117 protein-coding genes (1 of these 117 running past the window's edge) are annotated in these 115343 nt (G+C 31.4%); 72 read left to right on the top strand and 45 right to left on the bottom strand.

Annotation, left to right across the window (positions count from 1 at the left end; all coding sequences use genetic code 11):
* Positions 1-218 precede the first annotated feature (218 nt).
* From ilvA to ilvD, 9 genes are read right to left on the bottom strand one after another with little or no spacing between them, the layout of a single operon-like run.
* Positions 219-1484: a threonine ammonia-lyase IlvA gene (gene ilvA, locus ACO6VN_RS13915; protein ID WP_017001165.1), complete on the bottom strand. Its 1266-nt coding sequence runs from the start codon at positions 1482-1484 to the stop codon at positions 219-221.
* Positions 1485-1499: 15 nt separating this feature from the next.
* Positions 1500-2069: a 3-isopropylmalate dehydratase small subunit gene (gene leuD / locus ACO6VN_RS13920; RefSeq protein WP_017001164.1), complete on the bottom strand. Its 570-nt coding sequence runs from the start codon at positions 2067-2069 to the stop codon at positions 1500-1502.
* Positions 2070-3443 (bottom strand): 3-isopropylmalate dehydratase large subunit, encoded by a 1374-nt coding sequence (leuC, locus tag ACO6VN_RS13925; protein ID WP_194200065.1) that lies wholly within the window; start codon positions 3441-3443, stop codon positions 2070-2072.
* A gap of 14 nt (positions 3444-3457) precedes the next feature.
* A complete protein-coding gene (leuB, locus tag ACO6VN_RS13930) occupies positions 3458-4498 on the bottom strand; it encodes a 3-isopropylmalate dehydrogenase (RefSeq protein WP_422404798.1) in 1041 nt (346 codons plus the stop codon).
* The gene (locus ACO6VN_RS13935) at positions 4495-6027 is read right to left on the bottom strand and encodes a 2-isopropylmalate synthase (protein ID WP_017001161.1); all 1533 of its coding nucleotides are present in this window, start codon (positions 6025-6027) and stop codon (positions 4495-4497) included. The genes leuB and ACO6VN_RS13935 overlap by 4 nt, the downstream gene beginning before the upstream one ends.
* Before the next feature lie 28 nt (positions 6028-6055).
* Positions 6056-7087: a ketol-acid reductoisomerase gene (ilvC, locus tag ACO6VN_RS13940; RefSeq protein WP_257504811.1), complete on the bottom strand. Its 1032-nt coding sequence runs from the start codon at positions 7085-7087 to the stop codon at positions 6056-6058.
* Positions 7088-7098: 11 nt separating this feature from the next.
* Positions 7099-7572 (bottom strand): acetolactate synthase small subunit, encoded by a 474-nt coding sequence (gene ilvN, locus ACO6VN_RS13945; protein ID WP_017001159.1) that lies wholly within the window; start codon positions 7570-7572, stop codon positions 7099-7101.
* Positions 7572-9305: a biosynthetic-type acetolactate synthase large subunit gene (ilvB, locus tag ACO6VN_RS13950; RefSeq protein WP_064204916.1), complete on the bottom strand. Its 1734-nt coding sequence runs from the start codon at positions 9303-9305 to the stop codon at positions 7572-7574. The genes ilvN and ilvB overlap by 1 nt, the downstream gene beginning before the upstream one ends.
* A gap of 12 nt (positions 9306-9317) precedes the next feature.
* Positions 9318-11006 (bottom strand): dihydroxy-acid dehydratase, encoded by a 1689-nt coding sequence (ilvD, locus tag ACO6VN_RS13955; RefSeq protein ID WP_017001158.1) that lies wholly within the window; start codon positions 11004-11006, stop codon positions 9318-9320.
* A gap of 445 nt (positions 11007-11451) precedes the next feature.
* Between ilvD and tsaE the strand changes: the two genes are divergently transcribed.
* The 4 genes from tsaE to tsaD are packed head-to-tail and all read left to right on the top strand — an operon-like array spanning position 11452 to position 14008.
* On the top strand, positions 11452-11913 hold the full coding sequence (gene tsaE / locus ACO6VN_RS13960) for a tRNA (adenosine(37)-N6)-threonylcarbamoyltransferase complex ATPase subunit type 1 TsaE (protein WP_017001157.1): 462 nt from the start codon (positions 11452-11454) through the stop codon (positions 11911-11913).
* Complete coding sequence (tsaB, locus tag ACO6VN_RS13965; protein ID WP_218708867.1) at positions 11894-12559, top strand: tRNA (adenosine(37)-N6)-threonylcarbamoyltransferase complex dimerization subunit type 1 TsaB; 666 nt, start codon at positions 11894-11896, stop codon at positions 12557-12559. The genes tsaE and tsaB overlap by 20 nt, the downstream gene beginning before the upstream one ends.
* An 11-nt stretch (positions 12560-12570) precedes the next feature.
* On the top strand, positions 12571-12999 hold the full coding sequence (gene rimI, locus ACO6VN_RS13970; RefSeq protein ID WP_369917454.1) for a ribosomal protein S18-alanine N-acetyltransferase: 429 nt from the start codon (positions 12571-12573) through the stop codon (positions 12997-12999).
* Positions 12992-14008: a tRNA (adenosine(37)-N6)-threonylcarbamoyltransferase complex transferase subunit TsaD gene (gene tsaD / locus ACO6VN_RS13975; RefSeq protein ID WP_422404799.1), complete on the top strand. Its 1017-nt coding sequence runs from the start codon at positions 12992-12994 to the stop codon at positions 14006-14008. The genes rimI and tsaD overlap by 8 nt, the downstream gene beginning before the upstream one ends.
* Positions 14009-14186: 178 nt before the next feature.
* On the opposite strand, the gene ACO6VN_RS13980 is transcribed toward tsaD, so the two are convergent.
* Both ACO6VN_RS13980 and ACO6VN_RS13985 read right to left on the bottom strand, forming a co-directional pair.
* On the bottom strand, positions 14187-14339 hold the full coding sequence (locus tag ACO6VN_RS13980; RefSeq protein WP_017001154.1) for a hypothetical protein: 153 nt from the start codon (positions 14337-14339) through the stop codon (positions 14187-14189).
* Between the two features lie 474 nt (positions 14340-14813).
* Positions 14814-16736 (bottom strand): ABC-F family ATP-binding cassette domain-containing protein, encoded by a 1923-nt coding sequence (locus ACO6VN_RS13985; protein WP_422404800.1) that lies wholly within the window; start codon positions 16734-16736, stop codon positions 14814-14816.
* 162 nt (positions 16737-16898) lie between these two features.
* Between ACO6VN_RS13985 and ACO6VN_RS13990 the strand changes: the two genes are divergently transcribed.
* The 8 genes from ACO6VN_RS13990 to ACO6VN_RS14025 all read left to right on the top strand — a co-directional run bounded on the left by ACO6VN_RS13990 (position 16899) and on the right by ACO6VN_RS14025 (position 24781).
* Positions 16899-17531: a redox-sensing transcriptional repressor Rex gene (locus tag ACO6VN_RS13990; protein ID WP_026023746.1), complete on the top strand. Its 633-nt coding sequence runs from the start codon at positions 16899-16901 to the stop codon at positions 17529-17531.
* A gap of 12 nt (positions 17532-17543) precedes the next feature.
* The gene (locus tag ACO6VN_RS13995) at positions 17544-17768 is read left to right on the top strand and encodes a twin-arginine translocase TatA/TatE family subunit (RefSeq protein ID WP_239724895.1); all 225 of its coding nucleotides are present in this window, start codon (positions 17544-17546) and stop codon (positions 17766-17768) included.
* Positions 17769-17840: 72 nt separating this feature from the next.
* Positions 17841-18620 (top strand): twin-arginine translocase subunit TatC, encoded by a 780-nt coding sequence (gene tatC, locus ACO6VN_RS14000; protein ID WP_422404801.1) that lies wholly within the window; start codon positions 17841-17843, stop codon positions 18618-18620.
* A 747-nt stretch (positions 18621-19367) separates the two neighbouring features.
* On the top strand, positions 19368-20435 hold the full coding sequence (locus ACO6VN_RS14005; RefSeq protein WP_017001228.1) for a YeeE/YedE family protein: 1068 nt from the start codon (positions 19368-19370) through the stop codon (positions 20433-20435).
* A gap of 17 nt (positions 20436-20452) precedes the next feature.
* Entirely contained in the window at positions 20453-20677 is a 225-nt protein-coding gene (locus ACO6VN_RS14010; RefSeq protein ID WP_017001229.1) for a sulfurtransferase TusA family protein, read from the top strand.
* Positions 20678-20848: 171 nt separating this feature from the next.
* Positions 20849-21796: a LacI family DNA-binding transcriptional regulator gene (locus ACO6VN_RS14015; RefSeq protein ID WP_216683558.1), complete on the top strand. Its 948-nt coding sequence runs from the start codon at positions 20849-20851 to the stop codon at positions 21794-21796.
* Between the two features lie 73 nt (positions 21797-21869).
* Positions 21870-23351 (top strand): sucrose-6-phosphate hydrolase, encoded by a 1482-nt coding sequence (locus ACO6VN_RS14020; RefSeq protein WP_422404802.1) that lies wholly within the window; start codon positions 21870-21872, stop codon positions 23349-23351.
* Between the two features lie 185 nt (positions 23352-23536).
* The gene (locus ACO6VN_RS14025; RefSeq protein WP_422404803.1) at positions 23537-24781 is read left to right on the top strand and encodes an SdrH family protein; all 1245 of its coding nucleotides are present in this window, start codon (positions 23537-23539) and stop codon (positions 24779-24781) included.
* Positions 24782-24843: 62 nt separating this feature from the next.
* Here the strand turns inward: ACO6VN_RS14025 and ACO6VN_RS14030 are convergent, their stop codons facing one another.
* Both ACO6VN_RS14030 and mroQ read right to left on the bottom strand, forming a co-directional pair.
* Positions 24844-26544 carry a M3 family oligoendopeptidase gene (locus ACO6VN_RS14030; protein ID WP_194200053.1) on the bottom strand — a complete coding sequence of 567 codons (1701 nt, stop codon included), beginning with the start codon at positions 26542-26544 and terminating at the stop codon, positions 24844-24846.
* 153 nt (positions 26545-26697) lie between these two features.
* Entirely contained in the window at positions 26698-27465 is a 768-nt protein-coding gene (gene mroQ, locus ACO6VN_RS14035) for an intramembrane glutamic endopeptidase MroQ (protein WP_016999249.1), read from the bottom strand.
* A 176-nt stretch (positions 27466-27641) separates the two neighbouring features.
* Here mroQ and groES point away from each other — a divergent pair, with 176 nt between their 5' ends.
* The 3 genes from groES to ACO6VN_RS14050 all read left to right on the top strand — a co-directional run bounded on the left by groES (position 27642) and on the right by ACO6VN_RS14050 (position 30265).
* A complete protein-coding gene (gene groES / locus ACO6VN_RS14040) occupies positions 27642-27929 on the top strand; it encodes a co-chaperone GroES (protein WP_016999250.1) in 288 nt (95 codons plus the stop codon).
* A gap of 53 nt (positions 27930-27982) precedes the next feature.
* Positions 27983-29608, top strand: a complete 1626-nt coding sequence (gene groL, locus ACO6VN_RS14045) for a chaperonin GroEL (protein WP_064204924.1) — start codon at positions 27983-27985, stop codon at positions 29606-29608.
* 93 nt (positions 29609-29701) lie between these two features.
* Positions 29702-30265 carry a GNAT family N-acetyltransferase gene (locus tag ACO6VN_RS14050; RefSeq protein WP_194200052.1) on the top strand — a complete coding sequence of 188 codons (564 nt, stop codon included), beginning with the start codon at positions 29702-29704 and terminating at the stop codon, positions 30263-30265.
* Positions 30266-30369: 104 nt separating this feature from the next.
* Here ACO6VN_RS14050 and ACO6VN_RS14055 read toward each other — a convergent pair whose 3' ends face one another.
* The gene (locus ACO6VN_RS14055) at positions 30370-30882 is read right to left on the bottom strand and encodes a methylated-DNA--[protein]-cysteine S-methyltransferase (RefSeq protein ID WP_064204926.1); all 513 of its coding nucleotides are present in this window, start codon (positions 30880-30882) and stop codon (positions 30370-30372) included.
* A gap of 118 nt (positions 30883-31000) precedes the next feature.
* Between ACO6VN_RS14055 and ACO6VN_RS14060 the strand changes: the two genes are divergently transcribed.
* On the top strand, positions 31001-31813 hold the full coding sequence (locus tag ACO6VN_RS14060; protein WP_422404804.1) for a MetQ/NlpA family ABC transporter substrate-binding protein: 813 nt from the start codon (positions 31001-31003) through the stop codon (positions 31811-31813).
* A 195-nt stretch (positions 31814-32008) separates the two neighbouring features.
* Positions 32009-33058: a ribosome small subunit-dependent GTPase A gene (gene rsgA / locus ACO6VN_RS14065; protein WP_064211734.1), complete on the top strand. Its 1050-nt coding sequence runs from the start codon at positions 32009-32011 to the stop codon at positions 33056-33058.
* A gap of 268 nt (positions 33059-33326) precedes the next feature.
* On the opposite strand, the gene ACO6VN_RS14070 is transcribed toward rsgA, so the two are convergent.
* Positions 33327-33503: a hypothetical protein gene (locus ACO6VN_RS14070; protein WP_167543685.1), complete on the bottom strand. Its 177-nt coding sequence runs from the start codon at positions 33501-33503 to the stop codon at positions 33327-33329.
* 167 nt (positions 33504-33670) lie between these two features.
* On the opposite strand from ACO6VN_RS14070, the gene ACO6VN_RS14075 reads away from it, so the two are divergent.
* The 12 genes from ACO6VN_RS14075 (at position 33671) to ACO6VN_RS14130 (ending at position 44642) form a co-directional block, all read left to right on the top strand.
* Complete coding sequence (locus ACO6VN_RS14075; RefSeq protein WP_239704081.1) at positions 33671-34954, top strand: aminotransferase class I/II-fold pyridoxal phosphate-dependent enzyme; 1284 nt, start codon at positions 33671-33673, stop codon at positions 34952-34954.
* Between the two features lie 168 nt (positions 34955-35122).
* Positions 35123-35500 (top strand): PSM export ABC transporter transcriptional regulator PmtR, encoded by a 378-nt coding sequence (pmtR, locus tag ACO6VN_RS14080; protein ID WP_422404805.1) that lies wholly within the window; start codon positions 35123-35125, stop codon positions 35498-35500.
* Between the two features lies 1 nt (position 35501).
* Positions 35502-36377: a phenol-soluble modulin export ABC transporter ATP-binding protein PmtA gene (pmtA, locus tag ACO6VN_RS14085; RefSeq protein ID WP_135021554.1), complete on the top strand. Its 876-nt coding sequence runs from the start codon at positions 35502-35504 to the stop codon at positions 36375-36377.
* Positions 36378-37034: an ABC-2 transporter permease gene (locus tag ACO6VN_RS14090; protein WP_422404806.1), complete on the top strand. Its 657-nt coding sequence runs from the start codon at positions 36378-36380 to the stop codon at positions 37032-37034. It begins immediately after the preceding gene.
* Positions 37031-37696: a phenol-soluble modulin export ABC transporter permease subunit PmtB gene (gene pmtB, locus ACO6VN_RS14095; protein ID WP_422404807.1), complete on the top strand. Its 666-nt coding sequence runs from the start codon at positions 37031-37033 to the stop codon at positions 37694-37696. Before ACO6VN_RS14090 ends, pmtB begins: the two co-directional genes overlap by 4 nt.
* A 15-nt stretch (positions 37697-37711) precedes the next feature.
* Positions 37712-38581, top strand: a complete 870-nt coding sequence (gene pmtC / locus ACO6VN_RS14100) for a phenol-soluble modulin export ABC transporter ATP-binding protein PmtC (protein ID WP_422404808.1) — start codon at positions 37712-37714, stop codon at positions 38579-38581.
* A complete protein-coding gene (locus ACO6VN_RS14105) occupies positions 38581-39309 on the top strand; it encodes an ABC transporter permease (RefSeq protein ID WP_103269059.1) in 729 nt (242 codons plus the stop codon). The genes pmtC and ACO6VN_RS14105 overlap by 1 nt, the downstream gene beginning before the upstream one ends.
* A 61-nt stretch (positions 39310-39370) precedes the next feature.
* Positions 39371-39574, top strand: coding sequence for a hypothetical protein (locus ACO6VN_RS14110; RefSeq protein WP_016999108.1), 204 nt, complete (start codon positions 39371-39373; stop codon positions 39572-39574).
* 102 nt (positions 39575-39676) lie between these two features.
* Entirely contained in the window at positions 39677-40870 is a 1194-nt protein-coding gene (locus ACO6VN_RS14115; RefSeq protein ID WP_016999106.1) for an amidohydrolase, read from the top strand.
* 148 nt (positions 40871-41018) lie between these two features.
* Positions 41019-41726 carry a GntR family transcriptional regulator gene (locus ACO6VN_RS14120; protein ID WP_422404809.1) on the top strand — a complete coding sequence of 236 codons (708 nt, stop codon included), beginning with the start codon at positions 41019-41021 and terminating at the stop codon, positions 41724-41726.
* Positions 41727-41735: 9 nt separating this feature from the next.
* Entirely contained in the window at positions 41736-43271 is a 1536-nt protein-coding gene (gntK, locus tag ACO6VN_RS14125) for a gluconokinase (protein WP_194200045.1), read from the top strand.
* A 12-nt stretch (positions 43272-43283) separates the two neighbouring features.
* The gene (locus tag ACO6VN_RS14130) at positions 43284-44642 is read left to right on the top strand and encodes a gluconate:H+ symporter (RefSeq protein ID WP_016999104.1); all 1359 of its coding nucleotides are present in this window, start codon (positions 43284-43286) and stop codon (positions 44640-44642) included.
* Positions 44643-45359: 717 nt separating this feature from the next.
* On the opposite strand, the gene ACO6VN_RS14135 is transcribed toward ACO6VN_RS14130, so the two are convergent.
* Together ACO6VN_RS14135 and ACO6VN_RS14140 are read right to left on the bottom strand one after the other, a co-directional pair.
* On the bottom strand, positions 45360-45911 hold the full coding sequence (locus ACO6VN_RS14135) for a thioredoxin family protein (protein WP_016999103.1): 552 nt from the start codon (positions 45909-45911) through the stop codon (positions 45360-45362).
* A 79-nt stretch (positions 45912-45990) separates the two neighbouring features.
* A complete protein-coding gene (locus ACO6VN_RS14140) occupies positions 45991-47028 on the bottom strand; it encodes a S66 family peptidase (RefSeq protein WP_194200044.1) in 1038 nt (345 codons plus the stop codon).
* A 151-nt stretch (positions 47029-47179) separates the two neighbouring features.
* On the opposite strand from ACO6VN_RS14140, the gene ACO6VN_RS14145 reads away from it, so the two are divergent.
* Together ACO6VN_RS14145 and ACO6VN_RS14150 are read left to right on the top strand one after the other, a co-directional pair.
* Positions 47180-47725, top strand: a complete 546-nt coding sequence (locus ACO6VN_RS14145) for an HAAS signaling domain-containing protein (RefSeq protein WP_103269062.1) — start codon at positions 47180-47182, stop codon at positions 47723-47725.
* Positions 47725-48564 carry a DUF4097 family beta strand repeat-containing protein gene (locus ACO6VN_RS14150; protein ID WP_194200043.1) on the top strand — a complete coding sequence of 280 codons (840 nt, stop codon included), beginning with the start codon at positions 47725-47727 and terminating at the stop codon, positions 48562-48564. Before ACO6VN_RS14145 ends, ACO6VN_RS14150 begins: the two co-directional genes overlap by 1 nt.
* Positions 48565-48636: 72 nt before the next feature.
* Here the strand turns inward: ACO6VN_RS14150 and ACO6VN_RS14155 are convergent, their stop codons facing one another.
* Positions 48637-49674, bottom strand: coding sequence for a C45 family autoproteolytic acyltransferase/hydolase (locus ACO6VN_RS14155; protein WP_422404810.1), 1038 nt, complete (start codon positions 49672-49674; stop codon positions 48637-48639).
* Positions 49675-50060: 386 nt separating this feature from the next.
* On the bottom strand, positions 50061-51032 hold the full coding sequence (locus tag ACO6VN_RS14160) for a bile acid:sodium symporter family protein (protein WP_194200041.1): 972 nt from the start codon (positions 51030-51032) through the stop codon (positions 50061-50063).
* A gap of 247 nt (positions 51033-51279) precedes the next feature.
* On the opposite strand from ACO6VN_RS14160, the gene ACO6VN_RS14165 reads away from it, so the two are divergent.
* Positions 51280-51447 carry a hypothetical protein gene (locus tag ACO6VN_RS14165; RefSeq protein ID WP_016999097.1) on the top strand — a complete coding sequence of 56 codons (168 nt, stop codon included), beginning with the start codon at positions 51280-51282 and terminating at the stop codon, positions 51445-51447.
* A gap of 200 nt (positions 51448-51647) precedes the next feature.
* Here ACO6VN_RS14165 and ACO6VN_RS14170 read toward each other — a convergent pair whose 3' ends face one another.
* Positions 51648-52613 carry an LPXTG cell wall anchor domain-containing protein gene (locus ACO6VN_RS14170; RefSeq protein ID WP_194200040.1) on the bottom strand — a complete coding sequence of 322 codons (966 nt, stop codon included), beginning with the start codon at positions 52611-52613 and terminating at the stop codon, positions 51648-51650.
* A 244-nt stretch (positions 52614-52857) separates the two neighbouring features.
* Between ACO6VN_RS14170 and ACO6VN_RS14175 the strand changes: the two genes are divergently transcribed.
* The gene (locus ACO6VN_RS14175) at positions 52858-53076 is read left to right on the top strand and encodes a hypothetical protein (RefSeq protein ID WP_016999095.1); all 219 of its coding nucleotides are present in this window, start codon (positions 52858-52860) and stop codon (positions 53074-53076) included.
* A gap of 61 nt (positions 53077-53137) precedes the next feature.
* Here ACO6VN_RS14175 and agrA read toward each other — a convergent pair whose 3' ends face one another.
* Genes agrA through ACO6VN_RS14195 form a run of 4 tightly spaced genes read right to left on the bottom strand, consistent with a single transcriptional unit; the run spans position 53138 to position 55904 of the window.
* Positions 53138-53854, bottom strand: a complete 717-nt coding sequence (agrA, locus tag ACO6VN_RS14180; RefSeq protein WP_016999094.1) for a quorum-sensing response regulator AgrA — start codon at positions 53852-53854, stop codon at positions 53138-53140.
* On the bottom strand, positions 53851-55167 hold the full coding sequence (agrC, locus tag ACO6VN_RS14185; RefSeq protein ID WP_422404811.1) for a quorum-sensing sensor histidine kinase AgrC: 1317 nt from the start codon (positions 55165-55167) through the stop codon (positions 53851-53853). Before agrC ends, agrA begins: the two co-directional genes overlap by 4 nt.
* A 24-nt stretch (positions 55168-55191) precedes the next feature.
* Entirely contained in the window at positions 55192-55332 is a 141-nt protein-coding gene (agrD, locus tag ACO6VN_RS14190; protein WP_016999092.1) for a cyclic lactone autoinducer peptide AgrD, read from the bottom strand.
* Positions 55329-55904: an accessory gene regulator AgrB gene (locus tag ACO6VN_RS14195; RefSeq protein ID WP_016999091.1), complete on the bottom strand. Its 576-nt coding sequence runs from the start codon at positions 55902-55904 to the stop codon at positions 55329-55331. Before ACO6VN_RS14195 ends, agrD begins: the two co-directional genes overlap by 4 nt.
* Before the next feature lie 450 nt (positions 55905-56354).
* Between ACO6VN_RS14195 and ACO6VN_RS14200 the strand changes: the two genes are divergently transcribed.
* The 4 genes from ACO6VN_RS14200 (at position 56355) to ACO6VN_RS14215 (ending at position 59846) form a co-directional block, all read left to right on the top strand.
* Positions 56355-57389: a lactonase family protein gene (locus tag ACO6VN_RS14200; RefSeq protein ID WP_422404812.1), complete on the top strand. Its 1035-nt coding sequence runs from the start codon at positions 56355-56357 to the stop codon at positions 57387-57389.
* A gap of 15 nt (positions 57390-57404) precedes the next feature.
* On the top strand, positions 57405-58181 hold the full coding sequence (locus ACO6VN_RS14205; protein WP_194200038.1) for a carbon-nitrogen family hydrolase: 777 nt from the start codon (positions 57405-57407) through the stop codon (positions 58179-58181).
* Positions 58182-58365: 184 nt separating this feature from the next.
* Complete coding sequence (locus tag ACO6VN_RS14210) at positions 58366-59088, top strand: ABC transporter ATP-binding protein (protein WP_422404813.1); 723 nt, start codon at positions 58366-58368, stop codon at positions 59086-59088.
* On the top strand, positions 59088-59846 hold the full coding sequence (locus tag ACO6VN_RS14215) for an ABC transporter permease (protein WP_016999087.1): 759 nt from the start codon (positions 59088-59090) through the stop codon (positions 59844-59846). The genes ACO6VN_RS14210 and ACO6VN_RS14215 overlap by 1 nt, the downstream gene beginning before the upstream one ends.
* Positions 59847-60134: 288 nt before the next feature.
* Here ACO6VN_RS14215 and ACO6VN_RS14220 read toward each other — a convergent pair whose 3' ends face one another.
* Positions 60135-61511, bottom strand: a complete 1377-nt coding sequence (locus ACO6VN_RS14220; RefSeq protein WP_422404814.1) for an aldehyde dehydrogenase — start codon at positions 61509-61511, stop codon at positions 60135-60137.
* A gap of 121 nt (positions 61512-61632) precedes the next feature.
* Here ACO6VN_RS14220 and ACO6VN_RS14225 point away from each other — a divergent pair, with 121 nt between their 5' ends.
* Positions 61633-62607, top strand: a complete 975-nt coding sequence (locus ACO6VN_RS14225; RefSeq protein ID WP_194200034.1) for a Gfo/Idh/MocA family protein — start codon at positions 61633-61635, stop codon at positions 62605-62607.
* On the top strand, positions 62600-62902 hold the full coding sequence (locus ACO6VN_RS14230) for a hypothetical protein (protein ID WP_016999084.1): 303 nt from the start codon (positions 62600-62602) through the stop codon (positions 62900-62902). Before ACO6VN_RS14225 ends, ACO6VN_RS14230 begins: the two co-directional genes overlap by 8 nt.
* 89 nt (positions 62903-62991) lie before the next feature.
* Here the strand turns inward: ACO6VN_RS14230 and ACO6VN_RS14235 are convergent, their stop codons facing one another.
* From ACO6VN_RS14235 to ACO6VN_RS14245, 3 genes are read right to left on the bottom strand one after another with little or no spacing between them, the layout of a single operon-like run.
* On the bottom strand, positions 62992-63267 hold the full coding sequence (locus ACO6VN_RS14235; RefSeq protein WP_194200033.1) for a GNAT family N-acetyltransferase: 276 nt from the start codon (positions 63265-63267) through the stop codon (positions 62992-62994).
* Between the two features lie 23 nt (positions 63268-63290).
* Positions 63291-64217 carry a manganese-dependent inorganic pyrophosphatase gene (locus ACO6VN_RS14240; RefSeq protein WP_194200032.1) on the bottom strand — a complete coding sequence of 309 codons (927 nt, stop codon included), beginning with the start codon at positions 64215-64217 and terminating at the stop codon, positions 63291-63293.
* A 58-nt stretch (positions 64218-64275) separates the two neighbouring features.
* Entirely contained in the window at positions 64276-64827 is a 552-nt protein-coding gene (locus tag ACO6VN_RS14245) for a cysteine hydrolase family protein (RefSeq protein ID WP_194200067.1), read from the bottom strand.
* Positions 64828-64913: 86 nt separating this feature from the next.
* Here ACO6VN_RS14245 and ACO6VN_RS14250 point away from each other — a divergent pair, with 86 nt between their 5' ends.
* The gene (locus ACO6VN_RS14250; protein WP_194200031.1) at positions 64914-66041 is read left to right on the top strand and encodes a glycosyl hydrolase family 28-related protein; all 1128 of its coding nucleotides are present in this window, start codon (positions 64914-64916) and stop codon (positions 66039-66041) included.
* 77 nt (positions 66042-66118) lie between these two features.
* On the opposite strand, the gene ACO6VN_RS14255 is transcribed toward ACO6VN_RS14250, so the two are convergent.
* The 12 genes from ACO6VN_RS14255 to ACO6VN_RS14310 form a co-directional block, all read right to left on the bottom strand.
* The gene (locus ACO6VN_RS14255) at positions 66119-66928 is read right to left on the bottom strand and encodes a prephenate dehydratase (RefSeq protein ID WP_016999079.1); all 810 of its coding nucleotides are present in this window, start codon (positions 66926-66928) and stop codon (positions 66119-66121) included.
* Positions 66929-66942: 14 nt separating this feature from the next.
* Positions 66943-68001, bottom strand: coding sequence for a nitric oxide synthase oxygenase (locus ACO6VN_RS14260; RefSeq protein WP_422404815.1), 1059 nt, complete (start codon positions 67999-68001; stop codon positions 66943-66945).
* Positions 68002-68066: 65 nt separating this feature from the next.
* The gene (gene hisIE, locus ACO6VN_RS14265; RefSeq protein ID WP_064205131.1) at positions 68067-68699 is read right to left on the bottom strand and encodes a bifunctional phosphoribosyl-AMP cyclohydrolase/phosphoribosyl-ATP diphosphatase HisIE; all 633 of its coding nucleotides are present in this window, start codon (positions 68697-68699) and stop codon (positions 68067-68069) included.
* Entirely contained in the window at positions 68696-69454 is a 759-nt protein-coding gene (hisF, locus tag ACO6VN_RS14270; RefSeq protein ID WP_422404816.1) for an imidazole glycerol phosphate synthase subunit HisF, read from the bottom strand. Before hisF ends, hisIE begins: the two co-directional genes overlap by 4 nt.
* Positions 69451-70155 carry a 1-(5-phosphoribosyl)-5-((5-phosphoribosylamino)methylideneamino)imidazole-4-carboxamide isomerase gene (gene hisA / locus ACO6VN_RS14275; RefSeq protein WP_016999075.1) on the bottom strand — a complete coding sequence of 235 codons (705 nt, stop codon included), beginning with the start codon at positions 70153-70155 and terminating at the stop codon, positions 69451-69453. The genes hisF and hisA overlap by 4 nt, the downstream gene beginning before the upstream one ends.
* The gene (hisH, locus tag ACO6VN_RS14280) at positions 70148-70729 is read right to left on the bottom strand and encodes an imidazole glycerol phosphate synthase subunit HisH (protein WP_194200028.1); all 582 of its coding nucleotides are present in this window, start codon (positions 70727-70729) and stop codon (positions 70148-70150) included. The genes hisA and hisH overlap by 8 nt, the downstream gene beginning before the upstream one ends.
* Positions 70726-71304 carry an imidazoleglycerol-phosphate dehydratase HisB gene (hisB, locus tag ACO6VN_RS14285; protein ID WP_016999073.1) on the bottom strand — a complete coding sequence of 193 codons (579 nt, stop codon included), beginning with the start codon at positions 71302-71304 and terminating at the stop codon, positions 70726-70728. The genes hisH and hisB overlap by 4 nt, the downstream gene beginning before the upstream one ends.
* The gene (locus ACO6VN_RS14290; RefSeq protein ID WP_135032125.1) at positions 71276-72286 is read right to left on the bottom strand and encodes a pyridoxal phosphate-dependent aminotransferase; all 1011 of its coding nucleotides are present in this window, start codon (positions 72284-72286) and stop codon (positions 71276-71278) included. Before ACO6VN_RS14290 ends, hisB begins: the two co-directional genes overlap by 29 nt.
* A 3-nt stretch (positions 72287-72289) precedes the next feature.
* The gene (hisD, locus tag ACO6VN_RS14295) at positions 72290-73546 is read right to left on the bottom strand and encodes a histidinol dehydrogenase (protein WP_016999071.1); all 1257 of its coding nucleotides are present in this window, start codon (positions 73544-73546) and stop codon (positions 72290-72292) included.
* Positions 73536-74153 (bottom strand): ATP phosphoribosyltransferase, encoded by a 618-nt coding sequence (gene hisG, locus ACO6VN_RS14300; RefSeq protein WP_064211552.1) that lies wholly within the window; start codon positions 74151-74153, stop codon positions 73536-73538. Before hisG ends, hisD begins: the two co-directional genes overlap by 11 nt.
* A 9-nt stretch (positions 74154-74162) precedes the next feature.
* Positions 74163-74993: an ATP phosphoribosyltransferase regulatory subunit gene (locus ACO6VN_RS14305; RefSeq protein WP_194200025.1), complete on the bottom strand. Its 831-nt coding sequence runs from the start codon at positions 74991-74993 to the stop codon at positions 74163-74165.
* A 175-nt stretch (positions 74994-75168) separates the two neighbouring features.
* On the bottom strand, positions 75169-76341 hold the full coding sequence (locus tag ACO6VN_RS14310; protein WP_064204887.1) for an MFS transporter: 1173 nt from the start codon (positions 76339-76341) through the stop codon (positions 75169-75171).
* A 159-nt stretch (positions 76342-76500) separates the two neighbouring features.
* Here ACO6VN_RS14310 and ACO6VN_RS14315 point away from each other — a divergent pair, with 159 nt between their 5' ends.
* The 11 genes from ACO6VN_RS14315 (at position 76501) to ACO6VN_RS14365 (ending at position 88622) form a co-directional block, all read left to right on the top strand.
* On the top strand, positions 76501-77973 hold the full coding sequence (locus ACO6VN_RS14315) for a nicotinate phosphoribosyltransferase (RefSeq protein ID WP_194200024.1): 1473 nt from the start codon (positions 76501-76503) through the stop codon (positions 77971-77973).
* The gene (nadE, locus tag ACO6VN_RS14320) at positions 77973-78794 is read left to right on the top strand and encodes an ammonia-dependent NAD(+) synthetase (RefSeq protein ID WP_422404829.1); all 822 of its coding nucleotides are present in this window, start codon (positions 77973-77975) and stop codon (positions 78792-78794) included. Before ACO6VN_RS14315 ends, nadE begins: the two co-directional genes overlap by 1 nt.
* 64 nt (positions 78795-78858) lie before the next feature.
* Positions 78859-79428, top strand: coding sequence for a DUF2179 domain-containing protein (locus ACO6VN_RS14325; RefSeq protein ID WP_016999065.1), 570 nt, complete (start codon positions 78859-78861; stop codon positions 79426-79428).
* The gene (locus tag ACO6VN_RS14330) at positions 79418-79594 is read left to right on the top strand and encodes an NETI motif-containing protein (RefSeq protein WP_016999064.1); all 177 of its coding nucleotides are present in this window, start codon (positions 79418-79420) and stop codon (positions 79592-79594) included. The genes ACO6VN_RS14325 and ACO6VN_RS14330 overlap by 11 nt, the downstream gene beginning before the upstream one ends.
* A gap of 258 nt (positions 79595-79852) precedes the next feature.
* Positions 79853-81148 (top strand): adenylosuccinate lyase, encoded by a 1296-nt coding sequence (purB, locus tag ACO6VN_RS14335; protein ID WP_016999063.1) that lies wholly within the window; start codon positions 79853-79855, stop codon positions 81146-81148.
* A gap of 76 nt (positions 81149-81224) precedes the next feature.
* Complete coding sequence (locus tag ACO6VN_RS14340; RefSeq protein ID WP_016999062.1) at positions 81225-81527, top strand: YerC/YecD family TrpR-related protein; 303 nt, start codon at positions 81225-81227, stop codon at positions 81525-81527.
* 148 nt (positions 81528-81675) lie between these two features.
* Positions 81676-82389 (top strand): M15 family metallopeptidase, encoded by a 714-nt coding sequence (locus ACO6VN_RS14345; RefSeq protein ID WP_103269081.1) that lies wholly within the window; start codon positions 81676-81678, stop codon positions 82387-82389.
* 151 nt (positions 82390-82540) lie between these two features.
* Entirely contained in the window at positions 82541-83224 is a 684-nt protein-coding gene (locus ACO6VN_RS14350; protein WP_016999060.1) for a heptaprenylglyceryl phosphate synthase, read from the top strand.
* A gap of 12 nt (positions 83225-83236) precedes the next feature.
* Entirely contained in the window at positions 83237-85417 is a 2181-nt protein-coding gene (pcrA, locus tag ACO6VN_RS14355; RefSeq protein WP_064204891.1) for a DNA helicase PcrA, read from the top strand.
* A 2-nt stretch (positions 85418-85419) separates the two neighbouring features.
* Positions 85420-87423, top strand: coding sequence for an NAD-dependent DNA ligase LigA (gene ligA / locus ACO6VN_RS14360; RefSeq protein WP_422404817.1), 2004 nt, complete (start codon positions 85420-85422; stop codon positions 87421-87423).
* An 11-nt stretch (positions 87424-87434) separates the two neighbouring features.
* Entirely contained in the window at positions 87435-88622 is a 1188-nt protein-coding gene (locus tag ACO6VN_RS14365) for a CamS family sex pheromone protein (RefSeq protein ID WP_194200022.1), read from the top strand.
* Positions 88623-89124: 502 nt separating this feature from the next.
* Here the strand turns inward: ACO6VN_RS14365 and putP (ACO6VN_RS14370) are convergent.
* Together putP (ACO6VN_RS14370) and putP (ACO6VN_RS14375) are read right to left on the bottom strand one after the other, a co-directional pair.
* Positions 89125-90657 carry a sodium/proline symporter PutP gene (putP, locus tag ACO6VN_RS14370; RefSeq protein ID WP_422404818.1) on the bottom strand — a complete coding sequence of 511 codons (1533 nt, stop codon included), beginning with the start codon at positions 90655-90657 and terminating at the stop codon, positions 89125-89127.
* 259 nt (positions 90658-90916) lie between these two features.
* Positions 90917-92446 carry a sodium/proline symporter PutP gene (putP, locus tag ACO6VN_RS14375; protein WP_216683992.1) on the bottom strand — a complete coding sequence of 510 codons (1530 nt, stop codon included), beginning with the start codon at positions 92444-92446 and terminating at the stop codon, positions 90917-90919.
* Positions 92447-92611: 165 nt separating this feature from the next.
* Here putP (ACO6VN_RS14375) and gatC point away from each other — a divergent pair, with 165 nt between their 5' ends.
* From gatC to ACO6VN_RS14445, 14 genes are all read left to right on the top strand, one after another.
* Positions 92612-92911, top strand: a complete 300-nt coding sequence (gene gatC / locus ACO6VN_RS14380; RefSeq protein ID WP_016999054.1) for an Asp-tRNA(Asn)/Glu-tRNA(Gln) amidotransferase subunit GatC — start codon at positions 92612-92614, stop codon at positions 92909-92911.
* A gap of 3 nt (positions 92912-92914) precedes the next feature.
* Complete coding sequence (gene gatA, locus ACO6VN_RS14385; protein ID WP_064204893.1) at positions 92915-94381, top strand: Asp-tRNA(Asn)/Glu-tRNA(Gln) amidotransferase subunit GatA; 1467 nt, start codon at positions 92915-92917, stop codon at positions 94379-94381.
* 6 nt (positions 94382-94387) lie between these two features.
* Entirely contained in the window at positions 94388-95815 is a 1428-nt protein-coding gene (gene gatB, locus ACO6VN_RS14390; protein WP_064204894.1) for an Asp-tRNA(Asn)/Glu-tRNA(Gln) amidotransferase subunit GatB, read from the top strand.
* Positions 95816-96025: 210 nt separating this feature from the next.
* Positions 96026-96991 (top strand): diacylglycerol kinase, encoded by a 966-nt coding sequence (locus tag ACO6VN_RS14395; protein WP_016999051.1) that lies wholly within the window; start codon positions 96026-96028, stop codon positions 96989-96991.
* 60 nt (positions 96992-97051) lie between these two features.
* Positions 97052-98425, top strand: a complete 1374-nt coding sequence (rlmD, locus tag ACO6VN_RS14400) for a 23S rRNA (uracil(1939)-C(5))-methyltransferase RlmD (RefSeq protein ID WP_422404819.1) — start codon at positions 97052-97054, stop codon at positions 98423-98425.
* Positions 98426-98445: 20 nt separating this feature from the next.
* Positions 98446-99144 carry a GNAT family N-acetyltransferase gene (locus tag ACO6VN_RS14405; RefSeq protein WP_064211559.1) on the top strand — a complete coding sequence of 233 codons (699 nt, stop codon included), beginning with the start codon at positions 98446-98448 and terminating at the stop codon, positions 99142-99144.
* 164 nt (positions 99145-99308) lie between these two features.
* Positions 99309-99854, top strand: coding sequence for a hypothetical protein (locus tag ACO6VN_RS14410; RefSeq protein WP_064211560.1), 546 nt, complete (start codon positions 99309-99311; stop codon positions 99852-99854).
* Between the two features lie 53 nt (positions 99855-99907).
* The gene (locus tag ACO6VN_RS14415; protein WP_422404820.1) at positions 99908-103015 is read left to right on the top strand and encodes a hypothetical protein; all 3108 of its coding nucleotides are present in this window, start codon (positions 99908-99910) and stop codon (positions 103013-103015) included.
* Positions 103006-103620: a hypothetical protein gene (locus tag ACO6VN_RS14420; RefSeq protein WP_422404821.1), complete on the top strand. Its 615-nt coding sequence runs from the start codon at positions 103006-103008 to the stop codon at positions 103618-103620. Before ACO6VN_RS14415 ends, ACO6VN_RS14420 begins: the two co-directional genes overlap by 10 nt.
* A 26-nt stretch (positions 103621-103646) precedes the next feature.
* The gene (locus ACO6VN_RS14425) at positions 103647-104204 is read left to right on the top strand and encodes a hypothetical protein (protein WP_064211566.1); all 558 of its coding nucleotides are present in this window, start codon (positions 103647-103649) and stop codon (positions 104202-104204) included.
* 110 nt (positions 104205-104314) lie between these two features.
* Positions 104315-105451: a PQQ-dependent sugar dehydrogenase gene (locus ACO6VN_RS14430; protein WP_422404822.1), complete on the top strand. Its 1137-nt coding sequence runs from the start codon at positions 104315-104317 to the stop codon at positions 105449-105451.
* A gap of 95 nt (positions 105452-105546) precedes the next feature.
* A complete protein-coding gene (locus ACO6VN_RS14435; protein WP_016999043.1) occupies positions 105547-106092 on the top strand; it encodes a DUF3267 domain-containing protein in 546 nt (181 codons plus the stop codon).
* A 68-nt stretch (positions 106093-106160) separates the two neighbouring features.
* Entirely contained in the window at positions 106161-107228 is a 1068-nt protein-coding gene (dinB, locus tag ACO6VN_RS14440; protein WP_016999042.1) for a DNA polymerase IV, read from the top strand.
* A gap of 119 nt (positions 107229-107347) precedes the next feature.
* Complete coding sequence (locus ACO6VN_RS14445; RefSeq protein WP_016999041.1) at positions 107348-107563, top strand: hypothetical protein; 216 nt, start codon at positions 107348-107350, stop codon at positions 107561-107563.
* A 40-nt stretch (positions 107564-107603) separates the two neighbouring features.
* Here ACO6VN_RS14445 and ACO6VN_RS14450 read toward each other — a convergent pair whose 3' ends face one another.
* Both ACO6VN_RS14450 and ACO6VN_RS14455 read right to left on the bottom strand, forming a co-directional pair.
* Complete coding sequence (locus ACO6VN_RS14450) at positions 107604-108167, bottom strand: 3'-5' exonuclease (RefSeq protein WP_016999040.1); 564 nt, start codon at positions 108165-108167, stop codon at positions 107604-107606.
* Between the two features lie 195 nt (positions 108168-108362).
* A complete protein-coding gene (locus ACO6VN_RS14455) occupies positions 108363-108869 on the bottom strand; it encodes a ferritin (RefSeq protein WP_016999039.1) in 507 nt (168 codons plus the stop codon).
* Positions 108870-109015: 146 nt separating this feature from the next.
* Here ACO6VN_RS14455 and ACO6VN_RS14460 point away from each other — a divergent pair, with 146 nt between their 5' ends.
* Entirely contained in the window at positions 109016-110326 is a 1311-nt protein-coding gene (locus ACO6VN_RS14460) for a Mur ligase family protein (protein ID WP_064211568.1), read from the top strand.
* On the top strand, positions 110326-111048 hold the full coding sequence (locus tag ACO6VN_RS14465) for a type 1 glutamine amidotransferase (RefSeq protein ID WP_422404823.1): 723 nt from the start codon (positions 110326-110328) through the stop codon (positions 111046-111048). Before ACO6VN_RS14460 ends, ACO6VN_RS14465 begins: the two co-directional genes overlap by 1 nt.
* Before the next feature lie 55 nt (positions 111049-111103).
* Here the strand turns inward: ACO6VN_RS14465 and ACO6VN_RS14470 are convergent, their stop codons facing one another.
* The gene (locus ACO6VN_RS14470) at positions 111104-112105 is read right to left on the bottom strand and encodes an FUSC family protein (RefSeq protein ID WP_016999037.1); all 1002 of its coding nucleotides are present in this window, start codon (positions 112103-112105) and stop codon (positions 111104-111106) included.
* A 95-nt stretch (positions 112106-112200) separates the two neighbouring features.
* Between ACO6VN_RS14470 and map the strand changes: the two genes are divergently transcribed.
* The 5 genes from map to ACO6VN_RS14495 form a co-directional block, all read left to right on the top strand.
* The gene (gene map, locus ACO6VN_RS14475) at positions 112201-112956 is read left to right on the top strand and encodes a type I methionyl aminopeptidase (protein WP_016999036.1); all 756 of its coding nucleotides are present in this window, start codon (positions 112201-112203) and stop codon (positions 112954-112956) included.
* A gap of 160 nt (positions 112957-113116) precedes the next feature.
* Positions 113117-113506 (top strand): hypothetical protein, encoded by a 390-nt coding sequence (locus ACO6VN_RS14480; protein ID WP_016999035.1) that lies wholly within the window; start codon positions 113117-113119, stop codon positions 113504-113506.
* A gap of 15 nt (positions 113507-113521) precedes the next feature.
* Positions 113522-114232, top strand: coding sequence for a cell wall-active antibiotics response protein LiaF (liaF, locus tag ACO6VN_RS14485; RefSeq protein ID WP_422404824.1), 711 nt, complete (start codon positions 113522-113524; stop codon positions 114230-114232).
* Positions 114229-115272 carry a sensor histidine kinase gene (locus ACO6VN_RS14490; protein ID WP_016999033.1) on the top strand — a complete coding sequence of 348 codons (1044 nt, stop codon included), beginning with the start codon at positions 114229-114231 and terminating at the stop codon, positions 115270-115272. The genes liaF and ACO6VN_RS14490 overlap by 4 nt, the downstream gene beginning before the upstream one ends.
* On the top strand, positions 115262-115343 hold the start of the coding sequence (locus tag ACO6VN_RS14495; protein WP_016999032.1) for a response regulator transcription factor. It continues 548 nt past the right edge of the window; 82 of the gene's 630 nt are visible here — the first part of the coding sequence; it begins with the start codon at positions 115262-115264; its stop codon lies beyond the right edge, outside the window. Before ACO6VN_RS14490 ends, ACO6VN_RS14495 begins: the two co-directional genes overlap by 11 nt.

Genomic DNA, 115343 nt, shown 5'->3' on the forward strand with positions numbered 1-115343 from the left:
AAGTTAAGCTCTTTAGCGCCGATGGTAGTTGGGCTTACGTTCCGCGAGAGTAGGACGTTGCCGGGCAAATATTTATAAAATGGATGCGATGAGCCGCACTCGAGACCTGTTAGGTCTCTTTTTTTTGGTTTAATTTAAATAGTATATTCTTTTACACATAAAAAGCACCCTCTAAACTTTTAAGCTTATTATCGCTTATTTTAGAGGGTGTATTTGTATTATATGAGTAATGAGTAAAGCATCTTATTTTGATTAATATAAATGTATTTAGGGTCAAATTCACTAACATTTTTATAAAGCTGATCAAGATCATTATGGTCTTTTAATTGTATACCGATAATAACGGTACCTGTATTTTGACTCGATTTCTTTAAGTACTCGAATTTAGTAATATCATCATTCGGTCCTAAAACATCATTAACAAATTCTCTTAAAGCACCAGGTCTTTGAGGGAAATTAACAATAAAGTAATGTTTCATATCTTCAAATAGTAATGAACGTTCTTCTATTTCCTTCATTCTATTAATATCATTGTTGCCACCACTGACGATACATACTACATTTTTACCTTTAATTTCATTTTTGTAATGGTTTAATGCCGATACACTTAAAGCACCTGCAGGCTCAGCTATAATAGCTAATTTCGAATACATATCTAAGATTGTGCTACACACTTCACCTTCATCGATTGCGACAAAATTATCTACAACGTTTTTAGCGATATCAAATGTTAATTCGCCAACTTTACCTACTGAAGCGCCATCTACGAATTTATCTATATCTGTAAGTGCTACAACTTTATTAGCTTTCACAGATTGTGCCATACTGCTAGCACCTAATGGCTCAACACCAATTAATTGTGTAGAAGGGCTCTTATCTTTTAAATAAGTACCAACTCCAGAGATAAGGCCACCGCCTCCAACTGCTGCAAAACAATAATCAAAATTTATATTTTCTTCAGAAGAAAAGTCTAGAATTTCTTTTGCTATAGTACCTTGTCCTGCAATCGTATTTAAATTATTAAATGGATCAATAAACGATAAATTAAATTTATTTGTGTACTCTAGTGCGTGTTTTAGACAATCATCGAATGTATCACCAATTAATTCAATTTGTACAAATTCTCCTCCGTGGAATTTAACTTGATTTATCTTTTGTGACGGTGTAGTCACAGGCATGAAAATTACAGCTTTAATACCTAAATATTTAGCTGTAAATGCGACACCTTGTGCATGATTGCCTGCGCTTGCGCAACTTACACCATTAGCACGTTGTTCATCAGTTAGTTGATTAATCGCGTAATACGCGCCTCGTAATTTAAAAGATCTTACCCATTGCATATCTTCACGTTTTAGATATACATTACAATCAAATTTTTGAGATAAGTATAAGTCTTTTTCAAGTGGTGTTTGTTTGACGGTATCTTTAAGTTTTAAAAATGCATCTTCGATATCATCGGTACTTAATCGAGTTTTTAAGGTCATTCTATCACTCCTATATTAGTTGTGCGTTTTTTCATATTCATTAATTTGGTCTTCATATGTTAATGTAATTGCAATATCATCTAGTCCATTAACGAGTTTATTTTTCCATGTTGCATCAATATCGAAGTGATATTTAGCTTCTGGTGTTATAATTTCTTGATTTGGTAAATCTATTGTAATTTCACTATGTTGAGCAATTGATTCTCTATCTGTTTTATTTTCAATAGCAATAGGAAGCATACCGTTTTTAGTACAGTTCATGTAAAAGATATCACTAAAGCTACCAGCTATTATAATAAGAAAACCAAAGTCTTTTAAAGCCCATGCAGCGTGTTCTCTTGATGAACCACAACCGAAGTTATCTCCAGAAATTAAAATAGATGCGCCTTTATATTCAGGTTTATTTAAATTGAATTCTGGATTTTCTGAGCCATCTGAAAGGTAGCGCCATTCATCGAATAAAAATGGTCCGAATCCTGTTTTAGAAATACGTTTTAAAAATGCTTTAGGAATAATTTGATCTGTATCAATATTATTATTTAATAGAGGTACAGTTTTACCATTAAATATATTAATAGGTTCCATTTAAATGACCACCTTTCTTGTATCTACAAATCTACCATTAATTGCAGCAGCTGCAGCCATAGCAGGGGATACTAGATGAGTTCTAGCTCCTTTACCTTGTCTTCCTTCAAAGTTACGGTTACTTGTAGATGCACAGTGTACTCCATCAGGTACTTGGTCTGGGTTCATACCTAGACACATTGAACATCCAGGTTCTCTCCAATCAAAACCAGCGTCTTTAAATATTTTGTCTAAACCTAAAGCCTCGGCTTGAAGTTTAACACTTCTTGAACCAGGGACAACAATAGCTGTTATATTAGAGTGGACGGTATGACCATCTACGATTTTACTTGCTTCGATTAAGTCTGAAAGTCTAGCATTTGTACATGAACCTAAAAATACATATCCTAAAGGAATATCTCTTGCTGTTTGACCTGGTTCAAGTCCCATATAGTTATAAGCTCTTTCATCATTTAAATCATTTATTTCAGGGAAAGGAGTACTAAAGCTTACACCCATCTCAGGACTAGTTCCCCAAGTCACTTGTGGTTCTAAATCGGTCACATCTACATTGATAATTTTATCGTAAGTAGCATCTTCGTCCGAATAGAGTTCTTTCCATTCTTCTACTTTTTCTTCAAAGTTTTCAGGTTGGTATTCACGACCTTTAACATATTCAAAAGTTGTTTCATCTGGTTTCATCATACCGTATTTTGCGCCAGCTTCAATTGCCATATTACAAATGGTCATGCGTTCATCCATCGTCATATTTTCAATTGCTTCTCCAGCGAATTCTAATGCGTAACCAGTTCCAAAATCTACACCATGTTGATTGATTAAATAAAGAATAAGGTCTTTGGCATAAACACCATTAGGTAAACTTCCATCTACTTGTATTTTTAAGTTTTTAGGTTTAGTTTGCCATAGAGTTTGTGTTGCAAAAACATGTTCTACTTCACTTGTGCCAATACCAAAAGCTATAGCACCAAATGCGCCATGTGTAGCTGTATGAGAATCGCCACATACAATTGTTTTTCCTGGTTGTGTTAAACCTGTTTCAGGTCCAACCATGTGCACAATACCTTGTTCATCTGAACCCATATCAAATAACTTTACATCGAAAGCCTCACAGTTTTTTTGCAAAGCTTGAATTTGTTTATTAGCTATCTCATCTCTAATATTGAATATATCAACTGTCGGTACATTGTGATCTAACGTAGCAAATGTACGATCAGGTCGTCGGACTTTCCTATTTTGCAATCTTAAGCCTTCAAAAGCTTGAGGAGAAGTGACTTCATGTATTAGGTGTAAGTCGATATATAATAATTGTGGTTCACCTTCTTTACCGGCTATTATATGTCGATTCCATACTTTATCAAATAATGTTTGACTCATGTCGTTTCCTCCTTTTAAATTGATTTTTTAATAGTTTCGAAGACTTCAGATGTGCTAGATTGTCCACCTAAATCTTTTGTTGAAATACCTTCTTTTATTGTTTTAAATACGATATCTTCTAAATGTTGAGCACATTCTGGTTGATTTAAACTTTCACGTATTAACATTGCTAAAGATAATAACATGCCACTTGGATTTGCTATATCTTTTCCAGCGATATCAGGAGCTGAACCATGAATAGGTTCATATAAACTAGGGCCGTCTTCTCCAAAGCTAGCTGAAGGTGATAATCCTAATGAGCCTGGGATAACCGATGCTTCATCGCTTAAAATATCTCCAAATAAGTTTTCAGTTACAATTACATCGAATTGTCTTGGATTTGTTATAAGATGCATGCTGCAAGCATCTACGAGTAAATGATTTAAAGTTACATCAGGATATTGTTTTGAAACTGTTTCTAATGTTTGTCTCCATAATTTTGAAGAACTTAATACATTTTCTTTATCTACTGATGTTACAATTTTATTTCTATGTTGAGCTAGTTTAAAAGCAACATGTGCTATTCGTGTTATTTCATCAACTGAATAAGCTAGAGTATCTACAGCTTTATTTTCATCGAAATATTTTGGTTCGCCAAAATATAAACCGCCTGTTAATTCTCTAACGATGATAAAATCTGTATTTTTTACTAATGATTCTTTAAGTGGAGAAAGGTGTGCAGTTGATTCAGTAACAATTGTAGGCCTAATATTAGCAAAAAGTTTAAGTGCTTTTCTGATACCTAATAGTCCATGTTCAGGTCTGTTTTTAGGATCTGTCCATTTAGGTCCTCCAACAGCACCTAACAAAATAGCATCACTGTTTTTACATGCTTCTAATGTATCAGGAGGTAAAGGTTCGCCATGTTTATCTATGGCGATACCTCCAAAATCTTTTGATACTACTTCATATTCAAAATTAAATTTCTTTGACAGGATTTCTAAAATTTCTAAACTACCTGTTAAAATCTCTGGGCCTATACCATCACCGGGTAGGGCAGTGATTTTGTATGTCATGACTTCACGCCTTCTTTCAATGTAGTTTCACTATGTTTCGCATGCGCTTCAACATAAGCTTTGCATGAAGCATATAAAATATCGTAATCAATACCGATACCTGTATATGTTTCATCTTCAAATTCAACTTGTACATGAACTTCAGCTTGAGCGTCCGTTCCTTCAGTAATTGATTCAATTCTATATTGTTGAAGAGTAGGTGAATAATCAAAAATTCTATCTATGGCATTATAAATTGAAATGATAGAACCAGATCCAATCGATGAATCTTGATAAGTTTTACCTTCTTTATCTTCAATAACGACGACTGCGCTTTGCAGGCCGTTAGATACGAATTGCAGTTGAAGAGCATTAACTTTATAATACGCATTTTCTTCATGTTCACTACCGCGTAAAATAGCGTGTATATCACGATCAGTTACTTGTTTTTTCTTATCTGCAATAGATTTAAACTGTTTAAATACTTCGACTTGTTCGTCTGGTGTTAAGTCGTAGCCTAGTTCTATTAGTTTTTCACTGAAAGCATGTTTACCGGATAATTTACCTAGAGGTAATGAATTTTTTACAACACCGACGAGTTGTGGTGTCATAATTTCATATGTTTCTGGATTTTTCAAAATGCCATCTTGATGAATACCTGATTCATGGCTAAATGCATTTTGTCCAACAATGGCTTTATTTCTAGGAACTTGAAAGCCTGAATAACGACTGACCATGTCACTTGTATTTTTTGTTTCTTCTAAATTAATATTAGTAGAAAGGTTGTAATGGTCTTTTCTTACATACAATGCAAGTGCAATTTCTTCGAGTGCAGTATTACCAGCACGCTCTCCGATACCATTTATTGCACCTTCAACTCTACGAGCGCCATTTTCAAAAGCAGCAAGGCCGTTTGCTACGGCCATGCCTAGGTCATCGTGACAATGAGAGCTATAAATCACTTCATGGTCACTTTCAACTGATTCAATAATTGTCTTAAAGAGTTGACCATATTCTAAAGGATACGAATAACCTACAGTATCTGGAATATTGATTATATTAGCACCAGCATCAACAGCAGTTTGAATTGCTTTTATTAAAAATGGTAAAGGTGTTCTTGTAGCATCTTCAGGTGAAAACTGTACGTTTTCGAATAATGTTTTAGCATATGTGATATTCTCTTTAATCGATGCTAATACTTCATCTTCAGTCATTTTTAATTTGAATTCTAAATGGATAGGGCTAGTTGCTAAAAATACATGAACTTGTCTATGTTGAGCTAACTTTGTAGATTCATGTACAGCATCAATATCTGATTTTTTACATCTAGCTAAACCACATACAGCTGTTGTTGTTAATGCTTGTGAAATACTTTCCACTGATTTAAAACTACCTTCACTAGAAGCGGGGAATCCTGCTTCGATAACATCTACTCCCCATTTTTCTAGTTGTTTAGCAATTTTGAGACGTTCTTCGAATGAAAAGTTTACTCCAGGTGTTTGTTCTCCGTCTCTTAAAGTTGTATCGAATATTTGAATATGATCTGGCATAATTATCCTCTCCTTAAGTTACTATGATTTATTTGGACTGAATGCTTTTAGCTTTAACAAATGGCATCATGTCACGTAAATCTCTACCAACTGATTCAATTTGATGACCTTGTTGTTCTTTACGCATTCTTAAGAACTCTTTAAAGCCATTTTCATTATCTTTAATGAAGCTATCACTGAATGCTCCTGATTGAATATCTTTTAATACTGCTTTCATGTTGTCTTTAACATCTGGTGTAATAACGCGTTCTCCTGAAACATAGTCACCGTACTCAGCAGTATTTGAAATAGAGTAACGCATGTTTTCCATTCCGCCTTCATACATTAAATCAACGATTAATTTCATTTCGTGTAATACTTCGAAATAAGCAATTTCTGGTTGATATCCAGCTTCTACTAGTGTTTCAAATCCTGATTGGATTAACTTAGTAACACCGCCACATAATACAGCTTGTTCACCAAACAGGTCTGTTTCAGTTTCTTCTTCAAATGAAGTACCAATTACACCAGCACGAGTTGCTCCAATTCCTTTTGCATAGCTAAGCGCTAATTGAGTTGCTTTACCTGAAGCATCTTGGTACACAGCATATAAAGCTGGTACTGCGCTGCCTTCTGTAAATGTACGTCTTACAAGATGGCCTGGTCCTTTAGGTGCTACTAGGAACACATCAACATTTTCAGGTGGTTGAATGACTTTGAAATGAATGTTAAATCCATGGGCAAATACTAATGCATTATTTGCTTCTAAATTAGGTTCAATTTCTTCTTTATATACTTGTCCTTGGATTTCATCTGGTAATAGAATCATTACAACGTCAGATTGTTTAACTGCTTCGTTAACTGGATATACTTCAAAGCCATCTTCTTTAGCTTGATCGAATGATTTACCTGGACGAATACCGATAACTACATCATATCCGTTATCTTTTAAGTTTTGTGCATGTGCATGTCCTTGAGAACCATACCCAACTACTGCAATTTTTTTACCTTGTAATGCGTCTTCTGTTACCGAGTTGTCATAAAATACTTTAGTCATAATAAAATGCCTCCAATAGTTAATTTGTTTTGTTTTTATAGTAATCCTGCAGAACCTGTTCGTGACACTTGTGTCACTGGATATATATCTAAATCATCCAATAGATTTTCTATTGTTTGATGGGTTCCAAAAGCTTGTAAATAGATGTGTTCTTCAACATCTTTTAAAATTGTGAGCTGTTCTTTATAAGGTTCGATCACTGATTCGAATTCTTGATAATTGCTAGGATGACCGAGCTTTATAAGAATCAACTCACGATTAAATAAATTTGTTTCTGTAATATCTAAAGCTGAAATTACGTTCACTTGTTTTTCTAATTGTTTAATGATCGTTTCGATACTACTTTCATCTGAAACATCGACGATAAATGTAATGTTAGTAATGCCTTCAGTTTCAGTTGGCGTTGCTGAAAGAGTAACAATGTTGTACTGTCTCCTTACAAAAATACTTGTAAGCCGGTTGAGTGTGCCCGCTCTATCGAGCACTAATGTCTTAATTGTTCTTTTCATTATTCCACGCCCTCCATCTTATAATTTGGTTGTCCACTTGGAACCATTGGTAGTACTGGTTCAGAAGGGGATATTCTAATTTCGATAAGAGCAGGGCCTTTATGTGCAAATGCTTCATCAAGTGTTGATTCTAATTTCTCATTTGAATCAATCATGAAACTTTTAACGCCATAACTTTCTGAAAGCTTCATGAAATCAGGTTGTCCAGAAAATACTGAATGTGAGAAACGTTGACTGTAAAATTTATCTTGCCACTGTTTTACCATCCCTAGTGTTCCATTATTGATAAGAACAATTTTAATATCGTTATCAAATTCGTTAAGAATAGCCATCTCTTGATTAGTCATTTGGAATCCACCGTCACCAACAAAGGCAACAACTGTCTTATCAGGATATGCAAATTTCGCACCCATTGCAGCTGGAATTCCGAATCCCATTGTTCCAAGACCACCACTTGTAATGATTTGTCCATGTGTTTTAAACGGATAATATTGAGCGACCCACATTTGGTGTTGACCTACATCTGTAGAAACTAATGCATCACCGTCAGTGATTTTACCAATATACTCGATTGCTTGTTGTGGTTTAACAAAGTCATCTGTAGGTGTATCGTATCTGAATGGGTAAGTCGCTTTATTTGATAGACAATGTTCGTACCATTCGTTATGAATTAATTCATGAGCATCATATTCTAACAATGCTTCTAGAGTGAGCTTTGCATCGGCAATAACACCTAAATCAGTAGGTATAATTTTATTGATTTCACTTGGATCGATATCGACATGAATAACTTTAGCGTCTTGAGCAAACTCATCAGGTTTACTTGCTAATCTATCGTCAAATCTACTGCCAAAGTTAATCAACAAATCACATTCTGTAAGTGCCATATTACTTGCGTAAGAACCATGCATGCCGCCCATACCTAAGAATAATGGGTCAGAGTAGGGAATTGACCCTAATCCTAATAAAGTATTCACTACTGGAATTTTAAATTTGTTAGCAAATTCAGTGAGTTCTTTAGAAGCTTCTGCATGATTCACACCAGCTCCAGCTAAAATAATTGGTCTTTTAGCTACACTCATCATTTGAATGATTTGCTCAATTTCTTTATCTTCAGGATTTAAATTAAGCTGATAACCTGGTAAATCTAAATCTCTTGGTTCAACTTCAACTGTTTCTAATACGCCGATATCTTTAGGAAAATCGATTACAACTGGTCCCTTGCGACCAGTAGAAGCAATATGAAAAGCTTCGTCTATAATCTTTGGAATATCTTTTACATCTGTTACTTGATAGTTATGTTTTGTAATTGGTGTTGTCATAGAAAGTAAATCCGCTTCTTGGAAAGCATCTTTACCAATACCTGGTCTATGCACTTGTCCAGTAATAACGATCAAAGGGATAGAGTCACTCATTGCATCTGCAATACCTGTGATTGTATTTGTAGCACCAGGTCCACTTGTTACAACAACCACGCCTGGTTTACCAGTAACTCTTGCATATCCTTCCGCGGCATGAACAGCACCTTGTTCATGCCTAGTTAAAATGTGAGGAACTTTACCATCATAAAAAGCATCATATAATGGAAGAACAGCGCCTCCAGGATAACCAAAGATATAATCAACTTTTTGATCAATAAATGATTGTACGAGTAATTCTGCTCCTGTGTAAGTTATTGTTTTTTCCTTAGTTGCTTCATCGGGTTCATTATAAGATTTAGTAGTTAGTGCCATGATAATCACTCCTTAAATTAATTCATCTGGTACTTTCATAATGCCACCTGTATTTGCACTTGTAACAAGGGCAGTATATCTAGCTAAATAGCCAGTTTTTACTTTTGCTTTAAATGGTTTGATATTTTGTTTTCTTTCGTGTAATTCAGCGTCAGAAACATTAACATCTAATTTACGATTAACTAAATCAATTACGATTTCGTCTCCATCGTTAATTAATCCAATAGGGCCACCAGCAGCAGCTTCAGGTGAAATGTGTCCGACAGCAACACCTCTTGTTGCACCAGAGAATCTTCCGTCGGTAATAAGTGCAACATCTTTACCTAAACCTCTACCTACGATGGATGAAGTAGGGGCTAACATTTCTGGCATTCCTGGTCCACCTTTAGGACCTTCATATCTAATAACAACTACGTGACCTTCACGTACTGTATGATTATCAATTGCTTCAACCGCTTCATCATGTGAGTCGAAGCAAATCGCTTTACCGACGAATTTACTAATAGATGGATCAACTCCGCCGACTTTAATAGCTGCACCATCTGGAGCGATATTTCCAAATAATATTGATAAACCTCCAGTTTTTGAAAATGCGTTTTCTTTTTTATGGATAACATCGAGGTTTTTAATTTCTCTATTCTCGTTGTTTTCTCTTAATGTTTTACTAGTTACGGTAATTCTATCTGGATGTAATACATTATCCATAGTCAGCAATTCACCAATGATTGCTGGAACACCACCAGCTTCATGTACATCATGCATTGAGTAAGATGAGCTTGGGGCAATCTTAGATAAGTACGGTGTACGTTTAGCAATTTCGTTTACTCTGTTTAAATCGTAATCAATTCCTGCTTCATTTGCTAAAGCTAATGTGTGTAGAACTGTGTTAGTAGAACCACCCATTGCCATATCTAAAGCAAATGCGTCATCGATAGCATCTTTTGTTACGATATCTTTTGGTTTAATATCATTTTTAACTAAATCCATTAACTTGAATGCAGCATCTCGAATTAATTCTTTTCTTTGTTCACCAACTGCAATTGCTGTTCCGTTATAAGGTAGAGCTAAACCTAGCACTTCCATTAAACAGTTCATTGAGTTAGCAGTAAACATACCTGCACAAGAACCACAAGTAGGACAAGCGTTTTGTTCCATATCCAAGAATTCTTCTTTACTCATTGATCCATCTTTAAATGCACCAACTGCTTCGAACATTGAAGATAGGTTTAATGCTTTTCCTGTTGAAGATAAACCTGCTTTCATCGGTCCACCTGAACAGAAAATAGCTGGTACGTTTGTTCTAACTGATGCTAGTAACATTCCTGGTGTGATTTTGTCACAGTTTGGCATGTAGAATACGCCGTCAAACCAGTGAGCGTTAATAACTGTTTCTGCTGCATCTGCAATAACTTCTCTACTTGGTAATGAGTAGCGCATGCCAATATGTCCCATTGCAATGCCATCGTCTACACCAATCGTATTAAATTCGAATGGAATACCACCTGCTTCTCTGATTGCTTCTTTAGCAACATCAGCTAACTCTCTTAGATGAACATGTCCTGGGACAATGTCGATGTAAGAGTTACAGATAGCAATAAACGGTTTGTTCATATCTGTTGGGTCTTTAATTTGTCCTGTTGCATGTAATAAGCTTCTTGCAGGTGCTTGTTGGTCACCTTTTTTGATCATGTCACTTCTCATATTTACACTCCTCTAGAAAATAAAAAAACAGCCTCCCAATATAATGGGACGCTGTTTACGAGTCCCATTCAAGTAGAAATAGGACTTAAACCATACAGTAAATTGCAAGTTACTGTTGTTCGAGTCCTACTGAGCGTAATAAAATTACTATTAAGCTATATTCAGTTGTCGGTTTATGTGCCGTCATATAGAATTTCATTACAACTCGTCCTTTCTTCTTAAATGAGAATCTTTATTTTTCGATATATTTTGAATAATTAAAAAATTTATGTACTAAATTTAACCCATATTTCGGGACATGTCAACAGAAGATTTGGATTTTTCTAAATATTTAGACAATGTAAGCGCTTTAGCGATAAAAAACCATTCATTACCCAATTTTTTAATTATTTGTTATAATAATTCAGTTAGTTTAACTTAGTAAAATTAAAGGTAGGTGTTACATTTGTATATTGAAGTTCAAACATTAGATCAAACTAAAAATATTGCAGAAAAATTAGCAAAGCATGTATCGAAAAATGATGTCATTTTGCTTAATGGTGATTTAGGGGCAGGTAAAACGACATTTAGCCAATTTTTTGGTAAAGCTTTAGGCGTTAAGCGAAATATTAATTCACCTACCTTTAATATAATTAAATCATACAAAGGAAAATTGCCTTTTCATCATATGGATTGTTATAGATTAGAAGATAGCGATGAAGATTTAGGTTTTGATGAGTATTTTAATGGTGATGGTGTTACATTAATCGAATGGAGTACATTCATTGAAGATTATCTACCTGAAGAGAGATTAGAAATTAATATTAAGAGATTAGATGAGCATACAAGAACGTTTGAAATTGTTTCAAAAGGTGAACACTATAAACAATTGAAGGAGTTGTTAAATAATGACGACATTACTGATTGATACTTCCAATCAACCATTAGCCGTTGCAATTATGAATGAAAACCAAATATTACTTAATCATCAATCAAATATAAAAAAGAATCACTCGTTACAATTGATGCCAGTAATTGAGAATATGTTAAAAGAAGCCAATATTGTACCTAAAGATTTAACTGAAATTGTAGTAGCAAATGGACCAGGTTCTTATACGGGATTAAGGATTGGTATCACTACAGCTAAAACTTTAGCATATGCACTTAATATACCAGTTTATGAAGTGTCTTCTTTAAAAGCCTTGGCACATACAACTGATATAAAAGAAACGCTAATCGTCCCTATATTTGATGCAAGACGTAATCATGTCTTTACTGGTGTATATAAGTATGAAGATAATGTATTAACAAATGTAATGGAAGATACGTACATCTCTATAGAAGCACTTAAAGAATACTTGGAGTCATTAAACAAAACATATATATATGTAGGGAAAGATGCTGAGAAGCTCCAAGATCAATTAGCAGGTGAAATAAAATCTTATTTACCAGATGCTTCTAGAATGTATGATATTAAAGAAGAACCTGTTAAAAATGTACACGAACTAAAACCACGATATTTAAAATTATCAGAGGCGGAACAAAATTGGAAAAACAATCAGACAACACGTTAGAAATTAGAAAAATGTCAATGGAAGATGTCCCTCAAGTTTATGAAATAGAAAAGCAGAGTTTCACTAATAGTTCGTGGTCGATGGAAGCTTTTTATCATGAATTAGAGAAGAATGAATTTGCTCATTATTTTGTAGTATCGCTAGGTGAAGAAATTATTGCTTATTGTGGTTTGTGGCTCGTGATAGATCAAGCACAAATTACGACGATTTCAGTAAGTAGAAATTATAGAAATAGCGGAGTCGGTCAATTGTTATTAGAATACGTAATGAATTTTGCGAGTTCAACATGCACAACAATGAGTTTAGAAGTAAGAATTGAAAATGATGTAGCAAGACATGTATATGAAAAAGCAGGGTTTACTTATGGTGGCGTCAGAAAAAATTATTATGGCGACGGAGAGGATGCAAAAGTAATGTGGGTGAGTCTAAAAAATGTGTGAATCTATAATATTAAGTATTGAAACAAGTTGTGATGAAACTGCAGCTAGTGTGATTAAAGATGGTAAAGAAATATTAAGTAACGAAGTCGTAACACAGATGATGACACATAAGAAGTTTGGTGGAGTAGTACCTGAAGTAGCGAGTAGACAACATGTAGAAGTGATTACTCGAGTAGTCGATGAAGCTTTGAAAAATGCAGAGATGACTATGGAAGAGATAGATGCCATTGCTGTTACAGAAGGTCCAGGATTAATTGGGGCATTATTGGTAGGTGTAGCGAGTGCTAAAGCTTTAGCATTTAGTTACCAAAAGCCATTAATCCCAGTACACCATATTGCTGGTCACATATACGCTAACAATCTAATTCAGCCTCTACAATTCCCATTAATGGCGCTAATTGTATCAGGTGGTCATACAGAATTAATTTATATAGAAGATCATTTAAACTTTGAAATAATAGGTGAAACAAGAGATGATGCTGTAGGCGAAGCATATGATAAAGTAGCTAGAACAATAGGATTACCTTATCCAGGTGGACCAGAAGTAGATCGATTAGCAGAAATTGGGCAAGATAATTTAAATTTCCCAAGAGTATGGTTAGAAAAAGATAGTTATGATTTTAGTTTTAGTGGTTTGAAAAGTGCTGTTATAAATACACTTCATAACAAACGACAAAAAAATGAAGAAATTATACCAGAAGACGTAGCAACAAGCTTTCAAAATAGTGTTGTAGAAGTTCTTGTAGGTAAAACGATGTCTGCCATTAAAGAATATAAAGTAGACCAGCTAGTCGTGGCAGGAGGAGTTGCCGCAAACAAAGGGCTTAGAAAAGTATTGGCGCAAGAATGTGAAAGAGAACAAATAGAATTAAAAATACCACCTCTAAATCTCTGTACAGATAATGCTGCGATGATTGGTTCAGTAGCTCATTACCTTTATATAAACGGTAAGACAGCGGACATGAAGCTTAATGGAAAAAGTTCATTAGATATAGAAATGATGGATTAGAGTTGTTTTTAAACAATAAATTTTCTATTGGCAAGCTTACATGAACAAAATCGTAAACTATAAAAAATAGGCATATCACTTTTAAACTGAAATAATCAGTTAAGTGATATGCTTATTTTTGTTTCAAATAGGCATGTATATGATAAATCTATTAAATACTATAAGTATTAAGATAATGCTATTGTTTTCGTGAATACTTACCTTCACTATTTGTGTAATCAGTGTAGTCTTGTATTCTTTCCTCATATTCATCTTTAGTTATAATTTTAAGATTTAGTAATTCTTTAGCCTGGGTTGAATAGCGCTCTATATTTTCATTATTTTCTTTCATGAACTACCATCCCTTCTGTTTCATGTCAGACCAATGATTAGTGAAATTAGCCAATTTAATAAAATATATAAATTTTTAAAATTAAAAAGAAATTGGTTACCTGAATTATAAGGCTTTTTAGATTTTAAATCTACTAATATTTTCTATATTATTAAAAAATTATGTTTAAATATATTTTTAATTAATAATCTTTACTTTCTTAGTATGAAGTACATGCTTAATTAATAAAGTCAATACGGAACATTTGTACTTGTGCACAAGTTAAGCACATTTTGTGGATAAACTAGGTATATCTTTTTAAATATTTGTGGATAACTTATTATTAAAAAGAAAGGTTTGTGCAATTTACCTGTGGATAAGTAGGATAACTCTGTGGACTACTAGTAAAACAAGACTTTTTAATGTGAATAAAAATGTGGCTAAATATAAAAAATAAAAGTATTAGAGTGTAAAAATAACTCTAATACTTTTAAATTAATCTAATTGATTTTGTATTTCTTCCCAATTATTCATACTTTCTTCGAGCAGATGTTCTGTATCTATTCTTTGTTTATTAATTTGATTACTCTTTTCAATATCATTAAATACTTCAGGCAAAGTAAGTTGATATTCATAATCTTCTATAAGTGATTCATATTCAGATATATTACTTTCTATTTCTTCAAGTTGTCTTTCTAATTTTCTTTTTTCTTTCTTTTGTTGTTTCTGATTAATATAGAAGTCATCATCATTAGTAGAAGCGGTTTGCTTTTTGTTACTTTGTTCATAGTTTTCGATTGCTTCTCGTTGCTCTAATTTTTCTAAGTAATATTGATAATCTCCCTGGAATAATTCGTTACCATCAGCAGTAATATTAAATATTTTGTTAGCAAGTTCATTAATAAAGTAACGATCATGAGTTACAAATAAGAGTGTACCTTCATAATTTTGTAGAGCTTGTTCTAACATTTCTTTTGAATCAATATCTAAATGGTTTGTAGGCTCATCTAAAATGAGTAAGTTATTTTTTTCTAACATGAGTAGTGCAAGCTGTAATCTAGCTTTTTCTCCACCTGATAAATCATTGATTATTTTTTTAACTTCTTCTTGTGTAAATAAAAAACGCCCAAGAATCGTTCTAATATCTTTTTCTGGCATATGAGAATATTGATTCCAAATATAATCTAAAATCGTTAAATTAGATTTGAATTCAGCTTGTTTTTGATCGTAATAACCGATTTGGACATTGGAACCATAACGTATATCACCAGATAATGATTCTAGTTTTTGGGCAATCGTTTTTATTAATGTGGATTTCCCAATACCATTTGGACCGATTATAGCAATTCGGTCGTGTCTTTTTACCTCTAAATTTATAGGGGGTGTAATGCGATCAGAGTAGCCAATTTCTAAGTTTTTAACAGATAAAACATCTTCACCCGTTGAACGGTTAATTTCAAAAGCTATTTGAGCGCTTTTAGCATCTAGCCTTGGTTTTTCGATTTTTTCCATTCTTTCAAGAACTTTTCTACGACTTTTTGCCATACCACTTGTTGATGCTCTCGTTATATTTTTCTCAACAAATGTTTCTAATTTTCTAATTTCACTTTGCTGTCTTTCATATTCAGCCATTACTTTTTCATAATGGGCATCTCTTTCTTTTAGAAATTTACTGTAATTGCCGATATAACGCTTAACAGAACCGAGTGCCACATCATATACTTGATTAACAATTTTATCTAAGAAATATCTATCATGACTGATGATGACAATAGCACCTTTAAAGTGTATTAAATAATTTTCCAACCATTCTGTAGTTTCCATATCTAAATGGTTTGTAGGTTCATCAAGCAGTAATAAATCAGGTTCGCGTAATAACATTTGAGCCATTGATAACCTTGTTTTTTGACCACCGCTAAATGAATGTATTTCTCTATCAAAATCTTCTTCAGTAAAATTCAAACCTGTTAACACTGTTTTTATTTTACTTTCATATTGATACCCATCTAATAGTTCATATTGATTAGATAAATATTCATATTGTGATAACTGTTCTTTATATTCTTCGCTATCATACTGTTCAGCATGTTCCCTTAACCATTTTGTTAAGTTATTCATTTTCTGTTCTAGCTTTATGATATGTTCGAAAGGTTTTCTCATTTCATTCATAACAGTATCGGAAGAATCTAATGTCATTTGTTGAGTTAAATAACCCATTGAAACATTTTTACCTTTAGAAAAGTTTCCAGAGTCATATGATTCAGTGCCAGCAATAATTTTCATCAATGTGGTTTTTCCAGCACCATTTCTGCCGACGATAGCTATTCTTTCGCCTGTTTTGACTTCAAAATCGACATCTGAAAATATTATGTCGCCGTCAAAAGACTTTTCTAATTTATTTATTTGTAAAAGTATCATATCTACACCTCTCTATTACTTATTATTCTACATGAAAACACTAAAGAAATGTATCTTATTTGCATACAATATTTGTATAGTTATTTCAAGAAAAGTTTGATATAATTAACCCAATAGATGTGAACGCAATCACATTATTTTATAGTAGAAAAGGTGAGGATTTTGGCGAAGAATGATGTGAAGATCCCAAAAGCAACTTTGAAACGATTGCCACTGTACTATCGATTTGTTAGCACTTTGCATAATTCAGGTGTGGACCGTGTGTCTTCAAAAGAACTTAGTGAAGGTCTCAAAATTGATTCAGCGACAATTCGTCGTGATTTTTCATATTTTGGAGAACTAGGCAAAAAAGGATACGGCTATAACATCAGTTATTTATTAAAGTTTTTCAGAACAACTTTAGAGCAAGATGATATGACAAAAGTAGCTATTGTTGGTGTAGGTAACTTAGGTACTGCACTCGTTAACTATAACTTTACGGTTAATGATAGAATGCAAATTGTAGCAGCTTTTGATCAATCTGAAGATGTAGTAGGTAATATGGTAGGTAAATTAACGATTGATAGCATGGACGATTTCGAGAAAGTACTTGAAGAACTTGGTATTGAAGTTGTAATATTGACAGTACCACAACAAGCTGCACAGAAAGTTGCAGATAGAATAACAAAAGCAGGTATTACTGGAATACTGAATTTTACACCTCAAAGAGTAAACGTACCTGAGAAAGTTCAAGTACATCATATAGATTTAGGAATAGAACTACAATCTTTAATCTTCTTTATGAAGAATCAATAGGAGGGTATCAAGATGGAAGCATTAGCGTTTATCAATACTGTCGGCATTTCAGGACCAGTTAGTTTATTATTTATAGGGGTAGTTGCACTGATTATTTTCGGACCGAAGAAATTACCACAATTCGGAAGAGCAATGGGTTCAACTTTGAAAGAATTTAAAGACGCTACAGATGGCATGACAAACTTCGACGATAAGAAAAATAGCGACGAACAAAGTCAGGACAAAGAAGTTAAATAAAGCACGGACATAATGTTCATATAAATGTGGCGGGAATCCTGCCACATCTTTTTTTAGATTGGAGGTAAAGCGGTGAATAAAGACAACTTAACATTTGTCGAACATTTAGAAGAATTGCGTAAACGTATAATGGTAGTTGCTTACTTTCTAATCGGGGGATTAGTAATAGGTTTTTTCTTTGCAAAACCAGTCATTCATTACATTACGAATGATGATTTTACTCAATCATTAGAACTAAATGCTTTCAGAATAACGGACCCTCTTACAATATACATAGCAATGATTGTCGTAATAGCTTTTATAATTGTCTCACCAGTTATCTTATACCAGTTATGGGCTTTCATATCACCAGGATTACATCCAAAAGAACAAAAAGTCACTTTAAGTTATATTCCTTTTAGTTTAGGATTATTTATCATTGGATTATTGTTTTCTTATTTTGTTATTTTCCCTTACTTAATTTCGTTTACAATGGGATTGGCAGACGATATGGGCATTAAACAAACGATAGGCATTAAAGAATATTTTAGTGAGTTGTTTAAATTTACTATACCTTTCGGATTTGTATTTCAACTGCCTATACTGCTATTGTTTTTAACGCGATTAGGTATCGTGACACCGATGTTTTTAAAGAAAAACAGAAAATATGCATACTTCATATTATTAGTCTTAGCTGCTTTAATAGCACCGCCAGACTTTATGACACATATACTATTCACGCTTCCTATGATTGTACTGTATGAAATAAGTATTTTGATATCTAAGGTTGGATATAAGAAATATTTAAAAGCAGAACAAAAACTTATGGAAGAAGAATTAGGTATAGATGAAGATGAAACAGAAAAGAGCTAGGGAAATAAATCCTTAGCTCTTTTTTTGGATTGGATTGATCAAAAAGCAAGAGTTGATATTGTTATTGGATTAAGCGTTATATAAATCCATGTATAGGGACTCTTGTTGGATTTACTATGACTTTAATCCAACTAATTATACTTTTTTTTGGACTTTCTACCTCATTAATCCAAGTAACTACACTCTTATTGGATTTACTCCAACAATAATCCAAGTAATCATGTTTTATTGGATTAACGATGATAATAATCCAATTAACCATACTCTTATTGGATTTTCTACTTCATTAATCCAAGTAATCATGCTTTTATTGGATTTACTTCAACAATAATCCAAGTAATTATACTTTTATTGGATTTTCTACAACAATAATCCAAGTAACTATACTCTTATTGGATTTTCTACTTCATTAATCCAAGTACACATACCTTTATTGGATTAAGTAACAAGTAAACTTACGAATTAACTTTTTCTTCTGCTCAAACCTAAAAGTAAAACACTTTCGAATATCTTCACGAGGAAAATCTAAAGTAATATATGATTTAAGAGTCGCTATAATAGCAATAAACTTAAGAAAAATGGAAGATATAAGAACTATAAAACCAAGTCTGAGACACAATTATGTCCTAGACTTGGTTTTATTTTGTGATGTATAAATTTTGTAATCAAATAGTAACTTGAAAAATTCAGAAATATGATATAATATTATTCCTATCGTTATAATCAGAATAGGAGTTGTTAAATGAAATGATCTGGATGATAATTAGTGGTTTAATTGTTGGTATATTACTTGGCTTCGTTATGCAAAGAACAAGATTTTGTTTAACTGGCGGATTTAGAGATATGTACGTACAGAAAAATAATAAAATGTTTTATGCTTTGTTAATTGCTATTTCAGTTCAAAGTATCGGGTTATTTACTTTAGTAGGTTTAGGCGTATTTAAACTAGAAGCTGCAACATTTCCTCTAGTTGGTACAATAATAGGATCATTTGTATTTGGTATAGGTATTATACTTGCTGGAGGATGTGCAACTGGTACTTGGTATAGAGCTGCTGAAGGGCTTATTGGTAGTTGGATTGCTTTAGTTCTATATGGTGTAACTGCTGCAATTATGAAATCGGGTCCTTTAAATCCATTACAAGAAAATATAAATTCATATACAGTTGTGAATTCAAATATGGCAGAAACATTAAATATTCCAGTATGGATTTTAATAGTATTATTAGTTGGTATTACAGCTTACTTTGTTACAAAGACATTAAAAAAACCAAAAATAGCTATACCTCAATTGAAACAAAAGCATACGGGTATTAGACATATATTATTTGAAAAGAGATATCATCCATTTGCTGCTGCTGTAGTAGTAGGATTAATTGCATTGATTGCATGGCCAATGAGTGCATCAACAGGTAGAATTGGTGGTTTAGGCATTACAACACCATCAGCAAATATCGTTCAATTTTTAGTTACTGGCGACATGTCATTAATTAATTGGGGTGTATTTCTAGTATTAGGAATCTTTGTTGGTTCTTACATTGCAGCTAAAGGTTCAAGAGAATTCAAATGGAGAATGCCGGATACTAAAACGATTCGCAACAGTGTTATTGGTGGAGCTTGCATGGGTGTAGGCGCATCATTAGCAGGTGGTTGTTCTATAGGTAACGGATTGGTATCAACTGCAGCAATGAGCTGGCAAGGTTGGGTGGCATTACCTTCAATGATTGTTGGAGCATGGTTTATGAGTTACTTTATCTTTGTTAAACCTAGAAAAGCAAAACAAACAAAAACACAAGTTTCAACTCAAAGTATATAATTAAGGAGTGTTTATAAATGGTACATGAATTAGGTACAGTAGGAATGGTTTGCCCATTCCCATTAATTGAAGCGCAAAATAAAATGGACGAATTACAAGCAGGTGAACAATTAAAAATAGACTTTGATTGTACACAAGCAACTGAAGCATTACCAAATTGGGCAGCGGACAACGGTTATCCCGTAACTAATTATGAACAAGTCGGCGATGCTTCTTGGACAATAACAGTAGAAAAACAATAATTTTATAAATTGTGTTTGGCTGAGACATTTTTGATGTTTCGGCCTTTTATTTATTTAAAAAATGGTTTTATATAATGAAATGAAAGTTATGTATATCTTATATTTTGGTTATTTATTTTTAGAGTAATGGAAACGGTTTTATGATAGAATGTTTCTTTGAGAGGTGTATTCATGAAGACTATAAAAGATATTGCTAAAATGGCAGGTGTATCTAAAAGTACTGTCTCTAGATACTTAAATGGCGGATCAATTAGCAAAGTAACAAGAGAAAAAATACATAGAGTTGTAGAAGAGACAGGTTATAAACCTAATCAGTTTGCGCAAAGTTTGAAAGCTAAAAGAACAGGTTTAATAGGAGCAATCGTGCCTAGATTAGATTCTTATGCGACAACTGAAACATTAAAAGGCATAGAATCTACATTATTATTACAAGATGTACAAACAATGATTGTAAATACTGATTTATCAAAAGAAAGAGAAATAGAGTCTATTTATACATTGGCCAAAAGAAAAGTAGATGGAATTATATTATTAGCTACACATATTTCAGATGATCATCTCAATGCAATAAATTCAATAGAATGCCCAGTCATTATAGTAGGACAATCTCATGAGCTATTATATTCAATCGTACACGATGATTATCATGCCGGCGAACAAGTAGCGAAGTGGATTATAAAAAACAATTATAAGCATGTCACTTATATAGGTGTTTCTGAATACGATGTCGCAGTAGGTAAGACAAGGAAAGATGGATTATTTGTATCATTAAAAAACAACGGCATTGTACCTAGATTTATTGAAAGTACGTTTAGTATGTCTGATGCACAAGAAGTCGGAAAACATATTGAGGTTCGAGATAATGAAGTTATTGTGGCAGCTACGGACAACATCGCGTTAGGAATTTATCACTCAGTGTTAAACGCTGATTACGATATGCCTAAAATTATTGGCTTTGGTGGTAATAAAATCACAAAAATTATCGCACCTATTATACAAACAGTTTCGTTTAATTATAGAGAAGCGGGTGAAACATCAGTTGAAGTATTACAAAATATTTTAAATGGTGAAGAAGTTAAAAAGCTTAACGTAATAGATACTCACTTTGAAGAGCAGTAAAGAATAAGTTATGATAAAATAACTGAGTAATATAAAATGGAACCGGTTCAAAATTAAAGTAAGGAGAATGGTAATGGTTAATTGGACACGTGAAGAACGATATACAAAATTATCAGATATAACAGAAGAAGAATATTTAGAGCTACAAGAAAAAGTAAATCAGTCTGAATGGCGTCAAATTTTTCATATACAGCCTAAAACAGGGTTATTAAACGACCCTAATGGTTTAATTTATCATAATGGTAAATATCACATATTTCATCAATGGTATCCATTAGGTGCGGTACACGGTATTAAATATTGGTACCATTACATAAGTGATGATTTAATTCATTTTGAAGACAAAGGAATAGCCTTAGCTCCAGACACATCGTATGATAGTCATGGCGTTTATTCTGGTAGTGGTTTTGATTACAATGGCAAATTATATTTAATGTATACAGGTAATGTAAGAGATTATGAATGGGAACGTACATCTAATCAAATGATAGCAGTAGAACAAGAAGACGGTTCTTTTAAAAAATTAGAAAAACCTGTTATAGAAAGTAGCCCAGAAGGATATACTGAACATTTTAGAGATCCAAAAGTATGGGAACAAAACGGCAAGTATTATGCTATATTTGGAGTTCAAAGAGAAAATGAAACAGGTACAGTTATTGTCTATGAATCAGAAGATGTTAAAAATTGGAATTTCAAAGGTGAACTGAAAACAGAATTAAATGAATTTGGATTTATGTGGGAGTGCCCAGATTTATTTGAATTAGATGGACAAGATGTACTCGTTTTCTCACCTCAAGGAATTGAAGCAGAGGACGATCGATTCGAAAATATTTACCAATCAGGATACATAATTGGGAATGTTAACTTAGAAGAACTGACGATGGAACATGTCCAGTTTAAAGAATTGGACCAAGGCTTTGATTTTTATGCACCTCAAACATTTTTAGATAAAGATGGAAAGCGTATATTAATAGGTTGGATGGGATTGCCTGAAATTGATTATGCGACTGATGATGAAGGTTGGGCACACTGTTTAACACTTCCTAGAGAATTAACGATAGAAAATAACAAACTTAAACAAAGACCAATTAAAGCATTAGAAAAATTAAGAAGTAATGAAGAAACTGCAGAAGGATATGCAAATAAGCATTCCGTGAAATTACACCCGTATGAAGGCAAACAGTATGAGCTCATTATAGACATACTTGATAATGATGCAACTGAAATCTATTTTGAAGTGCGTGTTTCTAAAAAGTGTTCAACGCAAATAATATATAACACAAAAACTAAAAAACTTACTTTAGATCGCTTTGAGAGTGGAGTAGTGAGTGAAGCGGTAGAAAAGGCTACAAGATCCACTGTTTTAGATAATGAGCTAAACCAACTTAGAATATACAGTGATACTTCTAGTTTAGAAATTTTTGTGAATGATGGAGAATGTGTATTCACATCAAGAATATTTCCTGATAATGATGCAGTTAACTTTAGAACATCTACAGAATCAGGACAAGTTTATTTGAAATTTACAAAGTATGATATTGAATTTAATAAATAGTATTAAAACTCTACACCTGTTGTTTTTTAAAAACAGGTGTTTTATTATGTGTAATAAGTTAGAGATTTATGAATAAGTTATTACAAAATATTAATTCTGTGTAACATATTATATATAAGCATAGAAAAGGTTTTAATTATCATTTATACTGAAATTGTAAAAAATAACAAGGAGGGGAGATCTTTATGAAGATATTTAGAAATGTATTTTTATCATCCGTGATATTATCTTCAATAGCATTTTCAGGTTATACAGTAAATAATGTTGATGCCAAGGAAACAATTGAAGATAATACGAAAGATACTTCTCCTAATACAAACAACGATGTAAGTAATGAAAAGATAGAGAAGCAAAAAACATCAGAACAAGATAAATCGACAGAAGAAGATAAATCAGAAGAGAAAAATACTGAAAATTCAACAGAAGAGCCAAGTACTGAAGAATCAGATAAAGGTGATACAAGTACGGAAGAGCCAAGTACCGAAGAACCAAATAAAGGTGATACAAGTACGGAAGAGCCAAGTACCGAAGAACCAGATAAAGGTGATACAAGTACGGAAGAGCCAAGTACCGAAGAACCAAATAAAGGTGATACAAGTACGGAAGAACCAAGTACAGAGGAACCAAATAAAGGTGATACAAGTACGGAAGAACCAAGTACAGAGGAACCAAATAAAGGCGATACAAGTACGGAAGAGCCAAGTAGCGAAGAACCAGATAAAGGTGATACAAGTACGGAAGAGCCAAGTACCGAAGAACCAAATAAAGGTGATACAAGTACGGAAGAGCCAAGTACCGAAGAACCAGATAAAGGTGATACAAGTACGGAAGAGCCAAGTACCGAAGAACCAAATAAAGGTGATACAAGTACGGAAGAGCCAAGTACCGAAGAACCTCAAAATAATGGAGGAAATAACAATCAAACTCCACCACCAAATCAATCAAATAAAAATGATTCATCTTCAGAACCACCAAAATCAAATGAATCATCTAACCAATCTAAATCAGACAATTCAAAGGAAAACGATATAGAAAATTCTACACCAACTATGCCTTCTTATCCAAACACAGATGAAATAGGAAACTACCAACAAGACGGTATACAATCATCAGAACATTCTCCAAAATTCATTCCAGGTAATGCTGAAGAATATTATAATAAAATGGATAAAGATGTACTAGATTTAGTTACGAGTAAAGTGGGGACAAGACCAGATTTAGCAGAACCGAAATTTAAAAATAATGAGAAAACGACAGAAACAACTACAGTAGATAATGACCAGACAACTAAAAAAACGACACATGATTTTGAAAATGCAAGTGATAAAAAAGATATAACGAAACAAACTATACTAGGCATTTCAATTGCTATCGTCATTGTATTAGGTGCAATCATCGTCTTTATTATTAGAAGAATAAGAAGAACATGAAATAAAAAACAAGACTGAGACATTTATTTATATCTCAGTCTTGTTTTTTTATTCTATAATTATTAAAACTCTGATTGATCTATATTAAGCGTAGCGTCATATAAGTGGTTTACAATTTCTTTAACTGTACCTTCTTTAAATGGTGAGTTTAATTGTACAGAATTCATTATATCTATAAATGATTTTGAACCTCCGATTTGACATATTTTCAAGTAATCATTCCACGCTTTGTCTGGGTTTTCTTCATGTCTAATATAAAATTGCATGGCACAAATAGTTGCTAAAGTATAATCGATATAATAAAAAGGCGAAGCGAATACGTGACCTTGTCTATGCCAAAAACTACCGTTTATTAAATGAATAATACCGTCATAATCTTTATTCGGTAAATATTTTCGTTCTAAATCTGACCAAATTTTACGTCTTTCTCCCGGTGTAAGGTTAGGATTCTCATACACTTTATGTTGAAATTCATCAATCGCAACGCCATAAGGTAAAAATTTAATATTGTCTTCTAAATGAGATAGCTTGAATTTTTCAGTATCTTCACCAAAGAATAATGACATCCAAGGATATGTTAAATACTCCATACTCATAGAATGTATTTCACATGCTTCTGAAGTTGGGAAATAATATTCTGGGACTGAGTATTTTAAACTTTCAAATACTTGAAAAGCGTGTCCCGCTTCATGTGTCATAACTTCTATATCACCTTGTGTGCCGTTGAAGTTAGCAAAAATGAATGGTGAATTAAAGTCATTTATTATCGTACAATATCCACCGCTCTCTTTTCCTTTTTTAGCTTCTAAATCAAATAATGATTTATCTATCATATAATCAATAAACTTGCCTGTTTCATTAGAACGTTCATGGTACATTTTTTGAGCATTTTTAATGATTTCTTGTGTGCCAATCTGAGGTTTAGGAGAACCAGATTTAAAAGTAAAGTTTTGGTCATAAACTTTTAATTGATCGACATTAATACGCTCGGCATGTTGTTTATTAATTTGTTCGGTAATTGGTACAACATGGTCCTTTATTTGATTTCTAAATACTTCTACATCTTCTGCATTATAACCAATTCTTTGCATACGATCATAACCAAGTTGAATAAAATTGTTATAGCCGAGTTTAAGTGCAATTTCATGTCTTACCTGAACAAGGTCATCGTAAATGCGGTCTATCTTTTCTAAGTGTTCTTCAAAGAATTGTTCTTTTGTTATGTATGCTTCCTTTCTAATATCTCTGTCTGGATTAATAAAATATTTGTTAAATTGAGATAGGTTCAGGTGTTCATCTTTATATAATATGTCAGCAGACGCAATTAATTTATCATACTCACTTATGAGTTTATTTTCTTTTACTAATAAATCATTAATAGAAGGATGATAAGTATTGAGTTCAACTTTAGCCAACTCAAATAACTGTTCACCAAAATGTGATACTAATCCGTCTGTATGTTTAGAATTCAAAAGTGCTTTATAAAATAGATTGTCTAAGTTTTGAATTCTTGGCATGTTTTCATCGAAAAAGTCACGTTCTTTATTGTAAAATTCATCGTTTGTATTGATGGAAGCACGGATAAGCGCAATGTTAAAATGCGTATCAGTGTGGTTACGGATTTTATTAATATCATCTACAAAACTTATTGCTTCCTCTAAAGTATTTGCAGATTCAAAGTCTTTTAATAATGACTTTATGTTTTGTTCCTTTTCTTCAATATTAATATGTTCATACTGAAATTCGTTAAATGTTAAGACCATATAAATACCCCCTCATTTCTTATATTATAACTTATTTTACAAATTATAACTTATTACTTTTAATATAATTAAAATTTTGATTATTATCAATAAAAATCCCTAAACCCTTGAAATTAACCAACGGAATAGGGATGACTAAAACATATTCTAAATTTAAAGCATATGAATAATAGTGTTGTAAATTAAATGTGCCATTTGAGACTGTTTTTCTAATTGGTCTTGAAGATCATCTTTTAAAAAGATTTGTCCAATTACTACGACACCATTCATTCCCATATGTGCAATAATTGGAACAATGATACGTTTTGTTAATACATAAAGACCACTGAAAACTGTGCCCATTACAACGTAAATTAAAGTGTGCTCTGGATCAGAATGCGCTAATGAAAACACAAACGAACTAACAAGAACAGCAATGATAAAACTTAGCCAAGTAGGTTTTTTAATCATATTAAAAATTTCACCAAATATTAATTTACGGAAAATTAATTCTTCTAAAATAGGTCCAGCTAAAACGATATATAAAATTAAAATATGAGATTCCTGTGCTATTTTCATTAAGTTCTGGGTATTGCCACTTTCAATAGGTTGATTAAATACGTAAATATTTATATAAGCAGCTATCCCTTGTCCGAACATAGCAAGAAATATACCGGCGATACACCAAAAGATAACGTATAACCAAGGTTCTTTAGTTTGTTGTTCGAGTCGAGTTGGATTTTTAATATTTGAATTCATATACCATAATATTAATACCGTAATGATAGCTGTAATTGCCATCCATGTTAATGAAATCTCCAATCGTGTTGTATTGGATAGATTAGCATTTGCGTATATAGTATTTGGCACGATTGCGATTGTTTGTACAATTACAAATAGTAAAAGTGTAGTTACATTGACTGTTAATCTTTTAAATTGCATTTCTATAATTTCCTCCAAAAATAAACATGTTAATATTGTATCGTATTTTTGTAAAAAAGAGAAAAGTTTAAGTTATTTTACTTGTAATTTTGACCAAGTTTGATTATTATAAAAATATAGTTAGCACTTAACTATTAAGAGTGCTAATATTAAAAGCGCCAAGGAGGATTTTATAAATGTTAAAACCATTGGGAGATAGAATTATTATCGAAAAAACAGAAAAAGAACAAACTACAGCGAGTGGAATTGTATTAACAGATTCAGCTAAAGAACAGTCTAACGAAGGTAAAGTTGTAGCTGTTGGACCAGGTAAACGTTTAGAAGACGGTACAAGACTGACTGTTGATGTATCTGTTGGTGATCAAGTTGTTTATCAACAATACGCAGGAACAGAAGTTAAACGTGATAAAGAAACATATATTATCCTTTCAGAAGATGATATTTTAGCAATAGTTGAACAGTAATTGGTTAAAAATTGAAATGAAACATTGATATATAATTAATGGAGGTATTATAGATGGCTAAAGAACTTAAATTTTCAGAAGATGCACGTCGTTCAATGTTAGCAGGCGTGGACAAATTAGCTAATGCAGTTAAAGTAACATTAGGACCTAAAGGACGTAATGTTGTTTTAGATAAAAAATTCACTTCACCACTTATTACAAATGATGGTGTAACAATCGCTAAAGAAATTGAATTAGAAGATGCTTATGAGAATATGGGAGCGAAATTAGTTGCTGAAGTTGCTAACCAAACTAATGAAGTTGCTGGTGACGGAACAACAACTGCTACTGTATTAGCTCAAGCAATGATTCAAGAAGGCTTGAAAAACGTTACTAGTGGTGCGAATCCAGTAGGTATTCGTGAAGGTATCGATAAGGCAGTTAAAGTTGCTTTAGAAGAATTACACGAGATTTCACAACCTGTAGAGAAGAAAGAAGAAATTGCACAAGTAGGTTCTATCTCTGCAGCTGACGAGGAAATTGGTAAATTTATTTCAGAAGCTATGGAAAAAGTAGGTAACGATGGAGTTATCACAATTGAAGAATCAAAAGGCTTCAACACAGAATTAGAAGTAGTTGAAGGTATGCAATTCGATAGAGGTTACACTTCACCATACATGGTTACTGATTCTGATAAAATGACTGCAGAATTAGAAAATCCATACATCTTAATTACAGATAAAAAAATCTCATCATTCCAAGATATTTTACCTGTATTAGAAAAAATATTACAAACAAACAGACCAATATTAATTGTAGCTGACGATGTAGAAGGCGATGCTTTAACAAACTTAGTACTTAACAGATTACGTGGAACATTTACTGCAGTTGCAGTTAAAGCACCAGGATTCGGTGATCGTCGTAAAGCAATGTTAGATGATTTAGCTATTTTAACTGGTGGTCAAGTTATAACTGATGATTTAGGTTTAGATTTAAAAGAAACAACATTAGATATGCTTGGTGAAGCAGGTAAAGTACAAGTAACAAAAGATGATACTACAATCGTTGAAGGTCAAGGCGATTCTGTTAATATCGATGCTCGCGTTGGTCAAATCAAAGCTCAAATTGAAGAAACAACTTCTGACTTTGATCGTACTAAATTACAAGAACGCTTAGCTAAATTAGCTGGCGGTGTAGCTGTAATCAAAGTAGGTGCAGCAACAGAAACAGAATTGAAAGAACGTAAGTTAAGAATCGAAGACGCATTAAACTCAACACGTGCTGCTGTAGAAGAAGGTATCGTAGCAGGTGGTGGTACAGCACTAGTTTCAATTTATAACAAAGTATCTGAAGTTGAAGCTAAAGGTGATGTAAAAACTGGTGTGAACATTGTATTGAAAGCATTAGAAGCACCATTACGCCAAATTGTAGAAAATGCTGGTTTAGAAGGATCAATCATCGTAGAAAAACTTAAAAATGCAGACGAAGGTATTGGTTACAATGCAGCAACTGAAGAATGGGTTAACATGTTAGATGCAGGTATTGTAGACCCTACGAAAGTTACGCGTTCAGCATTACAAAATGCAGCATCTGTTGCGGCTATGTTCTTAACAACAGAAGCGGTAGTAGCAGATATACCTGAAGACGAACCAGCTGCTCCAGATATGGGCGGCATGGGCGGAATGCCAGGTATGATGTAATAAAATAATACCATTACAATTCCTCTCACCATTGTGGTGAGAGGAATTTTTTATGTTAAAATGAAATTAATTTGATTAAGAGAGGTAAATAATATGATACGACAAGCTAAAAAGACAGATGCAGTTAAATTAAGTGAACTTATGTATATTATTTGGCATGATATGCAAATTCCGTTAGTTGAGAATAATTCAAAGGAAAAAGTATTAAAAATTATTCAACAAAGTATTGAAGAGGGCAATTATAGAAACCATTATAAAAACATGCATGTATATGAAGTAGAGGGAAATATTGCTGGCTTCATTAATTGTTATTCTGGAGATGAAGAAAAGCAACTCGAAGATAATTGGCATAATATTGATTTCAAAGAAGAATTTAAGTTGGAAGGAACGCCATTACCTGAAAAAGAAGCGAACGAAGGCGATTTATATATAGAATCTATAGCTGTATTTTCAGACTATAGAGGTCGAGGTATAGCTACTAAATTGATTGATTACATATTTGATTATGGTAGAAATCAAGGTTATAAAACTGTGACACTTAATTGCGAAGTAGATAACGAAGGGGCTATGAAATTATATAGAAATCTAGGATTTGAACCACTTCATGGTAGAGTATTAAGTGGACATGATTATAAATATATGGTCAAAAACATCTAAAAGAAGGTATATTTAATTAGAGTGGGACAGGAATCTTATTTTCATAAAAAGATTTCGTAGTCCCACTTTGCCAATATAACGTAAGTTCGAGAAATTGTTTATAGTTAAACATTTAAACCACTTTCGATAGCTAAGAGTTTTTCTTTTCTATCAACTCCGCTTGAATAACCTCCTAATGACCCGTCAGCTGCTATTACTCTATGACACGGAACAATAATACTAAGTTGATTTTTACCATTTGCATTAGCTACTGCTCTAAAGGCTGTGGGCTGATTAATATTTTCAGCTAATTGTTTATAAGAAATTGTCTCTCCATAAGGAATATCGCATAGAGCGTTCCATACTTTTTGTTGGAAAGGTGTACCAATATTAAAGTTTATCGGAACTGAAAACTCACTTAATTTACCATCAAAATATAAAGAAAGCTCTTGTTCTAACTTATCCAATATTTCATGATTTTCACTTGAAATATCTTCATTTAGCGTTTGCTTAATTTTTTCTGTTTCCTTTTCCAAACTATACTTATCATTAAAATGTAGTAATAATAAGTGCGTCTCGTCACAAATACCAACCATTTTACCCGCTTTTGTATCAAATTCTTTTTGATATAGACTCATATAAAGCCCTCCTTTAGTAAATTTTAACACATGCTCACGTTATTGACTTTAAAAATGTAAGTGATATTATTGCTATAAAACATATGAGTTTAATCGGGAATGAAAGGGAGGCTTTATAATGAAAAGAAATATAATTTTATCAATGATTCTTATAGTATCCGTTATATTAGTAGCTTGCGGAAGCGGGGAAAAAGAGAAAAAGGAAATTACAATAGCAACATCACCAGGTCCATACAGTGAGCTATTTTTAAAAGGTATTAAACCAGAACTAGAAAATAAAGGATATACCGTGAAACAAAAAGATTTTACTGAATTATTACAAGCAGATGTTGCATTACAAGAAGGTAGTGTAGATTTAAATGTTGATCAACATAAAGCTTATATGGATACATTTAATAAAGAAAGAGATGCCAAATTAACAAATATTAATAAAATACCAACTGTACCAGCTCAAATTTTTTCAGAAGATAACAAAGATATTAAAAGCATAGAAAATGGAGACACTGTGGCTATTCCGCAAGATCCTTCAAATGCTGCCAGAGCATACCGATTATTAGAAAAAGCAGGTTGGATTAAATTAGATGCAGATAAAGATAATATTACAATTTCTAAAAAAGATATTTCTGACAATCCAAAAAATATAAAAATTAAAGAAATGGATTCAGCCAATATACCTAGAATATTAGGAGAAGTAGATTACGCAGTTATACCTGGATCAATTGTTTATGCATCAGATGTAGACCCTTCAAAAGGACTATTAAAAGAAGATTTAGTTAACGATTTATACTTACAAGTTGTAGTAGATGGAAAAAATAAAGATAAACAATGGGTAAAAGATATAAAAGAAGCATATAGCTCAAAAGGATTTAAAAAAGTATTCAATAAAGAAAATAAAGATGACTATTGGAAAGTACCAGATGAATTGAAGTAAGGGATTAAATATAGTCTAGGGTTATTTCTACAATCCTAGATTATTTTCTTATTGTTTAAAATAGTTATTTGAACTACAATACGATTAACATAGTTGAAAGGATGATGTTTTATGAAAAATATAAATAAAATGCTTCTATGTCACAAAAGCACGGGTGGTCATAATTCCTAATATATAAATAATAAGGGGAATTTAATGAATTTAAACAAATTAGGACTAAAGAAAGACCAATTAAATTATTTTGAAGAACATTATGAAGATAGCTTTCAACTAGGAAGAGTATCATTTGTTGGGAAAAATCATTTTAAAGTAATAATGAAAAATGGTGAATACTTAGCTGAAATTACACAGAAATTAGTTATTAACGATATGATACCAGTTATCGGTGATTGGGTAGTTATTAATGATTTAGATAATTTTAAATTAATTATTGGTATACTACCAAGATTTAGCGAACTAAAAAGACAATCTAAAGTACACGAAACTATATCACAATATATTGCTACTAATTTAGATGAAGTTTTCGTTGTTATGGGGTTAGATGGAGACTTTAATTTAAATAGATTAGAAAGATATGTTATGCAAATAACTGAGAGTAGAGCCAATCCAATTATCATTTTGAATAAGTTGGACACCGTAGATAACTATCAAGAAAAAGTCCAATTAGTTAAACAAAGATTAGAGGATGTCCCAGTAATAGTAACTAGTGTCACAATGAAAACGAATTTAAATAAAATAAAAGATAGATTTTATGAAGGTATGACGGCGACATTAGTGGGGTCATCCGGTGTAGGAAAATCGAGCATTGCCAATTATTTAATGGGCAAAGATGCGTTAAAAGTAAATTCAACTAGAGAGTCAGATAGCAAGGGCAGACATACTACTACTCATCGAGGATTGTATTTTGTAAATCCAGAAGGTTTAATAATTGATACTCCAGGGATGAGAAGTTTAGCTATTTATGGAGATAAAAATGACCTTCATACAAGCTTTAAAGATATTTCTGAATTTGCTCAGTCTTGTAAATTTAATGACTGTTCTCATGAAGAAGAACCAGGTTGTCGAGTACAAGAAGCAATTGAAAATGGCGAATTAGATGAAGATAGACTTAATAATTATAAAAAATTATTAAAAGAAATTGAGTATAATGAATCCAAAACTTCAAAAAAAGCATTAGCCGAGAAAAAAGAAGAGTGGAAAAATAAAACTAAAAGATATAAAAATCATAATAAAATCATATATTAATTTATAAACGTGATTAAAATCAGAGCGGAATGTTGCAAGACGAGCACCACGTGCAACATAGAAGGTCATAATGTTGCAAGACGAGCACCACGTGCAACATAGAAGGCTAGAATGTTGCAAGACGAGCACCACGTGCAACATAGAAGGTCGGAATATTGCAAGACAAGTCCCACGTGCAACATTCCATCCACCATAATATTCTTCACAAAAAAACAGCGCTTCGTTTCCTAACCTTAACGAAGTGCTGTTTTGTACTTTTATTTCATAATTATTTTTTATGACTCTGTTTGTTACGATCGCTATTTCGATTAATAAATGCAGCAATTAGAAATAATATAGATGCAATGGTAAATTTAATACCTGAATCCCCGCTAATTTCCATAACAACGCCTATTATAAATGCGACTACAGCTAATCCAGCGAGTACTTTAGTAATGGTAGACATTTTATAAACTCCTTTTCTTAATGATTATATTATAACAATTTTTATTTTCTTATCAAAAGTATAATTTAAACAAAAATAAAATCATTAAATTACGTATACATCCTTTTCATTTTAATAAATCTCGTCTACTATAGAGGTATCATATTAACGAAAGAGGATGACTTTCTATGAACCCACTAGCTTTAGAATTGAATGAACAATTAAAAAATGAATCTCCAATCGTATTGGATATGCTTTCTGATTTAGGTAAATCAATGTACTTCCCTAAAGGTATATTATCTCAATCTGCCGATGCTAAAGGTACTAAATACAATGCAACAATTGGCATGGCTACTACTGACGAAGGTATTATGTATACAGATGCATTATATAGTCAATTTAGTGATAGAGAACCTAGCGATATATTCCCATATGCTCCACCTCAAGGTTATGAAAAACTTAGAGAATTATGGAAAAATAAAATTTTAAAAGATAATCCAGATTTAAGTGAAAATGCTATTTCAAAACCTGTTGTAACAAACGCGTTAACTCACGGTTTATCACTTGCTGGTGATTTATTTGTTAATCATGATGACACTATTTTATTACCTGAACATAATTGGGGTAACTATAAATTAACATTTGGCGTAAGACATAATGCTCAAATTGAAACTTATCAATCTTTTGAAGAAGATGGTAGTTATACTTTAGAATATTTTAAACGCGCTTTAGAAAATTACAATAAAGATAAAGTTGTATTAGTCTTAAACTTCCCTAATAACCCGACTGGCTACACGCCAACAGTAAATGAAGTGGAAGAAATGGTTTCAGCAATTAACCAATTAGCTGACAAAGGAACACAAGTAATTGCTTTAGTTGATGATGCTTATTATGGACTGTTCTTTGAAGATATTTATAAACAGTCAGTATTCACTGCATTATCTCGATTAAACCATGACAATATTATGCCTGTTAAAATTGATGGTGCAACGAAAGAATACTTCTCATGGGGATTCCGTGTTGGATTCTTAACTTTTGGTTCCCAAAATGAAACTGTAAAAGAAGTATTAGTTTCTAAATTAAAAGGTTTAATTAGAAGTAATTTATCAAGCTGTGCATTGCCGAGTCAAACAGCAATTGTACATGCTATGGAAGACCCTTCATTCCAAGAACAAGTTGATCACAATATCAATATTTTAAAAGAAAGATATGAAGTAACGAAAGATGTAGCATATCGTGAAGAATATAAAGATTTATGGACGCCTTATGCATTTAATTCTGGTTACTTTATGGCAATCAAATTAGCAGATGTAGAAGCTGAAAAACTAAGATTGCATTTAATTAAAAATTATAGCATCGGTGTTATTGCATTGAATAAAACAGATGTACGTGTAGCATTTAGCTGTATTGAAAAGAATGACATTGAATATGTATTTGAATCAATAGCTAAAGCGATTCATGAATTGAAATAATATAAGTGTATATAGAGTGTGTATATCAATTGATATACACACTCTATTTTTTTGTTGTTTGTAAATATCGTTATTACAAGAAATTGATGTAAATTATAGAAAAATATTTGACTAAACAATGTATAGTGTATATACTGTTTATACACATTTAGTTGGAGGAGGTAGGACATGAAGATACTTCTGCAGAATAATAGTAATCAACCTATTTATGAACAAATAAAAGAACAAATAAAGGCGAATATTTTACAAGGTAAAGTTGAACCTGGTACATCATTACCTTCAATGCGAGAGCTAGCAAGTGATTTAGGAGTTAGTTTAATTACAACTAAGCGCGCCTACGTCGATTTAGAACAAGAACAGTTTGTAACTTCAATTCGAGGTAAAGGCACATTTGTAAAAGAACAAGATGCCTCGATAATGAAAGAAAAACAATTTATTGTGATTGAAGACTTGGCTAAAGAACTAACAAAACAAGCGAAATTAATAGGTATGGATCTGAAAGAAATAAATGAAATTATATCGTTAATATATGAGGAAGGTGAGTAATATGACAAAAGCGATTGAAGTAAATAATCTAAACTATCATGTTAAAGATTTTAGTCTTAACGATATACAGTTTGATGTAAAAAAAGGTTATGTAACAGGTTTTATTGGTGCTAACGGTTCAGGTAAAACGACGATTATAAGAATTTTAATGGGTCTTTTAAAAGAACAAAGTGGAGATTTGAAAATATTAGGAGAATATTTGAGAGAGCATCCTGTAGAAATTAAAAATAAAATTGGCTTTGTTTATTCAGAATTATATATGTACGAAAAATGGAATATCAAAACAATTGAATCAGTAGTAAGTAAATATTATAAAAATTGGGATCATGATATTTTCTCGAAATATGTTGAACAATTTGGTTTAACTTACAAACAAAAAGTAAAACATTTCTCAACAGGTATGAAAATGAAATTATCTTTAGCAATCGCTTTGAGTCACCACGCTGAACTATATATATTAGATGAGCCAACTGCAGGTTTAGATCCAGTAGTTAGAAATGAAGTGCTTGAAATATTGCAAAAAGAATTAATTGATGAAGAAAAAACAGTATTTTTCTCTACTCATATTATTTCAGATTTAGAAAAAATTGCTGATTATATTGTTTATTTGAAAGACGGATCAATTTTATTAAATGAAAGTGTGAATGACTTAACCGAGAAATATAAAATTGTTAAAGGCGACTCAAATATGCTGGATGATGAATTAAAATCGCTATTGATTAATATTAAAGAAACAAAAACTGGATTTTCAGGAATGACAGAAAATAGTCATGTATTTCTTGAGTTATTTGGAAAAGAGGTAGTGATTGAAACACCAACAATAGAAGAAGTGATGGTAAGAATTGAAAAAGACCAAAAAAATAAGGTTGTGGTTTAAATGAAAGCAATTTTTTACCGAAACTTTATGTATGAAAGAAGTTACTTGTTAGCATATTTTATCTGTTTTGTTTTAACTTTCTTTGCTCAATTCACTTTTGGATTTGAAAACATTGAAATAATAAATTTTGTTCCGATATATTTTATTGCTACAGTTTCAATTCATTGTATTAATAATGCCATATTATTGAATAAGCAAAGTAGCCCAATTTTTTATAATAGTTTGCCTATTTCTAAAATAGATATCGTAAAAGCACATTACTTATATAACTTATTACTGACAATTTTTTCTTTTGTATTGATTATCATAATAGCTTTATATAAGAATGACACGATATTTCTTCAAGCAGCTATATTTATTGTAGCAACAAATTTATTAACATTAAGTATAGTTTATCCAACGTATGCACATGTTAATATTACTCAACTAGGAGCTTGGATATTGGGAGCTATGTACGCTATATTTGCAATGTTGTATTTCGGAACATATTCAAATCGTTCATATGCATTTTCAGAAATACTAGGTTGGAAAATATTTTTATACTATACACCTTCAATGTTGTTAATAGTTGCCATTATTATATGGATAATTCAATTTAGTAGAGCTATTCATAGTGCTAAGAAAGATAAAATTACCATTTATGGAGGTGTAAAATGAAGCCGATATTATACCGTAATTTAATATTATTAAAACCTTACTTAATTTATATATTGGTAATGATTCTTGCATTACCAGTTACAATGATTTTACCATTTAATAATTACATCAAAATATTTCTATTAGGGATGCTCATGTTTCTTTTACATGTTGTCACTTTGGCGTTTCCTTATTATATATATTTAAGAATTAACAAGAATAAATCAGAAATGAACTTTTTAAGTTATCCTATAACACAAATAACGACGGTTAATATGCACTATTTAACTGCTATTATTTTAATCCTGATCAACTCGGTTACGATTGGTTTATATAATTTAGTGGCATTAATGTATGCGGCAAGTGATATGGATGTTGTTATAAATATGTCAGGGATACTAACGAATGTTGCTGCTAATTTATTTACGATTAGTTTAATATTACCGCTTTGTGATTTTAAGAGGTTTTTAAAAATACCATTAGTAATATTGATTATTTTGATTGGTTTTATATTACCAAGTATAGTACCGTACACAGATAAACTATTGAATAAATTATCTATTCAAACAAATGTTTTTACAAATTATGGAGATGAAATTTTTGTTTCTATATCAATCATATTATTTATCATTACTTACGTAATAGCAATTTCTAAAGCAAGAAAAGGCGAGATAACAATATAGAAGAGGTGACACATTTTGAAATTAACAAACATAAATAAATATTATGGCAAGCAGCAAGTTTTAAACGACATCGACTTTGAATTTGGAGATAGTCAAATAGTAGGTTTAATTGGTAAGAATGGTGTAGGTAAGACTACATTGATGAAAATTATGAACGAAAACATCGTTAAATATAGTGGGAAATTTAAACAAGAAAGTGACGTACGAGTAGGTTATTTAATTGAAAATCCTAAACTGTATTTGAATAAAACCGGTTATTATAATTTAAACTTTTTTAGAGAAGTTTTAGGTAAAGAGGTTGATGACACATATGTTAATCAATTGATAGAGTCATTTGGAATCAAACCTTATATAAACAAAAAAGTTCAAAAATATTCAATGGGTATGAAACAAAAATTATCAATAGCAGTAGCTTTAATGAATAAACCACACTATTTAATATTAGATGAACCAACGAATGGCATGGATCCAGACGGTTCAATTGATGTGTTAAAAACAATTGAACGTGTAAGTAAAGAACTGAATATCAAAGTTCTTATTTCAAGTCATAAATTAGAAGATATTGAACTCATATGTGACAGAACTGTATTTATGAAAAATGGTCGTATTGTTGAAGATTATAATATGAAAGATGAATCAAAAAGAATTACGAAATTCTTAGTTGAAAGTAATCAATACAACGAAGCGCTTGATGTTTTAACGATGAATTTTAAAGTGATATCTAGTAATAAACATGAAGGGTTAATCGCGATTGAAGCATTGCAAGATTATCAAAATGTACTCAGATTACTCAGCGAAAAAGATATTTACCCTAAATATATCGAAAATAATAAAACTACATTAAGAGATCAGTACTTTAATATTAATAAAGGAGTTGAAGCATAATGAACATCTTACAACACGTTAAATATGATATAACGAGAATATTTAAAAGTCCATTAGGCTTATTCGGCTTATTTCTAGCAATTATTCCTAGCATTGCTGTTATCATTATTTCTTTAAATATGGATAATGTATTTACTTCTCCTGATGTATTAACTGGTTTCTTTGCTTTTGGTGGATTAGTATTATTAATGTTTACATTAAGAACAATTGTTAGAGACATGTCATATGGAACAATTCAGTTATTTTTAAATTCTAAGAAAAACAGAACGATGTACTTATATGGTAAATTAATTTCAGTAATAGGAATCATTATTTTGTTTACTATATTAGGCACTGTAGTTACGTTGCTATCTACATTTATGATGACAACAGGTGATTTAGAGTTTACAGATTTCTTTAAAATGTTTGGTGAACTACTCATTATCATTTTATTCTATGTAACTTTATTGAATATTATTAATTTATTAACTGGAAAAGCCGTGATGGTTTATACTACAGCTATCGTATGTATTATACTCTTACCAACTATATTCAATATACTTTCAATCGTTCCTCAAATAGGAGAAAAAATAGTTAAAGTGATGAAATATAATCCACTAGACTTTCTTCCAGATATTTTAAATAGTGGTTACTTAGGTATGGAAGGTTACCAAATTGGGATAACGGTTGTTTGTATTCTAGTATTTACAGTTATTAACCATTTCGTCATTATAAATAAGAATATATAATGGTTTATCCTTCATTTGTGTGTTAAATTTAATTTATTAGATAAATGAATGAGGGATATTCTTGGGTAAAAAATTTATTAAACACTATATTATTATAGGTATTATATGTATCGTTGCGAGCTTTTTCTTTAATGGTACACCAAGTTCGTTAATGATTGGTGCCGGTTTAGGTTTCTTTTTAACAGCGCTAATTGCGAAATTTGAAAAAGAAGATAAAGTTGATGAACATCCGGATAAAGCAAAACAAAATCAAGACAAAAAGTAAAAAGTCGGGATAAATTAGCCGGAGTCTGGGACATAAATAAATTGTCTCAGGCTTTTTCATTATATTGGCGGCAGTTAACTAGAAGGAAAATGAGGTGGTTTAATGTTAAGAAGTCTATTATTTAAAAAACTAGAACAAAAAGAACACGACATGATTAAGCACTATCGCTATTTACATCAATATCCTGAACCTTCGTTTTTCGAAGAAAAAACAGCTCAATATATAGAAATGTTTTATAAAGATAAGGAAGTTAAAATACATAATCGTATTGGCGGAAACTATGGTTTGATTGTAGAAATAAATGGCGGGAAACCTGGTAGAACAATTGCTTTAAGAGCAGATTTTGATGCTTTAAACATTGATGAAGAAACAGGTTTGGCATTTTCATCTAAACATAAAGGATGGATGCATGCTTGTGGGCATGATGCTCATACAGCTTATTTAATGGTATTAGCAGAATCTTTAATAGAATTAAAGGATAGTTTACCTGGAAAGGTTGTTATTATTCATCAACACGCTGAAGAGTTAGCTCCAGGTGGTGCAATTGATATGTTGGAATCAGGTCTATTAGATACCGTAGATGAAATCTATGGTATTCATCTATTTCCAGACTTTACGCCTGAAGTTATTTCATATAGAAAAGGTCCTACAATGGGCGGTAGATCTCTATTTCATTTGAAGGTTAAAGGTAAAGGAGGACATGGTTCCAGTCCACATTTAGCAAATGATGCCATAATGGCAGCTAGTACGTTTGTGACGAATATACAAACAGTAATATCGCGTAGATTAAATCCATTTGATATGGGTGTAGTCACGATAAGTTCATTTAACGGCACGGGATCACTTAATGTAATTCAAGAGAATGTTGAACTTGCGGGTGATGTTAGATATATGGAAAATCGTATTGGCCATCAAATTAATGATGAAATCTTGCAAATGATAGAAGGTCTTGAAGAAACTTTTAATGTTGAATGTCAATTCCAATATGACTTAGACTGTATACCTTTAATTAATCATTATAAACAGACAGATTATTTAGTTGATATTTTAGCTACTAGTCAAGGTGAATATTTTAAATTATTGAAAGAACATGAACAACTAACAAGCTCTGAAGATTTCGCTAGTTACTTAGAAAAAATACCAGGAACTTTCTTTTTTGTAGGATGTAAACCTTATGATGTAGAAGAAGCTTTCTTTAATCATAGTCCTAAATTCGTGGTTAATGAAGATGCAATGTTGACTGCAAGCAAGGCATTAGGTGAAATAGTATTAAACAGGCTGTACATAGAAGAATAAGAAAGATATCGTCTTAAAGATACTTAAATAGATGTCACGAATAATAAAATAATATAAATTTTTAAGTAACCGTTTACAAAACTATAGTAAACGGTTACAATTATTTGTATAACTTGTATACAAGTATACGGAAGGTGAGGAAAGATAGATGAAACATCATTATCATTATCCGAGCGAATGGTTAAAATATCGTTCTACTGGTGAACAAGTAGCTAGTGAACTTCGATTGGGTATTATTAGTAAAGCCATTAATCAAGGCGATAAGTTAAGTGAGAATAAAATAGCTCAACAATTTGAGGTCAGTCGTTCACCTGTAAGAGACGCGCTTAAACTTTTGCAACAAGATGGTTTAATATCGCTTGAAAGAATGGGCGCAATTGTAACGGGATTATCAAATGTTAATCAGAAAGAAATTTACGACATCAGGCTCATGTTAGAGTCATTTGTTTTTGAAAGACTACAGTTAGATGATAATTCAGTCGTTATTAAAGAATTAAATAAAATTCTAAAAATGATGACTGTTGCTGTGGAATTTGAAGATGCTGATGAGTTTACAAGGTTAGATCTACTGTTTCATGAATCTATGATTACTACAATTAATCATCAATATATTGAAATGATATGGCGTAATTTAACACCAGTTATGGAATGTTTAATTTTAGTATCAATGAGACAGCGTATGGAAAAGGAACCTGAAGATTTTAAAAGAGTTATTCATAATCATAAAGTATATATTGAAGCAATAGAAAACAAAGATCGAAATAAAATGAAAGAAGCATTTCATTTAAACTTTGACGACGTAGATGAACAAATCGAAGTTTTATGGAATTCACAAACCAATATAGATAGAAAGTAGGGTTATACAATGAAATACATGATAGGTGTAGATATAGGAACAACAAGTACAAAAGCTGTTATTTATAATAACGAAGGGAAGTTTTTGAAAAAACATAGCATTGAATATCCTATGACAACAGATGAAATAGGAGTAGCTGAAGAAAGCCCTGAAGAAATATTTGATGCAGTGCTTTTCACAGTCAAAAAAGTTATAAGAGAAATAGACGCAAAACCTGAAGATATTAAATTAATTAGCTTTAGTAGTGCGATGCATAGCTTAATTGCGATGGATAAAAATAATCAACCATTAACAGAATGTATAACATGGGCTGACAATAGAGCAAGTGATTATGCAGAAAAAATCAATGAAGAACATAACGGTTTAGAAATTTATAAAAGAACGGGTACACCAATACACCCGATGTCACCGTTATCTAAAATATTTTGGTTAAAACATGAAAAACCTGAAATATATAACAATACAAACAAATGGATAGATATTAAAACTTATGTCATTTATCAATTATTTGGTCAATACACAATGGATCATTCTATAGGTTCCGCTACAGGTATGATGAACTTAAAATCATTAGATTGGGATAAAGAAGTATTAGATTTATTAGAAATAGAAACTTCTCAATTACCTGAACTCGTTTCAACAACACATATTATGAAAAATATGTCTAAAAAATATGCTGATTTAATGGGGATTAATGTAGATATTCCTGTGGTTGTAGGCGCTTCTGATGGCGTTCTATCTAATCTAGGTGTAAACAGTTTTAGAAAAGGAGAAGTAGCAGTAACTATTGGTACAAGTGGTGCAATCAGAACGATAATTGATGAACCAAAAACTGATGAAAAAGGTAGAATCTTTTGTTATGTCTTAACAGAAGACCATTATTGTATTGGTGGTCCAGTTAATAATGGTGGTGTAGTACTCAAATGGCTAAGAGACGAGTTATTAGCAAGTGAAGTAGAAACAGCTAAACGCTTAGGTGTGGACTCTTACGATGTATTAACTAAAATAGCTAGCAGAGTTCAACCAGGGGCGAACGGTTTAATATTCCATCCTTATCTTGCAGGTGAACGTGCACCATTATGGAATGCTAACGCAAGAGGAAGTTACTTTGGTTTGACTTTAACGCACAAGAAAGAGCATATGATCAGAGCAGCTTTAGAAGGAGTATTACTTAATTTATACACAGTTTATTTAGCGTTAATTGAAGTAATGGATAAATCCCCTAATCAAATTAAAGCAACAGGTGGATTTGCAAAAAGTGAAGTTTGGCGTCAAATGATGGCAGATATTTTTGATACATCTGTTGAAGTTCCTGAAAGTTATGAAAGTTCTTGTCTAGGGGCATGTGTTTTAGGGTTAAAAGCATTAGGTGAAATAGATGACTTTGAAGTGTTGAATAATATGGTAGGCAAAACATACCAACACCAGCCAATAGAAGAAAATGTTGATATTTATCAATCTTTAATACCAATTTTCATTAATTTAAGTCGTAAGTTAACAGAAGAATATAACTCAATAGCAGAATTCCAAGAAATGCATTCATAAGGAGAGATTAATATGATTTCAGAAATTACACCACTACTAGTCGTTATTGTAGCAGTTGGTTTACTATTAGCATTAATTATGTGGTTAAAGCTTAACACATTCGTTTCATTAATAATTACAGCAATGATTACAGGTGTAATGCTTGGCATGCCATTAAATAAAATCATTTCAACTGTCGAATCTGGTATGGGTTCTACACTAGGCCACATCGCATTGATATTCGGATTAGGAGCAATGCTCGGTAAGTTATTAGCTGATGGAGGCGGTGCAACGAGGATTGCACATACGCTAATTGATAAATTTGGTCAAAAGCGCATCCAATGGGCAGTAGTGGTAGCATCATTTATAATCGGTATCGCTTTATTCTTCGAAGTAGGGCTCGTATTATTAATCCCAATTGTATTTACGATTGCAAAAGAATCTAAAGTTTCAACACTTTATTTAGGTATACCAATGACAGCAGCATTATCTGTTACACATGGCTTTTTACCTCCTCATCCAGGACCAGTCATGATTGCAAAAGAATTTGGTGCAGAAATAGGTGAAGTGCTTGTATTTGGTTTAATTGTTGCGATTCCAGTTACAATTATTGCTGGACCATTATTTACGATGTTTGCCAAAAAAGTAGTTCCAGAAGGATTCACTAAGTCTGGTGATTTAAATTCACTAGGTAAGCAAAAAACATTTAAAATTGAAGAAACGCCAGGATTTGGTATTTCAGCTTTAACAGCACTATTACCAGTATTTATTATGTTAATTTCAACAATTGTTGATTTACTTACTGGTTCACCTGAGAATCCTCAAGGTGTACTAGGGTTTATCAGTTTTATAGGTGAAGCGGCAACAGCTATGCTGATTTCAGTATTGTTTGCTATATTCACTATGGGACTAAAAAGAGGTAAAAAAATTACAGAAGTTATGGATACATTAACAAACGCTATATATCCAATTGGAATGATGTTATTAATTATTGGTGGTGGCGGTGCTTTTAAACAAGTATTGATTGATGGTGGCGTCGGAAAAACTGTTGAAGAATTATTTACTGGCACAGCAATGAGTCCAATTTTACTTGCATGGATAGTAGCTTCTGTTCTTAGAATCGCTTTAGGATCAGCTACAGTCGCAGCAATATCTACAGTAGGTATCGTAGCGCCGTTATTAGAAGCTTCTGATGCGAATCTTGCTCTAGTCGTATTAGCAACTGGTGCAGGTAGTGTTATTGCTTCACACGTAAATGACGCAGGATTTTGGATGTTTAAAGAATATTTCGGATTAACAATGAAAGAGACATTTTTAACATGGACATTATTAGAAACCGTCATTTCTGTATCTGGTATTATATTTATACTATTTATAAGTTTATTCGTTTAAAAAAGACTAAAATTGTATAAACTTAGTATTTTAATAAGAATTATTCAAGCCTGATTTATCAGTTACTTTAACAGTTAGGCATTCCTAACTGTTAAAGTACTCAACTTTTAGAACACTTAAGAAACAAAAATTTAGAGTTAAGAACGATTCAACAAATTTAGAAAAAGACTTGATATACTTTAGTCATAGATAACACAACACGAACCACAATACATTCAATTCCTTAAAAATATTTCGTATATGTTTTTTCATGATAGTGAATGACTTTGTGTAGAACGTGTTTGGATAGTTATCTGTAATTGTAACGTTGAAATGGATCATAAAATGATTCAACTTATTTTTATAAAGTTTCCCGGCTTTATAAAAATAAATGTTTCCTTAATTAATAACCCTTCCCCGAAAAGCGCTCGTTAATTCCCGGACGAGCGCTTTTCACTTGCGAAATTTCAAATGTTAACTTTACTGACATATATTTTTATTTATTTTGTAGATAAAGTAAACTGTTTATATCGAACCATGGGGATGGAGAGATACATATAGGGGTAATTTACATAAAACGAGGCTGAGACAATTATTTGTCTCAGCCTCTATCGTGATATTGGCAGTAGTTGACTGGAATGAAAATACGCTTATATCAAGCTTTTCACTCCTAGTCACTCTTGCCGGGCGGTACTATGAAATCTTTTTTGAAAAATAAGATTTCTGTTCCAATCCGATTTATCTTAAGATGCTTACGATTGATTCGTATACATCATCCCAGAATTGTGTATTCTTTTTATATTCATCATGGATTTTATGATGTACTTCTTTTTCTTTTTCAGGGAAAGAAGAATCTTCTTTCGATGGTAAGTCTTTTCTTGTTTCTTCAACGAATTTTTGAACTGTAATGGCTCTAGGACCCCATACATGTTCTTGTTCATGTTTTTCATTTAAAAATACAAAAATTGGTATAGATCTTGCAGTACCATTTGTTAAGTATTGATCAATTAAATTTGTATCTTCATCTCTATGAAATACTTTAACTTCCATATTAGTGTAGTCTGCAATGTTCAATAGTACTGGGATATTCATCATAGCATCCCCACACCAATCTTCAGTGATGACGAGAACTTTATAATTTTTATCTTTTATTTTATCTAAACGTTCATCATTTTTAGGTAATTGAAAAGATTTATAAATTTCAATGAGTTCTTCTTTATTGGTAGTCATATCGTTTAAATATTCTTTAATAGGTTGTGATTGTTCATAATATGTAACTAGTTTTGTCATTTTAATTATCCCCCTTTTTATATACTAAATATTATAACAATTCTGAAATAAATCGCAAAGCAGAATAACTGAAGATTAATTACTCTACAGCATTTTCAAGAATTGAGAAAGTACCTTTATCTACATTTAGTTCAGCCAATACCCCGTATGGGATAATGCATTTCGGTTCATTATGACCAAAACTTGCATTGTAGAATACTGGCATATCTTCTTGATTCCATTCTTTTAACATTTTAGTCCAAACTTCTTTATATTCTTCATAATAAACATCATCTTGAGGACGACCAATAATTACGCCATTTATTCTTTCGAAAATTCCCATTGAACCAAATGCACGCACGTAATCTTCCATTAACCAAGGTGGAGCGTGGACTTCTGCTGTCTCAATGAACAATATAGCATCATCAAAAGCATCTTTATTTGGAAATATATCTGTTGCTTTTAAAGAATGGAATAATTCCATGCAACCTCCAATTAAACGTCCAGTTGCTTTTCCTTTTCCATTTAAAATTTCATACCCGTTATTATCGAAAGATTCTCTATTGATATCTTTGTTGCTTTCATCCCATTTTAAACCGTATTTTCTAATTTGGGGTGATGTAGGTACATCACCAACTGGCTCGTTTTGGAACCAAGTTTGTTTAATTGAATGAACAGTATAATCATCCATTGCAACATTTTCAGCGAAGTCAGTGAGTAGCAAAGGACCGTAAAAACTGGAAACGCCAGCTTGATAAAACATAAAATGTAACGCAGTTGTATCAGAATACCCACTAAATATTTTAGGATTATTTTTTATTAACTCTAAATCTATATAAGGCCATAAACGAACAGAGTCATCTCCACCTAGAGAACAGATAATTGCTTTAACTTCAGGATCTCTGAGTGCTTGATGTAAATCTTCTGCTCTTTTTTCAGGATGGTTGTATGTAAAATCTGAACCTTTAAGCGCATTTGGCATTACCTTTACTTTCAATCCGAATACATCTTTTAATCTTTCAATACCAACATTAGTTCTCCACATCATATCTTCTTCACCAGCTAAACCAGAAGACAAAGAAACAATCGCTACTGTGTCACCTTTAGAAAGCTTATTTGGCTTGATAAGTTTACTCATATCAAAACCCCCTTATTTATTTGTTGTGCATAGTATATCACACTGATATAACTTGAAATCAAATTTTTCAGATGATAATATGATGTTGTTTGTAGGAAAAGTGTTAAAATTAAATTGAAAACTTGAGATAATAATAAAGGGGAAACAGAATATGGATAAAATCACGTTCCTCAATTATTTAGAGGATGAATTGTCTCGTTTACCGAAGGCGGAAAGAGACAAAATTATGTATGAATATGAGACTAAGTTTTTTGAGGCTCAAAATGAAGAAGAACTTATCCATGAACTTGGCAACCCTAAAGCAATTGCAAAAAAAGTATATGCCAATACTGCTATAACTGATGCAGAAATGGCTCCGAATTTTAAAAATGTTTTTCATGCTATTATGGCAACTCTAGGACTAAGTTTCTTCAACATTTTATTTATCATTACACCATTTCTTTTTATAACATTTATTCTATTAATAGTAGTCTTAATAGGAGCAGTTATGATGTTAGGACCTATTGTTAGTGTTGTGAACATCTTTATTAATGGATTCCATTGGATAGATGTAACGAACATTATGTTTGCTATTTCATTCTTAGGACTCGGATTGATGCTCTTAATTACTGGATTAAAACTTATTGAAGTAAGTTACAAAGGCATATTAAAATATTTAAGATGGTGTATAAAAATCATTAAGAGGAGTGCAGAGTAATGAAAAAACTATTTTTTCTAGGTTTAAGTATTTTTGTAGTTTTTGGATTACTTGGTACTTTTCTATGGTTTTCAGTAAACAAACAGTATGAAAAACAAGAAACATACAAAAAAGTATTTAAAAACAATGAAACGAATCAAATTATAATTAATGCTCAAAATACAGATGTAGATGTAAAAAAGGGGCGTTATTTAGAAATTAATTACGATGGAAAACATAAAGTTAACGCAAATATAGAAAACAATTTACTACATTTTTCTGAGCAAGATAAAAAGCTTACATTTAACGCTAACTTTATTCCTTTTAGAAAAGTTAATAATCATCTTACGATAACGCTTCCTGAAAAAAATTATAATGCATTTAACATCACTACTAATACAGGTAATATCAATATAGAAAATGTTAAGAGTAAAAATAGTAATATTATTACTGGGACAGGGAATATAACGTTTGATCAAGTAGATTTTCAACATGTTAAAGCTATGGCTGATGTTGGGAGTATTGGTATTAAAAACTCCAAATTATATGAATTTAATGGAGAATTGGATACAGGTAATATCACAGTAGATAACTCAGTGTTAAAAAATAATGAAATGATAACTTCAATAGGTAATATCAAAATAATAGATTTGAAAAATGAATGTGATATCAAAGCATCTACTGAAGACGGAAATATACTTATAGATTATAAACATAAACCACAAGATACATTACTTCAATTACATGCTGATTCAGGTAGCACAAAAATAGAAAACAGTGCTTTTCACGGGGAAAAGGTTGGTAATGGTAAAAATGTTATTGAAAGTTATACTGATAACGGTGATATAAAAATTAAATAATAGGCTATATAAAATATAACCTCTAATCCGTTAAATTTAATTTATGGATTAGAGGTTATTTAATTGATGCATTTATTCACTTGCAAATATTATATCTGAATCTATTTCTCCTGTAACATATAGTGATTCTAAAGGTTTGCCTTGTAACCATTCATTAAATTTAAAAGTGTGTATATAACCATTTTCACCTAATGCAAATTTAACTTCTAGTTGTTCAGGAATATAAGCAGATGTGTGTATCGTACCTGACCAACTTCTAAAAAGTTTGCTATAAATTTCATAATCAGGGTTATTAAAGTATTCAAAAGCAGTTTCTAAAGATAAATTTTCGTTAGTTATATTTTCAATTCTATTATATCGCTCTACTGATTCTTTTATATAATTTCTATTTTCATGTGTTAATACTTCAAAATGATTCGTACAAATAATGTTCTCTTTAGTTACTACTGATCTTGGTGTAGCTTCTACAATAATGCTGTTGTTAGATGCATCCATCAAAATGTAACTAAATGAACTTCTATGTGGGATTTCTTTCAACAACGAAACAGCGTCATCAATATTTTTACAACATTCTAAAATAAGACGACCGATCATATAACATACAAATCCATCACCTGGCTTTTTACGATGCATAAAATTATAACCCATCGATAAACCATGTTCATTCATTCCGTCCATTCTTCCAGTTACTCGAGATGTTGGGCCAATTTGTGCGTAACCACCATCAGTAGGTTGGAATAAGCTGAAACGTCCATCATAAGTAGCAGGATTGTAATCATAGTTTCGAACCATAAAGTTTTTACCTAAAAATACAGAACAACCACTATCTTTAGCATAAACTCTATAATGACCGTAATTAAGAAGGACTTGCTCTAAAGGCATTTTTAGAGTATCTTGTATGCCCATCAGTTCCTCCCATATTTGCGGGGCGAATTGCTGATATATTTTTTTCGTTTCATTTATATTTATATCAAATCTAGGTCTTCTAACTCGCCATTCTTTTTCTCTGTTTTCGAGCATTTTAGTAGATTGTAACCACTTAGCTTGCGCAACTCCATAATCGTAGTGGTTTCCTCTAAATTCAAATGTTTGCATACTTACTTGTTGCAAAATCATCACTCCTATTCTTATTCATTTTGCTAGAAAATATTTCATTTGTCACGCAAATAAGTTATAAACCTTAATATTGGTCATAATTAATTAAAGAGATTGTAATAATGTCTTAACCTATGTAATTTTTTACCATGTTATATTTAATTTATCACATATCATTAAGTTATTTAGGAGGTATGTATGATGTGGAATCAAATATATATCTATACAAAAAAGAAATGGAAAGAATGGTACAGAGGTTAACAATTTAATTCAACTAAAATACAACAAGATAAGTATTTTAAACATAAAAAGAAAAATTGAAAATATCTATTATCAGAAAAACACACATTCGTTTAACTAATAAAACGAATGTGTGTTTTTGAGTTAATAATATTAAATTATTACAAGTTATCTGTAACAGGTGCAGATTCAACCTGTTTTTGATCACGCTTTGTTTGGTTTGACCAAAATATTGCAATACTAGGCCCTGTTAATAAGTGTATGAAACTAAATATTGCGCCTGGTACTGCTGATAGTGGATTAAAGTGAGCTGTAGCTAATGAAACAGCTAAGCCAGAATTTTGCATACCAACTTCAATAGAAATTGCTCGTTTATCAGGTCGTCCTAAACCTAATGCTTTGGCTAAAAGATAGCCAATAGTGAGGCCACAAACATTATGTAATAAAACGACACCAAACAATAATAAACCAGTTGCGATAATTTGTGTCTTATTACCTGCAACCACACTTGATAAGATCAATGAAATTGCAATAACTGAAATAATAGGTAAAATATCGACAGATTTCTCTGCTACCGGTCTAAAGAATTTCTGTACAATTACACCTAAAATAATAGGGATTAACACTACTTGAACTACTGAAATGAACATTTCCATAAATGATACTTGCAACCATTCTCTAGCAAATAAGAAAATGAGAGAAGGTGTTACAATTGGTGCAAGTAATGTTGATAATGTAGTAATTGAAACTGATAAAGCGGTATTTGCTTTAGCTAAATAACTAATTACATTAGATGCTGTGCCACCAGGACAACAGCCTACTAATATCACACCTAAAGCTATATCTGGACTAAGATTTAAACCTTTAGCAATTAAATAAGCAGTGACAGGCATTACAGTATACTGTAATATAACGCCGATAATTACACTCTTAGGTGATTTAAATACTTCTTTAAAATCATTCGTTGAAATGGTCATACCCATGCCAAACATCACTATACCCAATAAATAAGGGATATAAGGTGCTATTTGAGCGATGGTACCTGGAAAACTAAAACCTAAAATAGCAGCTATTAACATCCAAACGACAAAAGTTTTATTAATAAACTGACTAAATTTCTTTAAATTACTCATAATAAACACCTTCCAAATTATATAATAATCAGAATATTACCAATAATCAGAAGTTATTTCAATGGTATATTGGAAGAAATATTTAAAAATAAAAATCAAATGAAAACCGATACAATAAATGTTACATTTTATACAAGAATTAAATCGTATTCTATGAATTAGATGTATAATGAGAGTATATCTTTTATGTATAATGCTTATTATGTTATGATGTAAATGGTAGAAAATGATGATAGAGGTGACTTCAATGAACTGTATTAAAGGAATTTTCAAATTCTTTTTCATCTTAATTGCAATTACAACAGTAGCTGTTGGTGCAGGTGTAGCTGTCTTAGCATTTGTATTTAAAAAGGATTTTGAAGATCTAGAACAAAAAACTAAAGAGATAGTTTCAGAAATTGAATCTAATAATTAAAAATGAGGAGAGCAACCACTTAGTATAAGTGATTGCTCTTTTTTATTTAACTACTAAACTTTATTTTAATGTGTTAAAGAATATTAATTAAAATTACACTTTTAAAAATAATAGGGGTAAAGGTATATGAATAAAGTGATTTAAAGAATATTTAAAATTATAAATTGAATATTTAGGAGGGGGTGTAATTTTATTATGATCTAATTTTGTTTTTGAGTTCTTTTACGCTTTAATATAAAGAATATAGTAGTAGCTATAGCTATAAAAAGTGTGCTAAAAATATATTTAATTGTATGATTGTTTTGTCCTGTATCAGGAAGTGTTTTCTTTTCTGACAAGGCTTTTTTATTTGTATCTTTTTGTTCTGTCTCAGTGGTTTTAGAATTATTTGAAGTTAAATTGTCTTTAACTATAGAAATTTGATAATTATCATTTGTGTTCTGAGTGTTTGATTGTGAGTTGTTTAATGAATCAGTTTGGTTAGGGAAATGATTAGTATCATTTGGGTTGTTATTAGTAACTATGGCTTGAGGGCTAGTATTATTTGTAATATGGAGTGAAGCTTGCTTGTTATTACTACTGTATGTGTAATATTTATCTTCACCAATTTTGATTGTGGACTTAGTGTCTATACCTTGAATTTGTACATTAAATAGAGTGTCTCTTGGGATGTTCGCAGGGATTTCAATTACTACTTGACCATTTTGATTAGTTTTACCTGTAAATTCTTGATTGTTACCAATCAATTTAACTTCTATATTATTTAATTGTTGGTAAGTATTTGATATAACATTAATGCTAATGTTTTGGCTATTTATATTAGAAGGAGTAGAAATAGTATTATGAGATGATGTTAATCTATAGAGTTTATTAGGTTCAACCGTAAATGTTTGTTGATTAGAAGTAGTAAGTACGTAGCTTTTCTTTAAAGATGCATTTGGGATTTGTATAATAGCGAGTCCATCAGATTTAGTTGTTAAAGACTTCGTTTCATTATCTAATTGAATTTGAAATGTTTCATTAGGAATGGGTTGATTAGTGGAAGTGAGAAATTGAAAAGCAATGGGTGTTTCATTTGTTTCTGCATAGGTTATATTGGATGAATTTAATGTTATACAAATTAAGAAAGTAGTTGTAAAACTTATGAAGAGGAGAAATATCTTCATACACAACCTCCTTTATAATTAATATCACCGGTGATATTTTTATTATGCCATAAACAAGCTGGATATGCTAGTATTATTTTATAAAATTTACATAGAATTTTAAACTTATATAAAATCTATAAATATTGAGTTGTAATAAATTATAATATTCACTAAAAGTAAGGTGCTTCAGTTTTGCATCAAAGAGCATATAGGAGTAAAATAAACAAAAAGATTTAGATAAATAAAGGGGAGATGTTCTTGTATGATATGTAAAAGCTGTAATCAAGAAATGGTTGACGAACTTCGTATTAACGTACCAGGTACTCTAGTTGATGTAAGGTTAGTTAAAGAAGAAGAAACGGATGACGTCTTGAAAAAAGCGATTGCTGTACCTAAAGCTGCTGTTTGTTTATCGTGCGGTGAAGTAAAATACTACATAGAAGACATCGAATCATTTAAAGAATCATTAAAAAATGAATAGTAATAATTAAAGGGGTAAACCATAAATATAATGGTTTACCCCTTTATGTATAAAATGAAAGTTAAATCTTTTTTATATTTCTTACAGACGCATAACAATGTTCACCATTATTAAAGTAAACAGTGCGATCTTTTGTATCAATTCTATCAACATTTCGACGGTTTATAACAAAGCTGTTATGACATCTAAAGAATCTGTCGTCTAGATTTGTTAGTTCTTTTAGACTGCCGTAAAATTCGATTTGTCTATTATCAAGATGAGCTATTAATCGATGAGATTTAGTTGATGATTCAAAAAACATGACATCATCATATTGGACATATACTGAATTACTACCACGCGTTAATTCTAATTTTTCAACATTAGTATTTTTAGATAACATGCCTAAACGGATATAAGCAGTGTCTAAACAATCAATAACTCGTGTCTTGAGCTGATCAGGGTCATCTTTAAATATAAAATCCATAGCAGCAACTTTATAAACAAACGTTAAATAAGTTAATTCACTATGACTTGTAACAAAGATTATATTACCAATAGGGTCATGTTTTCTAATTTCGCTCGCTAAAGTAATTCCATTTATATCAGCATCTAGTTGGATATCTAAGAAATAACAACCGATATCATTAGAAGTCTTTACATGTTCTAGTAACTCATAAGGATCATTAGTCGCAAGCTCAATAGACATTTCTTTTTCTTCAATCATAATATAATTATTAATGATTGTTTGCATTCGTTCTAATTGTTTTGGGTCATCTTCGCAAATGATAATTTTCATCGTATCACTTCCTCATTATGATCATTTAAAATCTCGAGCTTTTGAATAAAGAATTGATCATTAATATACGTATCTAAAAAAACATTTTCAGTCTTTTCAGTTACTTCTTTTAATGTTGTTAAACCAATACCTCGTTTACGACCTTTTGTAGAAAATTGGTCTTCAAATAACTTATGTACTTTTGGTGTATCTTTAGAACATTTATTCATAAATACGAGTAGTACAGATTCTTCATTTTTAATAAAAGCAATTTGAATAGTAGGTGCATCAACAAACTCAGATGCTTCAATAGCATTATCCATTATGATACCTATACATCTACTCAACTCAACAATATTCATATTAATATGATCAATTTGTTCAGTAACTTCAACACTAATATTAATATTTTGCTCTTGGGATTGAATAATTTTAGTTGTTAGCAAACCTTTAATCTCTCTTACATGCAAGTTCTGTAAACCATTTATTTTAATCGTATTTAACTTCATATCATCATGTAAATGCGCAATATTTTCATCAAAATATTTGCTTAAACCATCCATATCTTCTTGTCTAATATACTCAGATAAAGTAGCAAGAATATTGATATAATCATGACGAAACTTTCTCATTTCATTATTAATCTGTTCAATTTGTAAGGTATATTTATAATAATGATTAATTTCCTTTTTAGTACGCTGTAAAGCCATTTCTCTGATGACCGTAAAAGAAATTAAAATGACAAAAATTGCCGCCACACAAACATACATAACATAAAATAAAGTTTGGAACTCAAACTCTTTTTCAGTATCATAGTTCTCAGGCATATAAATATAGAACACAAAAAATGATAGAGCAAGGAACGCAGCTAACAACAGTAAATAAATACGGTTATTATATAAATAACTTAATTTAAGTTTGTTCATTAACATCCTAATTAAAACTGCAATAGAGATAGTTATAAATGAATGGATAATAGTATAACAAATGAAATAATAAGTCATACTATCAACAATATCTATAATATATCTAGTAGTTAAAATTGATAAATAGTCAGAAACTACTGAAATAATAATAACGATTAAAGTATTTATAATGCCGAATAATTTAAATTTATTATAAAAAAATACAAAATTAAAAAGGCATACGTATATTATAGCCCCCATGCCAAACAGATAATAAAAAGAAAGTGAAGGGATTATGAACCCTATAAATAAGATTACATAATCCCTTTTGTTATATCGATAATTCTGTGTGATAGCTAATAAAATTGTAAATAGTACGACCTGTAATAAACCAAAAGGTAAAGATTCTATATTAGAAAGCGAGTCCATATATTACACTTCCTTATTGACAACTTATTGTTTTTCTTTTAATAATTCAGCTGGCACTTCAGTTTCATCTAAAAATGCTGTACACCCTCTGATTACTGCTTTCTCACCGATTGCTGATAAAACGTTAGAAATTGTTTTTGAAAATAATCCTGCTAATAAATTCATGATATTGTTTCCTCCTTTTTATAAAATATAGGTAATAGTGATACCGATTCGAAGATCAATCCCAAACAGATTAATTGTTGATAGGGTTCTTTAACGAATAAAGAAATGATTATCAAAATTGTTGCTGCTATGATTGACCTAAGTTTTAAACCCTTTTTCCACTTACCTAATAGTGGATGTTTTTTTGTTTCCATAGGTGCATATTTCATAATGATTATGTACCCTATGAGCGCTAATGTCAAAAATATCCAATACGGTACGTTTATATTGATGACAATTAGCGGTGTAATCACAAACATTATTAGGCTTTGAATGGTACATAAAAAAGTAGATTTTGCATGCGCACCAAATGCAAAATATCTTATAGCAAAATAACTAAGGTGAACAATAAGTGTATAGAAGAATATATGGCTTAGAAGGGCAGCACCATATATAACAACAGTCTTCATAATATTCCCTACAAATACTTCTAGTCCATACTTTACCTTTAAATAGCTTACATGGTCTAAATTATTTGAATTTTGAAGACTTGTAGCAATTTTATCAATTTGGGTTTGTACTGGTTGATACATAGCGCCCCTCCTCACACTTAATTATAAATCATAATGGTTTACATTTTACTTCTTTTGCCTAACTGTATTATTTCAATGCCCAACTGTTTGAGTTTTTATTTATATTTATATATTAACATATTTTTATTGCAGTTAAGCACGAAATATTACGACTTAGGGAAAACTTTAATTATATTAAATATAATATTATAAAATGATAATGACTAAGTAATAAGGTGAATAAAGGGGGTTCCTTTATGGCAGGTGACATAGTGAACGCTATCAGTAGTATTTTTAAGTGGTTTGTGGCGTTTTTTAGTGATTTATTTGGTTAATTTTCATTTGTTAAAATGTTATGATTATATAAGTTATTAGAGCGTATGCCTTTTGGTATACGTTTTTTATTATAGTTATTCAGTAATTTCATGTAGAATGAAGACAAAGAGATAATTTAGGGAGGAATTATATTTTATGAAAACACAAGGTTATATTGGTAGTTATACAAAAAAGGATGGAAAGGGTATTTATAGATTTGATGTTGATGAAAATGATCAAACTATAGAAAAAGTAGAAGTAGGCTATGAAGTAGAAGCTTCTACATATATTATGCAACATGATAAATATTTATACGCAGTTAAAAAACAAGGCGATGATTGTGGTGTCGCAAGTTTTCTAATTAATGAAGATAAAAGTTTAACATTTATAAATGATTGCTTAGCTTCAACAGAAGGTACAGGCTGTCATATTTCAATATCTGAAGATGGTAAATTTTTATTTGAAGCAGTATACGGTGCAGGCATAGTAAGATTATATGAACTTAATCCTGAAAATGGGGAAGTCCTTAGATTAATCGATTCATATCATGGTGATGGTAATGGACCTAATAAAGAAAGACAAGATGGTAGCCATATTCATTATGCAATGCAAACACCAGATTTAGACTATATTGTTACAGTTGATTTAGGGGCAGATGTAATAAGAACGTTTAAATACTCTTTAGACGGATTAGAACTATATGAAACGACGAAATTCCAAGCTGGAAGTGGACCGAGACATTTAGCATTCCATCCTAGTGGCAAATATGCTTATTTAGTTACAGAATTAAGCAATACTATAATTGTATTATCATATGAAAATGGCGTGTTTAGCCCGGCTACTGAACCACAAATGACTATTCCCGATGATTTTGAACTAAATTCACAAATAGCTGCAGTTAGATTAAGTCATGATGGTAGATTCGTATATGCGTCAAATCGTGGTCATAATAGTATTGCTGTATTTAAAATACTAGGTGATGGTGCGAATCTTGAATTAGTTGAAATTGTTTCAAGTGGAGGTACTTGGCCAAGAGACTTTAATATTACTCCAAGTGATTTATTCTTAGTTGTAGCACATGAACATTCTTATAATTTAGTGTTATTCAGTAGAAATAAAGAAACTGGTAAATTAACAGAAATAGAAAATGAACAAAAAGCCGCTGAAGGTGTATGTGTTCAATTTATCTGATTGAAGGTGAATAGAATGAAAATAGCTTTATATCAAATGCATGTAATACCAGGTAAACCTGATGAAAATATAGAAAAAGTTAGTCAATGGTTAGATAGTTTAGCTATAGATATAGATATAGCTGTATTACCTGAAATGTGGAACACATCATATCGATTAAATGAATTAGAGAACATTGCTGATGTTGATGGGGAAGTGATAATACCTTTTTTAAAAAACAAAGCAAAAGAGGTTAACAAACATATTATTGCAGGTTCTATTGCTTATAAAAAAGGTGAAGACATTTATAATAGAGCGCTTATTGTAAATAAAGAAGGGAAACTCATTAATACTTACGATAAAGCACATCTCGTTCCAATGTTAAACGAGCATCACTTTTTAACTTCTGGAGAAAAAAAGCCAACTGTATTTCATATAGATGAAATTGAGATGGGTTCTATTATCTGTTATGACTTAAGATTCCCTGAATTATCACGTTCATTAACATTAGAAGATGCTAAAGTCATTTTTGTACCTGCTGAATGGCCAAAATCACGTATTGATCATTGGAAAGCATTATTACAAGCAAGAGCAATTGAAAACCAGATTTACGTAGTAGCATGTAATACTGTAGGTAAATGTGATGATAACGAATTTGGAGGGCATAGTTTAGCATATAGCCCAGACGGTGCACTTATCGACTGTTTGTATGAAGGTGAAGGCACATTAGTTGTTAATTTAGATTTAAATGCCCAAAGCCAAATTAGAGAATCTATTCCTATTTTTAATAGTTTACGAACAGATTTATATTAAAATTAACTAAATAATTTTGAGTACGATATAAGAAAACTCTTCATTAGTGATAAAAAATCTAATGAAGAGTTTTTTAATTTTTAAGTGTAATGTTGTTAAAAGTAAAAGTTTTTATTGATATATTTAAATAAAAGTTTAAAATCAAAATTGTCATATATGTAGCTTTATATAAGGGGGGATTAGATTGTCTGAACAAGTAGATGTAGAATTTAAAAATATAGGCTATGAAATAGAAGGTAGTAAAATTTTAAATAAAGTGAACGGTAAAATATATCAAGGTAAGATTACTACAATTATAGGGCCATCAGGCGCTGGAAAGTCTACTTTATTATCATTTATTAATGCTTTAAACTCTCCAACAGAGGGCGAAATTTTTATTGATGGGCATTTAATTAATGAATATGAAGCTATTAAACTAAGAAGAAAAGTGCAACTTGTCTCACAAGAAGCAACAATGATTAATGGTACCGTTAAAGATAATTTAGAACTTCCTTTAACATTACAAAATAGAACTATGACAGTTAAAGAAGCTGAAGGATTTTTAAAAGATGTTGACTTACCAATATCATTTTTAAATAAAAATAGTAAAGAATTATCTGGTGGTGAAAAACAAAAATTATCATTAGCTCGCTCTTTAGTTACCAAACCAAGTGTTATGTTGCTAGACGAAGTAACTTCTGCTCTAGACAGAAGCTCAGTCGAAGCTATTGAATCATTATTAACACTCATTAATAAAAAGCATGATGTTACAATGATTTGGATTACACATGATGTTAACCAAGCAATTCGTATGAGTGATTATATTTGGGTCATGATGAACGGAGAAGTCGTTGAAACTGGTACAAGTGAAGAAATCAGACATACTACAAATGAGAAAGTAAAAAAATTCATAGGAGCTAAAATATAATGAGTATAACTTCTTTGATATTAATGGTAATTTTTATAATTATTCCTATAGTTATTTCTAAATCACTGAAATTAGGTTTAGAAAAAGACACAGTTATCGCTGGTATAAGGTCTTTTATTCAATTATTAATTGTAGGATATATATTACAATTTATTTTTGATAAAGATAATCCAATATTTATGATATTGATGGTCGTATTAATTATAGGTGCAGCAACTCAAAATGCTAGAAAGAAAGGCTTATCTATTCCAGGTATCACTTGGAAATTGTTGTTAGCGTATGTATCGATTGAGTTAATAACACAAGGCATTCTTATTGGTTTGAAAATTATACCACCAACTCCGCAATATGTAATTCCTATAACTGGTATGGTTATTGGTAATGCGATGGTGTTAAGTATTTTATTCTTAAATCGATTTATTTCAGAGATTCAACAAAATGAAAATTTAGTAAAGCTGATACTATCTTTAGGAGGCACACCAAAACAAGCTATTCATAAGCAATTGATGACTTCTATACAAACAAGCGCTATTCCTACAATAGAACAACAGAAGACTATAGGACTCGTACAATTACCTGGAATGATGAGCGGTCAAATTATTGCAGGTGCTGACCCAATTGATGCAGTATTCTTTCAAATCTTAATTGTATTTATATTAATAACATCAGCAGTTACAACGAGTGTAATATTAGGATTTCTATCATATCCAACATTATTTAATAGTAAAAAACAATTAATAGAAAGCCGTTTTGAGTAAATAAGGTAACAAATGATGTAAGACGAGATCTACGTGCAACATAACAGTCTCCTTATTGCCAAGATTACTGAGAAAAGTCCACATACAATATAGGAGTCAAGTACATTAATATCAATACAAAGAAAGAGGCTGGGACATAAATATTGTCTCAGCCTCTTTCATTATAATGGCAGTAGCTGACTGGGGTGACAATGCGCTTATATCAAGCTTTTTTCAACCCTAGTCATCCTTGCTGGGGTAGGACTACGAAATCTTTTTATTAAAATAAGATTTTTGTCCCACTCTTATTTATTTTTTAAACATTGCTCTGACGTATTTCCCTTTACCCTTATAAGGGGGGAAGAGCACGCCTGTTTCTAATTTCGTCGTTTTGAACATAATTCCTTTTTGGTTACTGAATAATTCAAATGATGCTTTTCCATGATAACGACCGATACCAGAGTGTCCTACACCGCCGAAAGGCAAGTTATGATTGCCAACATGCATTAACGTATCATTGATGCAACCACCACCAAATGATATACGATTAACAACTTCATCTGTATGATTCTCATCTTCACTAAATAAATATAGAGAGAGTGGTTTAGGTTTATTCTTTATGAATTGTATCGCATCTCCGAATGCATCGTACGACATAATAGGTAGAATTGGTCCAAATATTTCATCTTCCATTAAAACGTCATCAAACTTCACATTATCAACAATTGTAGGTTCTATATAACGATCTGTTACGTTAGTTTCTCCACCATAAACAATTTCACCATTTGTATTATTAATGAGCAAATTCAGTCTATTTGCATGTTTCTCATTAACAATTCTGCCAAAATCTTCACTGTTTTTAGCATTTTTAGTATAAAACTCTTGAATAGTTGATTGAATTGCTTTAATAAATTGTTGTTTGATTGATGCATCAATAATGACATAATCAGGTGCTACACAAGTTTGACCCGCGTTGATAAATTTACCAAAAGCGATTCGTTCTGCTGCAACTTTAATATTAGCTGTTTTATCTACAATAGCTGGACTTTTACCACCTAATTCTAGCGCAACTGGTATAAGTTGCTTACTCGCTTGTTCATATACAATTTGCCCAACTTTTGTAGAACCTGTAAAGAATAAAAAATCAAACGGTTGTTGTAATAATTCTTCTGTTACATTTTGTTCACCAGTTATGCAAGATATGTATGAAGCGGGGAATACATCTTCAATTATTTGTTGAATAATCTGACTCACATTAGGCGTAAGTTCAGAAGGTTTAACGACAGCACAGTTTCCTGCTGAAATTGCGCCAATTAATGGTTCCATTACTAATTGGAATGGATAGTTAAAAGGACCGATAATTAAAACCGTTCCATAAGGTTCGTTTACAGTATAACTTTTTGCAGGAAATAAGAATACTGGCGTATTTACGTTCTTCTTGCCAGCCAAGTTCTTGACATCCTTAAGCATCAACGAGATACTTTTGTAAATGTAACCAATTTCTGTTGCATATGATTCAACTGAATTTTTACCTAAATCTTGCTTTAATGCTGCTAATAATTCTGTTTCATGCGATTTAATAGATTTTTTTAATAATCTAAGTTGTTTTTTTCTGAATTTAATATCCTTTGTTATATCGCTATCAAAAAATGATTGAATTGTCTCGAATTGGTTTGCTATAGTCAAAGTTAATATCTCCTTTATAACTTCTATTGTATATATTTTAACAATAGTTATAATTAAAAGCGAAGTCTTTATTTCTAAAAAGTAAAAATTAACAAAAATTTATTAAGAAAAGGTGAACATCATGAAATTTGGTTTTATAGGTACAAATTGGATAACTGATAAATTAATAGAGTGTGGTAGACAAACAGCTACTTTCGAACCTTATGCTGTATATTCTAGAACAGAAGAAAGAGCTAATTATTTTAAAGACAAACATGATTTAAAAGAAATTTTTACAGATTTAAATCGATTTTGTGAATCATCCAATTTTGACGCTGTATATATTGCTTCACCTAATGTATTTCACTTTGAACAAGCAAAGTTGGCAATTGAAAATAATAAACATGTTTTAATAGAAAAACCAGCTACTATCAATGTGGAACAATTTGAAGCATTGTCTAAACTCGCACATGAATATAATGTAACTGTTATGGAAGCGATGAAATCAACTGTATTAAAACCATTTTTACAGTTTGCTAAAGCAAATGCAGATATCGGAGAAATACGTTATGCAGATTTTCACTATCATCAATACTCTTCTCGATATGATAAATATAAAGAAGGTATAGTTGAAAATGCTTTTAAACCAGAGTTAGGAAATGGCGCATTAATGGATCTAGGTGTATATGCAGTTGCACCGGCTATCCATTTATTCGGATTCCCTAAAGAAATAAAAGCAACAGGGTTCAAATTAGATACAGGGGCTGATGGCCAAGGTAATGCGATTTTAAATTATGATTCATTCCAAGTCACAATAAGTTATTCTAAAATATGTGATCGACCAAGTCCTTCTGAAATCATTGGAGAAGATGGTTATGTAACTATCAATAAGATAAGTGCTCCTACTGTTATAAATGTATTTAATAAAGATGGTTCAATAAAAGATACTTATAGTGATAGTGATGATTATACAATGAAAGAAGAAATAGAAGAGTTTATAAAATGTATTGAAAATAATAAAATAGAGTCTTCTATTAATACACACCAAAGAACGATAGACACTTTGAAAGTATTAGATGAAATTAGAAATCAAGTAGGGGTTCAATTTAATGACTAAAAAAGTCATAATAACCGTTAGTATTATTATCATTATATTAATTGTTATTGCTACAACTGTACCGTTTAAACAAGAACCATCATCTACTACAAGAGTTGTTGTGGATCACTTTAATCATAAATATGCTTTTCCAAACTGTTATGATTATGAAACAGCATCGAATTATATTGATGAAGTTACATTCAAAGATGCAAAAGACCTTGGATATCCACCAATGAATAAATGTACAGAACAAGAAGCTAAACCAAAACATAAAACACTTTTGAAAAGATTAATAGAAAGTACTGATATATAAGTGGTGAGACATTAGTTTCTAGATTGAAAAAAACCTCCTAATCCGTTAGATTTTTAATTAATGGATTAGGAGGCTTTTTACTTAAAATATTATTTCTTTAATACGTCGTGTGTGCTTTGGTCTTTGTCCATAACGTCTTTCACATATGGACATACAGGGTCTATAACTTTGCCTTCGTCTCGGGCCTTGTCAATAACAGTGTCTACTAACTTTCTAGCTGTTCCTTGTCCACGTAGTGACGGGTCTACAAACGTGTGATCAACTACGAGAACATTACCATCTGAATCATGATACGTGATTTCAGCATCAAATTGATCTTCTGATTCTCCAACATAGAACTTGTTCGTACCTTGTTTAATTTCCATTGCAAACACACTCCTTATAAAAGTTATTTACCTAAAACATCATCAATTGGTGGTACTACTTGCTTCTTACGTGATACCACGCCAGCTAATAATGCTTGGTTGTTTTCTAACTTAGTACTGAATGCTTTTTCAACAGCTTGTTGTTCTTTACCTAGAGCAATAACTGTTGAATCACTATTTAGTATATCAGTGATGATGAATACAAATAAATCATACTGCTCATTAGCAATGATTTTATTGATTTCATTTTCAACATCTTCTTTGATTTCTAATACTTCATTAACATCAACTGTGTTAACTTGAGCAACTCTAACAACTTTATCACCCATATTGAAAGATTTAGCATCCATATTTAATAGGAATTCTGGTGATTTACCTTTAACAGATGCACCAGCTTTAAGCATCTCTAGACCATATTCATTTAAATCAACATTGGCAATTTTCGCTAATGCTTCACTTGCTTTAATATCTTCTTCAGTACATGTAGGAGATTTAAATAATAAAGTGTCTGAAATAATTGCTGAAATCATTAAACCAGCAATTTCTGGTTTGATTTCGATGTTATGTTCTTCATACATTTTTTTAAGGATTGTCGTTGTACACCCAACAGGCTCTGCTCTGTAGTATAAAGGTGCAGCTGTTTCAAAATTGCTAATTCTGTGATGATCAACCACCATAGTAACTGTAGCGTCTGCAATATCATCAGCACTTTGTTGGAATTCATTGTGATCAACTAGGATAACTTCTCTATCTTTTACAGAAGTTTCTAATAGTGATGGCGCTTCTACTTTGAAATAATCTAAAGCGAATTGTGTTTCGTCAGATACTTCTCCTAATCTTACTGCTTCTACATCATTACCTAATTCTTTTTGTAAGTCTTGCATTACTAAAGCTGAAGCAATAGTATCTGTGTCAGGATTTTTATGTCCAAAAATTAATGTATTTACCAATGTGAATTCTCCTTTTACTATCATTATTCTAATATTTATTTTAACATGAACGAAACGTCTATTCTACAACAGCGCCTAGACTATTTTCAAAATGTGTAAGAGCCCAATCATGCCCAGCTTGATTGAAAGATGCCACGCAATTTTTTGGAATATAAATTCGATAATTAAGGTTGTAAGCATCAACAGCAGTATGTAAAACACAAATATCAGTACATACGCCAACAATTTCTATTGTATCAATATTGCGCTCTCTTAAAAGGCTATCTAAATTAGTTCCATAAAATGCGCTATATCTAGTTTTATCAATCCAAAATACATTTTTTTGATTTTTAATTTGTTCATATTGAGGTTTTAATGATTGATATAAATCGCGACCTTCAGTACCTACGATATTGTGTGGCGGAAATAATTTAGTTTCAGGATGATAAGGGTCGTCTTTATGATGATAATCCATTAAATAGAATATATTTTCGTCATTTTTATTATATGAGTCAATTTTACTAAATATATTGTCTTCGATTACTTGTCCCGGCTCACCACAAGTTAAGTTACCATTTTCTGCTACGAAATCATTTGAATAATCTACTACTATTAATGCTTTCTTCAAAATAATATCCCCCTAATTGTTTATATTTAATAATCGGTGTAATATGTTTATAAGAAAAGTATACGCTAAATCAAGGTGGTTTTGAAGTTATGACTAGAATAATTAATGTTGCGAATTATGGTGCCAAAGGTAAATGTGGCGTTCTAGATACTTTAGGGATTCAACTCGCTTTATTTGAAGCGAGAAAAGGGCCAGTAACTGTTTATATACCTAAAGGTGAGTACCACATTTTATATGAACTTGTGATTTATCGTAATACAAATCTTATATTACACGATGATGCTACATTAATAAGAAAATCTCCTAGCGCTATGTTGAAAAATGGACACAGTTTTAAGAAATATTATGGTTATGAAGGACATGGCAATATTAATATAATTGGTGGCACTTTTGATGCATATGGTGATACTAATAATACAAATAACACGATTATGTCGATAGGTCATGCTAAGAATATTCAGATTCATGATGTCACGTTTAAAAATGTAGTAGGGGGACACGCTATTGATGCCTGTGGATTGGATGGATTTTATGTGACGAATAGTCATTTTCTAGGTTTTAGAGATGATAGTGGCACAAGATCTTTCAGTGAAGCTATCCAAATTGATATACAAACAGAAGGAGCATTCCCTAAATTTGGTGCAACAGATGGTACGGTTACAAAGAATGTAATAATAGAAAATTGTTATTTTGGAAATTCCGGAGATATGAATATGTCTGCATGGAATAGAGCTATTGGGTCACATGCAAGTATGTATGATTGCTTTTATGAAAACATACATATACAAAATAATAGATTTGATGGGCTGGGAGATTATGCAGTAACAATGCTTAAATCAAAAGAAACTACGATTACAAATAACTACTTTGTTAATTGTGAGGGTGGCATTCGTTATTTAGCAGTGCCAACAGGTAAGTATTCTATGGATATCAATAAAGTAGATAAAGGTGCACAGTCTGGTTCCACATTGTTAATAGGTAACAATAAGTTTGAAAATATTAAATCAAAACAAAGTATTCTTATAAAAAGTTATGAAAAATCAATCAATAAAGATATTTATATTTATGATAATAAATTCATTGATAAAATATCTGATAAAATTCAATTTATTAACGCCTCAGATATCTATTTGTATAATAATTTTAATTTATCGCAAATTAAACAAAAAAATGTAGAGCGACTTAATGAAATTATAGAAGGAACTGAAAATAAATAATATTAAGATATAAAAAAGTGCTCACAATCCCAAGGTTGTGAGCACTTTTTTATATCATTTAATTCTATATGTAAAATCTATATATCTTTATTAAAATTACCTAACACGTTAACTTTGAAATCTAATGTTTTTAATATTGTAATTACTTTCTTCATTTCTACGTCATCAGCGCTACAATCAGCTTGCACGAAGAAGTGATACATGCCTAATTTTGTTTTTAAAGGACGTGATTCAATCCATGATAAGTTAATGTTAAATAAAGCGAATGTATTTAAAATGCTTGCTAATAAGCCTGGTTTGTCTTCATCAGGTGTTATAAGTAAGATGCTATCTGTCGCTTTTTCAACTCGTTTTTGTTCAGAGGAAAGCACTAAAAATCTAGTTGTGTTATGTGGATAGTCTTCAATATGTGTTGCTAATGCGATAACATCATTGCGATCTTTTTCTAACCCCATTGGTGCAATTGCTCCAGTGTGTTCATCTATTTCATCTAAACTTTGCACAGTACTGTTTGAGTAACGATATTTAAATTGATGTTTTGTTATAAATTTTGATGTTTGATTAATAGCAGGGGCAATTGATACAACTTCTTTAATATCTTCTAAATTTGTACCTTCTTTAACGTATAGTGAAAAAGCTATGTCTAAATGTAGTTCATCGATAACATGAACTTTTTGTTCTGTTAGTGTATCAGCAATAATATTAATTGTACCTTCTATTGAATTTTCAATAGGGGCAATAGCTATACTATCTTTATCTGATTCAATTGCTTTTACAACTTCATATAAGTTAGATTGTGGTATGTAATCAGTAATATTTTCATTTTTATAATTTAATGCTGCCATATGTGAGAATGTCCCGGTAGGACCTAGATAGTATAATTTCATAAAATTCTTCCTTTCTAATGAAATGGACATTTATTGCCTTTCTTTTTATATAAAAAATTTGGACTTCTTGTTTCATTATCATATCCTTTATGATAATTATGTACAAGAGATGGTGACAATGGTGGGGCAAGCCAGCTCCATTTCCCAGTAACTTTACGATTTTTATTTTCTTCATTTTCTTCAAATTTCTTGAACTGTTTTGATGCTGTGTAATGGTCAACTATGGATACACCAGCTTCTTTAAATGAATGGTAAACAGCATAATTAAATTCAACTAATGCTCTATCTCTCCAATAACTTGTGGTCTTAGTAGTATCAAGGTTTAATGCATTAGCAATATCTTTTAGCTTGTCGTAACGATATTCATCAGTAAAATTACGTACGCCAATTTCCGTCTCCATATACCAACCGTTAAAAGGAGCGGTGTGATAATAAAGGCCACCGATTTCTAAATCCATATTTGAAATGATTGGAACAGCGTACCATTTTAAGCAGAGTTGCTCTAAAAGGGGATACTCATCATGTTTAATAAGTATTTCTTTTATGAGATTGTCTTTATAAATATGATAATTTAATGGTTGTTGTTTATAACGATATATTAAAGGTAATAAATCAAAATCAGTGTAATCACTTTTCCAATTTAAATGTTCAGCTAATTGAGTAATATTTTTTGATTTTGGATCACCCTTATTTTCGTAACCTGCATATCTAATGAGTTGTTCATTTTTAATTTCAAAGTCATTTGAATAAATACTAATTAATGGTCTGATTTTTCCGTTGTTGGTAGCTATTTCAATATGATTTTCTATAGAGTGGACAAAATCTATTTCATTATCAATAAAGCGCATGTCTCTAACATTTAATTTATCCCAAAACAGTCTTCCAATACATCTATTAGAGTTTCTCCACGCAACTTTAGCACCGTATATTAACTCATCTGTTGTATGTTTATAAGTGTTTGTTTCATTTATTTCATTGATTATTTGTTGGATTCTTTTCTTTGTTTCTTCGTTATCGATATTTAATTCTTGATGCATAGATTTAATAAAAGCAGTCGCTTTTTCCTGTAACATATTAACACCTCTATGTTCTAGTATAAGCGACTGCATATTTTTAACAATATTTGATTTATGACAATTTACCAATTTTTTATATCGTTTCGTTCACCTTTAAAATTTCCTGATTTTTTATGACGTTCAGATAGTACTTCTTTTACTTCTTCTATTGATACGCCTCTATCATGAAGTAAGACAAATAGGTGATACAATACATCGGCCACCTCATTTTTAAGTTCTTCATTATCTTGTTTCATTGAAGCAATGACAACTTCAAATGATTCTTCGCCAAACTTTTTAGTGATTTTTTCAATACCTTCATTTAATAAATATTGTGTATAAGATTGAGAACGGTTTGATTGAACACTTTCTTGAATAGTTTCTTCTAAAGATTCTATAGAAAAAGGCTCATCGGTATTAAAGCAACTTTGCGAACCTGTGTGGCACGTCGGACCATCTGGGTTAACTTGAATTAAAAGTGTATCATCATCACAGTCTAAATTTATGTCTATCACATGTTGAATATGATTTGATGATTCACCTTTTTTCCAAAGGCGTTCTTTACTTCTTGAATAAAACCAACAAACTTTATCTTGAACTGTTAAATTAAAAGCTTCCTCATTCATATAGCCAAGCATCAACACTTGTCCTGTTTTATAATGTTGCAATATAGCTGGTAGTAATCCTTTAGAAAAATCTGGGGAAAGGTTATTCATCTCACGTCAACTCCTTCTTTTGCTAAATGAGATTTAACAGCTTGAACTGTCGTTTCTTTATCATGAAAAATACTTGCTGCTAAACCAGCTGATACATCAGTTTGTTTGAATAAATCTACAAAGTGTTGACTGTTTCCGCCACCACCTGAAGCGATGATAGGTATAGAAACATGTTTCTTAATCTCGCTAAGCAAAGTATGGTCAAAACCTTGTTTAACACCATCATAATCCATACTTGTGACTAATAGTTCACCTGCACCTAAAGATTCAACTTCTTCAACCCAATCTAACACACGTTTATCAGTTCTCTTCTTTCCACCATGTGTATAACAATACCAATCTTGTTTATCATCTTTCCATTTAGCATCAATAGCTATACAAATGCATTGCTTTCCAAATTTTTCACTTGCTTCTTTAATAAAAGATGGATTGTTAAGAGCGCTAGAATTTAGTGAAATTTTATCAGCGCCATGGTTAAGTAGTGATGATATATCATCTATAGTACTTATACCGCCACCGATTGTTAAAGGAAGGAATAACTTAGATGCAGTTTCAGAAATAATATCTAACATCATTTGATGTCCATTTTCAGTTTTAGAAATATCTAAAAAGACAAGTTCATCTGCAGCTTCGTTATTATAGTATTCAGCTAACTCAACAGGGTTACCGATATCTCTTAAACCTTTAAATTGAACGCCTTTAACGACACGCCCATCTTTTACGTCTAAGCATGGGATTATTCTTTTCTTTATCATGAAATGCCCTCCCAAAATGAATCTGTATTTGCTGCTTTTCCGACAATCGCTGCGTGAACATTTAATCTTTCTAGTTGTTCAATGTCTTGTTTGCTACGAATACCACCAGAAGCAATAATTGGTATATTAGTCGAGGTTACGAGACGCCCAGTGAGTTCAAAGTTAGGGCCTGATAATTTACCGTCTTTAGAAATGTCTGTATAAATAATGCCACCTAGTGGTAAGCCATCAATTTGCGTAATAAATTCAAATAAATTGATACCGGCATCGTCAATCCATCCATTTAATTTAATTTCTTCAACATAAGCATCAACAGATAAGTAAATTTTGCCAGGATATCTATGCGCAATTTCAGATAGCCAATTTATATCGCTTATACCTTTAGTACCTACAATAATGTATTCAATCCCTTTATCGAAATAGGCGTCTATCGTTTCAAGTGTTCGAATGCCACCGCCAACTTCTATAGGTAAATCTGTTAAATGTACGAGTTGTTCTATGTAGTCTGATTCAGTAGGTTGTTGATTTTTTGCACCAATTAAATCTATTACGTGAATTCTAGACACGCTTTTGAATTGTGAGTAAAATTTAATTGCTTCTTCAGCTGTTCTATTCATAGATTCTTTAGAGTCATATTTTCCTTCTGTAAGTCTTACATTTGTTGAATCAATTAAGTCAATTGCTGGCCAAATTTCAATCATGTAAAAAACCTTCCTTCAAAGCTTTGTCTAGTATTTTTAGTCCAAAATCACCGCTTTTTTCTGGGTGAAATTGTATACCGATAATATTTTCTTTTTGAACAATCGCTGTTATAGATTGACCATAATCGGCTGTCGCTACAATAGGTAAATCAGTTGTTACATGGTAAGAATGAATAAAGTAAACATCTTTATTTAGTAATGGATAAGTACTCTGTAAAGTGTTCCAACCTAAATGTGGAACAGGGTAGGGACTGCTAATAGGAACAACTTTGCCTTCTAGTAATCCTAGTCCTTTAGTTGAACCTTCTTCACTAAATTCAAATAACACTTGCATACCTAAGCAAATACCTATAATACGATGACTATCTTTAATGTCGTGAATTACACGATCAAGTCCACTTTTTTGAAGTTGCAACATCGCGTCTTTAAAATGCCCAACGCCTGGTAATATAACGTGAGTACTTGATTTAATCATTTTTTCATCTGATGTTAGTACAGCATCGTAACCTAAATTTAGCAATGCGCGTTCTATATTTTTAATATTACCTAAACCATAATCGATTATCGCAATCATTCGATCACACCTTTAGAAGAAGGGATACCTTCATAATCATTTGCACTTAAAGAAATCTTAAGACTTCTAGCAAATGCTTTAAAGATACCTTCTATTTCGTGGTGTGTATTTCCTCCTCTTAATAAATCAATGTGGGTCGTAAGACGAGCATTAATGACAAGTCCTCTAAAAAATTCTTCAACAAGTTCAGTATCAAATGTACCAACTTTTTCTCTTGAGAATTCAGCATTAAAAGATAAATAAGGACGACCACTAATATCAGTTACAGCACGCGCTAATGTTTCATCCATCGGAATATAGAATGAACCATATCTTGCAAATGACTGCTTATCTTTAATAGCTTCAAGTAATAATTGTCCGATAACTATGCCGATGTCTTCAACAGTATGGTGGTCATCTACGTAAGTATCTCCATCTACTTCTATGTTTAATGAGATACCACTGTGGAAGCTAAACAAAGTTAACATATGGTCTAAAAACCCTACACCGGTATTAATATTTGTTTCTGTATTTTCAAAAGATAATTCGATATCAATATTAGTTTCTTTAGTTGTTCTTTTCTTGCGATAAGTCATATGATTTCCTCCAGTCAATTACAATTTGTTCTAATTCATTCAATTGGTGTTCAGTAGCGATAGAATAACGTACAGTATGTGACATTCTATTGTCACCATAAAATCTAGGGAAGAATCCGTTACTGTAAATGTATTCTCCTAAATCATTTGCTAAGTCACCATACGTTAATACAAAGTTTGTCTTAGAAGGTATAACATGGATGATATCACTCACATGTTCTTCAAATATATCGCGCAATTGTATGCTTAAATTTCTCTGTCTGTTTATTAACGATTGAACCCGATCTGTATCATCAAATAAAGACTTAGCGATTTGTAAAGTAAGTGTATTTAAAGGATATGGATGAGCAATACTATTTAATTTTTGGATAGTCTTTTCAGTAGAAATGACAATTCCTACTCTTAAGCCTGCTAATGCAAAAGCTTTACTCAAAGTTCTCATTTGAATGACATGGTCCTCTAAGTCAATTACATATGCATCACCAAAATCCAAATATGCTTCGTCAATTACAAAATATCCTCCGATTTCTTTCATAAGTTGAGAAATCTCGTTTAAAAATTGTTCAGGATACTGTATGCCTGAAGGATTGTGAGGGACACTCATTATGAAAAATGCTGGTTTAATGCGTCTAATTTCATTTAAGATTTTATATAAAGAAAACGTGAAATCAGGTTCTGCATCAACATAATAAATAGGTCGTTTAATTTGTTGAGCGTACGCAGTATACATAAAGAAATCTGGATTTAAAGTTAGAACAGGACCTTCAGGTAGAGCAATCATACATTTTTGAATCCACTCATCGGAACCATTAGCTGCAGAAATCTGATTAGGAGATAATCCATAAAAGTTAGCATAAGATTCAAGAAATGCATCATACTCTTCATCTGGATAGAAATTAAATTCTGATGAAGCAATAATTTCTTTTAATTTTTCTGACTCCATAGCAGGTATGGGGCTTTCATTTTTATTAATCCTTATCATATATCAGTACTCCTTGTTGTTATTTAATCTGATTTCTAGAGATTTTTTATGTTGATATAAGCCTTCCTCATCAGCAATTTTAATCGCACTAGGTGCTATTTTTTGAAAAGCATATTCATCTAAATGTATAACAGAATGGCTAGTTAAAAAGTCATTTACTGTTAAACCATTTGAGAATCTTGCTGTTTGGTCCGTAGGCAATACGTGACTTGGCCCAGCAGAATAATCTCCGATAGCTTCCGGTGAATATTGACCTAAGAACATCGCACCAACATATTTAACTTTGCCTATATATATACTAGGATCAGTTGTTTGAATGGATAAATGTTCTGGAGCTATATAGTTAACGATATCAATAGTTTCGTTTGTGTCAACTGTATGAATAGGGTAGTGATAGTCAGAAATACTTTTTTCTATAATCTCTTTTCTTGGAGAAGCATCAATCGCTTTTTGTAAATTTTGGCTTACTTTAGTTAAAAATGATTTGTCTGTTGATATAAGAAAAGTTCTTGCTTTCTCGTCATGTTCTGCTTGAGCTAAGATGTCTTGAATGATGTAATCTACATTAGAATAATCGTCCGCAATAATGGCTATTTCACTAGGACCTGCGATTTGATCAATACCAACGACGCCATATAATAATTGTTTACTTAAAGATACAAATTGATTACCAGGACCTACTATTTTGTCGACTTTTGGAATTGTTTCAGTTCCGTAAGCTAAAGCAGCTATACTTTGTGCACCACCAACTTGGAAGACGCGATTTACGCCAGCAATATAACATGCAGCAAGAATAGCTGAATTAATACCATCTTTTTGAGGTGGTGTTACGACTGTAATTTCTTTAACATCTGCAACTTTTGCTAATGTTGCAGTCATCAATACAGTAGAAGGGTAACTTGCTTTTCCACCGGGTACATAAATGCCGACTTTTTCAATAGGATGATAAAGTTGGTATGTTTGACCAGTTGTGACATTTTCATGTTTGATTTTCTGTTGAAATGTTTTAATGTTCTCGTGACTATTCATTAATGCTTGTTTTAATTCTTCAGAAATTAAATTAATGCTATTTTCTATTTCTTGTTTAGAAACTTCTAAATTTTCTAGTTTAACATTGTCGAATTTCTCATTATATTTAAATAATGCATTATCTTTATTTTCTTTAACATCGTTAATTATATTTTTTACATTTTCAGTATGACTAGCTTCAGTGATACAATCTTGTTCAAATTTTTGTTTGAATTCAGTTTTAGATAGCATTAATAGACACTCCAATCTCTTTAATAAAGGATTCTATGCTTTTGGACTTACTAAAGAACGCATGTTTATTGGTTATTAATTTTGCATTAATATCTCCTATGGATTCCTTTTCTTCTAATCCATTAGATTTAAGGGTGGTACCTGTTTGGACTATATCTACTATAGCGTCTACCATATTAACGACTGCAGCTAATTCTACAGACCCGGACAATGGTATGATGGATACATCTTGTCCTTTTTCTTTAAAATACGCTTTTGTTGTTTTAACGTATGTTGTAGCAATTTTTTTATATTCCGTTACTTCTGGTTTGCTTGCAACAGCAAAATGACAATATCCAAACGGTAAATCGACCAAGTTATTTACATTTAAGTTCTCTTTTTCATCTAAAATATCACTACCTGTAATACCAATATCTGCAATACCTTGTTCTACGTACGTTGAAACATCTTGACCTTTTACTAAGATAAATCTAACGTCCTCACTTTGAATTTGTAATTTTCTCTCTCTATTATTTAATGCTTCTACCCATTTACTGTTTCCGTTTGAATCAATAAATTTTATGAAGTCTTTTAATAAACGACCTTTACTTAATGCAACTGTTAACATAAGAACCTCCTAATTTAATTGGATACCAAAGCCAAATCCTTCTAAAGTGCCCTTATAATGACCGCCTGAAGCTATTGGATTTCCATTTTCGTTTTGATAAAGTTGAATAAAACTTCCCACGTAATAAGATTTTGGAGGCATTGTTGTAATATCTAAATGTACGTGTTGAACACCAGATTCTTTAAGTGCCTTTTTCCAAAATTGTAGAGACTGATAAGTAGGGTGATTAACATCAGCAAAAGTTGTTAGAAATTCTAATTGTTTATGTGTTGGTGTTTTTAAAAGTTTTACAACAGGATGTTCTTGTGTTAATAATTTTGATATTTTCGAAATGTTACGTTCACTTATTGCCTGATACAATTCATCTGTATGTTCTTCTGAAGAAAGCAATAAATCGAATAATTGATAATGACCGATTACAGCAAAATCAATATTTAAATCTAGTTTAGTATGAATAAAATCGTAGATATATTGATAACATTGAAGCATGTCTTGTCTAGTCGGGTTAAAAATTTCGATACCTAGGTTTGTGTGAATATGTTCATTCACTGCGATAGGTCCTGCATAAGTAACACGGGATGCTTTCAGTTGATATTCACGGCTATAATGTTGTATTTGATCTGTCCAATCATTTCTTAAACTATAGAATGAATCACCATTTTTCCAAATACTGCGTGTATCTAAACTATCTAAATCATCTTGTGTTAGTTGTTTCCATTGGAGTTTTTCAATAAAACTCATATCGATTACTTCGAAATTTCTTTCATTAAAATAGTTTAAAAAAGCTAATTCTTTCTCTTTGTTTGAAATAACATCTTCTTTATAACGTACATAATCCATATTATTAACCTCGCTTTTACTCTCTACCAAACTAAAGTGTTTTTTAATTTATAGAGAATACTATAACACGGTTAATTTAACTTATCAATTGAAAGTTCTGAAAATTTGTATAGTTTAAACAATTAAAAAAATAGTCCGGGTCATTTTTTATGTCCCGGACTCTAATATAGAAATTTTATGATTGTGCTGTTTCAGTTGGTGTTTTATGAAATAGTAATAAAATGAACACGATAAATATAAATGAAGCAACCATTGTAAAGAAGACAGTACCATTTGATATTTCAATAATTGCGCCACCTAGCATCGGTCCGATTATACTACCAACACTAAACGACATAGCAATCATTAAATTCCCGGCAGGTAAGTTGTGTCGTGGTGTTAAGTCTGTCATAAAGCTGACACCTAAACCATAAAATGATCCAGTGAATAATCCGGCTGTAAGGAATAGAGCCATCATAATAAATGGTGTCGTTGGTAAGAAGTCGCCCAATAGGAATATAACACTGCCTATTAAAGTTAACCCTGTTAATACTTTTTTACGTCCATGCAAATCACTGAACATACCAATTGGTACTTGGAATAATATTGCTCCAAGGCTAAATGCAGGTAATATTAATGTGATACTTGTTACATCTAAACCATTTCTTAAACCGTATACTGGGAAGTTACTGTGTAAACCAGCTTCAAATAACCCGTATAATAATGGAAACATAAATGCAATCCAAGAAGTTTTGATTACATCACCGAAGTTTTTCAATGTATTAATCATGCTAATAGGACGAACATTAGATGACGGAAATTCATTGTGTATTAATAAAACTAAAGAAATTGTAATAATGGATAGAATTGCAGATAAGATAAATGGTAATGTTTCTGAAACATCTACGAGTTTAGCCAGTAGAGGTCCGAGCATAAACCCAGCAGAAAAACTAAAACCATATACAGAAATGGTTCTACCTAATTTTTCTTTAGGTGTGATATGAGTTAACCATGTTTGTGTACTGAAATGTAACATATTATCGCCAATACCTATTAAAAGTCTTAAAATAAACCAAATGGATAAGGTTTTTAAAACAGGGAATAAGAGTAAGGATAATGCGACTATAGCGCCACCTATTAAAATCATATATTTAAATCCACTGCGACGTACAAGACCTTCAATAAAGAATGAAGATAGAAATACACCAATATATAAAGATGTTGCATGTAATCCATTTAAAGAACTAGAGACACCGCTTCTTTCAAATATGACTGATATTAATGGTAAAAGCATCCCTTGTGAGAAACCAGAAACAGCAACAATGATTGAGAGTATAATAAATAATTTTTTAAATGATGAATTTTTCATTTCGTAGCCCCCCCACGTATTTATTTGACATCTTTAGTATTTTATCACAGAGATAAATCACTTTATATGAAGAAATTAAAATAATTTCAAATTCTAAAATTAATTATCAAAAGTATGATAAAATAATATAAAATTACATAATCTGAGGAGTATCTAACAATGTATATATATGAAGACGATAGTTTAATGTTACACACGGATTTATATCAAATAAATATGGGAGAGACTTATTGGGGCGATGGCATTCACGAACGTACAGCAGTATTTGATTTATACTTTAGAAGTATGCCTTTTAATAGTGGTTATGCTATTTTTAGTGGTTTAGAAAGAATAGTTCAATTTATTGAGAATCTTAAATTTACAGAAACTGATATTGAATACTTAAGAGAAGTAGGCTATAAAGATGATTATTTAGCTTATTTAAAAGAATTACGTTTTACTGGTAACATTCGTGCAATGAGAGAAGGAGAGCTTTGTTTTAATAATGAACCATTAATTAGAGTGGAGGCGCCTTTAATACAAGCGCAATTAATCGAAACAGCCTTATTAAATATAGTGAATTTCCAAACTTTAATTGCTACTAAAGCAAGTAGGATTAAGCAGGTAGTGCATGATGAAATCGTTATGGAGTTTGGCACAAGACGCGCACAAGAGATGGATGCTGCAATTTGGGGAGCTAGAGCTGCTGTTATTGGTGGTTTTGATTCAACTAGTAATGTGAGAGCTGGTAAATTATTTGGTATTCCTATTTCTGGAACACATGCCCACTCAATGGTACAAACATATGATGATGAATATGTAGCATTTAAAAAATACGCTCAAAGACATAAAAATTGCGTTTTCTTAGTAGATACATTCCATACACTAAAATCGGGTGTACCAAATGCTATTAAAGTGGCTAAAGAACTAGGCGATAAAATAAACTTTATTGGAATTCGTTTAGATTCTGGAGACATCGCGTATTTATCTAAAGAAGCAAGAAGAATGTTAGACGAAGCTGGTTTTGAAGATGCTAAAATATTTGCGTCTAACGATTTAGATGAAGAAACAATTACAAGCTTGAAAGCGCAAGGTGCAAAAGTAACAGCTTGGGGTGTTGGCACAAAATTAATCACAGCTTATGATCAACCAGCTCTTGGTGCTGTTTATAAATTAGTAGCTATTGAAGATGAGAATGGTGAATTATCAGACAGAATTAAAATTTCAAATAATGCTGAAAAAGTTACAACTCCTGGTAAGAAAAATGTTTATAGAATTATAAATACGAAAACAAATAAATCTGAAGGTGACTATATTACTTTAGAAGAAGAAGATCCAAATAAAGAAGAAAAATTAAAAATGTTCCATCCAGTTCATACTTATAAAATGAAATATATTAAAAACTTTAAAGCAATCGATTTACACCATGATATTTTTAAAGATGGAGAACTAGTCTATAAATTACCTGAAATTGAAGAAATTAAGGAATTTGCATTCAATAATCTAGAAATATTATGGGAAGAAAATAAGCGTTACTTGAACCCTGAAGAGTATCCAGTGGACTTAAGTAAAACTTGTTGGGATAATAAGAATAAGAAAATCTTTGAAGTTGCTGAAAGAGTAGCAGACGCTATAAAGGAAGTGGAAGAATGATGAGAGATTTACAATCAATCATAATTAAAGAAATGAACGTAAAACCGACGATAGATCCAGAACAAGAATTTATAGAAATTAAAAACTTTTTAAAGTCATATATAAAAGCGCATAGCTTTATTAAATCACTTGTTTTAGGTATTTCTGGTGGACAAGATTCTACATTGCTTGGGAAAATTGCACAAATTACAGTAGATGAATTAAATGAAGAAGAAGGCGCTGAGTACGAATTTATAGCTGTAAGACTACCATACGGTGAACAATTTGATGAACAAGATACGCAAGATGCGTTAGATTTTATTAACCCGACGAAACGTGTAACAGTTAATATTAAACCTGCAGTGACAGCAAGCATTAAAAGCTTAAATGAAGCGGGCGTTGAATTGACGGATTTCCAAAAAGGAAATGAAAAAGCAAGAGAACGTATGAAAGTACAGTATTCAATTGCATCTGCAAACAGTGGTTTAGTATTAGGTACTGACCACGGGGCTGAAAACATTACAGGTTTCTTTACTAAATTTGGCGATGGTGCGTGTGATGTAGCTCCATTATTTGGTTTAAACAAAAGGCAAGGTAAAGCAATTTTAAAATATTTAGGTGGACCAGATCATCTTATTAATAAAATACCAACTGCTGATTTAGAAGAAGATAAACCAGCTTTACCAGACGAAGTAGCACTCGGTGTAACATACGATGCGATAGATGATTTCTTAGAAGGTAAGAAAATTGATGAAAAAGATCAAGAAATCATTCAAAAACATTATGTAAGAAACGCTCATAAAAGAGAAATGCCTTATACTAGATACACTTGGCCAAAATAAAGCGTGACTTTTGTTAATTACGTTGATAAAATGATTCCAGTATTTTGAAAAATGGAGGGTTTAAATGTCAGCTATATTAGATAATCCATGGTTGATGGTACTATCAATATTTATTATTAATATTATTTATGTATCATGCTTAACTATGAGAACCATTTTGACATTAAAGGGATATCGATATGTAGCTGCTGCAGTAAGTGTACTAGAGGTAGTTGTTTATGTTATTGGATTAGGTTTAGTAATTAATAGTTTAGATCAAATTCAAAACATTTTAGCTTATGCGTTAGGATTTGCAGCGGGTATTATTGTTGGTATGAAGATTGAAGAAAAAATAGCTTTAGGATATATTGTAGTTAACGTTACAACTGCAGAATATGAAACAGATTTACCAAGAAAGTTAAGAGATTTAGGATATGGTGTAACGCATTACGTTGCCAAAGGAAGAGACGGCGATCGATTAGTAATGCAAATATTAACACCAAGAAGATTTGAATTAAAACTGATGGACACAATTAAACAGTTAGATTCAAAAGCTTTCGTAATAGCATACGAACCTAAAAATATTCATGGTGGCTTCTGGGTTAAAGGCGTACGAAGTAAAAAATTAAAGGCGTATGATACAGATGAAGTTTAAAGTAGAAGACAATGAAACAATCGAAATGTGCCTTAAACGTATGAGAGAACAAGGATACACACCTGTAAAAAGATTCGAAAAACCTGTATTTATAGAAAATAAAGATGGCGAATATGAAGTCCTAAAACAAGAAATCCAATTTGTCGGTAAAAAAATAAAAGATTAATTAAAAGTTAGGTTTGAATTGAGCATTATACTCCTATCAAAGTAGATACTTAAAAAGTAAAATTTTGATAGGAGTTTTTTATGTTTTTATCGTATTTAGCTTTTAATTTTGATAAGCACTGTTACAATGTATAATGTATTTAAAAATATATTTCTTGCACTAATTCACGAACTATATTTATATTTTTATAAATAATGTACGTATTGTGTGATGTTTGTTATACTGTAAGTGACTAATATATGATAGGAGAATTTATCAATGATTGAACGTTATTCTAGAGAAGAAATGACTAATATTTGGTCTGAACAAAATCGTTTTGAGGCTTGGTTAGAAGTAGAAATACTTGCTTGTGAAGCATGGAGCAAGCTCGGACATATTCCAGAAGAAGATGTAAAGTTAATTAGAGAAAATGCTAAAGTCGATGTAGACCGTGCAAAAGAGATCGAACAAGAAACAAGACATGATGTTGTAGCATTTACACGACAAGTTTCAGAAACATTAGGAGAAGAACGTAAGTGGGTACATTACGGTTTAACTTCAACTGACGTAGTAGATACGGCATTAAGTTATGTTGTTAAACAGGCAAATGAAATCATTGAAAAAGATTTAGAAAGATTTTTAGAAGTTTTAAAAAATAAAGCTATTGAACATAAAACAACTTTAATGATGGGTAGAACACATGGTGTACATGCAGAACCAACTACATTTGGTATCAAAATGGCATTATGGTATACGGAAATGAAACGTAACTTAGAAAGATTTAAACGTGTACGTGAAGAAATTGAAGTTGGTAAAATGAGTGGAGCTGTTGGTACATTCGCTAACATCCCGCCTGAAATCGAAGAACATGTATGTAAAGAACTTGGGTTAGATTGTGCACCGGTTTCAACTCAAACATTACAACGTGATCGACACGCTTACTACATTGCGACATTAGGCTTAATCGCAACTTCTATAGAAAAATTCGCTGTTGAAGTTCGTGGATTACAAAAAACTGAAACAAGAGAAGTTGAAGAAGCATTTGCAAAAGGACAAAAAGGGTCATCAGCTATGCCTCATAAACGTAATCCAATTGGATCAGAAAACGTTACTGGTTTAGCACGAGTTATTCGTGGTTATATCACTACCGCTTATGAAAACGTTCCTTTATGGCATGAAAGAGATATTTCACATTCTTCAGCAGAGCGTATTATGTTACCAGATGTAACAATAGCTTTAGATTACGCTTTAAATAGATTTACAAATATTATAGATAGATTAACAGTATATCCTGAAAATATGAAAAAGAATATAGACAAAACATTTGGCCTTATATACTCTCAACGTGTTATGCTAACATTAATCAATAAAGGTATGGTTAGAGAAGAAGCTTATGATATCGTTCAACCAAAAGCGATGGAATCTTGGGAAACTCAAACACCATTTAGAACATTAGTTGAACAAGACAGTAGAATTACTGAATTATTGGACGCTAAAGAATTAGATGAATGCTTCGATGAAAATCATCATTTAAACCAAGTAGATACAATATTCAAGAGGGCTGGTATAGAATAAAATAGTTTATGCTGTACTTTAATAGAGTAATGCATTAAAATGCAATTAATGAACTTATTAAACAGGGGTTGATTTTTTGCAAATTGAAAAATTACGAGGTCAAGCACTAAACGAACTATTTGATGCTATTTTAACGCTCGAAACTAGAGAAGAATGTTATCAATTTTTTGATGACTTATGTACAGTTAATGAAATACAATCATTATCTCAACGACTTCAAGTTGCTAAGATGATTAAACAAGGCAACACATATGCACATATTGAAAAAGAATCAGGTGCATCGACAGCTACTATTTCACGTGTTAAACGTTCTTTGCAATGGGGCAATGATGCTTACACGATGATTTTAGAAAGAATGAACATAGAATTCGAAAAATAGGTAATAGAGTCTGAGATACATATCTCTTACTCAAAATACAGGCTGAGACATTTAATTATGTCTCAGCCTTATTCATTATATTTAATTTTGATAAATTATATGAAAAGCTATATAATTGTTAAATTAGGTTAATTAGGGAGCGTTTATAATGAAGAAGTTATTTACAGCACTTGCTGTTGCTACACTTTTATTAAGTGCATGTGGTATACAGCAAAATACAGAAGATAATCAGTCAGAAGAGAATAAGTCTAACAATGAATCGAAACAAAATGAAAACAACAAGCAAAAAGAAAATGAAAAACAAGATGAAAAAGATAAACATAAAGTTACTAAGAAAAATGGTGTAACTTATGTTGACGGTCATGTTTTTGTAAATAAAAAAATTGATTTACCTAAAGATTATGCGCCTGGTGAAAATGCTACTGCAAGAAATCAATTGAACAAATTAATTCAAGATGCAAGAAATCAAGATTTAGATTTAGTGTTTAGAAGTGGTTATCGTTCTTATGAGAGCCAAGAACAGTTATATAAAGATTATGTAGCAAGAGATGGAGAAGAAGCTGCAAACCAGTATAGCGCAACACCTGGTAACTCAGAACATCAAACAGGTCTCGCTTTTGACGTAGGTTCTGATACAGCTACAGATGATTTTAGATCTTCTTTCGGTGATACTGATGAAGGTAAATGGATGGAAAAACATGCACATGAATATGGATTTATTATTAGATATTTAGAAGGTAAAGAAGATATTACCGGATATCAATATGAACCATGGCACTTAAGATATGTTGGAAAAGATTTAGCACAGAAGATTCATCAAAAAAATGTAACATTAGAAGAGTATTTTGATTATGGATATTAATTTTATTAAATGTTAAAAACAATAAGCGAATTTTTACGATTATGTGGAGCGTATTATTCGCTTCTTTTTTGTTTGAAATCGTCTATTTCATTTCGGAATTCAATCACAAAAATGCTATAATTAACCTTATGATAATTAAAGGAGATTGAGTATGTACGATATTAAATTGTGGCGACATGTGTTTAAATTAGATCCTGCTAAATCCATAACAGACGATGATTTAATGAAAGTTTGTGAATCAGGAACAGATGCCATCATAATTGGTGGTACAGATAACGTGACAGAAGACAATATACTGAATTTGATGAGTCGTGTTAGACGTTATCCTTTACCTTGTGCATTAGAAATTTCGAATATTGAAAGTGTTGTACCAGGGTTCGATTTCTACTTTGTTCCAAGTGTCTTAAACAGTGATGAAGTTAAATATCATAACGGTATTTTACATGAAGCGGTGAAAGAATATGGATACATGATGGATTTCGATGAAATATTTTTAGAAGGTTACGTTGTTATGAATGAAGAAAGTAAGGTAGCAAAGTTAACTAAAGCTAATACTCAATTGGATGTTGAGGATTTAATAAGTTATGCACGTATGGTCGATAAATTATATCATTTACCAATTTTTTATTTAGAATATAGTGGTAAGTATGGCAACGTAGAAGAAGTAAAAGCTATTAAAGAACATTTAGAGCAAGCACAACTTTTCTACGGTGGCGGTATCAATGATTTGAATAGTGCTCAAGAAATGGCAGAGTACGCAGATACAATAGTAGTAGGTAACATCATATATGATAATTTAAAAAAAGCTTTACAAACTGTAAAAGTAAAACAATAAAGGAAGGTTTTTATGAACGCATTGTTAGATAGAATGAATGACGAACAAAAACAAGCAGTCAAAACGACTCAAGGCCCATTATTAATCATGGCAGGTGCTGGTAGTGGTAAGACTAGAGTGTTGACGCATAGAATAGCATATTTACTTGATGAAAAAGATGTATCGCCATATAACGTATTGGCTATAACGTTTACAAATAAAGCAGCTAAAGAAATGAAAGAAAGAATCAGTCATCTCGTTGGTCCTGAGGCTGAAAGTATTTGGATATCAACATTCCATTCAATGTGTGTAAGAATCTTAAGACGTGACATTGATCGAATTGGAATAGAAAGAAATTTCACAATTATTGATCCAACTGACCAAAAGTCAGTTATAAAAGAAGTATTAAAAAAAGAAAATATAGATAGTAAAAAATATGAACCAAGAATGTTTATTGGGGCTATTTCTAATTTAAAAAACGAATTAAAGACAGCTGAAGATGCAGAAAAAGAAGCGAATGATTTTTATGCTTCAATGGTCGCACGAGTATATAAAGGCTATCAAGAAAAATTATTAAGAAATCATGCTTTAGATTTTGATGATTTAATTATGTATACGATCCAGTTATTTAATCGCGTACCAGAAGTATTGGAATATTACCAAAATAAATTCCAATATATTCATGTAGACGAATATCAAGATACAAACAAAGCGCAATATACACTTGTACAATTATTAGCAAATAAGTTTCAAAATATATGTGTGGTAGGTGACTCTGACCAATCTATATATGGTTGGCGTGGTGCTGATATTAAAAATATTTTATCTTTTGAAGAGGATTATCCAAACGCACAAACTATTTATTTAGAACGAAATTACCGTTCAACTAAAACTATTTTAACTGCAGCCAACGAAGTCATCAGAAACAACTCAGAGAGAAAACCGAAAGCTTTATGGACTGACAATACTTCAGGTGGAAAAATTCAGTATTATGAAGCGACAACTGAACGTGACGAAGCAGAATATGTTATTCGTCAAATATTAAAGAAAAAGCAAGAAGGGTATAATAATCAAGATATCGCGATTTTATATCGAACAAACGCACAATCCCGTGTGCTTGAAGAAACATTTTTAAAATCCAACATTCCTTATACTATGGTGGGCGGCACAAAATTCTATGACCGTAAAGAAATTAAAGATATTTTAAGTTATTTACGTTTAGTTTCAAATAGTAATGATGATATTAGTTTTGAGCGTATTATAAACATACCAAAACGAGGCATTGGTCCTTCTTCTGTTCAAAAAATTGCACAATATGCTTCTATAAATAATTTGAGTTATTTTGATGCATTAGGAGAAGTTGATTTTATCGGGTTATCTAAAAAAGTCACTCAAGAAGGTGCAGATTTTTATGAGATGATGAATAACTTTATGCAGCAGCAAGAATTTTTATCTATAACAGAATTAGTTGAACAAATTTTAGATAAATCTGGTTATAGAAAAATGCTTGAAAATGAACAAACTTTAGAATCTCAAAGTAGACTAGAGAACATCGATGAATTCTTATCAGTACCTAGAGACTATGAAAAGAACACACCAGTTGAAGAACAATCTTTAATGAATTTCTTAACAGACTTATCATTAGTTGCAGACGTAGATGACGCTGATTTAGAAGCGGGTGTTACTTTAATGACAATGCACTCAGCCAAAGGTTTAGAGTTTAAAATAGTGTTTATAGTGGGTATGGAAGAAAGTATTTTCCCTCACTTCAGAAGTTTACAATCTGGAGAAGAACATGAAATGGAGGAAGAACGACGCATAGCATATGTAGCTATTACACGTGCTGAAGAACAATTACATGTGTCCCATGCAACGACTAGAAGTTTATTTGGTAGATCTCAAGCTAATATGAAATCTAGATTCTTAAAAGAAATCCCAGAAGATTTATTAGACGGCGTTAAACCAAAAACTTCATTTAAATCTAAACAAACAGCAACGCCTAAACGTGGTTTTGCGAGAAGAGTTAATAATAATCAAAATTCTAATACTACTTGGAATGTAGGAGATAAAGTAACGCACAAATCATGGGGCGAAGGAATGGTTAGTGCAGTAAATGATAAGAACGGTTCAGTTGAATTAGATATAATATTCCAAAAAGAAGGACCAAAGAGATTACTGGCACAGTTTGCACCAATTGAGAAAAAAGGAGAATAAATATGGAAGAATTAAAATCAAGAGTTGATGAACTTCACCACTTATTGCATAAATTTAATTATGAATACCATGTATTAGATAATCCATCTGTTCCTGATAGTGAATATGATAAATTACTACATGAATTGATCTCAATTGAGGAAGAACATCCAGAACTTAAAACAAGTGATTCGCCAACTGTAAGAGTTGGTGGACCACCTTTATCTCAATTCGAAAAAATTAATCACGATACACCGATGTTATCTTTAGGTAATGCTTTTAACGAAGAAGACCTTAGAAAATTTGACCAGCGTGTAAGAGATAAAGTAAGTAATATAAAATATACTTGTGAGCTTAAAATTGATGGACTAGCAGTATCTCTAAAATATGATAATGGGCGTTTTGTGCAAGGTTTAACAAGAGGTGATGGTACTACTGGTGAGAACATTACTGAAAACTTAAAAACAATTCACGCAATACCTTTAAAAATTAAAGAACCTCTTTCTATTGAAGTGCGTGGAGAAGCATATATGCCTAGAAGTTCTTTCCTTTCTTTAAATGAGCAAAAAGAAAAGAATGGAGAACAACTATTTGCAAACCCTCGTAATGCGGCTGCAGGATCATTGCGACAATTAGACTCTAAGCTAACTGCTAAGAGAAAGTTAGATATTTTCTTATATAGTGTGAATGATTTAACAGAAATTGAAGCGAGCAGTCAATCAGAAGCGTTAAACAACTTAGATGAACTCGGTTTTAAAACGAATAAAGAAAGAGAAACATTTGATGATATTGAAGGTGTATTATCATTTATTGAAAAATGGACAGAAAAAAGAAACCAATTGCCTTATGATATAGATGGCATTGTTATAAAAGTAGATGACTTAAGTCAGCAAGAAGAGCTAGGATTTACTCAAAAATCACCAAGATGGGCAATTGCTTATAAATTCCCGGCAGAAGAAGTTTTAACAACATTGTTAGATATTGAATTAAGTATAGGTAGAACAGGTGTAGTAACACCAACTGCTATATTAGAACCAGTTAGAGTAGCTGGAACGACTGTCTCTAGAGCATCATTACATAATGAAGATTTAATCCATGAAAAAGATATTAGAATAGGCGACAAAGTCGTTATTAAAAAAGCAGGAGACATCATACCTGAAGTTATACGTAGTATAGTAGAAAGTAGAGCAGAAGATAGCGAAGTTTATCACATGCCAACACATTGTCCTAGTTGTGATCATGAGCTTGTCAGAATCGAAGGAGAAGTTGCTCTACGTTGTATTAATCCTAAATGTCCAGCTCAACTTGTCGAAGGGATCATTCACTTTGTATCAAGACAAGCTATGAACATAGATGGTTTAGGCGAAAAAATTATCGAACAATTATACACGCACGATAAGATTAAAGATGTAGGCGACTTATACTATTTAACAAAAGAAGATTTATTACCGTTAGAAAGAATGGGCGAGAAAAAAGTTCAAAATTTATTAACGGCAATCGAAGCATCTAAAGAAAAATCATTAGAACATCTATTATTCGGATTAGGTGTAAGACATCTTGGTATTAAAGCAAGTGGAGTGATTGCTGAAAAGTTTGAGACGATTGATCGATTATTCGAAGCACAAATTGATGACTTAACTGAAATTCCTGATGTTGGTCATAAAATGGCTCAATCTTTAGTAACATATATGGAAAATGAAGACATACAAGTTTTAATTGAAAAATTAAAAAAGAAAAATGTTAATATGACATATACAGGTGTTAAACAATCCGAAATAGAAGGTCATCCATATTTTAGTGGAAAAACATTTGTCTTAACTGGTAAAATGACAGAGATGACACGACCAGAAGCTACTAATATATTACAATCATATGGAGCTAAAGTAACAAATAGTGTTACTAAAAACACAGATGTTGTAATAGCTGGTGAAGAAGCAGGTTCTAAACTCGAAAAAGCAGAAAAATTAAATATCGAAGTTTGGTCAGAACAAGACTGGTTGGATAAATATCGTAATATCAATGAATAGAGGTTAATGATATGAAAAAAGGGTTACTAATATTAGCATCTGTTATGTTACTTACAGCATGCTCATCTGATACAACTCAAAAAGATAACCAAAACAAATCTGAAAAAGATAAAGAACAAACAAAACAGATTTCTACTGGTATGCAAATCTCAAATGATTATTATCGTACTTTATTACCATTTAAAATAAGTGCTGCTAGAGGATTAACACAAGATAATATGGTATCTAGTTATAATAGCGAAGCATTTGAAAGTGGCTTGTTAGACATTAGTAAACAAACATTTTCACCTGATGAATATTTGTACCGTGATGGTCAATATCTTGAAAAAGATACAGTTAGAGCTTATTTAGCACCTAAATATACTAAAGATGAAATAAAGAATATGAGTGCTGAAGAAAAGGAAGAAAAACAAGCTGGTGAAAATTTAGGTCTGAACCCAAGTCATAAAGGCGAAACAGACCCTGAAAAAATAGCTGAGAATTCTCCTACATACTTATCTCATATTATTGAGCAAGATTACTTTACCGAAAGTGATGCTAAGAAACAAAAGATTTCAGGTATGACGATCGGTTTAGCAATGAACAGTGAGCATATATATCAAAAAGAAGAATATGGTGAAACATATACTAAAAAGTTAGATGAAAAAGAAGCAGAGAAACAAGGTAAAGAAATGGCGGAAGAAATCTTATCTCGATTACGTGTAAGAGATGATATTAAAAACATCCCAATTAATTTTGCTATATTCATTCAATCAGGCGAAGGTGATATTAAACCTGGTAAGTTTGTAACATATGGAACAAGTGAAGGCGGTAAAAGGTCAGTTAAAAGCTGGGAAAATATGAATGAAAAACATGTCACGATTCCTTCATCAGAAGCAGCTGATTTAGACAAAAATTTAAATTCTAATTTCGAACAATTTAACCAGGACTTACAAAAATATTTCCCTAATTTTACACAATCAGTAGGTACAGGTAAGTTTGAAGATGATAAATTAACAGAGCTTGAAATTAAAATTCCACTAGATTATTATGGCAAAGCCGAAGTTATAGGTGTGACGCAATATGTCGCAGATTTATCTGAGAAGTACTTTAAAGGTGTAGATGATATTGAAATTTCAATAATTGATGGGGAAGAACCACAGTCTTTAATTACTAAAACAAAAGATGATAAAGAACCAGAAATTCATATTTACAAATAAATAAGAGCTTAAAATAATTCTCCTAATCCGTTAATTTTTAAATAGCAGATTAGGAGAATTTTTAATATAGGAGTGGGGTAGAAATCTCGTTATTGCCAAGACTATGGAGAAAAGGGAGCAAGGCTACCGTTATTGACACGTTTGGTGAGAAGTGGCAACAAGGCTACCGTTATTGACACGTTTGGCGAGAAGTGACAATAAGGCTACCGTTATTGACACGTTTGATGAGAAGTGGCAACAAGGCTACCGTTATTGACACGTTTGGTGAGAAGTGGCAACAAGACTACCGTTATTGACATGTTTGATGAGAAGTGACAATAAGGCTACCGTTATTGACATGTTTGATGAGAAGTGGCAATAAGGATTCCAAAAGTTGCAAGACGCGACCCACGTGCAACATAGCGTCTCCAGTTTACCACTATAAATACATAATAAAGCTCCCAATCCATCGGATCGGGAGCTTTACTCTGACTATAAATATCATGATCTATAATCATTTATTTTAATTTTCATCTAAAATACGATTCATTTTATCTAGATTATCAATAACGTGTTTTTCTGGTTTTTTCGTAAATGAACTTACAACTGTTGTTACAACAACGTTAGTTAAGAAACCAGGGATAATTTCATAAAGTTCGAAAATACCTCCGTGTCCTTTCATCATAATCCAGAATAGTACTACGATAGAGGATGTTACCATACCTGCGATAGCACCGTTTTTACTTAAACCTTTCCAGTATAATGACATTAATACTAGAGGTCCGAATGCTGCACCGAAACCAGCCCATGCATTACCTACTAAGTTTAAAATAGTGTCGTTTGGCGTCCATGCTAACATCATAGCAACGATTGCTACAAGTAATACTGCAAAACGTCCTATCAATACGAATTCTTTATCTCTATCTGCTTCTTCACCTCTTTTTCTAGTTATAATCTTATAGAAGTCTTGAGTTAAAGCACTTGATGTAACAAGTAATTGAGATGAAATTGTACTCATGATAGCAGCTAATATAGCAGCTAAGAAGAACCCACCAACTAATGGATGGAACAATACTTGACTCATTAAGATAAAGATTGTTTCTGGGTTATCAATTGTTTGAGTTGTATCATGGATGTACGCAATACCAGTTAAACCAACTAAACAAGCACCAATTAATGAAATAGCCATCCAGCCAATGCCGAAACGTCTAGCTTTTGGTAAAAGTTTATGAGATTTAATTGACATGAAACGAACGATTATGTGAGGTTGACCAAAGTAACCTAAGCCCCATGCTATTAAACCAATGATACTAATTGCTGAAGTACCTTTAAACAAATCAAGGTTTGTAGGTTTTACTTCTGCAACTGTGTTAAATGTATCAAAACCATTTAGCGTTATTAGTGCTGCAATAGGGACCATAACCATCGCTATTAACATAATGACACCTTGGAAGAAGTCTGTTAAAGAAACAGCTAAGTATCCTCCAAAGAAAGTATATATAACAACGATACCCATTGTTAAAATAGCACCAAGTCTATAATCTAAACCGAATGCACTTTCAAATAGTGTACCACCAGAAACCATACCTACTGATGTATACAATGTAAAGAATACTACTATAATAATACCTGAAATAATTTTTAATACATGTGAATTGTCTGCTACGCGTTTTTCAAAGAAATCTGGAATTGTAATCGCGTTTCCTGTGTGTTCTGTATAAACACGTAATTTTGGTGCGACTAATATGTAATTTAACCAAGCACCTACTGTTAAACCGATAGCTAACCATGTTGCTGATAGACCAATGCTATAAACTTCTCCCGGAAGCCCCATGATCATCCAACCACTCATATCGGATGCACCAGCGGATAAAGCTGTTACGTAAGGACCTATACTACGGCCACCTAACATGTACTCATCTAAATTGCTTGTAGATTGTTTATATGCATAATAACCAATCGCTAATAGTACAACAAAATAGACTATAATCATGAAGTAAGTCTGCCAGCCTGAAACAACTCCAGCACTAGCGTCAATTTGTCCTAAAATAAACATTTTCCCGCTCCTTTATATTTTTTATATATTTTAAAGTTGCACGTTGCCCATTATACACAATTGAAATAATATTCAAAGGGTAAAAAGTAACCAAAGTGTATATTTAGCTTACCATGTTTTGATTTTCATGTCACAAATTGTACACAATTCGAATAAAAGTAAAATATGCTGACGCCTGTGTTTATGTAGGGTATAGCGAATTTTTAAAATTCAGCCAAAACTTAAAAGTTTGACTAATTAAAATATTAAAAATTTCTTATTAATTTTTTAGAATTTTAACCATTTCATCAAAATTATTTACTGTTTTTTCCTCTGGAGGATTTGTGAATAGGCTTACAATGATTGTTAAAATCATACTCATTATAAAACCAGGAATAATTTCATAAAATTCAAAAATACCGCCGTGTTCTTTCATTAATATCCAAAATATTACAATTAGTGAACCACTTACTATCCCAGCTATAGCTCCGTATTTAGTAAGGCGTTTCCAATATAACGATAATAGTACAAGGGGACCAAATGCCGCTCCAAAGCCAGCCCAAGCATTTCCCACTAAATTGAGTATTGTATCGTTTGGATGCCAAGCAATATACATTGCGATTAAGGATACGATTAATACTGAAATACGTCCGACGAGAACGAACTCTTTTTCGTGTTCTTTATCTTGTAATGTCTTACCTCTTAAAAGCATATAAAAATCTTGAGTTAATGCACTAGAAGTTACTAGTAATTGTGAAGATATCGTGCTCATAATAGCTGCTAAAATAGCTGCTAAGAAAAATCCGCCGATTAATGGATGGAATAAAAATTGACTCATCACAATAAAAATAGTTTCAGGATTATCGACTTTTACATTGTTTTCTTCCACAAAAACGATACCGATAAGACCTGTAATACATGCTCCGATTAAAGAAATTGCCATCCATGAAATGCCGATTCTTCTAGCTCTCGGCATTAATTTGTGAGTTTTAATAGACATAAAACGTACTATAATATGTGGTTGACCAAAGTAACCTAAACCCCAAGCGAGTAAACTGATTATGCCAACTGTTGTTGTTCCTTTAAACCAATCTAGACTAGTGGGGTTTAATCGGCCGACTTCTGAAAATGTATCTAGACCATTTAATTTGAGTATAGCTACTATTGGAACGAGCACTAAAGCTAATATCATAATGACACCTTGAAAGAAGTCAGTTAATGATACAGCTAAATAACCTCCAAATAATGTATAGAGAATAACGATGCTAGCAGCTAGTATTAAACCGACATGATAGTTTAATCCAAATGCACTATTAAATAAAACACCGCCTGCTACCATTCCTGAATGTGTGTATAAAGTAAAGAATATGACGATTACTAAACCAGAAATTATTTTTACAATTCTAGTATTGTCCGATAATCGCTTTTCAAAGAAATCAGGTAATGTTATCGCATTGTCGGAAAGCTCTGTGTAAATTCTTAAACGTGATGCAACTAATATGTAATTAAGCCATGCACCAATCGTTAACCCGATAGCTATCCAAGTAGCTGATAATCCAATACTATAAACAGACCCAGGTAGCCCCATAATCATCCAACCACTCATATCAGAAGCCCCAGCTGATAATGCTGTTACTAATGCACCTAAATCTCTTCCGCCTAACATATATTCATCAAGCGTGCTTGTCGATCTTTTGTATGCATAAAATCCGATTGCTAACAAAATCGTAAAATATACAGCAATCATGACATATGTTTCCCAAGAAGTTTCGACTTTTACATTTTTAAACGTATTTCCAAGTATTAACATGAAAAACCACCTCTCACTCATTGACTTAAGTTCAGAAATTATTCTGATAATTTATTATACATCAATGTATACGCTTTCATGTAGTTATTTTCTATTAACTTTAGATTTTTATATGAAAATTTGTTAAAATTATATGATGTTAGATTAACTAAGGAGGCGTCGCACATGACGAAAGTAACATCTGAGCAAGTTGAACATGTTGCTAATTTAGCTAGACTTGAAGTTTCACAAGACGAAGTCAATGAATTCACACAATCGTTAGAGGATATCTTAAACTTTGCAGGACAATTAGATGAAGCTAATACAGAAAATGTTGAGCCAACATTCCACGTATTAGATTTACAAAATGTTCTAAGAGAAGATAAGAGTGAATCAGGGATTCCTCAAGAAGAAGCATTAAAAAATGCTAAAGAAACTGAAGCTGGCCAATTTAAAGTACCAGCTATTATGAACGAGGAGGACTAAAGCATGACAATTCGTTATGAAACGGTAGAACGTTTATCAGAAATGATTAAAAACAAAGAAATCAAACCATCTGATATCGTAAGAGACATTTTTGATGCAATTGAATCAGATGATAAAAACATAAAAGCTTTCTTAGCTCTTAACAAAGAAGAAGCTTTAAAACAGGCAGAAGAACAAGATAAATTACAAGCAGAAGATAAAATGGAAGGTAAACTATTTGGTATTCCAATGGGTATCAAAGATAACATTATTACTGAAGGCGTTGAAACGACTTGTGCAAGTAAAATGTTAGAAGGTTTCATTCCTATTTATGAATCTACTGTAATGAATCAATTAAAAGCTGAAAATGGAATTTTAATTGGTAAATTAAACATGGATGAATTCGCAATGGGTGGTTCAAACGAAAATTCTTATTTTAAGAAAACCGTAAACCCATTTGATCATAAAGCTGTTCCTGGTGGTTCTTCTGGTGGTTCAGCAGCTGCAGTTGCGGCTAGTTTAGTACCATTCTCATTAGGTTCAGATACAGGTGGTTCAATCCGCCAACCTGCATCATATTGTGGTGTAGTAGGTATGAAACCTACATATGGACGTGTATCACGTTTTGGTTTAGTTGCATTTGCATCTTCATTAGACCAAATTGGACCGATTACACGAAACGTAAAAGATAATGCTTTAATTTTAGAAACAATCGCAGGTCATGATGAAAAAGATTCAACAAGTGCACCTGTTGAAGATGTAGATTTCACTTCAGAAATAGGTAAAGACATCACAGGATTAAAAATAGCAGTTCCAGAAGAGTTTCTTGGTGAAGGTGTATCTGAAGATGTAAAAAATTCAGTTACTGAAGCTGTTAAAACTTTAGAATCTTTAGGTGCTACTGTTGATCGTGTTTCATTACCGAATACTAAATATGGTGTAGCAAGTTATTACATCATTGCATCTTCAGAAGCGTCTGCAAACCTTGCTAGATTCGATGGTATCCGTTATGGTTTCCACTCTAAATCTGCAAATACATTAGAAGAGTTATATAAAAAATCTCGTGGCGAAGGTTTCGGAGATGAAGTTAAACGTCGTATTATGTTAGGAACATTTGCATTAAGTTCTGGTTATTATGATGCTTATTACAAAAAAGCTCAAAAAGTAAGAACATTAATTAAACAAGACTTTGAAAAAATATTTAAAGACTATGATGTTATCGTTGGACCAACTGCTCCAACAACAGCATTTAATATTGGTGAACAAGTTGATGACCCATTAACAATGTACGCGAATGATATTTTAACAATTCCTGTTAACTTAGCTGGCGTACCATCAATATCAATTCCTTGTGGTAAATCAAATGGTCGTCCAATTGGTTTACAAATTGTTGGTAAACCATTCGATGAAAAAACATTATACAAAGTTGCTTATCAATATGAAACACAATTTAACTTACATGATGACTATAAAACATTACAAGGAGAGTGAATCTGAATGCATTTTGAAACAATAATCGGCTTAGAAGTACACGTCGAATTAAAAACAGAATCAAAAATGTTTTCACCATCACCAGCTCATTTTGGTGCTGAACCGAATACAAACACAAATGTAATAGATTTATCATATCCAGGTGTTCTACCAGTAGTAAACAAAACTGCTGTAGATTGGGCTATGCGTGCAGCAATGGCATTAAACATGGATATTGCTACAGAATCAAAATTTGATAGAAAGAACTATTTCTATCCAGATAATCCGAAAGCGTACCAAATTTCACAATTTGATCAACCAATTGGTGAAAATGGTTGGATTGATATAGAAGTTGACGGCGAAACAAAACGTATTGGTATCACACGTTTACACATGGAAGAAGATGCGGGTAAACTTACTCATAAAGATGGTTATTCTTTAGTCGACTTAAACAGACAAGGAACGCCATTAATTGAAATCGTATCTGAACCAGATATTCGCTCACCTAAAGAAGCGTATGCTTACTTAGAAAAATTACGTGCTATTATCCAATACACTGGCGTATCAGATTGTAAAATGGAAGAAGGGTCACTTCGTTGTGACGCTAACATTTCATTACGTCCATACGGTCAAGAAGAGTTTGGTACTAAAGCAGAATTGAAAAACTTAAACTCTTTCAACTATGTTCGTAAAGGTTTAGAACATGAAGAAAAACGTCAAGCTGAAGTGTTATTAGCAGGTGGAGAAATTCTACAAGAAACTCGTCGCTTTAACGAAGCTACTGGCGAAACAATCTTAATGCGTATTAAAGAAGGTTCAGATGACTATCGTTACTTCCCAGAACCAGATTTAGTGCCACTTTATGTTGATGATGAATGGAAAGAACGTGTAAGACAAACAATTCCTGACTTACCAGACGTTCGTAAAGAGCGTTATGTAAATGACTTAGGTTTACCAGCATACGATGCTCACGTATTAACATTAACTAAAGAAATGTCTGATTTCTTCGAAGAAGCGATTGAGCATGGAGCAGACGTTAAATTGACTTCAAACTGGTTAATGGGTGGCGTTAATGAATATTTAAATAAAAATCAAATCGATTTACAAGATACTGCATTAACACCAGAAAACTTAGCTGGAATGATTAAGTTAATTGAAGATGGAACAATGAGTAGTAAAATTGCGAAAAAAGTGTTCCCTGAATTGGCTAAAAATGGCGGCGACGCTCAACAAATTATGAAAGATAAAGGTCTTGTTCAAATTTCAGATGAAGAAACACTATTAGGATTTGTTACTGAAGCTTTAGACAATAATCCACAATCAGTAGAAGACTTTAAAAATGGTAAAGGCAAAGCAATGGGCTTCTTAGTTGGTCAAATTATGAAAATTTCAAAAGGACAAGCGAACCCTCAAGTTGTTAACCAATTACTAAAATCAGAATTAGAAAAAAGATAAAAGATAAATATATGGGTATGAGACATAATTAATTGTCTCAGACCCATTTTTTTCTTTGGTATAACCTTTGTTATTACTCAATACTTTGTGGAATCAATTAAAATGAAATATAAAAATATTTATAGTACACAAAACGTTAATATATTTTACTTTCTAATATGTATCATTTGCTATAATATAAAGATATAAGAATATACAAGAGGGATCACAATGAAAAAAAGAGCTAGAATCATTTATAATCCAACATCAGGTAGAGAGTTATTTAAGAGAGCACTACCAGACGTGTTGATTAAATTAGAACAAGCTGGATACGAAACAAGCGCTCATGCTACAACGAGTGCTGGAGATGCTACATATGCTGCTAAAGAAGCTTTGAAACATGATTATGATGTTATTATAGCAGCTGGTGGAGATGGTACTCTTAATGAAGTTATCAATGGTATCGCTGAAGCAACTAATCGACCTAAATTAGGTTTAATTCCAATGGGGACGGTAAATGACTTTGGAAGAGCATTGCTTATACCTAATGATATTATGGAAGCTGTAGATACGATCATTAAAGGTGATCTCGTGCCAGTAGATGTTGGTAAAATGAACAATCGCTACTTTATAAATATTGCTGGTGGTGGTAAAATCACCGAAGTATCATATGAAGCACCAAGCAAATTAAAGACTATGGTAGGACCATTAGCTTATTACATCAAAGGTTTAGAAATGTTACCACAAATTAAATCAACAGATATTCGAATTGAATATGATGGTAATGTTTTTCAAGGTGAAGCCATGATGTTTTTAATAGGTTTAACAAATTCAATTGGTGGTTTTGAAAAATTAGTACCAGATGCTGAAATCAATGATGGTAATTTCACTTTATTAATATTAGAGAAAGTTAATTTTGCTGAACTTGGTCATATTATGACATTAGCTTCTAGAGGCGATCATATTAACCACCCGAAAGTACATTATACAAAAGCAAAAACGATTAACGTATCATCATTTGAACAAATACAGTTGAATGTAGATGGTGAATTTGGTGGCGTTCTACCAGCCAATTTTGTGAATTTAAAAAGACATATACAAGTATTTTCTAAATTAGAACGTGTGAAAGCAGAACATGGTATTGAAACTGTAGAACGAGAAAGAGAAAGACTTCACGAAGAGCAAACTGAAGAATAAATACATAGGGACATTTAACTGTCCCTTTTTTCTATGTTGTACGTGAAAGAAGGAGAAATTATGGCAAGTATAGTAAATAAAAACGAAGTGTATACGGGACAAGTTATAGATTTTACACATGAAGGTCATGGCGTTGTAAAATTTGATAGATACCCAATATTTGTACCAAATGCAATTAAAGATGAAGAAATAGAATTCAGAGTTATAAAAGTAAAAAAGCAATTTGCTATTGGTAAACTGTTAACTATAAAAGAAACATCAAATGAAAGAGTTGAACCACCTTGTGAATATTATAAAGTTTGTGGTGGGTGTCAATTACAACATTTAAGCTACGAAGCCCAATTACAAATGAAAAAAGAACAAGTCGTCAATTTATTCAAGCGTAAATCGAATTTTGAAGATACCGTTATACATGACACAATAGGTATGGAGAACCCTTGGCATTACCGTAATAAATCTCAAATACCAGTCGGGAAAAATAAACATGGTGAAATTGAATTAGGATTTTATAGACAAAGAAGCCATGATATTGTAAATATCGATCACTGCATGATACAAGATAAGAAGCATGACACAATTATGGTTAAAATAAAGCGATTAATAGAAGATTTGAATTTAAGTATTTATAACGAACATAAGCATAAAGGTGAATTAAGACATATCATCTTAAGAACAGGTTATTATACTGGGGAAACTATGGTTATTTTTGTAACAAACAGTAAACAATTAAGTCATAAAAATAAAATCATAGAATTTATTACTTCAGAATTTGATAATGTAGTTAGTATTAAACACAATGTGAACCGAGAAAAATCAAACGTTATAATGGGAAGAACATCTTATACACTTTATGGAAAAGATACAATTACAGATCAACTAGCAGAATATCAATTTAAAATATCAGATACATCTTTCTATCAAATTAATCCAACTCAAACCGAAAAACTATACAGCAAAGCATTAGAATACGCACAATTAAACGGTGAAGAAACAGTAATTGATGCATATTGTGGAATTGGCACAATAGGGTCATATATGTCACAAAAAGCTAAACACGTATATGGTGTAGAAATAGTAGAACAAGCTATAGAAAACGCAAAAGAAAATGCGAAAATCAATCATATAGAGAATGCGACATGGGAAGCAGGAAAAGCAGAAGAAGTTATATTAAAATGGCAAAAAGAAGGTATTAAGCCAGAAGTCGTTATGGTCGATCCACCAAGAAAAGGGTGCGATCAAACATTCATAGAAACACTAATTGAATTGTCACCAAACCGTATTGTGTATATATCATGTAATCCAGCAACACAAGTAAGAGATGTAGAAATCTTAAAAGGAAGCGGCTATCAACTAAAAGAAATAACTCCTGTAGATATGTTCCCACACACAACACATGTAGAAACAGTCGCTTTAATAGAGAAAATAAGTGAATAAATAAGTAATGGGGTGATTAAATGAAACAGAGAATTAACGAATACAACCTACCAATTGGTGAAGAGTTACCTAACTGGCAGCCAAGAAAGTTTCCTACTGATATACATTATGTCGGTAAGTATACTATTATTACTCGGTTATCTCATTCACACACTAAAGACCTCTATAATGCATATAGAGATTCTCATCCTAGTAATTGGACTTACTTACCATATGAGTATCCTCAAGACTATGAATCTTTTGAAGAAGAGTTAAACGAAAAGATTGAAAGCACGACAATTATCTTCTATGCGGTAATAAATAAAGAGACAAACAAAGCTCTAGGAATATTTAGTTTAATGAGAGTTGATCAAGCAAATGGAGTAGTCGAAGAAGGACATGTTAACTTTTCAGATTCATTAAAAAGAACAAGAATGTCTACAGAAGCACACTATTTATTAGCTAAATATGTATTCGAAGAACTTCAATACAGACGCTACGAATGGAAATGTGATTCTTTAAATGCTAACTCCTATAAAACTGCATTGCGTTTAGGATTTCAGTATGAAGGGACTTTCAGAAACGCTGTAGTCTATAAAAATCGCTCAAGAGACACATGTTGGTTTTCCATGTTAATAGAGGAATGGCCGAAGCATAAACAAGCATTTAATAAATGGTTGGCAGAAGAGAATTTTGATGACGAAGGAAGACAACTTCACAGGTTAGAAGAATTTAAGTAAATAAATTTATTGAACAACCAGTTTATTAGCTGGTTGTTTTTTTAATATATTTATCTAAAATTTTACATATAAAATCTTGAATTCTATTTTTAAATTATATATTATATAAATAATAAAAAATGGATATAATTATAAACTTAAAGAGTCGAAAGCAGGGGGTATAAATGAGCAAAAATAAAATGTGGATAACAATTGTCATAATTTTCTCACTTATTAGAAAGTTGATAGTTTTAAGTATTATATGTATATTAATAATTTTTAATTTAATTACAAATTCAGTGTATTATGGTAAATATACGCCTCATGGAGAAGGAAGAATGCCAGACGTTGAATTAGCAATATTGATGTTGGGGCGGTATGATACACCAAACATTGAAGGCTTAATTTGTAGTAATAAGATTATTAATATTATACGTAATGACAATATAGAAAATTCTCCTGGTATTTCTTTAACGGGTAATAGTTATACTTATATAGATTCTAAGAAATATACATATACTTTCAATTTGAAATTTGATTTAGTTGAAGCATCAGATAGCGAACATAAATCAGTTCCATTAAATAGAGTGAATGTTAATGAAGTTAAAAAAGAAATTAAACATGTTGTATTTCCAATTATTGATTATCAACCTGATCCTATAATCAATCTACAATGGCTATTTGATATATTGAGTGAAAATTATTTTAATTACAAGGAAGAAACAAAATAAAGAGGGTGATGATATAGATACTATGAAAACAATTGAATAAGTGAAGATGAAATATGAAAGCATTTAAGAAAATAAGTTTTTGTTTAATCGTAATTATTATTCTAATAATTACACAATCAAAGACATATGCAGAAACTAATGAAAACAATCTTGATAAGAATGGAAGTATAAAAACAGAATTGCAAGCAATTAAGGTAGAAGATAAAACGGATACTATAATTATTTATAATAATAACTCCACTGACCAGAAACCTATTTCTCCAAGTATTGAAACCGATTTAATATCTGAAAATACTGAACCAATTATAACAAATACTGAGGTTGAAGGAGAAGAAGATAATAGCAAAACAGGAGTTGCTTACTTTGACAATATAAAAATAAAAGTAACTGGTGAAAACATTACTGATGATAATATTCTTACAAAAGAAGGGTTACATTGGTCAGATAAAACGCATGTAGATATTATTAAAGGAGAAGAAAGGGGAGAAATTAATGATATAGACACCTTTGGCTTTCAAAATACACCTATCAAACCAGTAAAAGCGTATAGTATGAATAATGGTGATAAAGGAAGGATAAATTTTGTAGGCAAAACAAAATCAGGAATAAACTTAGATTTATTATGGACTGTTAAAGATTCTGATAATAAAGAATGGAAAAAGAATTCTGGTTATAGTAATAACGGTCGCGTAAAGGGATTAGCTTTTACAGGAGAACAGTTAATACCAAATACTAGTGGTAATTCAATCGTTACTCTTTATAATGAAGCTAATAAACTTAGTCTTTTTTATCAAATAGTAAAACATGGAACTTTTGAAGAAAATCCAGTTTTATTGAGTTTTATTTCCACAGATATAGACGCAGCTCAAGGTGTAAAAAGTGATTTAGCGAACCTTGTACAGATAATACCTAAGGAATCGAATCTTAAGGTTAGTGATAATGTAATCTACGATGCTACTCCAAGGGTTGTTGGTTTAAATGGTTCAGTAGACTTGCCACACGGTGGATATCTAGGTGCAGGATTTCTTTCGAATTTTAACTATACATTTTATTCACCTGCCCCAAATAGAAGAAAAAGTTCTTACAATCATGCAGTTGCAGTTAGATATGATATTTTCGGCAGTAGTTTACAAGTTAAAATAGATACAAGAATAAAACAAAAAATCGATGTAAATTATTTAGATATAAAAGGTAAGAATCTTAAAAAACCTGAAGTTTATTATGGGTATACAGATAAAGTGTATAAAATAAATGTACCTAAAATAAATAATTTCACAAAAATACATCATACTATCAATTTTGGTAATAAAAATAATCCGATTGTAAATATATACTTTAACAAGGTTCCTAGAATTATTTATAATTTTATTGATGAAAAGGGTGAAAAATTAAAAAAATCAATAACCCGGATTGAGAAGGTAGGAACTCACTTAAATTACACTCCACCCTTGATTAAAGGATTTATGAAACCTGAAAATTATAATAAAGTAATAGAAAAAGACAATGTTCATAACTTTATTTATAAACATGCTAAAATTTTTAATGAAAAACTTGCAATTAAAAAAAATAAAAATTTAAGTAAGAAAAAACATTTTAAAGCATTGCCTAAAAACTTAGATATAAAGAAAAATATACCAAGAATGACTAATAAAAGTAAATATACAGTAGCACTCAAAAACAATTCTAAAAATTTTAATGCAACTAGAGTTAGCAATAAACCTCGAAATAGCTCAAAGTCAAAAAAGCCTCAAAAATATATAAAACCTCAGGCGAATATTTCTTATCAACCAAAAAACATAGAAAATAAAAGTATCTCAATTAATAGTAATTATATAATCTATAAAACTCAAAAAAGCACTTTAAATACTAGGATCAAACATAATGAAAAAGAGAACTATTCTTTAAGTATAGTTAGAAAAAATTTTAAGGAGAATAAAAATATATTCATTCCTAGAAAAAATGACATAGATTGGTTCGCAATAAATACAGGATTAAAAGGTAGAGAAAAAAAGAAATTTATAGAATATATTGACAATATAGCGAGGATAGCAAGAAAAAAATTTAACGGAGATATTAATAAAATAAACCATGAAGTTGCAAATGCCATCTCTTATAGAGTATACCATAATGATACATTACAAAATTTTGTTAATGATTTTGTAAAAGTAAAAGTAAATCTGAAAAGTTCAGATAAATTTGTCATGATAATAAATAAAGAAAGTGGGCAAAGAAAGAAAAGTGATGATCTCTTTGATGTTATGCATAATCATGGTGATTACCCTATAGATTTTCCACACTTGGGTGCTACATTGTCAACAGTAGAAAAAAGTAGTTGGTATAAAGAAATTCTAAAACATATTGTTGGATACTCTCCAACATATTTTAAAGGTATTTCAACTAAGGATGTTTTTTTTCAATTAAACTCACATGTTGGTGACTTGTTAACAAATTTGGATTCGAAAGATAATAATACAAATATTGATTCATTTAATTTAAACTATCATCCAGATTTTAAAGATTTACCTTTGAATGAAAGAATAAAAAAGTATTATGGTCAAAAAGATTTAAAAGAAAAAAGGAGAGAATATTATAACGAAGCTTTTAAAATAGCATTTCCTGATATTAAAGGGGATAAACATAGTTTTTTAATTATGGGCTCTATATTCAGTGTAGGCGGATTATATTTAATATTTAAAAATAAAAATAATCGAGAGAAGTTACTTAAAATGCTTAAGAATTTAAGACCCACAATTGTTAAATCTATGAAAAATCAGATAAAAGCTACTTTAAAAAAATCCTTAAATAGTATAGTTAATAAAGCTAAAAAAATCCTTAAACCTTTTAAACAAAATAGAATAAAACCAATAGCAATAAAAAGTAATAGGTCAAAAGTTAAAAAAATAACAAAAACCCTTAAACCAACAATAAAAGCAATAGGTAAATATATAAAAAGAAGAATAACAAATTCAATACGTAGAGTAATGAGACCGGCAAGAAGATATATAAAAAGAAGGATAACAAAACCAATACGTAGAGCATTGAGACCAGTAAAAAGGTATATAAGAAAATTCGTATTTTCAAATAGAAAATATAGAAATAAAAATAGAAGAGTTAATTTTAAGAATATAAAAAGATATTTGAAGAAAATGTTTTGGAAGTGATATGTGTGCTTAAAAAAACTTGGAAAGAATTCAAAGTATCGTTAGTTTTTACTTTCTATTTAAGCTTAGTGAGGTCGTTTGTAATTTTGAGTCTGCTTTCCATTTATGTGTATTCCAACTTAACAAGAAATTCTGTATATTATGCTAAATATATACCTCATAGTGAAGGTAGAAATCCGCAAGTAGAAATGCTATTACATAATTTAGATAAAGTATATACACCTGAAATAAAGGGTTTAGATTATTTAAATTTTTGTGTGATAGAATTAGGAAACTGTCAAAAATATCGCAAAGTTGGTATTGAAGGAGTCTCGGAAGGAAAGGAGGGTTCAGTAGAGTACAGAAATGTAGAATTGGATAGGGAACTTAATGGTTATTTATATTCATATAGAAATGAAAGCTATCACTTTACAGAAAATTACAGAATATTCTCTTACTATGTCGATAACTTTACAGAAAAACCTATCAACGGTATAGATGAAAAGAAAATAAAAAAAGAAATGTATGCAGTTGTGAAACCTGTTATAGATGAACAAACAGAACCCCTGATCAATTTACAATGGATATTTACTTGGTGGTATGGTGATGAATTTAAAAACCAATAAATATTTAACATCGGAGGTGATTGCCTTTGAAATTTATAAAAATATTAATTAAAAAAATATTTGAAATAAGTGTCTTGTATATTGTCCCTAGTATAGTTATTTTCTTCCTCTTAAAATATTTTTTATTTTCACACCTTGATTATTATTCTGTTTATTATGCGAAGAATATAAAACATAGTCATGATAAAGACCCTGAGGTTCAAATGGTAATGAAAAATTTAGAATATATTGAAAAGCCAAAAACAAAATTTTTAGTTTATGATTATGTTAAAGGTGAAAATCTCGTTAAAAAAATAAATTATAGTGGTAATAAATTTGATCTTGATATGTATGTTATGTATAGTTTCGGAGATATAGATTTATTTGATGAAAAAAGATATATATATGAGTTTAATAAAAAATATGAATTTTTTTCTGTATATAAAGATGAAGAAGGATATAGTTACTCACTTAGCACCGAAATGGAACAAGAAACGAAGCAAAAAATTAGAGATATCGTTCAGCCAATTATTGACGTTCAACCTAAACCAAAAATAAATTTACAATGGATATTTAATTGGATCTACGAAGAAGAATTTAAGTAAATAAATTTATTGAACAACCAGTTTATTAGCTGGTTGTTTTTTATTATTTTGAGCGATATTATTGTTTGTAAACGTATTCATCTGTATAAATAAGTTAAGGAGGGTTGTTTATGAAACGAATGTTGGTAAGTGCTATTTCTGTAAGTTTTTTATTAACGGCTTGTGGTAATGATTCTGAGGAGAGTGTGAATAAGACTGAAGAGAGTAGTGATGAAAAGCAAAATAATTCTAATAAACAACAAAGTGATTCGGATGAGAAGAAGTCTAATGATGAGGAATCTAAAGGTATGGAGACTGTGGTTAATGGTTTGAACACACCTTGGTCTATTGAGAAGATGGATAATACTTTTTATTTAACTGAGCGTCCTGGCAAGATTGTTAAGATTGAGGGTAATCAGAAGACTGATCAAAAGGTGAACTTAGATGAGAAGATTGCAACTGCTGCTGAAGCGGGATTATTAGGCTTTGTGTTGGCACCTGACTTTAAAGAATCCAATGAAGCTTATGCTTATTATACGTATGAAGGCAACGAAGGGCAGTTTAATAGAATTGTAAAATTGAAGTTAGATGGTGACTCATGGGAAGAAGAGGAAGTATTATTAGACAAAATTCCGAGTGGAGATTTCCATCATGGTGGTCGATTGAAGATTGGTCCTGATGATAAGTTGTATGCTACTACTGGTGACGCTGCAAATGATGAAATTGCACAAGATAAAGATTCTTTAGGTGGCAAGATTTTAAGATTAAATTTAGATGGTAGTAAACCGAAAGATAATGCATTTTCAAATTCATATGTTTATAGTTATGGTCATAGAAATCCACAAGGTCTTGTGTGGCCTTCAGATAATAAGCTTTATGCTAGCGAGCACGGAGACTTAGCTAATGATGAAATTAATGACATAAAGAAAGGTGAAAATTATGGTTGGCCGGTTATAGAAGGTAATGAAGAAAAAGATGGTATGGTGTCACCATTATTTACTTCTGGAGCAGATGAAACATGGGCACCTTCAGGTTTAGCTTACCATGATGGGAAAATCTATTCTGCAGCTTTAAGAGGCGAAGCAGTTCTAGAATTTGACACTAAAAATGATAAAGTTAAAAAGGTCATTACAGATCACGGACGTATTCGAGATGTCATGATTGAAGGAGAAACGTTGTATTTCATTAGTAATAATTCAGATGGTAGAGGTAATCCTTCTGATAATGATGATAAGCTATATAAAATACCATTAAACCAATTAAAATAATAACAAATAAGTTAAATTAAGAATAGAATTAATATCGTTTTTAATCTATAATATGAGGGGACGGATAAAGAGATTCAATCTGATGGAGGAATTGTATGTTAAAAATTGACTTACTCAATAGCACTTCTATATTAAAACGATTAGCATTATTACAATTTGTCCTATTTCTTTCACTCGTATTAATTGGTTTTAAAGTAATGGCGAATTTTATATATATACAAGAAGAAGGTATTCTTAGAAATATTATTGTAGGTGTTATTGGTTTAATAATTTTAATATTTATTCATGAACTTATTCATGGTATTTGTTTTAAAATTTTTCAACCATCGAAAAAAGTAAAATACGGTTACAAAAGTGGTATGTTCTACGCATCTATGCCAAAAGAAATATTTACACGTAGACAATTTTATACCATCGCGCTAGCTCCATTTGTAATTATTAGTATTGGTTTACTTTTGGTACTATTATGGTTGAAATTAAGTTCGATTATATATATTTTTGCATTCCATGGTGCAGCTTGTATAGGGGATTTCTATATGGTGCAAGTTTTATATAATCATCAACAAATGAAATATATCGAAGATACTGATGTAGGCATAAATTTATATACTGACAAGAAAAACATATCTTCAACAACTTAATACAATTTTTGTTATAATATATAGGAATTTGGGAAACCATATTCCTATTTTTTATAGAGGTGTTTAAGATGGAACGTCGAATCATTCATATAGATATGGATGCATTCTTTGCTCAAGTAGAAGTGAGGGATAATCCAAAGTTAAAAGGTAAACCGGTTATCATCGGTGGTAGAGCTTCTGGACGTGGCGTTGTATCGACTGCAAGCTATGAAGCTAGAGAATATGGTGTACATTCTGCGATGCCTATGGCTAGAGCCCATCAATTATGTCCTGATGGTTATTATGTTCGGCCTAGAATTAATCATTATAGAGAAGTTTCTAATGAAATTATGGAGATATTTAAAAGTTATACTGATATAGTTGAACCATTATCTTTAGATGAGGCATATTTAGATGTAACTGAACTAGTTCGCAGAGATTTATCAGCCTCTACTATTGCTCAATATCTTCAAAGAGACATTTACGATAAGACACAACTTACTTCTTCGGCAGGTGTTTCGTATAATAAATTTTTAGCAAAACTTGCTAGTGGTATGAACAAGCCGAGTGGTAGAACAGTTATAAATTATGAGAACACACATGACTTATTGATGTCACTACCAATAGGTAAATTTGCAGGAGTAGGTAAAGTGACTGAAGAAAAAATGAAAGAATTGAACATCCATACTGGTCAAGATTTATATGATTACAGTCAAATGGAACTCATTCAAATGTTTGGGAAAAGAGGATTGAGTTTTTATAATAAAGTAAGAGGAATTGATAACTCACCTGTTAAACCAGTAAGAATTAGAAAGTCTATAGGTAGAGAAACTACTTTTGAAACAGACCAAAACGATGATGATTTCATACTAAATAAAATACGTACTTTAAGTGGGGAAGTAGCTGTTAGAGCAGATAAGCACGAACTTGCAGGTCGTACTATAACGGTGAAAATGAAAACTCATAATTTTGAAACATTGTCTAAACAAACAAGTGTGAATAACCCTGTACATGATGAAGTAGAAATATATAACATTGCATATGAACTATATAACAGTCTTAAAGATCAAGATACAGCAATTAGATTAATTGGTGTTTCAATAGGAAATTTAGTGTCTAAAACATACCGGAATTTGACGATATATGACTTTTTATAAGTAGAAAACTTGATAAAGTGTTAAAGTACTAGTATCCTAATATAGATTGTGATTAAGTTTTGAAATCACATTGAACGGGTATTTATTCATTATTCATTATTCAGAAAGTAGAGATTGATATGAAATTTAAATTTGCTATTATCGGAATAACAGTATTAATGATTTTACTTTTTGTAAAGAGTACAATCGATACAGGAAGTTTTGATATTGTTAAATTAATAGGTATTGTTGCTATCGCTTTATTATTATTCTGGGCAGATCGAAAATTAGAAAGACCAGTCAATAAAGCAAGTCTTAAAAGAGATATTAAAAAAGAATTTCAGCACAAAGAATAAAATAAAAAATAGGGAAGCAACTTTTAATTAAGTTGTTTCCCTATTTTTTATATACATATTTTTTGTCAGATAAAGTTTTACCGTAAATGTTTATGACACTGTTTAAATCTTGATAGTGTTGCAACAATCTATAAGTGATAATTGCACATGCTTTTGCATCGTTAAGAGCGTGGTGATGACCTTTAAAATCAATATTATAATAAGACATCATATGCGCTAAACCGTATCTATGATTATTTACTGTTTTTCTTGCTAATATACAAGAACAAAAATATGTCATATCGGGTATTTCTATATTCAATTTGATAAGCGATTTAAATAATACATTCATATCAAATTTTGCATTGTGTGCGACAACAGGTAAATCGCCTATGAAGTCCATCATATAAGGGAAGACTACATCAAAAGTAGGGGAGCTTTCCACATCAGATGGTTGTATTTTATGAATTTTAATATTAAATTTAGAAAAATAATCTTTAGGATTAACTAAAGTATAAAAATCTTCAGTAATTTGATGGTCAACAACTTTAACCATTCCTATTGAACAAATACTTTCAGGATTGCCGTTAGCCGTTTCAAAATCTAACGCGACAAATGAAGACATTCAATCACTTCCTTTGAAAGTCATTATATGGATATATAATGAAAATGTAAATAAAATTGTTCGAAATGATAAAAATAAAGATGGTGGGGAGGGCGAATGTTGCAAGACGAGATTCACGTGCAACGTTCAACTTTAAAATTGCAATATAAAAAGGTCTAGGACATTTATGTCCTAGACCTTTACTTATCTTAAGAATCATTCACCATCTTCATCAAATTGACGAGCAGCTAATTCTTTTTCATATATAAATAGTGCGTTATTATCTTCTTGGATTCTTTCTAAGTAGTCAATGTGTGTTTCAAACATTGATTCTTCTTCAACTTGTTCATCTAAGAACCAATTTAAGAACGAAATAGTCGCAAAGTCATTTTCATTTTTAGCGATTTCCGATAAGTTATAGAAGCGTCGTGTTACATCTCTTTCTTGTTCAAGGCCATCTTTAAATGTTTCTAATAATGAATTAAATTCAGTCTTTGGAGCTTCTAATGATGTAAAGATAGCTTTTTCGCCACGGTCATTTATATAATTATAAATTTTCATACCGTGAAAACGTTCTTCTTTAGCTTGTTGAATATAGAAGTTTGCAAAACCGTCATAACTCTTATCCGCACAATAAGCTGCCATAGCCATATATGCGTGTGCTGCATAAAACTCGTGATTTAATTGATTGTTTAAAGCGTCTAGTATATTTTTAGATAACATTTAAAATCTTCCCTTCTATAATAAACTTGTTTATATATTTATTATACATTATTTGTAAGGGTATACCAATGTTTTAACTTAGTGAAAGTCTTTTTTAAAAGCTTTTGAACGTGTTATAATAATATGACAGAATAAGGAGGTAACGTATGAAGAAGTATGTTGCGAAAAATATGGCTAAACTTGCTAGGTTTGCAAGTAGAAAAATGGGAAAACAAGGTACCGACCTTCCGGGACAAGTCGCTCGTAAGATAGATCCACTTATATTAAGAAAGTTAGCAAATGATGTTGATGAAATTGTAATGATAAGTGGAACAAATGGTAAGACGACTACTTCCAATTTAATTGGCCATACTTTAAAGAAAAATAATATAAATATAATACATAATAATGAAGGTGCCAATATGGCAGCGGGTATTACTTCAAGCTTTGTTATTCAGTCTAATAAAGATACTAAAATTGCTATTATCGAAATTGATGAAGGTTCAATACCAAGAGTATTGAAAGAAATGACACCAACGATGATGGTCGTAACAAACTTCTTTAGAGACCAGATGGATAGATTTGGCGAGATTGATACAATGGTCGATAATATAGCTAATACAATTAAAGGTAGGGGTATTAAACTATTATTAAATGCTGATGATCCATTCGTAAGTAGATTAAAAATTGCTAGTGATGAAGTTATATACTACGGCATGAAAGCGGGCATTCATGAATTTGAACAAAGTACCATGGTTGAAAGTAAATATTGCCCGAATTGTGGTCGATTATTAAATTACAAACATGTTCACTACAATCAAATTGGTCATTATGATTGTGTTTGTGGATTTAAACGTGAAAAACCTAAATATGAAGTTTCCTCCTTTAAACAAGAGCCATTTATCGATGCTGGTATAAATGATACTATTTTTGATATGAAAATAGCTGGAGACTACAACGTGTTTAATGTTGTTGCTGCATATACAGTTTTAAGGGAATTAGGGTTGAACGATAAGAGTATTAATGCCGGGTTTGAATCTTATACGTCTGATAATGGCCGTATGCAATATTACAAAAATCGTCATAAAGAAGTATTAATTAACTTAGCTAAAAATCCAGCTGGTTTAAATGCTAGTCTATCAGTAGGTGAACAAATAGATTCGGAGAAAGTATACATTATCAGTTTAAATGATAATGGAGCTGATGGTAGAGATATTTCTTGGATTTACGATGCGGACTTTGAAAAGTTATCACGCCAAAATATAAAAGCAGTTATATGTACGGGACAAAGAGCTGAAGAACTAGCACTTAGATTAAAATATGCAGAAGTAGATGCAGACATTATCATTGAAAAGTCTATTGAAAAAGCGACTGGAATGTCAATGGAGTATCCTCAATTTACTGTTGCTATACCTAACTATACTTCACTATCTCCGATGCATCGTGTACTAAATAGAGCGTTTAAGGAGGAAGTATAATGTCAGCGATAAAAATATTTCATTTTATGCCAGATAAATTAAATCTTTACGGAGATATCGGTAATATTATTGCTTTAAAGCAACGTGCTAAATGGCGCAATATTAAAGTAGAAGTCTTAGATATTATAGATACAGAAGGTTTGAGTTTGGATGATTGTGATATTTTCTTTATTGGAGGAGGCAGTGACAGAGAACAAAGTCTTGCTACTGAACAACTTAAGAAAATTAAAACACAACTAAAAGACGCAATCGAAGACGGCTTGCCAACATTAACGATTTGTGGTGGTTATCAATTTTTAGGTTCTGAATATGTAACGCCAGACGGTACGAGACTTGAAGGCTTAAATATTTTAGACATATATACTGAATCTAAAAAACAAAGGCTTACTGGAGATATTGTTATGGAGTCTGAAACATTTGGTCAAATTGTTGGTTTTGAGAACCATGGTGGTCGTACATATCATGAATATCCATCACTTGGTAAAGTTATAAATGGGTACGGAAATAATGATACAGATAAAAAAGAAGGTATACATTATAAAAACTTAATAGGTACGTATTTACATGGACCAATATTACCAAAAAATCATGAAATTACTGATTATTTATTGAAAAAAGCTTGTGAAAGAAAAGGGATTGAATTCAGTCCAGAAGAATTAGATAATTCAGTTGAAGAAGCAGCAAAACGAGCTATTATAAATAGGTTGTTAAAAGAAAAATAATATAAAAACAAAAGTCTGGGACATTATCAATGTCCCAGACTTTTGTTTTATTACTTTAACCCTTTTTCGTTATATTAGAAAAACGATCGTTTATAATTCGGTTTATCATTAAGATTTCGTATATGATATGGCTTTTTATTTGGTTTTCATCAAATTCATCGAGGCCTTTAACGCTGTTTTTAAGAATAGATGCGGCTTTTTTCTGCTTTTTAAATTCTTTATGATTTAATAAATCTTTATAAGAAATGATTAAATTAGAAATTGCTCTTCTTTCATTTTCAGTAAACGTTATGAATGTTTCTTCAGGTAAATAAATGAGATTTAATAAATGAGAATTCAATAATCTATTTGTGTGATACGCCATTTCGACTTTTCTAATATATGCTTTAGATTCTTTTTTCGTACGGTGATAATCATATTCTTCTTTTTGATATTTAATCAATTGTTCTATTTTTGTTGCTGACTGTTGCAATGAAGTCATTTGTTTCATTGATATATTGGATTCATATTCTCCAATGAGTAATTCTTTTAATCTGTTTATGTAAATTTCTAAAATACGACGTTCCATATTTTTATTTATGTTTTCAATTTGTGTAATATATTTTGGTGGTAATATGATGAAGTTTACTAAACCTGCTGTTGTTAACCCGATTGTCGTTGTTGCTAAACGAGATATAAAGTTATATACAAAAGCATCATGGATAACAGGCACCATTGCAACCGCTGTAATAGCAGCTACTAGCATACCATCTATAAGTTTAAGTTGGTAACATACAAATATAGTTACTGTAGCAGCCAAAGAATAACTTAATGGCGACTCACCGAAGAAATATGTACTGATTACTGCTATAAATGCGCCTAATATAGAAGCTGGGAAGCGGACAAAAGCTTTTTTTAAAGATGCTTTTGCTGTAGGTTCTATTGTGACAATTGATGTTATAACCGCAAAAATGGGATTTAAATTCAAAACCATACATATTAGTGCAGTTAAAAATGTAGCTAAACCTGTTTTGATAATTCTTGCACCTATAAATCTGATTAACCAATTTTCTTTCATATACAAAACTCCGAAATCATTTTTTTATAGTATACCATGTATTTTCTGATATAATAAAGACGACAAAAAAATTTAAAAGAAAGAACGGGATTTAAATGATTATTCAAAACAATGAAGAACTTGAAGGCCTTAAAGAAATAGGCAGAATCTGTGCAATAATTCGTGATGAATTGAAAGAAGCAACGAAACCCGGAATTACAACTAAAGAGTTGGATAACATAGCGAAGGAAAGATTTGAGGAATTAGAAGCAGAATCTGCTCCTATCGCAGAATATGATTTTCCTGGTTATACATGTATAAGTGTAAATGAAGAAGTTGCGCATGGTATTCCTGGTAACCGTGTAATCAATGAAGGTGATTTAGTTAATATAGATGTTTCAGCAAGAAAGAATGGATACTATGCTGACACAGGTATTTCTTTCGTTGTAGGAGAAGCAGATGATCCTAAAAAACAACTTGTAGTAGATGTTGCAGCAATGGCTTTTGAAGAAGCAATGAAAAAGATTAAACCAGGCACTAAATTATCTCAAATTGGTAGAGCTGTAAATTCTACAGCAAGAAAGAATGGCTTGAAAGTAATTAAAAACTTAACTGGCCATGGTGTTGGTCGTTCACTACATGACTCACCACAACATGTTATGAACTATTTTGATCCTTTAGAAAAGCAATTGCTAAAAGAAGGAATGGTTTTAGCAGTTGAACCGTTTATTTCATCAAACGCTACAATTGTTGGCGATGGTAAAAATGAATGGGCATTTGAGACGAAAGATAAAAGTTTTGTCGCTCAAATAGAACATACTATAGTTGTTACTAAAGATGGACCATTATTATTAACGAAATTAGAAGACTAAAAACAGAGGCTGAGACATTGATCAATGTCTCAGCCTAATTCATTCTATATACTTTCTTTTCTAAGACTAAGGACCTATAGAAAGTTGGTTCCTAGGTCCATTTCGAGATTTTTAATAACATTTTATAATAGAGGTTAATCTGAAAGAAATAGGTGATTCTATGTTTAATGTTGTTTCAAATCAATTAAAGCAACTTATTCTTGTTTCTTATTATGAAAGTTTAGATACATGTGCAAAGCAATTAGATGTTAAAATAAAAGCAATGGAAGAATATATTTTATATTTAGAACAAAAGCGTCAAAACTTATTTGAACTAATTGAAAAGTATACTTTAGAATTAGACAATAAGTATATGGACAAAATAGAAGACTTTAAAATTACGTATGCCAAAAAATTAGAAGACCATGATTTAGTATGGTTACAAAAACAAATCAATATGTTAGAAAGTGATTCAGCAAAGATTGAAGAAACGATAAAACGTACTTTAGATCAAATTGCACATGCTGTAGCTGAGCGGTCAATGCTCACACAAATGAATTCGCTTCTCTAAAATAGGAGTGGTAGATTGAAGAATAAATTTATATCGACAGAATTATTAATTGTATTAACAATTTTAATTTTATTATCGAATATTTACTATATCTTCTTTGAAAAAATAGGATTACTGCTTGTTGTAATAACGGGCATGATTTTTATTTATGTAGGCTATTTATACTTCCATAAATTAAGAGGTCTAATTTTATTTTGGATAGGGGCTATCTTGTTAATTTATGCGTTACTTTCAAACCCGTATATGCTTATGATTTTATTTTTATTTTTAATATTTTTAGTGATTCGCTATATCATATACAGGAAAAAACCTTTGAAAGTCGAGCATGTCGAAACGACAGCTAACGAAAACATAAATGAGTCTTTCATTAAACAACGTTGGTTCTTACCTCAAAAAACACCTTACTACATATATAAATGGGATGATATCCAAATTCAACAAGCTGTAGGAGATGTAGAATTAGATTTATCTTTAGCTGCCAATTTATCCGAAAACAATGTAATAGTTGTAAGGCAACTTATAGGTAAAACTCAAGTTATCGTACCATATAATTACCAAGTTAATGTACATGTTACAGCTCTTTTTGGTAGATTATATTTAAATGACGAAGTTTACAGAGTTAAAAATGAAACTGTACACTACAACGTTAATAGTCACAAAAATACATTTAAAGTGAATATATTTTACTCAACATTTATGGGAGATGTTGAGGTGATTTTCCGATGAATAACTATTCACGTATCATTGGTTCAATGTTAATACTTGTTTATTCAATTGTAGTTGTATTGTTTTTCTTAGATCGAATATTTATTAACATTATTTATTTTCAAGGTTTGTTTTATACACAAATAATGGGTATACCTGCCTTTTTATTCGTTAATATTGTTGTTATACTTCTTTGTATTATCATAGGTTCAGCAGTAGCTTATAAGATTAATCAGCAACACCATTGGATTAAAGAACAATTAGAACGTTCTTTTCAAGGTGAAGTGTTGGGCGTTAATAATCATGAAATAGATTTACACAAAGAAACGTTAGAAATTTATCAAACTTTAATCCCATTACATGAAGAACTTTATACATTAAGGTTGAAATCTCAACAAATTATTAATGAGTCTTACCAAATGCAAGATTCTGTTGTAAAGAAAATTATAGAAGACGAAAGACAAAGATTAGCTAGAGAACTACATGATTCTGTCAGCCAACAATTATTTGCTGCGAGCATGATGTTATCTGCTATTAAATCTACTGAATTAACCGATCCTTTAGCAAAACAAGTTAATTTATTAGAAAAGATGATTCAAGATTCACAACTTGAAATGAGAGCATTGTTACTCCATTTAAGACCATTAGGTTTAAAAAACAAATCATTAGGTGAAGGTATTAAAGATTTAGTCGTCGATTTAAAACAAAAAATACCTATGAAAGTTGTTTATGATATAGAGGATATAGAAATTGCTAAAGGTACTGAAGACCACTTGTTTAGAATAACGCAAGAAGCAATTTCAAATACATTACGTCACTCTAAAGGTACGAAGTTATCAATAGAATTAATCGAAACAAGCGATTACGTTATTTTAAGATTACAAGATGATGGCGTAGGCTTTGACACATCTAAAAGAGATCCTCAAAGCTATGGTTTAAATACTATGAATGAACGTGCACTTGAAATTGGCGCAACACTTAATATTATTTCTATGCCTAATTCAGGAACGAGAATAGAAGTGAAGGTACCGAATAATAAGGAGGAAGAGTATGACAATTAGAGTATTATTCGTTGATGATCACGAAATGGTAAGAATAGGTATATCAAGTTATTTATCAACACAAGAAGATA

This window comes from Mammaliicoccus sp. JADD-157 (assembly GCF_049310805.1).
Taxonomy (GTDB): domain Bacteria; phylum Bacillota; class Bacilli; order Staphylococcales; family Staphylococcaceae; genus Mammaliicoccus; species Mammaliicoccus lentus.

Bases quoted from the DNA above. Each gene is read 5' to 3' on its own strand.
- map (WP_016999036.1), top strand. From the start codon at position 112,201: ATGATTATTCAAAACAATGAAGAACTTGAAGGCCTTAAAGAAATAGGC.
- hisD (WP_016999071.1), bottom strand. From the start codon at position 73,546: ATGCTATCTAAAACTGAATTCAAACAAAAATTTGAACAAGATTGTATC.
- ACO6VN_RS14200 (WP_422404812.1), top strand. From the start codon at position 56,355: ATGAAAACACAAGGTTATATTGGTAGTTATACAAAAAAGGATGGAAAG.
- ACO6VN_RS14010 (WP_017001229.1), top strand. From the start codon at position 20,453: ATGGTACATGAATTAGGTACAGTAGGAATGGTTTGCCCATTCCCATTA.
- ACO6VN_RS14160 (WP_194200041.1), bottom strand. From the start codon at position 51,032: ATGAGTAATTTAAAGAAATTTAGTCAGTTTATTAATAAAACTTTTGTC.
- putP (WP_422404818.1), bottom strand. From the start codon at position 90,657: ATGTTTATTTTAGGACAAATTGACGCTAGTGCTGGAGTTGTTTCAGGC.
- ACO6VN_RS14005 (WP_017001228.1), top strand. From the start codon at position 19,368: ATGATCTGGATGATAATTAGTGGTTTAATTGTTGGTATATTACTTGGC.
- ACO6VN_RS14115 (WP_016999106.1), top strand. From the start codon at position 39,677: ATGTTAAGAAGTCTATTATTTAAAAAACTAGAACAAAAAGAACACGAC.
- leuB (WP_422404798.1), bottom strand. From the start codon at position 4,498: ATGACATACAAAATCACTGCCCTACCCGGTGATGGTATAGGCCCAGAG.
- ACO6VN_RS14205 (WP_194200038.1), top strand. From the start codon at position 57,405: ATGAAAATAGCTTTATATCAAATGCATGTAATACCAGGTAAACCTGAT.
- ACO6VN_RS14445 (WP_016999041.1), top strand. From the start codon at position 107,348: ATGAAATTTAAATTTGCTATTATCGGAATAACAGTATTAATGATTTTA.
- ACO6VN_RS14460 (WP_064211568.1), top strand. From the start codon at position 109,016: ATGAAGAAGTATGTTGCGAAAAATATGGCTAAACTTGCTAGGTTTGCA.
- ACO6VN_RS14305 (WP_194200025.1), bottom strand. From the start codon at position 74,993: ATGGATTATGTACGTTATAAAGAAGATGTTATTTCAAACAAAGAGAAA.
- ACO6VN_RS14250 (WP_194200031.1), top strand. From the start codon at position 64,914: ATGACTAGAATAATTAATGTTGCGAATTATGGTGCCAAAGGTAAATGT.
- pmtA (WP_135021554.1), top strand. From the start codon at position 35,502: ATGACAAAAGCGATTGAAGTAAATAATCTAAACTATCATGTTAAAGAT.
- ACO6VN_RS14105 (WP_103269059.1), top strand. From the start codon at position 38,581: ATGAACATCTTACAACACGTTAAATATGATATAACGAGAATATTTAAA.
- ACO6VN_RS14255 (WP_016999079.1), bottom strand. From the start codon at position 66,928: ATGAAATTATACTATCTAGGTCCTACCGGGACATTCTCACATATGGCA.
- ACO6VN_RS14450 (WP_016999040.1), bottom strand. From the start codon at position 108,167: ATGTCTTCATTTGTCGCGTTAGATTTTGAAACGGCTAACGGCAATCCT.
- rlmD (WP_422404819.1), top strand. From the start codon at position 97,052: ATGGCAAGTATAGTAAATAAAAACGAAGTGTATACGGGACAAGTTATA.
- ligA (WP_422404817.1), top strand. From the start codon at position 85,420: ATGGAAGAATTAAAATCAAGAGTTGATGAACTTCACCACTTATTGCAT.
- ilvN (WP_017001159.1), bottom strand. From the start codon at position 7,572: ATGAAAAGAACAATTAAGACATTAGTGCTCGATAGAGCGGGCACACTC.
- hisA (WP_016999075.1), bottom strand. From the start codon at position 70,155: ATGATTGAAATTTGGCCAGCAATTGACTTAATTGATTCAACAAATGTA.
- ACO6VN_RS14310 (WP_064204887.1), bottom strand. From the start codon at position 76,341: ATGAAAAATTCATCATTTAAAAAATTATTTATTATACTCTCAATCATT.
- dinB (WP_016999042.1), top strand. From the start codon at position 106,161: ATGGAACGTCGAATCATTCATATAGATATGGATGCATTCTTTGCTCAA.
- ACO6VN_RS14020 (WP_422404802.1), top strand. From the start codon at position 21,870: ATGGTTAATTGGACACGTGAAGAACGATATACAAAATTATCAGATATA.
- ACO6VN_RS14145 (WP_103269062.1), top strand. From the start codon at position 47,180: ATGGATAAAATCACGTTCCTCAATTATTTAGAGGATGAATTGTCTCGT.
- groL (WP_064204924.1), top strand. From the start codon at position 27,983: ATGGCTAAAGAACTTAAATTTTCAGAAGATGCACGTCGTTCAATGTTA.
- gntK (WP_194200045.1), top strand. From the start codon at position 41,736: ATGAAATACATGATAGGTGTAGATATAGGAACAACAAGTACAAAAGCT.
- hisG (WP_064211552.1), bottom strand. From the start codon at position 74,153: ATGTTAACAGTTGCATTAAGTAAAGGTCGTTTATTAAAAGACTTCATA.
- ACO6VN_RS14175 (WP_016999095.1), top strand. From the start codon at position 52,858: ATGATATGTAAAAGCTGTAATCAAGAAATGGTTGACGAACTTCGTATT.
- ACO6VN_RS14165 (WP_016999097.1), top strand. From the start codon at position 51,280: ATGAACTGTATTAAAGGAATTTTCAAATTCTTTTTCATCTTAATTGCA.
- ACO6VN_RS14015 (WP_216683558.1), top strand. From the start codon at position 20,849: ATGAAGACTATAAAAGATATTGCTAAAATGGCAGGTGTATCTAAAAGT.
- agrA (WP_016999094.1), bottom strand. From the start codon at position 53,854: ATGAAAATTATCATTTGCGAAGATGACCCAAAACAATTAGAACGAATG.
- nadE (WP_422404829.1), top strand. From the start codon at position 77,973: ATGAGAGATTTACAATCAATCATAATTAAAGAAATGAACGTAAAACCG.
- ACO6VN_RS14325 (WP_016999065.1), top strand. From the start codon at position 78,859: ATGTCAGCTATATTAGATAATCCATGGTTGATGGTACTATCAATATTT.
- ACO6VN_RS14120 (WP_422404809.1), top strand. From the start codon at position 41,019: ATGAAACATCATTATCATTATCCGAGCGAATGGTTAAAATATCGTTCT.
- pcrA (WP_064204891.1), top strand. From the start codon at position 83,237: ATGAACGCATTGTTAGATAGAATGAATGACGAACAAAAACAAGCAGTC.
- leuC (WP_194200065.1), bottom strand. From the start codon at position 3,443: ATGAGTCAAACATTATTTGATAAAGTATGGAATCGACATATAATAGCC.
- ACO6VN_RS14430 (WP_422404822.1), top strand. From the start codon at position 104,315: ATGAAACGAATGTTGGTAAGTGCTATTTCTGTAAGTTTTTTATTAACG.
- putP (WP_216683992.1), bottom strand. From the start codon at position 92,446: ATGTTAATACTTGGAAATACGTTTAAAAATGTAAAAGTCGAAACTTCT.
- ACO6VN_RS14365 (WP_194200022.1), top strand. From the start codon at position 87,435: ATGAAAAAAGGGTTACTAATATTAGCATCTGTTATGTTACTTACAGCA.
- ACO6VN_RS14235 (WP_194200033.1), bottom strand. From the start codon at position 63,267: ATGGAAATTAAACAAGGTACGAACAAGTTCTATGTTGGAGAATCAGAA.
- ACO6VN_RS14170 (WP_194200040.1), bottom strand. From the start codon at position 52,613: ATGAAGATATTTCTCCTCTTCATAAGTTTTACAACTACTTTCTTAATT.
- ACO6VN_RS14130 (WP_016999104.1), top strand. From the start codon at position 43,284: ATGATTTCAGAAATTACACCACTACTAGTCGTTATTGTAGCAGTTGGT.
- ACO6VN_RS14260 (WP_422404815.1), bottom strand. From the start codon at position 68,001: ATGTTACAGGAAAAAGCGACTGCTTTTATTAAATCTATGCATCAAGAA.
- ACO6VN_RS14230 (WP_016999084.1), top strand. From the start codon at position 62,600: ATGACTAAAAAAGTCATAATAACCGTTAGTATTATTATCATTATATTA.
- tsaB (WP_218708867.1), top strand. From the start codon at position 11,894: ATGACGACATTACTGATTGATACTTCCAATCAACCATTAGCCGTTGCA.
- ACO6VN_RS13980 (WP_017001154.1), bottom strand. From the start codon at position 14,339: ATGAAAGAAAATAATGAAAATATAGAGCGCTATTCAACCCAGGCTAAA.
- ilvA (WP_017001165.1), bottom strand. From the start codon at position 1,484: ATGACCTTAAAAACTCGATTAAGTACCGATGATATCGAAGATGCATTT.
- ilvB (WP_064204916.1), bottom strand. From the start codon at position 9,305: ATGGCACTAACTACTAAATCTTATAATGAACCCGATGAAGCAACTAAG.
- ACO6VN_RS14415 (WP_422404820.1), top strand. From the start codon at position 99,908: ATGAAAGCATTTAAGAAAATAAGTTTTTGTTTAATCGTAATTATTATT.
- pmtR (WP_422404805.1), top strand. From the start codon at position 35,123: ATGAAGATACTTCTGCAGAATAATAGTAATCAACCTATTTATGAACAA.
- gatB (WP_064204894.1), top strand. From the start codon at position 94,388: ATGCATTTTGAAACAATAATCGGCTTAGAAGTACACGTCGAATTAAAA.
- ACO6VN_RS13995 (WP_239724895.1), top strand. From the start codon at position 17,544: ATGGAAGCATTAGCGTTTATCAATACTGTCGGCATTTCAGGACCAGTT.
- rsgA (WP_064211734.1), top strand. From the start codon at position 32,009: ATGAATTTAAACAAATTAGGACTAAAGAAAGACCAATTAAATTATTTT.
- ilvD (WP_017001158.1), bottom strand. From the start codon at position 11,006: ATGAGAAGTGACATGATCAAAAAAGGTGACCAACAAGCACCTGCAAGA.
- mroQ (WP_016999249.1), bottom strand. From the start codon at position 27,465: ATGCAATTTAAAAGATTAACAGTCAATGTAACTACACTTTTACTATTT.
- ACO6VN_RS14290 (WP_135032125.1), bottom strand. From the start codon at position 72,286: ATGATAAGGATTAATAAAAATGAAAGCCCCATACCTGCTATGGAGTCA.
- ACO6VN_RS14405 (WP_064211559.1), top strand. From the start codon at position 98,446: ATGAAACAGAGAATTAACGAATACAACCTACCAATTGGTGAAGAGTTA.
- pmtB (WP_422404807.1), top strand. From the start codon at position 37,031: ATGAAGCCGATATTATACCGTAATTTAATATTATTAAAACCTTACTTA.
- ACO6VN_RS14055 (WP_064204926.1), bottom strand. From the start codon at position 30,882: ATGAGTCTATATCAAAAAGAATTTGATACAAAAGCGGGTAAAATGGTT.
- ACO6VN_RS14490 (WP_016999033.1), top strand. From the start codon at position 114,229: ATGAATAACTATTCACGTATCATTGGTTCAATGTTAATACTTGTTTAT.
- ACO6VN_RS14050 (WP_194200052.1), top strand. From the start codon at position 29,702: ATGATACGACAAGCTAAAAAGACAGATGCAGTTAAATTAAGTGAACTT.
- ACO6VN_RS14195 (WP_016999091.1), bottom strand. From the start codon at position 55,904: ATGTATCAACCAGTACAAACCCAAATTGATAAAATTGCTACAAGTCTT.
- hisH (WP_194200028.1), bottom strand. From the start codon at position 70,729: ATGATTGCGATAATCGATTATGGTTTAGGTAATATTAAAAATATAGAA.
- ACO6VN_RS14465 (WP_422404823.1), top strand. From the start codon at position 110,326: ATGTCAGCGATAAAAATATTTCATTTTATGCCAGATAAATTAAATCTT.
- ACO6VN_RS14070 (WP_167543685.1), bottom strand. From the start codon at position 33,503: ATGTCTACCATTACTAAAGTACTCGCTGGATTAGCTGTAGTCGCATTT.
- ACO6VN_RS14030 (WP_194200053.1), bottom strand. From the start codon at position 26,544: ATGGTCTTAACATTTAACGAATTTCAGTATGAACATATTAATATTGAA.
- ACO6VN_RS13935 (WP_017001161.1), bottom strand. From the start codon at position 6,027: ATGCCAGATCATATTCAAATATTCGATACAACTTTAAGAGACGGAGAA.
- ACO6VN_RS14455 (WP_016999039.1), bottom strand. From the start codon at position 108,869: ATGTTATCTAAAAATATACTAGACGCTTTAAACAATCAATTAAATCAC.
- ACO6VN_RS14215 (WP_016999087.1), top strand. From the start codon at position 59,088: ATGAGTATAACTTCTTTGATATTAATGGTAATTTTTATAATTATTCCT.
- ACO6VN_RS14480 (WP_016999035.1), top strand. From the start codon at position 113,117: ATGTTTAATGTTGTTTCAAATCAATTAAAGCAACTTATTCTTGTTTCT.
- gatC (WP_016999054.1), top strand. From the start codon at position 92,612: ATGACGAAAGTAACATCTGAGCAAGTTGAACATGTTGCTAATTTAGCT.
- ACO6VN_RS14060 (WP_422404804.1), top strand. From the start codon at position 31,001: ATGAAAAGAAATATAATTTTATCAATGATTCTTATAGTATCCGTTATA.
- purB (WP_016999063.1), top strand. From the start codon at position 79,853: ATGATTGAACGTTATTCTAGAGAAGAAATGACTAATATTTGGTCTGAA.
- leuD (WP_017001164.1), bottom strand. From the start codon at position 2,069: ATGGAACCTATTAATATATTTAATGGTAAAACTGTACCTCTATTAAAT.
- ACO6VN_RS14470 (WP_016999037.1), bottom strand. From the start codon at position 112,105: ATGAAAGAAAATTGGTTAATCAGATTTATAGGTGCAAGAATTATCAAA.
- ACO6VN_RS14225 (WP_194200034.1), top strand. From the start codon at position 61,633: ATGAAATTTGGTTTTATAGGTACAAATTGGATAACTGATAAATTAATA.
- agrD (WP_016999092.1), bottom strand. From the start codon at position 55,332: ATGAATTTATTAGCAGGATTATTTTCAAAAACAATTTCTAACGTTTTA.
- hisF (WP_422404816.1), bottom strand. From the start codon at position 69,454: ATGATAAAGAAAAGAATAATCCCATGCTTAGACGTAAAAGATGGGCGT.
- ACO6VN_RS14150 (WP_194200043.1), top strand. From the start codon at position 47,725: ATGAAAAAACTATTTTTTCTAGGTTTAAGTATTTTTGTAGTTTTTGGA.
- ACO6VN_RS14075 (WP_239704081.1), top strand. From the start codon at position 33,671: ATGAACCCACTAGCTTTAGAATTGAATGAACAATTAAAAAATGAATCT.
- ACO6VN_RS14330 (WP_016999064.1), top strand. From the start codon at position 79,418: ATGAAGTTTAAAGTAGAAGACAATGAAACAATCGAAATGTGCCTTAAA.
- ACO6VN_RS14025 (WP_422404803.1), top strand. From the start codon at position 23,537: ATGAAGATATTTAGAAATGTATTTTTATCATCCGTGATATTATCTTCA.
- ACO6VN_RS14090 (WP_422404806.1), top strand. From the start codon at position 36,378: ATGAAAGCAATTTTTTACCGAAACTTTATGTATGAAAGAAGTTACTTG.
- rimI (WP_369917454.1), top strand. From the start codon at position 12,571: ATGTCAATGGAAGATGTCCCTCAAGTTTATGAAATAGAAAAGCAGAGT.
- gatA (WP_064204893.1), top strand. From the start codon at position 92,915: ATGACAATTCGTTATGAAACGGTAGAACGTTTATCAGAAATGATTAAA.
- hisB (WP_016999073.1), bottom strand. From the start codon at position 71,304: ATGACTTATCGCAAGAAAAGAACAACTAAAGAAACTAATATTGATATC.
- ACO6VN_RS14315 (WP_194200024.1), top strand. From the start codon at position 76,501: ATGTATATATATGAAGACGATAGTTTAATGTTACACACGGATTTATAT.
- hisIE (WP_064205131.1), bottom strand. From the start codon at position 68,699: ATGAATAACCTTTCCCCAGATTTTTCTAAAGGATTACTACCAGCTATA.
- tsaD (WP_422404799.1), top strand. From the start codon at position 12,992: ATGTGTGAATCTATAATATTAAGTATTGAAACAAGTTGTGATGAAACT.
- ACO6VN_RS13985 (WP_422404800.1), bottom strand. From the start codon at position 16,736: ATGATACTTTTACAAATAAATAAATTAGAAAAGTCTTTTGACGGCGAC.
- ACO6VN_RS14140 (WP_194200044.1), bottom strand. From the start codon at position 47,028: ATGAGTAAACTTATCAAGCCAAATAAGCTTTCTAAAGGTGACACAGTA.
- groES (WP_016999250.1), top strand. From the start codon at position 27,642: ATGTTAAAACCATTGGGAGATAGAATTATTATCGAAAAAACAGAAAAA.
- agrC (WP_422404811.1), bottom strand. From the start codon at position 55,167: ATGGACTCGCTTTCTAATATAGAATCTTTACCTTTTGGTTTATTACAG.
- ACO6VN_RS14395 (WP_016999051.1), top strand. From the start codon at position 96,026: ATGAAAAAAAGAGCTAGAATCATTTATAATCCAACATCAGGTAGAGAG.
- ACO6VN_RS14435 (WP_016999043.1), top strand. From the start codon at position 105,547: ATGTTAAAAATTGACTTACTCAATAGCACTTCTATATTAAAACGATTA.
- ACO6VN_RS14345 (WP_103269081.1), top strand. From the start codon at position 81,676: ATGAAGAAGTTATTTACAGCACTTGCTGTTGCTACACTTTTATTAAGT.
- ACO6VN_RS14350 (WP_016999060.1), top strand. From the start codon at position 82,541: ATGTACGATATTAAATTGTGGCGACATGTGTTTAAATTAGATCCTGCT.
- ACO6VN_RS14410 (WP_064211560.1), top strand. From the start codon at position 99,309: ATGAGCAAAAATAAAATGTGGATAACAATTGTCATAATTTTCTCACTT.
- ACO6VN_RS14135 (WP_016999103.1), bottom strand. From the start codon at position 45,911: ATGACAAAACTAGTTACATATTATGAACAATCACAACCTATTAAAGAA.